This is a genomic window from Paenibacillus sp. FSL H8-0261 (assembly GCF_045040645.1).
GTDB lineage: Bacteria > Bacillota > Bacilli > Paenibacillales > Paenibacillaceae > Paenibacillus_AQ.
Genome location: NZ_CP150297.1, coordinates 1 through 115,343, shown reverse-complemented (window position 1 = coordinate 115,343; position 115,343 = coordinate 1). Strand labels below are relative to the sequence as shown.

Annotated in this window: 99 protein-coding genes, 1 tRNA gene, 9 rRNA genes and 3 riboswitches; of the genes, 12 read left to right on the top strand and 97 right to left on the bottom strand. The window is 45.5% G+C overall.

The features are described from left to right. The first annotated feature begins 87 nt into the window (after positions 1-87). A riboswitch (cyclic di-AMP (ydaO/yuaA leader) is annotated at positions 88-226 on the top strand. Positions 227-279: 53 nt separating this feature from the next. From MHI27_RS00545 to MHI27_RS00530, 4 genes are all read left to right on the top strand, one after another. Further along, the gene (locus tag MHI27_RS00545; RefSeq protein ID WP_405176673.1) at positions 280-708 is read left to right on the top strand and encodes a C40 family peptidase; all 429 of its coding nucleotides are present in this window, start codon (positions 280-282) and stop codon (positions 706-708) included. 359 nt (positions 709-1,067) lie between these two features. Continuing rightward, positions 1,068-1,209: riboswitch (cyclic di-AMP (ydaO/yuaA leader) on the top strand. A gap of 5 nt (positions 1,210-1,214) precedes the next feature. Beyond that, positions 1,215-1,706 carry a C40 family peptidase gene (locus tag MHI27_RS00540; RefSeq protein WP_042183954.1) on the top strand — a complete coding sequence of 164 codons (492 nt, stop codon included), beginning with the start codon at positions 1,215-1,217 and terminating at the stop codon, positions 1,704-1,706. Between the two features lie 255 nt (positions 1,707-1,961). Further along, positions 1,962-2,447, top strand: a complete 486-nt coding sequence (locus tag MHI27_RS00535) for a GNAT family N-acetyltransferase (protein WP_405175358.1) — start codon at positions 1,962-1,964, stop codon at positions 2,445-2,447. Between the two features lie 127 nt (positions 2,448-2,574). Continuing rightward, on the top strand, positions 2,575-2,931 hold the full coding sequence (locus MHI27_RS00530; protein ID WP_283909730.1) for a cytochrome c: 357 nt from the start codon (positions 2,575-2,577) through the stop codon (positions 2,929-2,931). A 91-nt stretch (positions 2,932-3,022) separates the two neighbouring features. Here the strand turns inward: MHI27_RS00530 and MHI27_RS00525 are convergent, their stop codons facing one another. Together MHI27_RS00525 and MHI27_RS00520 are read right to left on the bottom strand one after the other, a co-directional pair. After that, positions 3,023-3,310, bottom strand: coding sequence for a 4a-hydroxytetrahydrobiopterin dehydratase (locus tag MHI27_RS00525; protein ID WP_149647696.1), 288 nt, complete (start codon positions 3,308-3,310; stop codon positions 3,023-3,025). A gap of 227 nt (positions 3,311-3,537) precedes the next feature. Beyond that, on the bottom strand, positions 3,538-3,831 hold the full coding sequence (locus MHI27_RS00520) for a hypothetical protein (RefSeq protein ID WP_042131745.1): 294 nt from the start codon (positions 3,829-3,831) through the stop codon (positions 3,538-3,540). A gap of 206 nt (positions 3,832-4,037) precedes the next feature. Between MHI27_RS00520 and motA the strand changes: the two genes are divergently transcribed. Together motA and motB are read left to right on the top strand one after the other, a co-directional pair. Then, on the top strand, positions 4,038-4,841 hold the full coding sequence (motA, locus tag MHI27_RS00515) for a flagellar motor stator protein MotA (protein ID WP_076286892.1): 804 nt from the start codon (positions 4,038-4,040) through the stop codon (positions 4,839-4,841). After that, a complete protein-coding gene (motB, locus tag MHI27_RS00510) occupies positions 4,825-5,643 on the top strand; it encodes a flagellar motor protein MotB (RefSeq protein ID WP_042183946.1) in 819 nt (272 codons plus the stop codon). Before motA ends, motB begins: the two co-directional genes overlap by 17 nt. A gap of 99 nt (positions 5,644-5,742) precedes the next feature. On the opposite strand, the gene rluF is transcribed toward motB, so the two are convergent. Both rluF and MHI27_RS00500 read right to left on the bottom strand, forming a co-directional pair. Further along, positions 5,743-6,444: a 23S rRNA pseudouridine(2604) synthase RluF gene (gene rluF / locus MHI27_RS00505; protein ID WP_076286905.1), complete on the bottom strand. Its 702-nt coding sequence runs from the start codon at positions 6,442-6,444 to the stop codon at positions 5,743-5,745. Continuing rightward, on the bottom strand, positions 6,434-8,761 hold the full coding sequence (locus MHI27_RS00500; RefSeq protein WP_076286891.1) for a sensor histidine kinase: 2,328 nt from the start codon (positions 8,759-8,761) through the stop codon (positions 6,434-6,436). The genes rluF and MHI27_RS00500 overlap by 11 nt, the downstream gene beginning before the upstream one ends. A gap of 442 nt (positions 8,762-9,203) precedes the next feature. On the opposite strand from MHI27_RS00500, the gene tadA reads away from it, so the two are divergent. After that, on the top strand, positions 9,204-9,677 hold the full coding sequence (gene tadA, locus MHI27_RS00495) for a tRNA adenosine(34) deaminase TadA (RefSeq protein WP_218641875.1): 474 nt from the start codon (positions 9,204-9,206) through the stop codon (positions 9,675-9,677). 112 nt (positions 9,678-9,789) lie between these two features. Next, on the top strand, positions 9,790-10,359 hold the full coding sequence (locus MHI27_RS00490) for a GNAT family protein (protein WP_340973618.1): 570 nt from the start codon (positions 9,790-9,792) through the stop codon (positions 10,357-10,359). A 104-nt stretch (positions 10,360-10,463) separates the two neighbouring features. Here MHI27_RS00490 and MHI27_RS00485 read toward each other — a convergent pair whose 3' ends face one another. From MHI27_RS00485 to pth, 48 genes are all read right to left on the bottom strand, one after another. Beyond that, positions 10,464-11,555 carry a hypothetical protein gene (locus MHI27_RS00485; RefSeq protein WP_405175357.1) on the bottom strand — a complete coding sequence of 364 codons (1,092 nt, stop codon included), beginning with the start codon at positions 11,553-11,555 and terminating at the stop codon, positions 10,464-10,466. A 102-nt stretch (positions 11,556-11,657) separates the two neighbouring features. Further along, complete coding sequence (locus tag MHI27_RS00480; protein WP_042183936.1) at positions 11,658-11,810, bottom strand: small acid-soluble spore protein P; 153 nt, start codon at positions 11,808-11,810, stop codon at positions 11,658-11,660. A gap of 12 nt (positions 11,811-11,822) precedes the next feature. Further along, positions 11,823-12,164 carry a hypothetical protein gene (locus tag MHI27_RS00475; protein WP_042183934.1) on the bottom strand — a complete coding sequence of 114 codons (342 nt, stop codon included), beginning with the start codon at positions 12,162-12,164 and terminating at the stop codon, positions 11,823-11,825. Between the two features lie 173 nt (positions 12,165-12,337). Continuing rightward, a tRNA-Ser gene (locus tag MHI27_RS00470) sits at positions 12,338-12,426 on the bottom strand. Positions 12,427-12,494: 68 nt separating this feature from the next. Next, complete coding sequence (serS, locus tag MHI27_RS00465; protein WP_076301054.1) at positions 12,495-13,781, bottom strand: serine--tRNA ligase; 1,287 nt, start codon at positions 13,779-13,781, stop codon at positions 12,495-12,497. 73 nt (positions 13,782-13,854) lie between these two features. After that, positions 13,855-14,451 carry a pyridoxal 5'-phosphate synthase glutaminase subunit PdxT gene (gene pdxT / locus MHI27_RS00460; protein ID WP_379426155.1) on the bottom strand — a complete coding sequence of 199 codons (597 nt, stop codon included), beginning with the start codon at positions 14,449-14,451 and terminating at the stop codon, positions 13,855-13,857. An 18-nt stretch (positions 14,452-14,469) separates the two neighbouring features. Next, positions 14,470-15,351: a pyridoxal 5'-phosphate synthase lyase subunit PdxS gene (gene pdxS, locus MHI27_RS00455; RefSeq protein ID WP_042123186.1), complete on the bottom strand. Its 882-nt coding sequence runs from the start codon at positions 15,349-15,351 to the stop codon at positions 14,470-14,472. Positions 15,352-15,462: 111 nt separating this feature from the next. Continuing rightward, on the bottom strand, positions 15,463-16,809 hold the full coding sequence (locus MHI27_RS00450; RefSeq protein ID WP_340975067.1) for a D-alanyl-D-alanine carboxypeptidase family protein: 1,347 nt from the start codon (positions 16,807-16,809) through the stop codon (positions 15,463-15,465). Between the two features lie 161 nt (positions 16,810-16,970). Next, positions 16,971-18,428 carry an IMP dehydrogenase gene (guaB, locus tag MHI27_RS00445; protein WP_149647701.1) on the bottom strand — a complete coding sequence of 486 codons (1,458 nt, stop codon included), beginning with the start codon at positions 18,426-18,428 and terminating at the stop codon, positions 16,971-16,973. A 431-nt stretch (positions 18,429-18,859) separates the two neighbouring features. After that, a 5S ribosomal RNA gene (rrf, locus tag MHI27_RS00440) occupies positions 18,860-18,976 on the bottom strand. Positions 18,977-19,104: 128 nt separating this feature from the next. Further along, positions 19,105-22,033, bottom strand: a 23S ribosomal RNA gene (locus MHI27_RS00435). A gap of 212 nt (positions 22,034-22,245) precedes the next feature. Then, positions 22,246-23,803 (bottom strand): 16S ribosomal RNA (locus MHI27_RS00430). Together the 16S, 23S and 5S rRNA genes form the textbook arrangement of a ribosomal RNA operon. Before the next feature lie 406 nt (positions 23,804-24,209). Next, positions 24,210-25,730 (bottom strand): lysine--tRNA ligase, encoded by a 1,521-nt coding sequence (gene lysS, locus MHI27_RS00425; protein WP_179085871.1) that lies wholly within the window; start codon positions 25,728-25,730, stop codon positions 24,210-24,212. Between the two features lie 156 nt (positions 25,731-25,886). Continuing rightward, entirely contained in the window at positions 25,887-26,366 is a 480-nt protein-coding gene (gene greA / locus MHI27_RS00420) for a transcription elongation factor GreA (RefSeq protein ID WP_042183910.1), read from the bottom strand. A 201-nt stretch (positions 26,367-26,567) separates the two neighbouring features. Then, positions 26,568-27,584: a tRNA dihydrouridine synthase DusB gene (gene dusB, locus MHI27_RS00415; protein WP_042183908.1), complete on the bottom strand. Its 1,017-nt coding sequence runs from the start codon at positions 27,582-27,584 to the stop codon at positions 26,568-26,570. A gap of 40 nt (positions 27,585-27,624) precedes the next feature. Then, on the bottom strand, positions 27,625-27,819 hold the full coding sequence (locus tag MHI27_RS00410) for a helix-turn-helix domain-containing protein (RefSeq protein ID WP_234540301.1): 195 nt from the start codon (positions 27,817-27,819) through the stop codon (positions 27,625-27,627). Beyond that, positions 27,786-28,337 carry a 2-amino-4-hydroxy-6-hydroxymethyldihydropteridine diphosphokinase gene (folK, locus tag MHI27_RS00405; protein ID WP_076286864.1) on the bottom strand — a complete coding sequence of 184 codons (552 nt, stop codon included), beginning with the start codon at positions 28,335-28,337 and terminating at the stop codon, positions 27,786-27,788. Before folK ends, MHI27_RS00410 begins: the two co-directional genes overlap by 34 nt. 11 nt (positions 28,338-28,348) lie before the next feature. Further along, positions 28,349-28,711, bottom strand: coding sequence for a dihydroneopterin aldolase (gene folB / locus MHI27_RS00400; RefSeq protein ID WP_042183904.1), 363 nt, complete (start codon positions 28,709-28,711; stop codon positions 28,349-28,351). A 30-nt stretch (positions 28,712-28,741) separates the two neighbouring features. Beyond that, positions 28,742-29,599: a dihydropteroate synthase gene (gene folP / locus MHI27_RS00395; protein WP_405175356.1), complete on the bottom strand. Its 858-nt coding sequence runs from the start codon at positions 29,597-29,599 to the stop codon at positions 28,742-28,744. Then, on the bottom strand, positions 29,596-30,477 hold the full coding sequence (locus tag MHI27_RS00390; RefSeq protein WP_379426093.1) for an aminotransferase class IV: 882 nt from the start codon (positions 30,475-30,477) through the stop codon (positions 29,596-29,598). Before MHI27_RS00390 ends, folP begins: the two co-directional genes overlap by 4 nt. After that, on the bottom strand, positions 30,474-31,055 hold the full coding sequence (pabA, locus tag MHI27_RS00385) for an aminodeoxychorismate/anthranilate synthase component II (RefSeq protein WP_042123170.1): 582 nt from the start codon (positions 31,053-31,055) through the stop codon (positions 30,474-30,476). Before pabA ends, MHI27_RS00390 begins: the two co-directional genes overlap by 4 nt. Then, complete coding sequence (locus MHI27_RS00380; RefSeq protein WP_405175355.1) at positions 31,052-32,659, bottom strand: anthranilate synthase component I family protein; 1,608 nt, start codon at positions 32,657-32,659, stop codon at positions 31,052-31,054. The genes pabA and MHI27_RS00380 overlap by 4 nt, the downstream gene beginning before the upstream one ends. A gap of 421 nt (positions 32,660-33,080) precedes the next feature. After that, positions 33,081-34,019, bottom strand: coding sequence for a cysteine synthase A (gene cysK / locus MHI27_RS00375; RefSeq protein ID WP_042123166.1), 939 nt, complete (start codon positions 34,017-34,019; stop codon positions 33,081-33,083). Between the two features lie 174 nt (positions 34,020-34,193). After that, entirely contained in the window at positions 34,194-35,138 is a 945-nt protein-coding gene (locus MHI27_RS00370; protein WP_081393266.1) for a peptidylprolyl isomerase, read from the bottom strand. Between the two features lie 8 nt (positions 35,139-35,146). After that, on the bottom strand, positions 35,147-36,031 hold the full coding sequence (gene hslO / locus MHI27_RS00365) for an Hsp33 family molecular chaperone HslO (RefSeq protein WP_042183894.1): 885 nt from the start codon (positions 36,029-36,031) through the stop codon (positions 35,147-35,149). A gap of 47 nt (positions 36,032-36,078) precedes the next feature. After that, positions 36,079-36,846, bottom strand: a complete 768-nt coding sequence (locus MHI27_RS00360; RefSeq protein WP_042183892.1) for a type III pantothenate kinase — start codon at positions 36,844-36,846, stop codon at positions 36,079-36,081. Next, on the bottom strand, positions 36,843-37,718 hold the full coding sequence (gene nadC / locus MHI27_RS00355; protein WP_042183890.1) for a carboxylating nicotinate-nucleotide diphosphorylase: 876 nt from the start codon (positions 37,716-37,718) through the stop codon (positions 36,843-36,845). The genes MHI27_RS00360 and nadC overlap by 4 nt, the downstream gene beginning before the upstream one ends. Continuing rightward, a complete protein-coding gene (nadB, locus tag MHI27_RS00350; protein ID WP_405175354.1) occupies positions 37,708-39,324 on the bottom strand; it encodes an L-aspartate oxidase in 1,617 nt (538 codons plus the stop codon). Before nadB ends, nadC begins: the two co-directional genes overlap by 11 nt. Positions 39,325-39,363: 39 nt before the next feature. Beyond that, on the bottom strand, positions 39,364-40,302 hold the full coding sequence (gene nadA / locus MHI27_RS00345) for a quinolinate synthase NadA (protein WP_042183878.1): 939 nt from the start codon (positions 40,300-40,302) through the stop codon (positions 39,364-39,366). A 258-nt stretch (positions 40,303-40,560) separates the two neighbouring features. Next, positions 40,561-42,615 (bottom strand): ATP-dependent zinc metalloprotease FtsH, encoded by a 2,055-nt coding sequence (gene ftsH, locus MHI27_RS00340; RefSeq protein ID WP_042183872.1) that lies wholly within the window; start codon positions 42,613-42,615, stop codon positions 40,561-40,563. Between the two features lie 109 nt (positions 42,616-42,724). Further along, the gene (gene hpt, locus MHI27_RS00335) at positions 42,725-43,264 is read right to left on the bottom strand and encodes a hypoxanthine phosphoribosyltransferase (protein WP_042183870.1); all 540 of its coding nucleotides are present in this window, start codon (positions 43,262-43,264) and stop codon (positions 42,725-42,727) included. 46 nt (positions 43,265-43,310) lie between these two features. Next, positions 43,311-44,753: a tRNA lysidine(34) synthetase TilS gene (tilS, locus tag MHI27_RS00330; protein WP_042183868.1), complete on the bottom strand. Its 1,443-nt coding sequence runs from the start codon at positions 44,751-44,753 to the stop codon at positions 43,311-43,313. Between the two features lie 36 nt (positions 44,754-44,789). Beyond that, complete coding sequence (locus MHI27_RS00325; RefSeq protein ID WP_405175353.1) at positions 44,790-45,728, bottom strand: serine/threonine protein kinase; 939 nt, start codon at positions 45,726-45,728, stop codon at positions 44,790-44,792. Beyond that, a complete protein-coding gene (locus MHI27_RS00320; protein ID WP_042183866.1) occupies positions 45,718-46,464 on the bottom strand; it encodes a VWA domain-containing protein in 747 nt (248 codons plus the stop codon). Before MHI27_RS00320 ends, MHI27_RS00325 begins: the two co-directional genes overlap by 11 nt. A 515-nt stretch (positions 46,465-46,979) precedes the next feature. After that, a complete protein-coding gene (gene spoIIE / locus MHI27_RS00315) occupies positions 46,980-49,487 on the bottom strand; it encodes a stage II sporulation protein E (RefSeq protein WP_405175352.1) in 2,508 nt (835 codons plus the stop codon). A 343-nt stretch (positions 49,488-49,830) separates the two neighbouring features. Further along, positions 49,831-50,334: a S1 domain-containing RNA-binding protein gene (locus tag MHI27_RS00310; protein WP_405175351.1), complete on the bottom strand. Its 504-nt coding sequence runs from the start codon at positions 50,332-50,334 to the stop codon at positions 49,831-49,833. A gap of 124 nt (positions 50,335-50,458) precedes the next feature. Beyond that, positions 50,459-50,794 carry a septum formation initiator family protein gene (locus MHI27_RS00305; RefSeq protein ID WP_042183861.1) on the bottom strand — a complete coding sequence of 112 codons (336 nt, stop codon included), beginning with the start codon at positions 50,792-50,794 and terminating at the stop codon, positions 50,459-50,461. Positions 50,795-50,817: 23 nt separating this feature from the next. Next, the gene (gene yabQ, locus MHI27_RS00300) at positions 50,818-51,381 is read right to left on the bottom strand and encodes a spore cortex biosynthesis protein YabQ (RefSeq protein WP_405175350.1); all 564 of its coding nucleotides are present in this window, start codon (positions 51,379-51,381) and stop codon (positions 50,818-50,820) included. Next, positions 51,378-51,662, bottom strand: a complete 285-nt coding sequence (yabP, locus tag MHI27_RS00295) for a sporulation protein YabP (RefSeq protein ID WP_042123140.1) — start codon at positions 51,660-51,662, stop codon at positions 51,378-51,380. Before yabP ends, yabQ begins: the two co-directional genes overlap by 4 nt. A gap of 144 nt (positions 51,663-51,806) precedes the next feature. Further along, positions 51,807-52,085: an RNA-binding S4 domain-containing protein gene (locus tag MHI27_RS00290; protein WP_042183857.1), complete on the bottom strand. Its 279-nt coding sequence runs from the start codon at positions 52,083-52,085 to the stop codon at positions 51,807-51,809. Further along, complete coding sequence (locus MHI27_RS00285; RefSeq protein ID WP_036678778.1) at positions 52,085-52,357, bottom strand: HU family DNA-binding protein; 273 nt, start codon at positions 52,355-52,357, stop codon at positions 52,085-52,087. The genes MHI27_RS00290 and MHI27_RS00285 overlap by 1 nt, the downstream gene beginning before the upstream one ends. A 287-nt stretch (positions 52,358-52,644) precedes the next feature. Then, positions 52,645-54,144: a nucleoside triphosphate pyrophosphohydrolase gene (mazG, locus tag MHI27_RS00280; protein ID WP_405175349.1), complete on the bottom strand. Its 1,500-nt coding sequence runs from the start codon at positions 54,142-54,144 to the stop codon at positions 52,645-52,647. A 66-nt stretch (positions 54,145-54,210) separates the two neighbouring features. Then, positions 54,211-55,893, bottom strand: coding sequence for an oligosaccharide flippase family protein (locus MHI27_RS00275; RefSeq protein WP_405175348.1), 1,683 nt, complete (start codon positions 55,891-55,893; stop codon positions 54,211-54,213). Between the two features lie 148 nt (positions 55,894-56,041). Beyond that, complete coding sequence (spoVT, locus tag MHI27_RS00270) at positions 56,042-56,584, bottom strand: stage V sporulation protein T (RefSeq protein WP_094877222.1); 543 nt, start codon at positions 56,582-56,584, stop codon at positions 56,042-56,044. A 255-nt stretch (positions 56,585-56,839) separates the two neighbouring features. Then, entirely contained in the window at positions 56,840-57,883 is a 1,044-nt protein-coding gene (locus tag MHI27_RS00265) for a peptidylprolyl isomerase (protein WP_042183851.1), read from the bottom strand. After that, positions 57,870-61,394, bottom strand: a complete 3,525-nt coding sequence (mfd, locus tag MHI27_RS00260) for a transcription-repair coupling factor (protein ID WP_042123128.1) — start codon at positions 61,392-61,394, stop codon at positions 57,870-57,872. Before mfd ends, MHI27_RS00265 begins: the two co-directional genes overlap by 14 nt. 131 nt (positions 61,395-61,525) lie before the next feature. Then, complete coding sequence (locus tag MHI27_RS00255; RefSeq protein WP_042123127.1) at positions 61,526-61,756, bottom strand: anti-sigma-F factor Fin family protein; 231 nt, start codon at positions 61,754-61,756, stop codon at positions 61,526-61,528. Positions 61,757-61,840: 84 nt separating this feature from the next. Continuing rightward, positions 61,841-62,401 carry an aminoacyl-tRNA hydrolase gene (gene pth / locus MHI27_RS00250; protein ID WP_405175347.1) on the bottom strand — a complete coding sequence of 187 codons (561 nt, stop codon included), beginning with the start codon at positions 62,399-62,401 and terminating at the stop codon, positions 61,841-61,843. 124 nt (positions 62,402-62,525) lie between these two features. On the opposite strand from pth, the gene MHI27_RS00245 reads away from it, so the two are divergent. Further along, positions 62,526-62,726, top strand: a complete 201-nt coding sequence (locus MHI27_RS00245) for a hypothetical protein (RefSeq protein WP_042183847.1) — start codon at positions 62,526-62,528, stop codon at positions 62,724-62,726. Positions 62,727-62,842: 116 nt separating this feature from the next. Here the strand turns inward: MHI27_RS00245 and MHI27_RS00240 are convergent, their stop codons facing one another. The 13 genes from MHI27_RS00240 to MHI27_RS00180 all read right to left on the bottom strand — a co-directional run bounded on the left by MHI27_RS00240 (position 62,843) and on the right by MHI27_RS00180 (position 75,625). Then, on the bottom strand, positions 62,843-63,796 hold the full coding sequence (locus MHI27_RS00240; protein WP_036678796.1) for a ribose-phosphate diphosphokinase: 954 nt from the start codon (positions 63,794-63,796) through the stop codon (positions 62,843-62,845). Between the two features lie 87 nt (positions 63,797-63,883). Beyond that, entirely contained in the window at positions 63,884-65,284 is a 1,401-nt protein-coding gene (gene glmU, locus MHI27_RS00235; protein WP_042183845.1) for a bifunctional UDP-N-acetylglucosamine diphosphorylase/glucosamine-1-phosphate N-acetyltransferase GlmU, read from the bottom strand. Positions 65,285-65,556: 272 nt separating this feature from the next. Next, a complete protein-coding gene (spoVG, locus tag MHI27_RS00230; protein WP_042123119.1) occupies positions 65,557-65,847 on the bottom strand; it encodes a septation regulator SpoVG in 291 nt (96 codons plus the stop codon). A 210-nt stretch (positions 65,848-66,057) separates the two neighbouring features. Beyond that, positions 66,058-66,885 carry a pur operon repressor gene (gene purR / locus MHI27_RS00225; RefSeq protein ID WP_042183840.1) on the bottom strand — a complete coding sequence of 276 codons (828 nt, stop codon included), beginning with the start codon at positions 66,883-66,885 and terminating at the stop codon, positions 66,058-66,060. A gap of 76 nt (positions 66,886-66,961) precedes the next feature. Then, positions 66,962-67,816, bottom strand: a complete 855-nt coding sequence (gene ispE / locus MHI27_RS00220; RefSeq protein ID WP_042183839.1) for a 4-(cytidine 5'-diphospho)-2-C-methyl-D-erythritol kinase — start codon at positions 67,814-67,816, stop codon at positions 66,962-66,964. 140 nt (positions 67,817-67,956) lie between these two features. Beyond that, positions 67,957-68,133 (bottom strand): small, acid-soluble spore protein, alpha/beta type, encoded by a 177-nt coding sequence (locus tag MHI27_RS00215; protein WP_042183837.1) that lies wholly within the window; start codon positions 68,131-68,133, stop codon positions 67,957-67,959. 181 nt (positions 68,134-68,314) lie between these two features. Continuing rightward, complete coding sequence (veg, locus tag MHI27_RS00210) at positions 68,315-68,590, bottom strand: biofilm formation stimulator Veg (protein WP_019914493.1); 276 nt, start codon at positions 68,588-68,590, stop codon at positions 68,315-68,317. A gap of 414 nt (positions 68,591-69,004) precedes the next feature. Continuing rightward, positions 69,005-69,907 carry a sporulation peptidase YabG gene (gene yabG / locus MHI27_RS00205; protein WP_042183835.1) on the bottom strand — a complete coding sequence of 301 codons (903 nt, stop codon included), beginning with the start codon at positions 69,905-69,907 and terminating at the stop codon, positions 69,005-69,007. Positions 69,908-69,978: 71 nt separating this feature from the next. Then, positions 69,979-70,863, bottom strand: a complete 885-nt coding sequence (gene rsmA / locus MHI27_RS00200) for a 16S rRNA (adenine(1518)-N(6)/adenine(1519)-N(6))-dimethyltransferase RsmA (protein ID WP_042183833.1) — start codon at positions 70,861-70,863, stop codon at positions 69,979-69,981. After that, on the bottom strand, positions 70,860-71,411 hold the full coding sequence (gene rnmV, locus MHI27_RS00195) for a ribonuclease M5 (RefSeq protein ID WP_042183831.1): 552 nt from the start codon (positions 71,409-71,411) through the stop codon (positions 70,860-70,862). Before rnmV ends, rsmA begins: the two co-directional genes overlap by 4 nt. A gap of 176 nt (positions 71,412-71,587) precedes the next feature. Next, entirely contained in the window at positions 71,588-72,751 is a 1,164-nt protein-coding gene (locus MHI27_RS00190) for a 3D domain-containing protein (protein ID WP_042183829.1), read from the bottom strand. Positions 72,752-73,032: 281 nt separating this feature from the next. After that, a riboswitch (cyclic di-AMP (ydaO/yuaA leader) is annotated at positions 73,033-73,262 on the bottom strand. 197 nt (positions 73,263-73,459) lie between these two features. Next, positions 73,460-74,230, bottom strand: coding sequence for a TatD family hydrolase (locus MHI27_RS00185; RefSeq protein WP_042183828.1), 771 nt, complete (start codon positions 74,228-74,230; stop codon positions 73,460-73,462). Positions 74,231-74,341: 111 nt separating this feature from the next. Then, positions 74,342-75,625, bottom strand: a complete 1,284-nt coding sequence (locus tag MHI27_RS00180) for an HD domain-containing protein (RefSeq protein ID WP_042183826.1) — start codon at positions 75,623-75,625, stop codon at positions 74,342-74,344. A gap of 304 nt (positions 75,626-75,929) precedes the next feature. Between MHI27_RS00180 and MHI27_RS00175 the strand changes: the two genes are divergently transcribed. Further along, on the top strand, positions 75,930-76,184 hold the full coding sequence (locus tag MHI27_RS00175; RefSeq protein WP_042123095.1) for an AbrB/MazE/SpoVT family DNA-binding domain-containing protein: 255 nt from the start codon (positions 75,930-75,932) through the stop codon (positions 76,182-76,184). A gap of 325 nt (positions 76,185-76,509) precedes the next feature. Here the strand turns inward: MHI27_RS00175 and rsmI are convergent, their stop codons facing one another. From rsmI to MHI27_RS00125, 10 genes are all read right to left on the bottom strand, one after another. Further along, the gene (rsmI, locus tag MHI27_RS00170) at positions 76,510-77,424 is read right to left on the bottom strand and encodes a 16S rRNA (cytidine(1402)-2'-O)-methyltransferase (protein WP_042183824.1); all 915 of its coding nucleotides are present in this window, start codon (positions 77,422-77,424) and stop codon (positions 76,510-76,512) included. Then, positions 77,421-78,194, bottom strand: coding sequence for a tRNA1(Val) (adenine(37)-N6)-methyltransferase (locus tag MHI27_RS00165; protein ID WP_042183822.1), 774 nt, complete (start codon positions 78,192-78,194; stop codon positions 77,421-77,423). Before MHI27_RS00165 ends, rsmI begins: the two co-directional genes overlap by 4 nt. A 77-nt stretch (positions 78,195-78,271) precedes the next feature. Continuing rightward, positions 78,272-78,637, bottom strand: coding sequence for a DNA replication initiation control protein YabA (yabA, locus tag MHI27_RS00160; protein WP_042123089.1), 366 nt, complete (start codon positions 78,635-78,637; stop codon positions 78,272-78,274). Positions 78,638-78,668: 31 nt separating this feature from the next. Then, positions 78,669-79,469, bottom strand: a complete 801-nt coding sequence (locus MHI27_RS00155) for a stage 0 sporulation family protein (protein WP_076286882.1) — start codon at positions 79,467-79,469, stop codon at positions 78,669-78,671. 137 nt (positions 79,470-79,606) lie between these two features. Then, positions 79,607-80,581 carry a DNA polymerase III subunit delta' gene (gene holB, locus MHI27_RS00150; RefSeq protein WP_042123085.1) on the bottom strand — a complete coding sequence of 325 codons (975 nt, stop codon included), beginning with the start codon at positions 80,579-80,581 and terminating at the stop codon, positions 79,607-79,609. A gap of 117 nt (positions 80,582-80,698) precedes the next feature. After that, positions 80,699-81,142: a YaaR family protein gene (locus tag MHI27_RS00145; protein ID WP_042183820.1), complete on the bottom strand. Its 444-nt coding sequence runs from the start codon at positions 81,140-81,142 to the stop codon at positions 80,699-80,701. 49 nt (positions 81,143-81,191) lie between these two features. After that, positions 81,192-81,521, bottom strand: a complete 330-nt coding sequence (locus MHI27_RS00140; protein WP_042183817.1) for a cyclic-di-AMP receptor — start codon at positions 81,519-81,521, stop codon at positions 81,192-81,194. Between the two features lie 123 nt (positions 81,522-81,644). Further along, positions 81,645-82,286, bottom strand: a complete 642-nt coding sequence (gene tmk, locus MHI27_RS00135; protein ID WP_042183814.1) for a dTMP kinase — start codon at positions 82,284-82,286, stop codon at positions 81,645-81,647. Then, the gene (locus MHI27_RS00130; RefSeq protein ID WP_405175346.1) at positions 82,287-83,828 is read right to left on the bottom strand and encodes an aminotransferase class I/II-fold pyridoxal phosphate-dependent enzyme; all 1,542 of its coding nucleotides are present in this window, start codon (positions 83,826-83,828) and stop codon (positions 82,287-82,289) included. Positions 83,829-84,037: 209 nt separating this feature from the next. Further along, positions 84,038-84,223, bottom strand: coding sequence for a sigma factor G inhibitor Gin (locus MHI27_RS00125; RefSeq protein ID WP_042123074.1), 186 nt, complete (start codon positions 84,221-84,223; stop codon positions 84,038-84,040). A gap of 208 nt (positions 84,224-84,431) precedes the next feature. Here MHI27_RS00125 and MHI27_RS00120 point away from each other — a divergent pair, with 208 nt between their 5' ends. Then, entirely contained in the window at positions 84,432-84,956 is a 525-nt protein-coding gene (locus MHI27_RS00120; protein ID WP_042183802.1) for a hypothetical protein, read from the top strand. 72 nt (positions 84,957-85,028) lie between these two features. Here MHI27_RS00120 and MHI27_RS00115 read toward each other — a convergent pair whose 3' ends face one another. The 16 genes from MHI27_RS00115 to gyrA form a co-directional block, all read right to left on the bottom strand. After that, a complete protein-coding gene (locus MHI27_RS00115; protein ID WP_076300968.1) occupies positions 85,029-85,442 on the bottom strand; it encodes a hypothetical protein in 414 nt (137 codons plus the stop codon). 255 nt (positions 85,443-85,697) lie between these two features. Then, a 5S ribosomal RNA gene (gene rrf / locus MHI27_RS00110) occupies positions 85,698-85,814 on the bottom strand. 74 nt (positions 85,815-85,888) lie between these two features. Then, a 23S ribosomal RNA gene (locus MHI27_RS00105) occupies positions 85,889-88,817 on the bottom strand. A 265-nt stretch (positions 88,818-89,082) separates the two neighbouring features. Beyond that, positions 89,083-90,640 (bottom strand): 16S ribosomal RNA (locus tag MHI27_RS00100). Positions 90,641-91,065: 425 nt separating this feature from the next. Then, the gene (locus tag MHI27_RS00095) at positions 91,066-92,217 is read right to left on the bottom strand and encodes an amidohydrolase family protein (RefSeq protein WP_405175345.1); all 1,152 of its coding nucleotides are present in this window, start codon (positions 92,215-92,217) and stop codon (positions 91,066-91,068) included. Between the two features lie 2 nt (positions 92,218-92,219). Then, complete coding sequence (locus tag MHI27_RS00090) at positions 92,220-93,278, bottom strand: aminotransferase class V-fold PLP-dependent enzyme (protein WP_339799600.1); 1,059 nt, start codon at positions 93,276-93,278, stop codon at positions 92,220-92,222. After that, positions 93,275-94,048 (bottom strand): ABC transporter ATP-binding protein, encoded by a 774-nt coding sequence (locus tag MHI27_RS00085; protein ID WP_076287055.1) that lies wholly within the window; start codon positions 94,046-94,048, stop codon positions 93,275-93,277. The genes MHI27_RS00090 and MHI27_RS00085 overlap by 4 nt, the downstream gene beginning before the upstream one ends. Then, a complete protein-coding gene (locus MHI27_RS00080) occupies positions 94,039-94,806 on the bottom strand; it encodes an ABC transporter ATP-binding protein (RefSeq protein WP_231573369.1) in 768 nt (255 codons plus the stop codon). Before MHI27_RS00080 ends, MHI27_RS00085 begins: the two co-directional genes overlap by 10 nt. After that, positions 94,803-95,669: an ABC transporter permease gene (locus MHI27_RS00075; protein ID WP_405175344.1), complete on the bottom strand. Its 867-nt coding sequence runs from the start codon at positions 95,667-95,669 to the stop codon at positions 94,803-94,805. The genes MHI27_RS00080 and MHI27_RS00075 overlap by 4 nt, the downstream gene beginning before the upstream one ends. After that, positions 95,666-96,655: an ABC transporter permease gene (locus MHI27_RS00070; RefSeq protein WP_405175343.1), complete on the bottom strand. Its 990-nt coding sequence runs from the start codon at positions 96,653-96,655 to the stop codon at positions 95,666-95,668. Before MHI27_RS00070 ends, MHI27_RS00075 begins: the two co-directional genes overlap by 4 nt. Continuing rightward, on the bottom strand, positions 96,652-98,274 hold the full coding sequence (locus tag MHI27_RS00065) for an ABC transporter substrate-binding protein (protein WP_405175342.1): 1,623 nt from the start codon (positions 98,272-98,274) through the stop codon (positions 96,652-96,654). The genes MHI27_RS00070 and MHI27_RS00065 overlap by 4 nt, the downstream gene beginning before the upstream one ends. 155 nt (positions 98,275-98,429) lie before the next feature. Then, positions 98,430-98,546, bottom strand: a 5S ribosomal RNA gene (gene rrf, locus MHI27_RS00060). 128 nt (positions 98,547-98,674) lie between these two features. Then, positions 98,675-101,603 (bottom strand): 23S ribosomal RNA (locus MHI27_RS00055). A gap of 242 nt (positions 101,604-101,845) precedes the next feature. Next, positions 101,846-103,403 (bottom strand): 16S ribosomal RNA (locus MHI27_RS00050). A gap of 389 nt (positions 103,404-103,792) precedes the next feature. Next, positions 103,793-104,890, bottom strand: a complete 1,098-nt coding sequence (locus MHI27_RS00045; RefSeq protein WP_405175341.1) for an HD-GYP domain-containing protein — start codon at positions 104,888-104,890, stop codon at positions 103,793-103,795. 267 nt (positions 104,891-105,157) lie between these two features. After that, positions 105,158-107,698, bottom strand: a complete 2,541-nt coding sequence (gene gyrA / locus MHI27_RS00040; protein ID WP_405175340.1) for a DNA gyrase subunit A — start codon at positions 107,696-107,698, stop codon at positions 105,158-105,160. Positions 107,699-108,053: 355 nt separating this feature from the next. Between gyrA and MHI27_RS00035 the strand changes: the two genes are divergently transcribed. Then, positions 108,054-108,929: a YheC/YheD family protein gene (locus tag MHI27_RS00035; protein ID WP_405175339.1), complete on the top strand. Its 876-nt coding sequence runs from the start codon at positions 108,054-108,056 to the stop codon at positions 108,927-108,929. A gap of 86 nt (positions 108,930-109,015) precedes the next feature. On the opposite strand, the gene gyrB is transcribed toward MHI27_RS00035, so the two are convergent. From gyrB to dnaA, 6 genes are all read right to left on the bottom strand, one after another. Next, positions 109,016-110,926, bottom strand: coding sequence for a DNA topoisomerase (ATP-hydrolyzing) subunit B (gene gyrB / locus MHI27_RS00030; RefSeq protein ID WP_042183779.1), 1,911 nt, complete (start codon positions 110,924-110,926; stop codon positions 109,016-109,018). Between the two features lie 47 nt (positions 110,927-110,973). Next, the gene (remB, locus tag MHI27_RS00025) at positions 110,974-111,222 is read right to left on the bottom strand and encodes an extracellular matrix regulator RemB (RefSeq protein WP_405175338.1); all 249 of its coding nucleotides are present in this window, start codon (positions 111,220-111,222) and stop codon (positions 110,974-110,976) included. Between the two features lie 16 nt (positions 111,223-111,238). Then, positions 111,239-112,357 (bottom strand): DNA replication/repair protein RecF, encoded by a 1,119-nt coding sequence (gene recF / locus MHI27_RS00020; protein ID WP_042123050.1) that lies wholly within the window; start codon positions 112,355-112,357, stop codon positions 111,239-111,241. A 20-nt stretch (positions 112,358-112,377) separates the two neighbouring features. After that, entirely contained in the window at positions 112,378-112,608 is a 231-nt protein-coding gene (yaaA, locus tag MHI27_RS00015) for a S4 domain-containing protein YaaA (protein ID WP_042123047.1), read from the bottom strand. Between the two features lie 48 nt (positions 112,609-112,656). Beyond that, a complete protein-coding gene (dnaN, locus tag MHI27_RS00010; protein ID WP_339244164.1) occupies positions 112,657-113,799 on the bottom strand; it encodes a DNA polymerase III subunit beta in 1,143 nt (380 codons plus the stop codon). 197 nt (positions 113,800-113,996) lie between these two features. After that, positions 113,997-115,343: a chromosomal replication initiator protein DnaA gene (gene dnaA, locus MHI27_RS00005; RefSeq protein ID WP_042183777.1), complete on the bottom strand. Its 1,347-nt coding sequence runs from the start codon at positions 115,341-115,343 to the stop codon at positions 113,997-113,999.

The window sequence follows — 115,343 nt, the reverse complement described above, 5'->3', positions numbered from 1 at the left end:
CCATTGGTAACAAGTTTGTAATCATTTGAAACGATTTCTACATAACTTCATGTATTTGTCGTAGTCATGTCGATAAGTCACTATCTGGTGCATAAAACGCCGAATTCCTTGCACCGGGAAGTGGGGGAACCATATTTTGGGTGAATTGATCTCGCTTTGCAGTGATCATAGGGGAACCTTCTACCGAATCCTTAAGCTAACCTCACAGGCATTGGAAGGGGTACAATTTTTTTGAAGAATTTAAGAAAAGCATGCGTCGCTGCGGCGCTAGGACTTGTGATGGCGTTCTCTATTGGTGGAGGAAGTGCCTTTGCAGATTCTAAGATGGACAGTGTTATTTCAAAGACAATTGGAGTTACCTATAAAACCGGAGGCACTAGCACTGCCGGGTTTGACTGTTCTGGATTTACTACGTATGTATTCAAGAAGGTGGGTCTTTCTTTGCCCCGTACTTCAAAAGCTCAATATAATGTCGGAACTCCTGTAGCCAAAAGCAAATTGCGTTCAGGTGACCTAGTTTTCTTTAACACATTGGGCAACGGCGTATCCCATGTCGGCATTTATGTTGGAAACGGAAAATTCGCACAATCATCATCTTCATATGGCGTGACCATAACTTCACTTAGCCAGTCCTACTGGGCCAATCGCTACGTTGGTGCTAAAAGAGTAATGAGTACTTCCTCATATCAAGCTATAGCCTACGATTAATACTTCCCCACAACTATAACCTCATAATTACATTATATAGACCTGGGTTTGATTATTGACTTAATCGAATCCAGGTTTTCTTTTGCCTTATTATATTCTTTACACCTCTAGAACGGACTTTAAACACTTTTATTTGATAAAAATTTCAATAAATATAAAAATTAGTTTAATATTATCGCTTACATATGCATTTTGTCTTTAAAAAAACGAATTTTTCTGCATGATTATGTTAAAAACGATTGCCAAGCGGCACTCTGTTTGTTACAATAACTGCAGTAAGATTTTAGTAACATTTTTGTAATCATTAAGTTGTTATTTACAAAGGTTTTGTCATGTATTGATTACAAGCTATTCCTAATCAACAGTATCAGCCGAGTTTCCTAACTATTAGGAAAACGGGGGAACCAACTTTGGGTGAATTGACCTCCATTTTTAGAGGGGTCATAGGGGACCTTCAACCGAACCCTTAAGCTAACCTCGTAGGCATCCGGAAGGGGTATAAACTTTTGAAGAAGAAGCTAGCAGCAGCAGTACTTAGCTTTTCCATTATTTTCACCATCGGAGCAGGAAGCGCTTTCGCGGATTCCAAAATGGATAAAGTGATCGACAAGACCATCGGAACTAAGTACGTATCCGGCGGCATCTCCACAAATGGATTTGATTGCTCCGGATTTACAATGTATGTATTTGATAAAATTGGTATAAACCTACCACACCAATCAGGTTCCCAGTATCAAATGGGTACTGCTATCTCCCAAGATGATTTAAGATCTGGAGATCTTGTATTCTTCAATACAAGTGGTAAGGGTGTCTCCCATGTTGGTATTTATGTCGGTGAAGGCAAGTTTGCACACGCATCTTCCTCACGCGGTGTAACGATTAGCTCCCTGAGTGATAGCTACTACGTGAAACGCTACATCGGTGCTAAACGAATTATGAGCACGGATGCTTATCATTCTGTTGCTTCTGAGACAGAAGATAATGATGATGTTCAATAAGTAAATCGTACATAGGCTCTTTTCCAAGATGTTGATTCTTGGGGAAGAGCTTGTTTTTTGTCTTATTTAGTATTTACCCCTCTCAGAATTTGTAAAACAATAATCCTCATAAATTTCTGAGTCGACCATGCCTCTTTTTGTATATAATTAGTTACAAGCATAAACGCCTTCGATGTCCTTATAAGGACCATAAGTATTTTAAGCTAGAAATATAAGACATTTAAAGTTCCCCCGTGAAAGGAGGTCCTTGACCTTATGATAAATCCCTCTGTTACTTTTCATGTAGCGACTATGGAGACCAGTCACGCGGAAGAGATTTGCAACTGGGATTACACTGCCCCTTATAATATTTACGGCTGGATGCCGTGGGAGCAAATGCAGGCTCTTGGAATCGAGTTCGGTGACCCTCAGCTACGGAATGAGCAATATGTCTCCATATTAAATGGGCAAGGGATTTTGTGTGGATTCGCGCAGTTGTTTCCAATGGAAGGGGTTGTTCGCTTGGGGATTGGTATGCGCCCTGATCTATGCGGTCAAGGTCTAGGAAAAATATTCATGGATGCAATCGTGCAAGCAGCCTTGCTTCGTTATCCTGAGCGTGAGATTGATCTAGAGGTATTGACCTGGAACCAGCGGGCGATCCGAACTTACCAAAAGTGTGGATTTACGATTACCGATACGTATGAACGCCTAACCCCCACAGGAAACAAACCTTTTTATTGCATGGTCTATGATAAATAATATTAAATTCCATATTTTTCAATGATTTGATGGCATTATCGTTCATTTTTTTGTCACAAACCCTATGATAACGCTTCACCTTGAGCTATAATGTAGGGAGCAGCTTACATAGAAGGGACGAACTGGGATGCAGAAATGGATCATGAGCGGTTTGTTTTTTGCCGCCTGTGCCTTTGCGGTAGTACTTATGTTTACACTTCCAGGTAAAGAAGAGGTAGCTGAACAGAATAAGCCCACGATGCCGGAAGTTCAATTGGATGCAGCAAAAGCGGAAGCAACCGTGAAAGCCAGCTGTATCACCTGTCACGGCGATCAGCTTCAAGGTGGAGTTGGACCTAGCCTTCAAAATGAAGGTAGTCAGCATGATGCTGAAGGAATCTACAGTATCGTCACTAAAGGACGAGGTCAAATGCCTTCCTTTAAAGAAAAGCTAGCCCCTGAGGAGATTGCAAACGTCGCCCTCTGGCTCTCAGAGAAAAAGTAACAGTAACTACTACCTAAGCAACTAAAAACGCCCGTGCCAGAAGATAGTTCACTATCTGCGCACGGGCGTTTATTTATGAGTTTGGGCGACACTAACGATTTTTCTCAAAGGCTTCATTAAATTCATGTGCCTCTCGAATATCTAGAGCTGTAATACCGTCTTCCTCATTTGATTTCAGTCGTAAAGTCACTATCTTATAATCAATTGTAATATGTGGATGGTGATCAAAGGCTTCTGAAATGGTGGCTACTTCATCAACGAAAGCAATACCCTTCATATATTGGCTGAACATATATTTTCGCACCATGGTATTCTCTTCCAGCTTCCAACCTTCCAGCTTGCTGATCTGCTCACGCAGTTCTTCTTCGGTAAATAACAATTCGTTTCCTCCCTTACTAAAAATTGCAGTAAAATCCGCAGGTCCCTTTACTCGTCTTATTCGTTAAACAAAACATCCCTTAGCTTCTGAGGTCCAAGGGATGTGCCAGGATAAAGGCAATATTTTCGATTAAATGTATTCAAGAATCCCAGCGATTATAACTCGGCTACACCAATTTTAACACGGGCTACTAACTACGGGCAAATTACGCCCCGCGCCCCCTCTTCTTAAATCAAAACAACAGAGGCTAAATCCTCTTCTCCGACTAAAATATTAATGCGGTGCGTGTCCTTATCGTAAATGATAACGCCGCTCCCCACCTCAATCATAGGTTCATTACCCAGCGCGAAGAAAAGATCCTCAGCCAGTGCCTCCCATACCTCCATCTTGGATTCCTGCGGCAATTCTTGCCACTCTTCCGGATCCATTTCAAAAAATAAGTACCCATCGGAAATTCTTCCGACAGCCTCAGTCAAATCCGTTAGGATTTCACCGTAATCTCTACCATGCTTTACACCCACATGTATCACTCCGTTTTCTCCACAGATGAATAATTACTTACCTTATCCATTATAGCCGAAAAAATGACTTCACAAAAAACGGAATGATGTCGATAAATAAGAATATACGTTATTCGGTTTCGAACAGAGTGCCTTGCCGCTGTTTCAAGGATGATATACGCGGCTTTGTCGGAACACATCTTATAATCTCATGGACGAGGTGCATAATGGAAATTTCAACAATACTTGGTTTAATTTTTGGTCTAGTTGCAGTTATTTGGGGTATGATCCTCAAGCACGCTCCTCTTCACGCTTTAGCCACACCTGCTGCTTACGTTATTATCTTAGTGGGTACGGCAGCTTCCATCTTTATGGCCTTTCCGTTCTCGGAGGTCAAGAAGATTCCAAGTCTGTTTAAAATGATTTTTGTCAAAAAGAAATTAATCAGTAAATCCGAATTAATTACTATGTTCATGGAGTGGGCTTCTATTACACGGCGTGAAGGTCTGCTGGCTCTTGAGTCGAAAGTCGATGAAATAGAAGATAACTTCCTCAGAAATGGCATGCGGATGATTATTGATGGAAATGATCAGGATTTTGTCCGCGATGTTCTCATGGAGGACATCCACGCCACAGAGGATAGACATAAAGCAGGCGCACTCATTTTCTCACAAGCAGGTATGTATGCTCCTACACTTGGCGTACTCGGGGCCGTTATCGGACTTATCGCCGCTCTGGCTGATATGAGTGATATGAACAAATTGGCTGCAGCAATCGGGGCTGCCTTCATCGCAACACTACTCGGTATCTTTACAGGTTACGTATTATGGCATCCTATCGCCAATAAGCTGAAACGACTTTCCAAACGTGAAATTGAAGTTCGAATGATGATGGTCGAAGGTCTTTTGTCCATACAATCCGGTGTATCCACTATTGCCATCAATCAGAAGCTTGCTGTCTTCCTGACACCTTCGGAACGAGCTAAGTTAAATGATGAGAAGGAGAGTGGATCGGGTGAGCAAAAAGACTAGACGACACGAAGAGCATGAAGAACACGCCGATGAATCGTGGCTACTGCCTTATTCTGATCTTATGACCCTTCTGGTAGCCTTGTTCATCGTAATGTATTCTATGAGTGCAACGGATGCCAAAAAATTCGAAGAGATGAGTCAAGCCTTCAGTTCTGCTCTTAATGGCGGTACAGGTGTTCTTGAAGAGCGGGCGGCAATGCCATCTAAGAGTCAAGAGGATTTAGGAAAAAATGATCAAATGGATAAATCAGTAACCAAGAAAAATGAACAAACAGAAATGGCTAAGCTGCGGCAAAAGGAACAAGAGGATTTAGAGAAGCTTAAGAAGCAGTTTGATCAATATATCAGCAAGAACGGCCTTACCGATCTACTCAGTACTAAGCTCAATCAATCCCAGCTTATGATTACGATAAGTGATAACGCGTTGTTCGCATCCGGACAGGCAGTAGTTAAAGATGATTCTCGACAATTAGCAAAGTCCATCTCAACCATGCTGCAGCAATTCCCGGATTATGATGTAGTCGTGCAAGGACATACCGATAATATCCCTATCTCTAATAGCGACTATTCTTCCAACTGGGACCTGAGCGCCGATCGCGCCCTTCAGTTCATGAAGATCTTGCTAACAAATACGAACCTGAATCCACGGAAATTTAGTGCGATTGGATACGGGGAATACCACCCCATTTCTGAAAATACAACAGCTGTTGGACGAAGTAAGAACCGCCGGGTTGAAGTATCCATTATTCGTAAATATCAAGAAACCAAAGAGTTCTCAGGTATTGCTCCTTCCGATGAATAATGGTTATCCTATTACAAACATAAAGAGCTGTCCCAAGGTCTTAGACCGATGGAACAGCTCTTTTTTGATACATTGTATTCAAATCTAGGCTTTTCTAAGTTATAGAAGTTCGTAGTTCAGTGTAGCTCCAAGTTCTTGCTTCTCTTCAGCAGACAGCTCACGCCATTCTCCTGTTTGTAATGCCCCTAGACGAATATTCATAATCCGAATGCGTTGAAGCTTTCTAACCTCGTAGCCAAAAGCGCTGCACATACGGCGGATCTGACGATTCTTACCCTCCGTCAAAATAATACGGAATACACGCTCTGTAATACGAGTGACCTCACAAGGTAGCGTCTTCTCACCTAATATCTTTACGCCACTGGACATGCCGGTAATAAATGATGGCGTAATCGGTCTGTCTACAGTAACAACATACTCTTTTTCATGCCGACCTTCGGACCGTAAAATCTTGTTAACGATGTCCCCATCGTTGGTAAGCAAAATCAATCCTTCTGAATCCTTATCGAGTCGCCCAATGGGGAAGATTCGCTCATGATGACCTACAAAGTCAACAATATTCCCCTTAATATGCTGCTCTGTAGTTGAAGTGATACCCACTGGCTTGTTTAACGCAATGTAAACCGTCTGGCTTGATGTTTCAAGCGCAACACCATCTATTCTCACATCATCGCCTGGAACGGCCTGACTGCCAAGCACAGCAGGTTGTCCGTTGATCGTAACTCTACCACCTTCCACCAGCTTATCTGCTTCACGGCGTGAACAGTACCCTGTCTCACTGATGAATTTATTAATTCTCACGTTGTCCTTCACTCCGTTCATCCTTAATATTAAGCCAAGGGCTATCCGTACCAGCTGCAGGCAGCTTGATCATAACAGTTGTCCCTTGACCCACTTCACTTTGTATTTCCAAATGACCCTTATGAGCCTGAATAATACGTTGGCTAATCATTAGCCCTAAGCCTGTTCCCGACTCCTTATTGGTGAAGAAGGGCTCACCCAGCTTAGGCAGCATATCCTTAGGAATTCCTTCGCCTTGATCTGAAATAAGAATGAAGACAGAATCCAAGGTATTTCTTAACTCCATTGAAATCACACCACCATCAGGCATAGCTTCAATAGCATTTTTGACGATGTTAATAAACACCTGCTTTAGCTGGTTCACTTCACAATGTACGGTGGATGGATATTCAGAGAATGTCGCACTAAACTGAATCCCAAACAAATGAGCTTGACTGTCTAATAGAGAAACCACATCACCAAGGATATCCCGCACATCTTTTTCCTGGAAATGAACAGCTTGAGGCTTGGCCAAAATCAAAAATTCACTTACGATCAGATTAATCCGCTCGAGCTCGGACAACATCAGTTCAATATGGAGGGGGACCAAAATCTGCTTTTCTTGTTGAAGCTGCAGAAATCCTTTTAGCGTCGTAAGAGGATTACGAATCTCATGAGCTACTCCCGCGGCTAATTGGCCAACTGTAGTCAGCTTCTCAGAGCGTCTAAGCAGTTCCTCCATTCGGTTACGTTCTGTCATATCACGTGAGACGTGAATAAAGGAATGTGGATACCCGTCTTCATCACGAATCACTGAGGTACTAACACTAACTTCAACAATTGTTCCATCACGTTTAAGTCTTACCGTTTCAATTGGTGGTAGAACGGCACCACTCTTTAACGCATCAAGCCGCTCTTCCTCCTGCTTAAGCGCTGTCGCAGGCACAAGGTAAGGCTTATTCCCTAGCACCTCTTTGGCACTCCATCCATACAGCTCTTCGAAGGCTCTGTTCGTACTAGTAATTCGGCCGTCCATATCGATGGTATGTATCGCATCAGAGGTTCCATTAATGACCGATTCCAAATGCTCCTTAACCGCTCGGTTCTCTTCCAGTGTCTGTTTGAGTCGATTAGTGCGCTGCATGAGATGAGCCGTCATAGCGTTGATTCGTAGTGCCAGTTGCCCTAACTCATCCCGGCTAGTTACCTTAAGTGGAGGCTCGAATTTCCCTTTGGCTACATCGTTTACTTTGGCAAGTATCGCCTGAATAGGACGAGTAACAAATCCAGACAGTATGTAACTACATAACAAGAATAATGTAAGTAATAACAGTGAAGTTGTCAGATTATTAATTAATTGTTCGTGAACCACAGATGAAATCACGGAGTAATCCAAAACGACTCCAATCACATAAGCTTTCAGTCCAGGAGATTGGATAGGGATGAAGCTTTTGAGCACTCTTTTTCCAAGCACTTTCGTCTCCAGTGTAACCGGCTTCTGCTTCTCCTGAGCCAATAGAATCGCTGTTCTATCCTGCTCCACATTACCATAAGTATAGGTGCCGTACTTAATGGGACGGTTACCAAGATTCTTATTCAATGTGTCAGTTCCATCAGCCTTCATACTTGCTGAACCAAATGTTACTGGGTTAAATCCTGTGAGTTCTAAGATCCCTGGATTAGCTTCTTTAGTCTGCGCTGCGATTTGATCGGGATTGGTAATCTTGACATAGTCGCTGGCTGCAGTATTGAGAATAACAGGATTTATGATGTAGTTGCTCTCTTCATCATGGTAATATCCCCATTTTTCAATGAAATCGAGATTGTAGGTTGAATAATCAAAAGGGCCTGACCAAAAATGGTCCATGGCCTGCCCCTGACCCACGGATACCTCCTGATTATCGAACAACTCCAAAAAGGCCAGATACCAGTACCCCCAGTCCTTTGTGGACACCCCAATATCACTAGGTAGCGAAGACCTCGCTATTACAATATCGTTATCAGTCTTTACCAGAATTGAAATATTAGACACGCCCACCTTGGAAGTTAGGGCCTTAAGTTCTTCATTCGTCACATTCCTATAGTCGGGGTCCAGCTCCTCGGAGGCAAAGATAGCCGCCATCCTTAAATTATGCGCAATTTGATATTCTACATAGTTAGAGCTATAGTTACTTTGTTCTACAGAAACGGCCATTTGCATAGCGGTTAGTTGCATATTATTAATACTTTCATTCCGTAGATTATTTTGGGCGGCATAAAGGTTAAATGTCAGGTTCAGTGCTAAAATTAGCAACACCGCCCCAAAAATAATAGCAGATAGTTTTGTCTTTATGGACAAACTGTTTGTTCACCTCTTATCCACTGGTAAATCCTTGCGGGGCCTACAATAAACATCATACCTTTTGCCCTCACATTTGAAAAGACATTTCAATGTAGCGTTCCAATTCAAGAAATATTGAAATTCAAAAGGTCTTTCTCTACAATATACAAGTATAAATGCCTTCGGCGTCCTTATACGGACGGGGAGCATTTAAGCGCGAAATATAAGGACAAAGTATAGCGTGAAACTTATACTTTCTTATATTTTAAGAAACCATCCACAGCTTATGCACATATAAACATTTTATTATAAAACGATGTGTACAAAAATGTGTATAAGTAGGCGGTTATCCACAGAGTTATGCACATTTTGTTAAGAACGAATATTTGTTCGTTGTACAATGGATATAAAGGAAGGGAAGATGATCTTGAATATTAAAGCAGGTGAATCGCTAGATGATATGCGAGCGGTTCATGAACACTGGATGAGGCAGGCGATAGCAGAAGCCCGCAAGGCTGAAGCATTAGGGGAGGTTCCCATTGGGGCGGTCATCGTACGGCATGGTGAAATTATCGGACGTGGATACAATTTAAGAGAAACTACAATGGATTCTACAGCTCATGCAGAAATGGTTGCCATTCGTGAGGCCAGCAATGTCATGAACTCATGGCGACTGCTGGATTGCCAGCTGTATGTTACTTTAGAGCCTTGTCCTATGTGTGCGGGAGCGATTGTACAATCAAGAGTACCCCTCACTGTATATGGCACTCCTGATCCTAAGGCTGGATGTGCTGGGACCCTCATGAACTTGCTTGAAGAACCGCGTTTTAACCATCGCACCGAAGTGATTCAGGGGATTTTACAAGAAGAATGTGCAGACCTACTGACCTCATTCTTTCGTCGTTTACGTCAAAAACCATCGAAACAAGCATAAACGCCTTCGGCGTCCTTATAAGGACGGTAAGCGTTTAAGCGAGAAATATAAAACATAAAGTATAGGTGCTAAACTTATACTTTCTTATATTTAAAAAAAGGAGAGACCTGAAATGACCCTTACTTTATATCATACCTCACATGGCATCTATATTTCTCCTCTAGAGCTAAAGGATACAGAGAACTTACTGGAGCTGCGTTTGAATAATCGATTAACACATGAACCATTTGAACCAAAGCGCGATGAGCAATTCTACACTTTGGAGAGTCAACAACGGATCATCAATCAGCGTCTGGTGGATGCTCAGGAGGACAAAGCCTATATGTTCGGTGTCTATCTGCTTGATGGACAACTAATAGGTCAAATCACGCTATCTAATGTCTCAAGAGGTATAGCTCAATATGCTGATTTAGGCTATTTAATGGATTATCGGATGCAAGGAAAAGGTTATATGACGGCAGCGGTCGGATTAATTCTAGGCTATGCTTTTCGAGCTTTAGGTCTTCATAGGGTTCAGGCAGCCATCTTATTGCATAATGAGGCTTCCCGGAGGGTGCTGGAGAAGAGCGGATTTAAACCTGAAGGTATCGCCCGCCAGTATCTCAAAATAAACGGTCAGTGGCAGGATCATCAAACCTACTCAATATTGGCCGAAGATGTATTACCGGATGAACATAAATAACTTCCTACTGACTCGTTCAGAATTAAAATCTTTTTTTCTAATAAAAAGACCCGCATGGGCGTATATCATACGCAACATGCGGGTCTTTCTCTCGTAACTTCTTATTAATAAGTCCCCAAGCTACCGAATTGCTCCTCTAGTTGATCCATTGTAATTACATCATCGCCCTGAGGAATGCCAATCTTGAACTCTGGCTTCTCGTTAATCTTGCCATATTGACCTGTTCCGTTTACAGAGAAGGCTACGTTCGTGCCATCTTCCGGATCATTTACTTTAATGTCCATCAATAAATCCTGATACACAGGGAATCCGTCTTTATTGATCGCTGTATTGTAGTGGAACTGATTAATTGTAAGATACTTATCAAGATCCGCCAAACTCTTATCGAATTCAGTTCTAGTTTCACTTGATGTGATCTCTTCTTTAGCCTTAGCCAGATCAGCATCATTAATCTGCAGCATATCCTTGTATTCTTCCTTGCTCACAATATCAATGATTTTAGGCAGGGCATTATTCACAAAGATGGTGATTGCTTCTTTAACATTATCGTTTGTCACTTGGAACTGAACGACTTGTTTAGCTTCAACACCTTCTGGTAAATTTGCTTCCTTTGGACTAAGCTCTTTGAAATACTTTCCTTCATCGTATTCAGCTAGTACAGTGTCCATCACTTCATTAGAGAACTTTTGCATTTTCTGCGTATCCAGAGAGCTTGGATTAAACTCAGCACCCTCTTGCTCTGCCAACGCCTTCAGATCCACCTCTACAAACTTGTTAACGATTGTCTCCGGAATCGGGAAGAACGGAATCGATGGAATCTTAACATACAGCTTCTCAGTGGTCATCACCATAGGGACATTGAAGCTCATGCTCATATCGCCCTTGAGATTCAGAACCATAGTTAGCTCTGTCTGCATTGGATCAGCCTGATAAACCCCGTCGACGGTAATATCAGCATTCTTGAGCATGCTGAGTACCTGTGTGGTCATTGCAGCAGATTCAGCATCAGCAGTCTCGATGGTTAGATCATTGATCGAGAATTTACTCTTCATCTCATATGAAGACATCGTAGTCGCTTTTGACGCGGCTGATTTTAAGGCCTCTTTTGGCGCCTCCTGTTTACTTACACATCCTGGCAGAATTACTGCTGCTGTAAGCAACAGTGCCGCAGCCGATAAACCCCATTTTTTGTTCATTATTTTTCTCCTCTCCCATGTAAAAAAAATCTCCCCCACTTATCATAAACTATTTGTAAAAATCAAGAAACACTTCTTTATAATTCTTATTGTTTTTATTTGTTATCCTTGCGGATTATGATGGTCTACATGATTGGCTTGTTTCACCTTTTTAGAGCCAGAAAGTGGTTCTGGTGCAGAAGAATTATGCTCCTTTCTACGCTGGCCATCGTTGGGCTGTGCCCCGGGAACTGGAATACTTTTTGGCTTTGACATTGTTCATTCCTCCTAAGGATTAGTTATATTCTGTAGAGCCTGAGCACATTCGTGAATTTGCCGTGAATACTGCTGTGCTAATAGCTGTACTGCATCACTATGCTCATCAATATGAATTCCACTCTGCTCCACATCAAGCAGATCAACAGCGACCTCCCTGCTATCTACATACCTGCAACGAAAATCAAGTGAGTATCCTTGACGTCCTGCTGCATTAAAATGAATAAGCAGACTATTCGGATCACCATCATCCGCTAGTACATTGAAACTGTCCCCATCCTCCATTAACGCAGGCAGGCGTTCTTGCCAGGCCGAGACAAGATTATGCTGATCTACTTCCAATTGTCTGTCCATAATTATGATCATCCTCCTTCTCTAATACATTGCGGAGAAATCAATCTTTTTATTCTCAATGGAACTAGGTTCATCAAACAATAACTAAAACTGTACCAGTTCAAGCACAACAAAAAAACCGCCTCCAAAGGAGACGGTTTCTATCTGCTTATTTCTTAAAGTTCATAAAGGAATGGCGGAGAGGATGGGATTCGAACCCATGTGGGCTTGCACCCTAACGGTTTTCAAGACCGCCCCGTTATGACCGCTTCGGTACCTCTCCAAATGCATATAAATTTCACATGCATTAGTAATTGTACCATATGGTGCGAAGAAAAAGCAACTATTTTCTTAAATAGTTTTAGGTTGGATCGATTTTACATTGCGCATATACGGTTGTAGACATTCCGGAATCAGAACACTACCATCCTCTTGCTGATAATTCTCAAGAATTGCTGCAACAGTACGCCCAACAGCCAAAGCAGATCCATTCAGTGTATGAACAAATTCAGGTTTGGATTTCGGATCTTTACGGAAACGAATATTTGCCCGACGCGCTTGGAAGTCCTCCGTATTCGAGCAAGAAGAGATCTCACGGTACATTCCACTCTCAGGCAGCCATACTTCCAAATCGTACGTCTTAGCCGATGTAAAGCCCATATCAGCTGTACATAGCCCAAGTACGCGATAAGGCAATCCAAGAAGCTGCAGCACACGCTCAGCATCTGCTGTCATTTTTTCTAACTCCTCATAAGAGGATTCAGGAGTAGTAAGCTTCACCAGCTCTACCTTGTTGAATTGATGCTGACGGATCAGACCGCGAGTATCACGGCCAGCTGAACCCGCCTCAGAACGGAAACAAGAGCTGTAAGCTACATGATACTTAGGTAGATCTGCTGCTGTCAAAATCTCTTCGCGATAGTAGTTGGTTACAGGTACTTCCGCTGTAGGAATCAAATAGTATTCAGTATCACGTAACTTAAACAGATCTTCCTCAAACTTAGGAAGTTGCCCCGTTCCGTACAAACTGTCTTTATTCACAATGTATGGCGGCAGCATTTCTTCATAGTTATGCTCACCACTGTGCAGATCCATCATAAAGTTAATAAGCGCCCGCTCTAAACGTGCTCCCAGTCCTTTATAAAAAACAAACCGAGATCCCGTAACCTTCGCTGCAGCTTCAAAATCAATAATATCGAGCTGCTGCGCAAGCTCCCAATGTGATTTCGGAGTAAATCCGAATTCCTTTGGCTCCGACCAGCGACGCAATTCTACGTTATCATCCTCAGATTTACCAACTGGAACTGAATCATGAGGAATATTCGGAATACTCATAGTAAGTTCAGCAATCTGAACTTCCAATTCACGCACTTCGTCATCAAGCTCTTTAATTCGGTCAGATACCGTACGCATTTCTGCAATTAGGTCATCTGCTGGCTCACCATTCTTTTTCTTCTTCGCTACTTCACCAGATACCGTATTACGACGGTTCTTAAGACCTTCTGTTTCTTGCAGTAATTCACGTCTGCGTAGATCAAGTTGTGGAAAATCAGCAATTAAATCCAGTGATTTACCCCGTTTCTCTAAGGCTTGTTCAACTCGAGCGTAATCACTGCGTAATACTTTTACGTCTAACACAAAGTTTCCCTCCTGAAAACAGCCTAAACTCTTTCAAATTGCTGCTTACAGCTTTGAAAGAGTCAGAATGTTCTTATATGCGATTCTGTTGTTGCACTTGCCTAGTAGCCTCTACCATATCAGCAAAATATTGATGCAGTCTGAAATCATCGGTCAATTCTGGATGAAAAGAAGACACCAGCAGGTTACCCTCCCGTGCAGTTACAATCTCATCATTATAGACTGTAAGCACATCTACATCCGGGCCTACCTCGTTGATAAGCGGTGCACGTATAAAAACAGCACGAACCGGCTCATCAATTCCTTTAACCTCCAGATCACATTCAAAGCTTTCCCGTTGACGACCGAATGCATTCCGAGCCACCGTAATATCCATTAGCTCCAAATGCCCTGGTTCGCCGCCAGCAATTTGTTTGGCCAGAACAATCATACCCGCGCATGTTCCAAAAATCGGCTTGCCCTGATGGGAGAAATTACGTATGGCTTCGATGAAGCCATATTTTCGCATCAGTTTACCGATCGTTGTACTCTCACCTCCAGGAATAATTAGGCCATCAACCTCCTCAAGCTGCTCTACTCGCTTGATAGGTACGCCCACTGCTCCGGTCTTCTCTATACTAACAATATGCTCCGTAACTGCGCCTTGAAGCGCCAGCACTCCTATTTTCATCCGGCAACCTTCTCTCTATTAACGGCCACGCTCCGACATACGTTCAGCCGGGGTTAGAGTTGCAATATCAATCCCCTTCATTGGTGCGCCAAGATTCTTAGATACTTCTGCAATCAGTTTGTAATCAGTATAGTGTGTAGTGGCTTCAACGATCGCACGGGCAAATTTCTCAGGGTTGTCCGATTTAAAAATACCTGAGCCTACAAACACACCATCCGCACCTAGATGCATCATCAGGGCAGCATCGGCAGGAGTTGCTACACCGCCAGCAGCAAAGTTAACAACCGGCAGCTTACCAAGCTCATGCACTTCAAGCAGTAGCTCGTAAGGAACTCCCAGGTTCTTAGCTTCATTATATAGCTCATCCTTGGACAAATTAGTTACTTTGCGGATTTGACTATTGATAAAGCGCATATGACGCACTGCTTCAACAATGTTGCCTGTTCCAGGTTCACCTTTCGTACGGATCATGGATGCACCTTCGTTAATACGTCTCAAGGCTTCACCCAAGTCTTTAGCTCCACATACGAACGGAACAGTGAACTCACGTTTATTAATATGGAAGACTTCATCAGCAGGAGTAAGAACTTCACTCTCATCCAAATAGTCAACACCCAAGGATTCCAGAACCTTTGCTTCTACGTAATGGCCAATACGAGCCTTAGCCATAACAGGGATACTTACCACTTTGATAACTTCTTCTACAATTGTAGGATCGGCCATCCGTGCTACACCGCCAGCTGCGCGAATATCAGAAGGCACGCGTTCCAATGCCATAACAGCTACTGCACCCGCAGCCTCAGCAATTTTTGCTTGTTCTGCATTCATGACGTCCATAATGACGCCGCCTTTTTGCATTTCTGCCATGCCTCTTTTAACTCGCGATGTTCCAGTTTCCATGTCCTAGCCCCCCGAATGATCTATCTTAATCTAACTTGTAATTTTACCCCAATGAAGGTAAATATACAATCCACTTACTCGGATTTAACGCAATTTTCGATGCTAAATTCATTAGAACAAGTTCTTGATCCCTGTAAATAAATCGCCGAAGAAATCTCCAATGGCTCTAAGGAATAAACTGAACCAACCGGCTTTCTCCGCTTCTTCAGCAGTAATCAGATTAACTGTCTTCTGCTGAACATCAGACATGCCTTCAACTTGGTAGGAATAAGTAACCTTACCCACTTTAGCAGATTGTTCTATAGGAGCAACTAAGGTTGCTGGATCATTTATTTCAACAGTTGTTTTAATTTGAGGGGAGGTTGTTCCCTTAGGGACGATAAACGAAACAGCTTCATCCGTAACTACAGACACCTTTTTATTTTTCCCTTTAAGAACTGGCACGGTTTCGTTGCCGGCTAACACTGCTTTAGGGGCCACGACCTGTTTGATTTCAAAATTATTAAATCCGAAATCAAGTACTTTCTTCGTCTCTGTAAAACGGTGTGGCTCTGTATTAGCCCCCATTACTACACTTATCAGACGCATGCCATCACGTACAGCTGTACCTGCAAAACAATATTTTGCTCTAGCGGTATGGCCTGTTTTCAAACCATCCAATCCCTCATAAGCATAAGCCTTAAAATTCTGGATACTCTTGTTAGCTTCCAACATCCAGTTAAAGTTAATCATTGGTGCGGTATCACGTTCACGGAACTTGTACGACTGAACCGTTGTAAATCTATTAAAATCAGGATGATCAGTAACGATATATTTGGCAAGAATAGCAGCATCCATCGCTGACATTACGTTTTCTTTCTTATCAGTTGAGCGGAACTTCTTAGGCATGTCAGCTTTGTCTAATCCAGTAGAATTAACAAAATAGGCAGTTTTCATCCCCATCTTCTGGGCAGTCTGATTCATTAGCTCTACGAATTCCAATTCTGATCCGGAAACTAGTTCTGCCAAAGCTACTGTAGCATCATTTGCAGATCCGACAGCCATTGCTATATACAGCTCTTCAACCGTATGCTCGTCATTTTCCGCTAGAAAAATACGTGATCCAACCTGTTTAGACGCATTTTCCCCTACTATGACTTTTTGATCCCATGAAAGCTGTCCAGTCTTCACCGCTTCTGCTACAAGATACTCTGTCATCATCTTAGTCATACTAGCTGGAGGCAAAGCCTCATCTGCATTCATAGATAAAAGAATTTCACCTGTTGTTGGTTCTATTAGAACCGCTGATTTCAAATTTAGACCCAGTGATTCCACAGAAGGGATCTTTACTGCTTTCTGAGTCGTCTGAGTTGCAGTACCAGCTTGTATTGTCGTTGTCGTACCTTCCTCAGCGAATGCCGGAAGTGGAGTGGAAACTAACATATTTAAAAGTAGACCTACTGTGACTGTCTTAATCATAAATTGCTTACCGTTAAATTTCTGTTTGTGCTTCAATGATTACTACTCTCCTTTAAACCTCATATCAATAGCTTGTTCTATTCTAACACAGGGGTACACGCAAAAAAAGACAGACAGGACGAAATAGTCCTGTCTGTCCAAAAAATAGTCTTTCTAGTCCATTACACGGAATAGTTTGGCGCTTCTTTCGTAATTTGCACATCATGTGGATGGCTTTCGCGAAGTCCGGCACTTGTGATGCGAATGAAAGAAGTGTCATTCCGAAGTTCTTCGAGTGACTTGGTCCCACAGTAGCCCATACCCGAACGCAGTCCGCCAATCAATTGATGAACGGTATCCGAAAGAGGCCCTTTAAAAGCGATACGACCCTCAATTCCTTCAGGAACAAGCTTCTTATCGTCATCCTGGAAATAACGATCCTTACTACCTTGTTTCATGGCACTCATACTGCCCATACCACGATATACTTTAAATTTACGGCCTTGATAAAGCTCCGATTCTCCTGGGCTTTCTTCTGTACCCGCAAACATACTTCCCATCATTACTGCATGAGCACCAGCGGCAATAGCCTTAGTGATTTCACCGGAGTACTTGATTCCACCGTCAGCGATGATAGGAACTCCGTACTCACGAGCAACCGTTGCACAATCATAAATGGCTGTAACCTGCGGAACACCGATACCAGCGATAACTCGTGTTGTACAGATAGATCCAGGTCCAATACCTACTTTAACTACAGAAGCTCCAGCTTCAATAAGTTCACGGGTTGCTTCACCTGTAGCCACGTTACCAGCAACAATCGTAAGATCAGGATACAACTCACGAATTTGGCGAACCGCTTCAATAATATTAATGTGGTGACCATGTGCAGAATCGACGACGATCAAATCCACACCTGATTTCACTAACGCTGCAGTACGCTCGAATGTATCTTTAGAGATACCAACAGCTGCTCCAACCAGTAAGCGACCCTGTGCATCTTTCGCTCCGTTAGGGAACTGAATCGCCTTCTCAATATCTTTAATTGTGATTAGGCCCTTAAGAACGTTATTCTCGTCCACCAGCGGCAATTTCTCAATTTTATGACGTTGTAAGATGCCTTCTGCTTCTTGAAGTGTCGTACCTACAGCAGCAGTCACGAGATTCTCATGTGTCATAACTTCTTTGATTGGAATATTAAAGTCATGAATAAAACGTAAATCTCTATTAGTTAGAATACCGACCAGTTTGTTGTCACTGTCTACAATCGGTACTCCGGAAATACGATATTTACCCATCAGCAGTTCAGCATCGGATACCAGATGTTCTGCTGAAAGAGAGAATGGGTTAGTAATAACTCCGCTCTCAGAACGTTTTACACGATCCACTTCTTCCGCTTGCTGCTCTACAGGCATATTCTTGTGAATAATCCCGATACCACCCTCACGAGCAATAGCAATGGCCATAGCCGCTTCTGTGACTGTGTCCATACCTGCACTCATAAGCGGGATGTTCAACTTCACATTCTTACTTAGAACTGTAGTCAAATCTACTTCCTTCGGCAGTACCTCAGATTTACGCGGAACCAGCAGCACATCATCAAAAGTCAGACCTTCTTTACCAAACTTATCTTTCCACACCTGGGTCATTCCTCCTCGGTTGTTTTTAAATTATACCCGCCTACAAACTTTATAAAAGAAGAACCTTCGACTTTAAGTCCATTCACGACAGACAACTCTGTACATCTGGAAGTTGAACAAGTTCATATCTTCAATTTAGGTTTGAGATGCTTATCCAAAAATATATTATTGCCATCTTAGCAAAGGGCATTTGGACTGTCAAGAACATTACATCATCAGAGTAGGTATTCAAAAAACGACTCACGCGTAAGCGAATTATTGGACTATTGTCCGCCCTGAGTGGACATTTAGTGGTGAAATTATACAATCCACCATACCCATCACCAATGCTTACACCTATCTCTAATGTAGTATCTCAAAATAAACCCTAATGAATTCTTCAATAATACAACAAAAAGACCACTGTCGATTACTCAACAGTGGTCTTGCGTGCTTGGCAACGTCCTACTCTCCCAGGACCCTTCGGTCCAAGTACCATCGGCGCTGGAGGGCTTAACGGTCGTGTTCGGGATGGGTACGCGTGGAACCCCTCCGCTATCGCCACCAAACATGCGTCTGTGAAACAGACGCTGCCGCGTGAAATTTCGTTCATCACCAGAAGTGAGAATGAATTTCTAAGCGTGTTACAGGCTTGATGCCTGAAAACTGAATCCGAATTGAATTTGCGTTTTAAGTATAGGATAAGCCCTCGACCGATTAGTATTGGTCAGCTCCATGCATTACTGCACTTCCACCTCCAACCTATCTACCTCGTCGTCTTCAAGGGGTCTTACTAATTGGGAAATCTCATCTTGAGGGGGGCTTCACGCTTAGATGCTTTCAGCGCTTATCCCGTCCGTACGTAGCTACCCAGCCATGCTTCTGGCGAAACAACTGGTGCACCAGCGGTACGTCCATCCCGGTCCTCTCGTACTAAGGACAGCTCCTCTCAAATTTCCTGCGCCCACGACAGATAGGGACCGAACTGTCTCACGACGTTCTGAACCCAGCTCGCGTACCGCTTTAATGGGCGAACAGCCCAACCCTTGGGACCTACTTCAGCCCCAGGATGCGATGAGCCGACATCGAGGTGCCAAACCTCCCCGTCGATGTGGACTCTTGGGGGAGATAAGCCTGTTATCCCCAGGGTAGCTTTTATCCGTTGAGCGATGGCCCTTCCATGCGGTACCACCGGATCACTAAGTCCGACTTTCGTCCCTGCTCGACTTGTAGGTCTCGCAGTCAAGCTCCCTTATGCCTTTGCACTCTTCGAATGATTTCCAACCATTCTGAGGGAACCTTGGAACGCCTCCGTTACTCTTTAGGAGGCGACCGCCCCAGTCAAACTGCCCGCCTGACACGGTCCCCGTACCCGGTAAGGGTACTAGGTTAGAACCTAGATACGATCAGGGTGGTATCCCAACGGCGCCTCCACCGAAGCTTGCGCTCCGATTTCTACGGCTCCCACCTATCCTGTACAGATCGTACCCAAATTCAATATCAAGCTGCAGTAAAGCTCCATGGGGTCTTTCCGTCTTGTCGCGGGTAACCTGCATCTTCACAGGTATTAAAATTTCACCGGATCTCTCGTTGAGACAGCGCCCAAGTCGTTACGCCATTCGTGCGGGTCAGAATTTACCTGACAAGGAATTTCGCTACCTTAGGACCGTTATAGTTACGGCCGCCGTTTACTGGGGCTTCGGTTCATAGCTTCGGGTTACCCCTAACCACTCCCCTTAACCTTCCAGCACCGGGCAGGCGTCAGCCCGTATACTTCGCCTTGCGGCTTCGCACAGACCTGTGTTTTTGCTAAACAGTCGCTTGGGCCTTTTCACTGCGGCCCCCTCGTGCTATTCACACTACCGGGGCACCCCTTCTCCCGAAGTTACGGGGTCATTTTGCCGAGTTCCTTAACGAGAGTTCTTCCGCGCGCCTTAGAATTCTCTTCTCGCCTACCTGTGTCGGTTTGCGGTACGGGCACCTTCTCCTGGCTAGAGGCTTTTCTTGGCAGTGTGAGATCATGACCTTCGCTACTGTAATTTTCGCTCCCCATCACAGCCCAGCCTTAATGATGTGCGGATTTGCCTACACACCAGCCTCACTGCTTAGACGGACATATCCATCAGTCCGCGTCACTACCCTCCTGCGTCACCCCATCGCTCATAGCGGATTACGGTGGTACAGTAATTTCAAACTGTTGTCCTTCGACTACGCCTTTCGGCCTCGCCTTAGGTCCCGACTTACCCTGAGCGGACGAGCCTTCCTCAGGAAACCTTGGGCTTTCGGCGGATCAGATTCTCACTGATCTTTTCGTTACTCATACCGGCATTCTCACTTGTATGCTGTCCAGCGCTCCTTACGGTACACCTTCAACCCACATACAACGCTCCCCTACCCCAGATACATACGTATCTAGCCATAGCTTCGGTGGTGTGTTTAGCCCCGTTACATTTTCGGCGCAGAGTCACTCGACCAGTGAGCTATTACGCACTCTTTCAATGGTGGCTGCTTCTAAGCCAACATCCTGGTTGTCTGTGCAACTCCACATCCTTTCCCACTTAACACACACTTGGGGACCTTAGCTGATGGTCTGGGCTGTTTCCCTTTTGACAATGGATCTTAGCACTCACTGTCTGACTCCCGGCAATAAGTATATGGCATTCGGAGTTTGACTGAGCTTGGTAATCCTTGCGGACCCCGCACCCAATCAGTGCTCTACCTCCACTACTCTTATACCGAGGCTAGCCCTAAAGCTATTTCGGGGAGAACCAGCTATCTCCGAGTTCGATTGGAATTTCTCCGCTACCCCCACCTCATCCCCGCATTTTTCAACATGCGTGGGTTCGGGCCTCCAGTGCGTGTTACCGCACCTTCACCCTGGACAGGGGTAGATCACACGGTTTCGGGTCTACGTCCACATACTAAATCGCCCTATTCAGACTCGCTTTCGCTGCGGCTCCGTCTTCTCGACTTAACCTTGCATGTTAAACGTAACTCGCCGGTTCATTCTACAAAAGGCACGCCATCACCCATTAATAGGGCTCTGACTTTTTGTAAGCACACGGTTTCAGGTTCTATTTCACTCCCCTTCCGGGGTGCTTTTCACCTTTCCCTCACGGTACTGTTTCACTATCGGTCGCCAGGTAGTATTTAGCCTTAGCAGATGGTCCTGCTGGATTCATACGGGGTTTCACGTGCCCCGCACTACTCGGGATCCGTCTCGGAGAGAACACAGTTTAGGCTACAGGGCTTTTACCTCTATCGCGGGCCTTTCCAGACCTCTTCGCCTACCATATTCCTTTGTAACTCCATGTGAGACGTCCCACAACCCCTAAGAGCAAGCTCTTAGGTTTAGGCTGTTCCGCGTTCGCTCGCCGCTACTGACGGAATCACTATTGTTTTCTCTTCCTCAGGGTACTTAGATGTTTCAGTTCCCCTGGTCTGCCTCTACATCTCCTATGTGTTCAGAGATGAGTAACTGCGAATTACCACAGCTGGGTTTCCCCATTCGGACACCCCCGGATCAAAGCTTGCTTACAGCTCCCCGAGGCAGTTTCGTTGTTCGCCACGTCCTTCGTCGGCTCCTGGCGCCTAGGCATCCTCCGTGTGCTCTTATTAGCTTAACCTTGATTTTTCCTAAGAAAAATCTCACTAATAACATTTACTTGTTTGCACAAGTTGCTAAAAGATGTTCTAAAACGCAAATTCGTTTCGGTATCCAGTTTTCAAGGATCAAGTCTTACTGAGAGCTTAAACTCTCAAAACTGAGCAACGAGTGAGTTGTGGAAGCTTAGCTTCCGATTTGAATGTCTTCATTGCAGAAGACGATTCTCCATAGAAAGGAGGTGATCCAGCCGCACCTTCCGATACGGCTACCTTGTTACGACTTCACCCCAATCATCTACCCCACCTTCGGCGGCTGGCTCCCTTGCGGGTTACCCCACCGACTTCGGGTGTTGTAAACTCTCGTGGTGTGACGGGCGGTGTGTACAAGACCCGGGAACGTATTCACCGCGGCATGCTGATCCGCGATTACTAGCAATTCCGACTTCATGCAGGCGAGTTGCAGCCTGCAATCCGAACTGAGACCGGCTTTGATGGGATTGGCTTCACCTCGCGGTTTCGCTTCCCGTTGTACCGGCCATTGTAGTACGTGTGTAGCCCAGGTCATAAGGGGCATGATGATTTGACGTCATCCCCACCTTCCTCCGGTTTGTCACCGGCAGTCACTCTAGAGTGCCCAGCCTTACCTGCTGGCAACTAAAGTTAAGGGTTGCGCTCGTTGCGGGACTTAACCCAACATCTCACGACACGAGCTGACGACAACCATGCACCACCTGTCTCCTCTGTCCCGAAGGCCGCCACTATCTCTAGTGGATTCAGAGGGATGTCAAGACCTGGTAAGGTTCTTCGCGTTGCTTCGAATTAAACCACATACTCCACTGCTTGTGCGGGTCCCCGTCAATTCCTTTGAGTTTCAGTCTTGCGACCGTACTCCCCAGGCGGAGTGCTTACTGTGTTAACTTCGGCACCAAGGGTATCGAAACCCCTAACACCTAGCACTCATCGTTTACGGCGTGGACTACCAGGGTATCTAATCCTGTTTGCTCCCCACGCTTTCGCGCCTCAGCGTCAGTTACAGCCCAGAAAGTCGCCTTCGCCACTGGTGTTCCTCCACATATCTACGCATTTCACCGCTACACGTGGAATTCCACTTTCCTCTTCTGTACTCAAGTCACCCAGTTTCCAGTGCGACCTCAGGTTGAGCCCAAGGTTTAAACACCAGACTTAAATGACCGCCTGCGCGCGCTTTACGCCCAATAATTCCGGACAACGCTTGCCCCCTACGTATTACCGCGGCTGCTGGCACGTAGTTAGCCGGGGCTTTCTTCTCAGGTACCGTCACTCCGATAGCAGTTACTCTACCGGACGTTCTTCCCTGGCAACAGAGCTTTACGATCCGAAAACCTTCATCACTCACGCGGCGTTGCTCCGTCAGACTTTCGTCCATTGCGGAAGATTCCCTACTGCTGCCTCCCGTAGGAGTCTGGGCCGTGTCTCAGTCCCAGTGTGGCCGTTCACCCTCTCAGGTCGGCTACGCATCGTCGCCTTGGTGGGCCGTTACCCCACCAACTAGCTAATGCGCCGCAGGCCCATCCCTCAGTGACAGATTGCTCCGTCTTTCATTCTTCCTTCAGGAGAAAAAAGAAATTATCCGGTATTAGCTACCGTTTCCGGTAGTTATCCCAGTCTAAGGGGCAGGTTGCCTACGTGTTACTCACCCGTCCGCCGCTAAGTTACTTTGAAAGCAAGCTTTCAAAGTAACTCCGCTCGACTTGCATGTATTAGGCACGCCGCCAGCGTTCGTCCTGAGCCAGGATCAAACTCTCCAATTAGTATTGAAAAGAGCGATATGCTCATTTTGAAACATCTGACGAGAAAATTAATTCTCTAATTTTGGATTTCACTTTCGTGATTTCCTACTCACTCGTTGTTCAGTTTTCAAAGATCAAGTTCTCGTTGGCGCCGTTTAATGTCTCAGCAGCAACTCTTATACTATATCATGTTCGGCTATTTAATGTCAAGCTCTTTTTTCAACTTCTTTTTCGAGCTCGGCATGTGTATTTCTTGGCCGGACTTAGAATATATCATGTATAGAGATTCATTGCAATACTTTTTTTCAAACAATTAGTATTAAGCTATATATCCTTATAACGATACCAGAATCTTTACCTTCTGATCAACAGTAGCCAAGGAGAACCGCCGCTAGACAGCTCCCCTGTGCTCATTGTTGTATTAATACTATTCGTTTGTACGGTTGCGCATATGCGGGAATAGCAGTACGTCACGAATAGATGCAGAATTGGTAAGCAACATGATCAAACGGTCTACACCGATTCCCAGTCCACCTGTAGGAGGCATACCATATTCCAAAGCACGGATAAAGTCATCGTCCATTTCATGGGCTTCGTCATTACCTTGCTCTTTCTCCTGGATTTGCGCTTCAAAGCGTTGACGCTGGTCGATCGGATCATTCAATTCACTAAATGCATTCGCATGTTCACGACCCACAATAAACAATTCAAAACGATCGGTGAAGCGTGGATCCTCATCGTTTTTCTTCGCGAGTGGTGAGATTTCAACCGGATGTCCCATTACAAAGGTAGGCTGAATCAGAGTTTCCTCTACAAATTGCTCGAAGAAAGCATTAAGGATATGACCGAAAGACATGTGCTTCTCTACAGGTACACGGTGCTCTTTTGCCAGAGCCTGTGCTTCCTCATCTGTCATATGAACACTGAAATCAACACCGGTTACTTCTTTAACGGCATCAACCATAGTTACACGACGCCATCCTGGTGACAGATCTACCGGCTTGCCTTGATAGTCGACCTGTTGAGTTCCTAATACCTCTTGGGCAATATGAGCGATCATATTCTCCGTAAGGTTCATGATGTCCTTGTAATCAGCATAAGCTTCATACAGCTCAATCATAGTAAACTCAGGATTGTGACGAGTCGAAATTCCTTCATTACGGTATACACGACCGATTTCGTATACTTTTTCCAGTCCACCAACAATAAGACGTTTCAAATGAAGCTCAATAGCAATACGCATATAAAGCTGCATTTCAAGCGTGTTGTGGTAAGTAATGAACGGACGCGCTGCAGCTCCACCGGCAATCGCATGAAGTGTAGGTGTCTCAACTTCAAGATAGCCAAGTGAATCCAAATAACGACGCATAGATTGAATGATTCTTGAACGAGCAATAAAGGTCTGTTGAACTTCCGGATTAATAATCAAATCAACATAGCGCTGACGGTAACGCAGCTCTACATCTTTAAGACCATGATATTTCTCAGGAAGCGGCAACAAGGACTTGGACAAGACTTCGAGATTATGCACTTTGATGGAGGTCTCGCCTGTTTTGGTTTTGAATACTGTTCCGCGAACGCCGATGATGTCTCCTAGATCGAGAACATTGAACGCTGCGTATTGCGTTTCAGGAATGCTGTCTTGACGAACATAAAGCTGAATTCTTCCACTGAGATCTTGGATGTGCGCAAAACTGGCTTTACCCATAACACGTTTTGCCATAATGCGACCCGCTATGCTGACTTCAACAGATAGCTCGTCCAATTCTTCTTTAGAAAGTCCATCATACTTCGATACTAGGTCGCCAGCGTTAGCTGTACGCTCATACTTTTTGCCGAAAGGATCGATACCAAGTCCTCTTAGCTCGTCCAATTTGGCACGGCGGATTTGCAAAAGCTCACTAAGTTCGTTCTCTGCATTCTCCACATTATTCATTTCCTCGGTCATGCTATTCATCCCCTTGCAGATATAAATCCCTTATATTTTGAAAAAAAGCTTCCCTAAGGAAGCTTTCCCAAACAATGTTCCCTTATCTGCCTGCATACAAGAAAACTACTTATACATTCGGCAGCACATCTATTTACAGACTATAAGATCTGTACACTACTTCATTCTGATATCGAGAATTTTATATTGAATAACGCCTGCAGGTGTATTAACGTCAACAATCGTGCCTATTTTCTTGCCGATGATGGCTTTGCCTACTGGACTTTCGTTGGAGATCTTATTATTCAGTGGATCGGACTCCGCTGTACCTACGATCGTGTATTCCATAGTGTCACCATATTCCAAATCTTCAACACTTACAGTAACACCGATACTTACCACATCAGTAACGATCTCGTCGCTATTAATGATGCGCGCGTTGCGAAGCATCTTCTCCAAGGTGATAACGCGTCCTTCGATAAAAGCCTGCTCATTCTTCGCGTCTTCATACTCCGAGTTCTCACTGATATCTCCGTAGCCAATCGCTACCTTAATCCGTTCAGCAACCTCGCGGCGTTTCACAGATTTGAGGAATTCCAGCTCATCTTCCAGACGCTTTAGCCCGTCCGGCGTAAGGATGACTTCTTTATCGCTCATCTCAACCGATTCTCCTGTCGTATACATTTATTGAAAACACCATACTATATGCTAATCTAGGAGGATAAGAACCCTCCCTGCTGCATTGCTCTTACTGTAACGGCGATTTTATACTGTGAAATTATATTGGAACCGCTACAAAATGTCAATGACACCACATATAAAGTGGGATGTGTTCAAAAAGCGTAAGGAAAACAACGTTTATACTGCGGAAGCAGACATTTCATTACCCTTATTCTCTTCTTCATGCTTTAGCTGGACGACAAAATCATTCAAAATCTTCACCATTCCATCACGTTCTGTCTCTAACATGAGCACATCCTTTACTCGTGCAGCAGACTTCAGGCCTTTTAAATACCAAGCCATATGCTTACGCATATCCCGAACGGCTACTGCTTCTCCCTTAAGTGCAACCAGCCGATCCATATGAAGAATGGCAACCTTAATCTTCTCATCCAATCCAGGTTCAGGCATCAGTTCCCCGGTGCTTAAATACTGAATCGTACGGTACAGCATCCATGGGTTACCTAGCGCACCACGCCCGATCATCACGCCATCACAACCGGTCTGATCAAGCATAGCCCTAGCATCTTCAGGTGTATTGACATCACCATTGCCGATAACCGGAATGGAGACCGCTTCTTTTGCCATCTTGATATAATTCCAATCTGCACGCCCCGTGTAGAGTTGCTCCCGTGTTCGTCCATGTACACTGACAGCCTTGCCACCGGCACGTTCTACTGCACGTGCATTATCTTCGACAAAAATATGCTCGCTATCCCAGCCAATCCGCATTTTCACGGTTACGGGTTTATCGACAACATCGACAACCGCAGAGACCATTTCATAGATTTTGTCGGGATTCAAAAGCCAGCGGGCTCCTGCATCACATTTAGTTACTTTAGGCACTGGGCATCCCATATTGATATCGATAATATCAGCATTGGTTTCTTTATCAACCACTTTAGCTGCCTGCACCAGTGATTCTCTATCCCCGCCAAAAATCTGCAAACTAAGCGGTTTCTCCCGTTCATCCACGAACAACATTTCGCGAGTACGAGTATTTCCGTGAATAATAGCCTTGTCGCTCACCATTTCCGCACAGACTAAACCTGTTCCAAACTCTTTAGCGATTAGACGAAAGGCCGGATTGCACACCCCAGCCATAGGTGCCAGAACAACTTGATTTTTCATCTCAATGTCGCCAATCTTCAGCATTCGTATCACTTCCATTATTCCTATTTGAATTGCTTAAAAATTATGAGTCAGGGTTCACCAACTCTTCGGTTGTAACCCCTAGTACATTCGCAATTTTATCTAAAATTTGATCTTCCAAACGTCTATTGCCCCTCTCGACTGCGCCAAGCACAGCCAAGGAAATTCCAGTGAGATCCGCAAGTTCCTGTTGAGTATAGCCTTTTAGCTTGCGGAATGCCCTGACCCTCCGTCCCATACGCTTGTTGTCCACAACCGAATTCCTTCCTTCCCGTCTATGTCTTGAAGCGCTGCTGTAATCAACTTGCGGAGTCCGGAAGACTGTTCATTCTGTGGAACGATATCACTGAGCGGAAGCATTACAAATGCACGCTCAAACATACGCGGATGCGGTAACGTTAAATGCGGAGTATCAAGTGTCTGGCCCTCTACCCACAATAAATCTAGATCTACCGTTCTCGGTCCATAGCGAATATCCCGGATACGACCCAGCTGCGTTTCGATCCCCAGCATTACTTCCAGCAAGGTCTCTGGCGCAAGCGTCGTGCGCAAAGCTGCTGCCATATTAAGAAACTGCGGCTGATCTAAATAACCTACTGGCTCTGTCTCGTAGACTTTGGAGCAGCGAACTACCGATATTTCATCATGATTATTCAGTCTGTTCAAAGCCTCTGACAGCGTGCCTTCACGGTCGCCCAAATTAGCCCCTAAAGCAATATAAGCCTCTGATTCTTCAGAGGTGGAATGTATATTCATGGACTTTGTTCTCACTTTCTAGTTCTGCGCAGCTCCACAGTCACTCCCTGAAAATGAATGTCGAATGGCGGATGCGGTTTAGTTACCTTTACCGTTACTGCATTGATAACAGTATAAGTGTCCAGTACGGAGGATGCAATATATTCTGCCAGAGCCTCAATTAACTTAAAGGACTTTATTTCGACAATGTTTTTGACCAGTTCATGCACTTCAGCATAGTTTACGGTTTGGTTCAAATCATCGTTCTGGCCCGCTCCCTGTAGATCAAGTTCCAGCTCCAAATCAATGTAAAAACGTTGGCCCAGCTTACGCTCTTCTTCAAACACACCATGATATCCGTAATATTCCATTCGATGCAGTGTCATTTTATCCATCTTTAAACCCGCCCTTTTTATAAAATATCTTTATTCACGCACCAATGGAGGTGCAGCATACAACATCGCATCACACATCTTGACCGTTCGTTTTATTAGGGACACATCATGCACTCGTACGATCTGGCAGCCCTGAGCAATACCAAAGGCTACTGTAGCTGCGGTACCTTCCACAATATCATCAGCGGGCAAATCAAGTACGGTCCGGATGAATTTTTTGCGTGAAGTCGCCAGTAACAGTGGATAGCCAAACTCAGTCAACCCGTCCAAAAGCATCATCGCCTGCAAATTTTCATTAAAATCCTTCGCAAAGCCGATCCCTGGATCCAAGATGATATTGGCTGACTTCACTCCTGCGGCTAAAGCAAGATCAATACTTTCCTTAAGGTCTGCCGACATATCCGCACCTAGATTCGTATAATCACGGTCCTGCCGGTTATGCATCAAAATAATGGGACAGTCTGCAGCTGCTGCCACTACCGCCATTTCCGGATCAGCCTTACAGCCCCATATATCATTAATGATATGGGCACCAGCAGCAATAGCTTGGCGTGCCACTTCAGCTTTGTACGTATCTATAGATAACGGAATATGCGGTGCCGCTCGATGAATACTCTCGATGACAGGCAATACACGAGCTAATTCCTCTTCAAGCCCCACTGGCTTATGACCAGGACGGGTAGATTCTCCACCAATATCTATAATATCAGCACCGTCTGCGGCCATTTGTAGCGCATGTTCTACTGCTTTGTCCGGATCATCCCAAAGTCCTCCATCTGAAAAAGAATCCGGGGTTACATTCAGGATGCCCATAATCAGCGTTCGATTTCCCAATTCCAAATCAGTATTTACACAGCGGTATGTCCGCTTGAATATGGCTGGTCTCATTTCGTTATTCCCGTCCTTTCTCTATAGAATGAAATCAAATCCGAAGTCATTCTGCCGCAAAGACCATCGCCTACGGTAAATTTTTTATCTTTTTCCCAAAGCGTTGTGACCGGGACAATTTCTTGTACGGAATTAGTAAGAAATACTTCGTCGGCTATTTTTAACTGCTCCCAATGATATGCGCCCTCTTCTACCCTAATCCCAGCACTACGAGCCAGCTCCATTACCATTTCCCGGGTAATTCCCGGTAGAATCCCAGCTGAGATATCTGGAGTGTAGAGAATATTGTTTTTTATAAAAAAGATGTTGCTGACAATGCCCTCTGCTATGATCTCTTGTGCAGTCAACATCAGTCCTTCAGCACCATTCGCCGCAGAGGCATAGCCACTAAGCTCACGCTTGGCCAAAATATTATTCATATAATGCAGAGACTTGAATCGCACTGCTCCCTCCGGAGTGTTACGCCGTAAGGACAACAGTTGCAGGTCTTTGCCTTCGCTATATATCTTTTCGGATACTTTCGGCAGCGCTTTGATGTACAGCAAATGATTGGGTTCGCAATAGTCGCCCGCAGGTAATCCGAGAATATCCTCACCAGCCGTCACGGTATAGCGTATATAAGCTTCTTTTAATTCATTTTTGTCCATAACACGCTGGATCCACTCCTGCAGCTGTTCAACATCCTGCGCAAATGGAATACCAAGCTCCTTGCAGCCCTCTGCCATACGCTTCAAATGACGCTCCAGCAGAAAAGGCACTCCCCCATACGTCCGAAAGGTCTCGAACAATCCTATGCCGTATAAAAAACCGTGATCCAGGGCGGAAACCACGGCTTGTCTTGCATCTATGACACCATTGTTAAATCCTATATATTTCATGCCGTTTCTCCGGCTCTCCGTTTCAAGAAATTACGCAGCATCGTATGACCATGATCCGTAATAATCGATTCCGGATGGAATTGCACACCTTCGATAGGGTATTCTTTATGGCGCAGTGCCATAATCTCCCCTTCTTCGGTCTCCGCTGTAATCTCCAGACAATCCGGCAGACTCTCGCGCTCTACAATCAAAGAATGATATCTTGTTGCCGTAAAAGGAGACTCCAGACCTTCAAAAACCGACGTGCCCTTATGATGAATCGGGGATGTCTTTCCATGCATCAAACGCTCTGCACGAATAACATTTCCACCAAATGCTTGGCCTATCGCCTGATGACCAAGGCATACGCCGAAGATCGGAATAATACCTTTGAAATGATGTAACAATTCCAAACTGATCCCCGCTTCATTAGGTGTACATGGTCCTGGAGAAATTAAAATATGATCGGGAGCCATTTTTTCAATCTCTTCAATGGTAATTTCATCGTTGCGGTGTACTTTAACCTCTTCCCCAAGTTCACCCAAATACTGTACGAGGTTATACGTAAAGGAATCATAATTATCGATGACCAAGATCACAGTGTTTCTCCCCCTTCGGCGCCGCTGGTAGTTTGGGATTCCTGCTGTAACTCACTACAGAGTACTGCCTTCACTACCGCTTTGGCTTTATTATGGCATTCACGGTATTCACGGTAGGGATCAGAGTCGATCACGATGCCCGCACCTGTCTGAATATATCCGACTCCATCCTTTACAGCCAGTGTTCTAATAATAATATTTAATTCCATATTTCCGTTATAGTCAATAAAGCCCATGGATCCTGTATACGGCCCACGCCGAACCGGCTCCAGCTCTTCAATGATTTCCATTGTTCTTACTTTGGGCGCGCCTGTAATCGTTCCCCCTGGGAACAATGCTGCGATTACAGCATAAGCATCCTTATCCGGTGCGACCTGGCCCTCTACCTGCGAAACGAGATGCATCACATGAGAGTAGCGCTCCACCGTCATTAGCTCAGGCACGCTGACGGATCCATATGCAGCGACACGCCCGATGTCGTTGCGCTCCAGATCGACAAGCATAACATGCTCGGCGATCTCCTTTTCGCTCCCGCGAAGCTCCGCCTCCATGGCGGCATCCTCCGCGGGAGTCAGGCCTCGGCGCCGGGTGCCGGCGATTGGCCGTGCGCTCACTTTGTCCCCGTGCAGCTTGACGAGCAGCTCCGGTGAAGCGCTGGATAGCGCGAAGCCGGGCGACCGCAAGAGCCCCATGTACGGGGACGGATTGAGCTTGCGCAGCCATTCGTAAACATCCTCCGGCGAGGACTTCAGCTGCGCCTCCTGGCGCAGCGAGAGGTTCACTTGAAATACATCGCCTTGGCGGATGTATTCCTGAACGTCCAGCACGGCCTGCTGGAACTTCTCAGGCGAGAAGGCCGAGGTCATACCCGGCCACTCCCCTGAGGAATCTGTGAGGGCCTCAATGCTACCTTTGACCTCTTCGTTCAATCCCGAAGCAGCGGATACCAACTGCCACTGCTCTACCATTCGTCCAGCCTGTTCTATAGCACCGAGATAAAGGTTCTGCAAATCCTCCATCCCACATTCTGCTGGAACCAGGACGTGAACAGCACAATAAAGCACATGCTCTTCGTGATCATAAATCCATACCTCATCCATCCTCATAAAGAGATAATCAGGAAAACCGGGATCATCTTGTGCGAGAGACGGTAAACGCTCCAATGAGCGAACCACATCGTACCCTAGAAATCCAATACATCCACCGGTAAATGGAGGAATGCCCTGAACGTTTAGACTTGGCGAGGTGAAGCCTGACATCCACTGCTGTAGCAGCTCTAGCGGCTGACCTATCAGCGTTGTAGTCTCATGTGAACCCTCATCGGCTGTATGACCCAATGATTCGGGAGAAAGGCTAAACACCTCAGCGCCTTCTCCCTTGCCTTTTAATATTGATACAGGATTTAAACCTAAGTACGTATAGCGGCCACCCTTGCCACTCTCCAACACTACGGAGTATTCGGAAGCTAGTTCCCAGGCCTTCTTCCAGGATGCGGGCAATTCCCCCGAGCACTTGGGTGATTTTATAATCAAGGGGAACATGCTCCAGTCTTCAGCTGCCCATTGTTCCCACTCATTCCATGTCGTTATGATTTCCAAAGCCATCCTCCTAAAAGTTTTATGGAGCCATTACATCGTAGACATCACTTCGCAATAAAACTCGCTTCGTAAGCATTTGCTTAAGTTTTGTCTAGCATAATCCTACAGTTTAATCTTCGGGACAAAACTTACTTCGTAAGCATTTGCTTAGTTTTATCTAGCAATTACTTATTATTAATCATCAGTAGTATATTGCCTGTCAGTATACTGTACTTAAGGCATTATTGAAAAGCCCCCAGCTATAGGAAATTAATATGGCTTTTGAGTCTTCGGTAAAAACCTTAGCATTTTTCAAAAATATAAAATTAACACGTCTAGGGTGTAGTATATCCACAGAACCTTTTGCCCATATAATCAACGAAAAGAGTCTCCATCACCACCAGAAAAGTGGTATGAAGACTCTTATAAATTACGTTATTGCAAACAATTACGCTTCGAAATTGTAAAGTGGTGTACTCAGGTAACGTTCACCATTACTTGGGATGATGACAACTACCTTCTTGCCAGGACCGAGGTCTTTAGCAACCTTAAGTGCTGCAAATACTGCTGCACCGGAAGAAATCCCAGACAAGACGCCTTCTTCTTTAGCTACACGGCGTGCAGTTTCGAATGCTTCATCGTTCTCAACATGGATGATCTCATCATAAATGTCCTGGTTCAGGATTTCAGGAATGAAGTTTGCTCCGATACCCTGAATTTTGTGAGGGCCTGGTTTGCCTCCTGCCAAGATTGGAGAAGCAGCAGGTTCCACAGCATAGATCTTCACGTCAGGATATTTGCTCTTCAGCACTTCACCTGCACCCGTGATCGTTCCACCTGTTCCGATACCTGCAATAAAAGCATCCAGCGGGCCTCCGATGGACTCAATAGCTTCAACGATTTCAGGTCCAGTGGTCTCACGGTGGATCTTCACGTTCGCTTTATTCTTGAATTGCTCCGATGGGAAATAGCTTGGGTTCTCTTTCAGAATTTCTTCCGCTTTCTTAACCGCACCATTCATGCCTTCCGATCCTGGAGTCAGAACCAATTCTGCTCCGTATGCACGAAGTAGATTACGGCGTTCCAAGCTCATGGTTTCCGGCATTACGATAACTGCCTTATAACCTTTAGCCGCAGCCACAAGTGCCAAGCCAATACCAGTGTTACCACTAGTTGCTTCTACAATTGTACCTCCAGGCTTCAGTAGACCTTCACGTTCAGCTTCTTCAACGATGCTGATTGCGATACGGTCTTTTACGCTTGATCCCGGATTCTGATATTCCAATTTCAAATAAATATCTGCGGAGCCTTCCTGTGCCAGACGATTCAAACGAACGAGCGGAGTACCTCCGATCAATTCTGTTACGTTGTTAACGACTTTAGCCATGAGCAAAAACCTCCTTAGAATGATAAATGCGATATAAGAACGTAAATTGTGACTTTACTCTTCTGTATGTGTGTCCCTATTATGCAATAATAACTGCTATAAAGGGGTATAGATATTGGACCACCGTTAGTTATTTCCGACTAAAACGGTAGGTTTTACGTTAATATCATATTATCAATCTTGCAGGCTGTTGTCAATATTTATTGCCACATCATATTTCGTACGCAAATCACTCTCCACTTGCTGTAGAGGGGGTGCTTGCTCCAACGCCAGCTCTTGACGTATCAGCGCCCGAATTTCCTTTTGGTCCGGAATATTTTGTGTGTGAATACTCTCTAGTCGAATGATAGCGAATTCGTCCTCCGCCTGAATCGGCCCCGCTATATCACCCTCATCCAAACTAGCAGCGGTCTTAAGCAGCCCCTCAGGCCAAAAAGGATCGTCTTCCTCTACTTTACCCAAACGGCCTCCTTGCTGCCGACTCTCTGCATCAATGGAAACTTCCCTAGCTAAATCAGCAAAATTCTCGCCCTGTTCCAAGCGATCCATTACTTGCTCGCCTTCATCATAAGATGAAACCTTAATCATGGAGAGTTCCAATTCCCTTTTGGGAGTGAAACGCTCCGTGTTTTGGTCTAAATAAGTATCGATATCAGCTTCCTTAATCGTAATACCATCAGTGGCTATTGCTTGTAAGGTCAGACGATAAGCCGTTTCTGCGAACACTTCCTGACGAGATAATCCCAGCTGAGACTGCATTTGTGCATAATACTGTTCTTCCGATCCGTATCCAACCATAGTTCGTGCAAGTTCTTGCTCAACCTCATCGTCGGTCACGGTAATCCCCAGAGCCTTTGCTTCCATCTCCACAACAATATGATTGATCATTCCAACCAGCACTTCGTGGCCATGCTTTTTTTTGAGCTCATCCATCCACTGCTTATCTGTTATCGGTTGTCCGCCTGCAGTCGCTGCATCCGGTGTTTCGTTTTCTGTTGTATCCCCTTTTAGAAGAGCCATGGCGCGTAAGCTCCAGAACAATAGGCCCCCGAGCATTAAAGTTGCAACAGCCAGAATAACAACCGTATTGCGAAGTGCACGTTCCTGTCTCGTCATCATCCCATGCCCTACGATTTCGCTTGTTCTAAAATGACCTGTAATTCGTCCTTATTAAAAACATAAGCCTCGTTGCAAAAATGACATACAACTTCAGCCTGCTCATCTTCTGCAATTAATCTCTCCAGTTCATCTTGCCCTAAGCTAACCAATGTCTGCTCTACCCGCTCACGCGAACATTGACAAGCAAAGTTAATATCCAGTTCATCCATAACTACGGCATCCGGCAAAAGAAAACGCAGCATTTCTTCTGGCTCTAGACCCTGATCAAGAAGTGTTGTCACGGAAGGCATAGCCCCTAGGGCTTTTTCGATCTCCGTAATCTCCGCATCCGTCAGTCCTGGAAGAAGCTGAACGATAAACCCTCCGGCTACAATCACTGACTCATCGGTATCCACTAATACACCTAAGCCAACTGCAGCTGGGGTTTGTTCAGAAACAGCGAAATAATAAGTGAAATCTTCCGCAAGTTCTCCGGAGATGATAGGAATACTACCTCGATAAGGTTCCTTCAAACCTAAATCCTTTATAATATCAATGAACCCTTCAGTTCCTACGGCTCCAGCAACATCCAATTTGCCCATACTATTGCTAGGTAAGTGAATGTGAGGATGGTGTACATAACCGCACACTTCTCCCAACGCATTGGACTCCGCAACGATTTGCCCGATCGGTCCATCCCCTTTGACCATGATACATAGCTTCTCTCTTCCTTTGAGCATAGCGCCCATCATGGCTGCAGCGGTAACTGTACGTCCAAGTGCGGCTGTAGCCGTTGGATACGTATCATGTCTGCGCCGCAATTCCTCGACCAATTCTGTTGTGCGGACAGCAAACGCTCTCACTTTACCATTCATAGCCGTTCCACGGATAAGTCGATCCTTCTTTTTTTCCATTGGGTGCATAGCCCTCCTATCTCTTCGCCCTTTAGGCTTCTTTATCTTTATTGGTTACGGTCATAAATAATTCGTAATCCTTCTAGTGTTAACATAGGATTTACTTCGTCGATACAATCCGTCTCCCCCGCAATTAGCGAAGCGAGGCCTCCAGTAGAAATAACCTTCAGTTCCGGAGCGTTCATCTCGATTTTGATACGCTTTACAATCCCCTCGACTTGGCCTGCATACCCAAAAATAATACCAGCCTGCATAGCGTGAACTGTATTACGTCCGATAACCTTTTTAGGTTTCTCCAACTCAATTCGTGGCAGTTTCGACGCCCGCTGGTATAAAGCCTCTGTAGAAATAACAAGACCCGGAACAATCGCTCCTCCAAGATAATTAGCCCCTGCATCGATACAGTCGAAGGTCGTAGCCGTACCAAAATCAACAACAACAAGCGGACATTTATATTGTTCAATCGCAGCCACAGCATTAACAATCCGGTCTGCGCCAATCTCACGCGGATTCTCATAGCGAAGATTAAGTCCCGTTTTTATCCCTGGTCCTACGAGTAACGGATCTTTGCCTATATACTTTATACACATATCCACGATAGTCTTAACCAGAGGTGGAACTACCGAGGATATAATTACACCTTCCACATCTTTAACAGAGATCCCTGACATCTGAAAAAGATTGTGTATCAGCACTCCATATTCGTCCACGGTGGATTGGCGCGCAGTACTTAGCCGAAAATGATGCAACAATTCGCGCTTTCTGTATACACCGAGAACAATATTGGTATTACCGACATCGACAGCAAGCATCATGATGAGGACCCTTCCTTCTTGGCATTAAGGTCTAGACTAATATCCAAACTGGAAAAGGAGTACGTAAGGCGTCCTACAGAAATCACATCCACACCTGTTTCTGCGATCCCACGAACCGTTTCTAACGATACATTGCCGGAGGCCTCTGTCTTGACATGTGGAGCTTTAGCTTTAATCCTAGCCACCGCTTGCTTCATCATCTCGTTAGACATATTATCAAGCATAATAATATCAGCACCTGCTGCCAGCGCTTCTTCGACTTGCTCTAAGTTCTCAGTCTCTACTTCAATGCTCATCGTATGTGGAATGTTCTTCCGCGCACGACCTACTGCCTGCCTAATACCACCTGCACCTTTGATATGATTGTCCTTGATCATAACCGCATCATATAGACCAAAGCGATGATTAAAGCCTCCACCAACACGAACTGCATATTTTTCCAGCATACGATGTCCTGGTGTAGTCTTACGTGTATCTACTAGACGAGTCGGTAATCCATCGAGCACCTGTACGAAAGATGACGTACGTGATGCTACACCGGAAAGACGCTGCATCAAGTTGAGTGCAAGCCGTTCACCCGTAAGAATTGCATGTGTGCTTCCCTCTACCTCAATAATTACAGTCCCTTTTGTCACTGCTTGACCTTCTTCTACAAGGGCTGTAAAGCTAAGCGTAGGATCAACAATTTCAAAAACCAACTCTGCAATCGGGATACCACAAATTACGCCATCTTCTTTAGCATGAATAATCCCTTTAGATTCATGGCCAACAGGTATTGTCATTTGTGTTGTTACATCACCGGAACCAACATCTTCCCGTAGCCAAGCCTTAATGGATTGTACTAGTTCTTCATTGTAACCATTAAACATCATCGCTTAATTCCTCCACTATTCCCAGATCGCGAATTTGAAGCAGGTGCTTGCGCCACTGATCATCACTTCGCTGCGGGTAATCCTCACGGTAATGTGCCCCGCGACTCTCTTCCCGTGCTAGAGCAGACTCTGTCACGAGCAAACAGCAGGTCAGCATATTAGCGAACTCGTATTCCTCGCGTTTAGTCAATACGGATCCAAAGATGGGTAGCTGCCGTTTCAATTCTTCTATTCCCTTAGACAAGGTCTCTTCATTACGCCGTAATCCGGCATATCGAACCATTACCTTTTGTAGCTTCAAACGGCGTTCCACAATAGCTTGAGTTGGCGAATCAACACGCCCTTCGTTGCTACTAACTGATGTAACATCACGACCAAGCGGAGATATTTGGCGAGTCCGCTCAATAATACGATGTCCAAAAACAACTGCTTCTGATAATGAATTGCTTGCTAATCGATTAGCCCCATGTACGCCTGTGGAAGAAACCTCCCCGCAAGCAAACAAGCGAGGAATCGTACTCTCCCCATTCAGATCGGTCTTAATGCCCCCCATCATATAATGCGCAGCTGGAGCCACTGGAATCCAATCACTTGTAATATCCAGTCCATAGCCCATACAGGTCTCATGTATTGTAGGGAAACGATGCTTCACCATTTCTGGGGATTCATGCGTAATATCCAAATAGACAAACGTTGACTTTGTAAGCTCCATTTCACTTACAATAGCCCGAGCTACAATATCTCGTGGGGCTAGCTCAAGTAACTCATGATATCGTTCCATGAACCGCTCTCCATTAATATTGCGCAATACTGCTCCTTCCCCACGAACTGCTTCGGAGATTAGGAATCTAGGAGCTCCAGGATAACTCAATGCTGTAGGATGAAATTGAATAAATTCCATATCTCGTATATGAGCCCCGGCACGATAAGCAATGGCTACCCCGTCGCCTGTAGCTACTTCAGGGTTGGTAGTGTATCTAAATAATTGTCCTGCACCGCCAGAGCACAAAATAGTCGCATCCCCTTGCAGGAATAACCGTCCGCCGCCGGGACGCTGCAACAATGCGCCTACACATTCTCCACCTTCAGTGATGAGATCAATGACATAATGATCATCCCACACCTCAATGTTCTCATGTTCAGCTACCTGTTCAGCCAAGGCACGAACAATCTCATAACCTGTAGCATCTCCATTAGCATGCAAAATACGACGGTGACTATGCGCTCCTTCCTGCGTCAAAGCCAGTACCCCATCTTCCTTATCAAAAAGAGTACCTAAACGAATTAGCTCATGAACTCTATCTGGTCCTTCATTAACAAGTGCATCGACAGCTGTGGATGAGCAAAGACCTGCTCCCGCCATTAATGTATCCTGCCGGTGGTAAGCAGGGGAATCGTCCTCAGCTATTACAGCTGCGATCCCCCCCTGTGCATAGCGAGTATTACTCTCCATTACTGATTTCTTTGTGATCATAATGACACGCCGATCTTCACTAGCTTTAATAGCTGTGAACAATCCGGCAATCCCTGAACCGATAACAATACAATCTGTCTTTACTTTAGGAATATCCCGAAGATCAAAATCAACCAAATATTGTGGAATCATGACCGCGTTTCACCTGTTTCAACGAAAGAGTAGCGCATACTACCGGACTTGTAGCATGCGCTCTAGGGAAGTTCTGGCTTTGTCGGCGACAGCAGGCGGTACATAGATTTGTGGCTTCATCGTCTCCAGGCATTTCACCAGTTTTTTTAGATTGTTAACTTTCATATTAGGACAAACAAGAAATTTTGTAGCAAAATGGAATTCTTTATCCGGACTATCTTTACGAAGCTGATATCCTGTACCATCCTCAGTTCCAACGATAAATTGCTTACGGTCAGATTTCCGGCAATACTCGAGAATGGATGTAGTACTACCTACATAATCACCCATGGCCACTACTTCCGGACGACATTCTGGATGAACTACAAATTCTGCTTCTGGGTATTTCGCTCTCATTTCTACTACATCTTTAACAGTCAACATATCATGAGTGTTGCAATAGCCTTCCCAGATAATCAGTTTTTTGCCGGTCTGATCTTGTACGTATTGACCAAGATTCTTATCGGGTACCCAGATAATTTCTTCAGCATCGAGGGATTCGATTACTTTCACGGCATTGGCAGAGGTACAACAGATATCAGTTTCCGCTTTAATCTCTGCAGACGAGTTGATATAAGTCACCACTTTAGCATTTGGATGTTGCGCTTTAAGCTTACGCAAACCGTCTACATTGACCATATCAGCCATTGGGCAGCCTGCACGTTCATCAGGAATAAGGACGGTTTTGTTTGGAGCCAGAATTTTAGCACTTTCCCCCATGAAATGAACACCGCAGAATACAATAACCTCTGCATCAGTCTCTGCAGCCTTCTGAGCGAGTAAAAAAGAGTCTCCCCGGAAATCGGCAACCTCCTGAATTTCATCACGTTGATAATAATGAGCTAAAATGATTGCGTTTCTTTCCTTCTTAAGCTGTTCAAGACGTATACGAAGTTCTCGATTCTGTTCCTGCTTACGCTCAAGTGCCAGAGCTTCCACCGATTGTTCTCCCCCTTAAATCTTCGCGGCTTTACGCCGGTGCGATGTTATCAAATGGCATGAGCCATCATCCGAAAAAATGAATAAGCTGATGTTAATAGTAAGTAATATTAATCACTAATGTACACAACGTTCCAGCCCCTGTCAATGTGACTAGACAGGCTTCTAAGCATGAAATTACCTAAAAATTAAAATAAAAAATCCGGAGAGCAATTACGCTCTCCGGATTAATTTACATCTTATGAATAGTGATCCTGCTTAGGTAAGGCTAGTTCCGCCGCCTTTATTGTCATCATCAGATCCGTCATTACCCTCAGATTCAGGTTTGTTCGGGATTTCCTTTGATAGGTTCGGAGGCGTGGAATCAGTATCTTCAGACTTGCCTTGAATGCGGACACGCACATCACCGATATTATCAATGACAGGTTCGCCAACTTCAAGCGCAACGCCTTCGCCACCCTCAGCCTTACCATCTTCAGAAAGGAATCCTTGTTCAATCAGCTCTTTAATCTGATCAAGCTCAAGTGTTTCCTTCTCAAGTAACGTATTGGCAATCAGGTGCATTTCTTTAGAGTATTTGAGCAACAGTTCTTTACAACGTTCGTAGCTCGAAGTAATAAAGTTCTGCATTTCTTGATCAATCTCATAAGCAATGGAATCACTATAATTCTGTTCATGCCCAATATCACGACCCAAGAATACTTGGCCTTGAGAAGAGCCGAACTGCATAGGTCCAAGCTTATCGCTCATACCGTACTCCATGATCATGGCACGCACGATGCGCGTAGCCTGTTGGAAGTCACTGTATGCGCCCGTACCGATCTCACCAATAAACAATTCTTCGGCAACACGCCCACCAAGTAATCCAGTAACCTTATCCAAAAGCTCCTGCTTGGTAACGATCATCCGATCTTCCTTCGGAAGCATAATAACATATCCGCCGGCACGTCCGCGTGGGATAATTGTAACTTTATGCACCATATCAGCATGCTCAAGGAAATAACCAGCTATAGTATGGCCTGCTTCATGGTAAGCAACAATGCGTTTCTCACGGTCACTGATAACCCGACTACGTTTCTCAGTACCCACGATAACACGGTCAATGGCTTCATCCACTTCAATCATGGAAATATCTTTGCGGTTACGACGTGCAGCTAGCAATGCTGCCTCATTTAGCAGATTCTCTAGATCAGCACCCGTGAATCCAGTTGTGCGTTTAGCAACAACATCCAGTCTTACATCTTTCGTAAGTGGCTTGTTACGAGCGTGAACCTTAAGTACAGCTTCACGGCCTTTTACGTCAGGGCGGTCAACCGTAATTTGACGGTCAAAACGTCCTGGACGAAGTAATGCAGGATCAAGTATATCAGCACGGTTAGTTGCCGCAACAATAATAATGCCTTCGTTACCACCGAATCCATCCATCTCAACCAGCAATTGGTTAAGTGTCTGCTCGCGCTCGTCATGTCCGCCGCCGAGTCCGGCGCCGCGTTGACGACCCACAGCATCAATTTCATCAATGAAGATAATACATGGCGCGTTCTTCTTAGCGTTCTCGAACAAATCACGTACCCGAGAAGCACCGACACCCACGAACATTTCTACAAAATCGGAACCGGAAATACTAAAGAAAGGAACACCGGCTTCACCTGCTACTGCACGTGCAAGCAATGTTTTACCTGTTCCCGGAGGGCCTACAAGCAGTACGCCTTTAGGGATACGTGCACCGACAGCTGCAAATTTGCGCGGATCTTTCAGGAACTCAACGACTTCGACAAGCTCTTGCTTCTCTTCGTCCGCCCCTGCAACATCCTCGAAGCTGATTTTCTTCTTCTCTTCATTATATAACCGAGCCTTGCTCTTGCCGAAATTCATGACTTTACCGCCGCCACCTTGCGCCTGGTTAAACAGGAAGAAGAACAAGATGAACATAATGACTAGCGGGATAATAGAAGAAAGGAATGTCAGCCAAATGCTGGTACCTTCCATTTTCTTCTGAGTTAATTCAATCCCATTAACATCACTGGCTTGAATCAGTTCATTAATAGCAGCATCTGTTGGAGGAATATATGTGGAGAAGCTTTTCGATTTAGTATCGGCAGGCAACTCTCTATATTCGCCTGTAACTAAAAAGGCATTACCCTCAAACTGAACCGTCAAATCCTTCACATTGTTGCTCTTGATCTCCTGCCGTAACTCGTCGTATCTAGGGAAATCGGCGGCTTCATTTCCATTGCTCACAAACTGGACAATACCCACCACGACTAAAAATAAAATCAAATAAAAACCAGAATTCCGGATGAACCGATTCATCCCCTACCTCCTCTCGCAACACTCAAGTTATTGTACCATAGCCTCTTGGGACACCTCAAATAAAGGAAGCCAAGGGTGCCCGATCCGTATGATCAAGGCAATCAATAGTTCAATTGGAATAAATCTCAGGCTTCAGTACTCCAACATATGGGAGGTTCCGATACCGCTCGGCATAATCCAATCCGTAGCCTACTACAAATTCGTCTGGCAACACGAAGCCTGTATAGCTGGCTTCCAGATTAACCGTACGACCTGAGGGCTTATCAAACAAGGTAACCACATTGATAGAAGCAGCATTGCGGTTGCGGAGTAGCTCAATCAAATAGCTGAGCGTAAGGCCACTGTCAATAATATCTTCAACGATCAAGATATCGCGGCCTTCTACCGATACATCTAAATCCTTAATAATTTTGACAACACCAGAGGACTTGGTGGATGCTCCATAGCTAGATACTGCCATGAAATCCATCTCAACAGGTACTGTAATGGCTTTAACCAGATCTGCCATAAATATAAACGCGCCTTTTAGTACACAAATGACTAAAGGGGTACGTCCTGCGTATTCTTCGCTCAGTGTTCGACCGAGCTCCTTAATTTTCTGCTGAAGTTCCTCTTCGGTGATCAAGACTTCTTGAATATCATTTTGCAACTTGCGAAACCTCCTAAGTTATACTATGAAAGACTTACATCGACCATTACGTTTCTTCACGGTCATCCAGCTCTGCTAGAGACAATAGAAGTACCGAGGTCGTTTGCCGCCCTACTGCGGCATGCATCGAGCGTCTTACGCCCGGAATCCAGACAATATTGCCCAAACCATCACAAACGAGGGGGATCATTGAGCGTTCAGCAGCAGGTATTTTATCATCAATATAAATATCTTTTACCTTTTTGCTTCCGTTTAATCCCATGACTCTTATGGTATCTCCAGGCAATCGGGAACGTATCGTTAGTGGAAAGACCAGTTCATCACGGTCAAACCAAGCCGACATCTTCCCATAATCCTCCCCCTGTACAAAAAAGTTTTCTCTCTCCAGCACCGCCATCGACATCACCTTACCTATTTCCTCCAGCTTAAGCTCGGAATCCGGTAAAAACAGACGATATGTATAGCTTGCCTGTTGCTGCGCGGGCTTGGACGAGAACAAGATGATATCATATTGCCGCACACAAGTCAGGCCTCCACCTAAATCCAAACTCCAGGTGGTGGGATAGCTCTGCAGCGTTCCCCGACGTACAGATTCAATCTTGGAGAAATCAAGGGCAGATAGATCCGCCGACAGATAATTTAATATTAGTTTAATCAAACGCCGTTGTAAAGCGGAGGGTATGGCCGCAAATGAAGCTCTGTTAAAGGTATATTTCCCTTCCCCTTCCGAAACCAGCTCCTCAAAGCATTTTACCGCAGATGCCTCCATATATTCATCCTCAGCTCCTGCAATTTCCGCAAGCTGCACAAGTGACTGTCTCACTCTGCCGTTATACCTTTCCAGAAAAGGAAGAACTTCCAATCGAACAGCATTCCGCTTGTATTTCGTCAGCAGATTAGTTGCATCCTCGGCATAGGTGAAACCTTCATTCTGACATAACCCAAGAAGAGCCGTTTTGTTAATACGTAGGAATGGACGAATGAGTTCCACCTTTTTTTCTGTTCTTTTCCACTTGATACCGGACAGCCCCGATAAACCGCTTCCTCGCAATAGACGCATAATCACCGTTTCTGCCTGATCATCCGCATGATGAGCCAGAGCAACAGAGCGCGCCCCATAACGGTGTGCGGTATCAATCAGAAATTCGTATCGCTTCTCGCGTGCTGTCCCCTCAGGGCCGAGTCCACTCTCCTTAGCCAAAGAGGGAATATCGAATTCTGCCAACTCAAAGGGCAGTCCCAATTGTTCAGCCATACCACGTACTAGCTCTGCCTCTTCCTTAGACTCCGCTCTAAATCCGTGATTCACATGAGCGCATATTAAGGTAAGTGGCATAACGTTTAAAGCTATTTCATGCAAAACATGCAAAAGAGCCACAGAATCCGGGCCGCCGGAAACTGCGACTACAATGGTGTCATGGGGCGCCCACAGCTCGTGCTCGGCTGCTGACTCCAATACTGACTCCACCAGTCCATTCATTTGCTCCATATGCGGCCCCCCTTCTCTCTAACTATATGTATAAGTTCAAAACCGAAATACCCAATAAATTGTAAAGGCAAGCACAAACAAGGATAACCCAAAAGCATTTTTGAGCCAGCGAGGTGTGTCCATACTATCAGGACGCTTTCTACGCGAATTGTAAATATGGTTTCGCCAGAGCTCTGTAGCATCTGCGGAACCGGTGAAACCTCCTTTTAACGCCAAACAAATCCAAGAGGATAGTTTCTTGTCGGGTAGATTTCTAGCCAGCTTAAACAGCTCATCTACACTTCTTGTCTGCGGCAGCTGTAGCGCAGCTTTCTTGAGCCCCTCTTCATTCAAAAGACGGAGGCACAGTACAGCAAAAGCGAATAGATCATAACCCTCATCACTCGTGCGGCTGCCTGCATTCCAAAAGCCACGGTCATGCCATTCGGTAAACTGCTTCACACTGCGACCAATAGGACTTGTGCCCCCAAAGTCGATCAGCTCCACTTCGCCGTACTTTGATACCATGACGTTCTCCGGCTTCAAATCCCCGAACACAAAACCGCATTCATGCAGTGTGCGCAGCTTATCAAGCAGACCAAGCCCTACCAGGCCTAACCAGTCGGGACCGTTTTTCGATAAAAAATGATGCAGAGGTTTGCCTTCAACATACCTCATTACATAGAAGGGGACATTATCCCCATTCGCAAAATCATCCGCTTCCAAAAAATAAGAAGACAATGGATTCTCACGACGAGCACGATGCTCATTCCGCTTTCGCCGTGATTGCAGCGAGGTTAGTACATTGATCTCCGATTGAAGTTCAAGTGTATCGTATCCGATTTTTAGCGCGTACTTTTCCCGTCTGCCTTCTCTTTGCACAAGATATACGGTTCCGTTCGCGCCCCTTCCCAGCATCCGCTCAACGACATAACGGTTACCCCGCCATTTGCCGTTAATTAAGGTACCAGTAGGATAGGACGGATTAGACGACATACCCACCAATCATCCCTTCTCTTTCGTCGTGGTCATCACTTAGTCGGCGTCCACGATGTTCATCCAGTGTATCATAACGATAATGTTCAAGCACCTTGAAAATAGCTGGACCCGTCGGTGTCGCGCCTCTCATGTGTAATTTAGAGAATAACGTACGAATACCTGACATGTCATGGGTCCAATCTAGATCAAGCTTGGCATCTTCGCTGCTGTTATTTCCAGGATAATGGAACACAGCAATCTCACTCTTACCTTCCCGTGCTTCCAAACTGAGCGCCAAATCGCGGATAGCATCTTCCACAGCACCCAGTTTAGGTTTCATACTAGCACTGGCATCGATAAGAAGTGCAATGCGCAACGGTGTTGTTTCTGTCAGTTCATCTACAACTGTAACAACCTGTGAACGTTGAACAGGAGGTAACTGATCCAATGAGCCATCGCCTAGTATCTTTTTTACCTCTTTATTAACCGCCTGTTGGATCGTCTGAACCACGGTCTTGCGTGTCATCATCTGAATCGTCTGCGCCAGTTGTGGCGTTCCGACTATTCGGCTAAGGCCTCCCCCGGCCTTGGCAATGTCGGCAATCTCCCGGCTTCCGAGCTCGCCGATCGTACCATAATCAACTACACCAACCACATTTACGGTGATTCCCTCCTGCAGGGCATGCGCCGCTGCCAACACCGGACTTTCTCCTACATTCGAACAACCGTCAGTAATGAGCATAATTTGCTTCATAACCCTCAACTCCCCCTTTGTTTGAACCTCTGTTTCTAGCATATCCAGAAATGAGAGATTTCAAACGGTCGCTTTTGTTGGGGAAATTTGTGATCTGAACTAAGGGGATAGTGAATAGGGGAACTGCGAGAAATGTTTGGGCTTTCGATCGCTGTTATTATTTGATTTCTCTATTAAAACCGCCCTCTGCGGTTGAAATCAAATAATAAAGGCGAACGCTCCGCTTCTACAGCTCCAAACTTTCTCTCCGTTCCGTACCTTCACTAGTAAACAGTTTAGATCTAAAAAAATTACGCACCAAAGTCAGCGAAACTTTGAAACGTAAATAGTAGAGACCGGCGAGTTTCATATCACAGACTCGCCTCGACTACCATTCAAGCACGGCACTATGCCCGTGCTTCAAACCTTTAACAATCAGTACGACGCCTTGCGCGTACTAAAACATACAAGCAACACGACGCTTCGCGCGTGCTAAAACATACAGGCAATACGACACTTCGCGCGTGCCCAACCATCTAACTTACCGTACGCGGACGCTCCATTCGGCCGACACCAGGCATATGCAGGCTGGACCACTCTGGGTGGAAATGATCTACACGACTGACGACAATCGTCATGTCATCATGGATCTCATTGCCCTGATAACGAATTACCTTATCTAACAGGCTATCCGCCAAATCTTGAGGATCATCCCCCTCAAGCTCTTGGATCAACCGTTTCATCCATATCTCCTTATTAACGGCATATCCTGGCGCATCATAAATACCATCCGTCATCATAATCAAAATATCACCGGCCCGAAGCTGCATGCTAATCAGATCCACATCGATATCTTTAATGATTCCTATAGGCAGATTGCTAGAGGTTATTGGAATGACCTCACTACCCCTCCGGATAAAGCTCGGTGCGGAAGCAATCTTCATAAAAGTTGTCTGTGCGGAATACTGATCGATCAAAGCCATGTCAACGGTAGCGTAGAACTCGTCAGGAGAACGTAATAAGAGAATAGAGTTTACCGACTTTACAGCCAGCTTCTCATCCATACCGGATTGCAGTAGCTTTTCTAACATACCGAGGGCGGCACTACTCTCCATTCTCGCTCGCTCACCATTTCCCATTCCATCGCTAATGGATACTGCAAAGGTGCCATTTCCAAGCTCTACGGTACTGAAGCTATCGCCAGATAACATATCTCCTCCTTTAGAAACAACGGCCACTCCTGTGTTTATCTCAAAGGCTTTGGCTGAACCGAAGGTAACCATCGACAATCCTTCCCGAGGATGGACTGCCGTCTCGCTCATGACAGCAATATTCTCATCTAGTATGTCGGAAAGGAGCGGAGCGATCATTTTACGGCATTCATCAAAACCACGAGTATAGGCATGCACCACCTCTATTTCTACACGCCCAGGATCTAAACTTAGGATTTCGATACTATGAATAGACAGCCCTAATTTCTCCAATGTCTCACGGATTTGAGCTTCCTGACGATACATAGCCTGTCCCTCACGTTTTATTTCACGCGCTAGGTCCTCCATAACCTGTGACACGCCCGATAACTGCTCGGCAACAAATTGACGACTATCGTATATTTGTCTTTTCCATCGCATATCATGTTGGTAAAGATCATATTGTCCTTTCATGACTTCAAGTACTTCACCAGTTTTACCGCAAATCCGGCTCCATTCCGGAGGCAGCTGAGCTGCCGTAATATCAGGGCATTCCTCAACAGTAGTCATCATATCTGTCATATATCTATACGTCTGATAGAATTTTGCATCCCAGCAGTGGGAACGCCGAATGCATCCTGCACAAGCACCCTCTGTCACCGTACTCATGAAATCCTCCATCTCACGGTCTGATTTCCCTACTTCTCCGGCACGTGGAATCTGACCAAAGCTGCTCGACAGCTGCTGGAATACCTGTGAGAATTGCGTCACCCGTTCTGCCGTTAAATCCCTGACCCTTCGCGCATATTCGTGTTGAGATCGGCTATGATCTGACGTGCCAGGAACATATTTAGCAATGGCAGATATCATCGCCTTAGGCGTTATAAGAAATAGCACTACCGCTACGCAGGTTTCCCATGTTGAGGCCATCATATCACCCGGACCCGTAAAATAGACGGAAAGGATCGTGGATCCTAGCAACATCCCGATAGATACTGCACCTTTTCGACCACCCTGCATCATTCCCGCTAGCATTCCAGAAAAAGCAAGCAGGCTCATCTGATAGATAGCACTAATATCCGCCAAACTGAGAATCAATCCGGTCACCACCCCAACAGCAGCCCCAAGAGGAGCCCCCCCTGCCATGGCGAAGAGTAGAATCAAATATCGTGACAATATATGCTCCAAAGACAAACCATTAAGGGTCCAGCCCACAAGGCCCGTCATTACTGAGGCAAGTAATATAATAAGGCACAGAATCTCCTCGTTCCTGAGCGCTCTACTTTTTTGCTTATAGGTTAGTAGAGGCAGCGCTTGAATGAACACAAGTGTAAGCACAAAACCTAGTAAAGCATCTAGTGTTGTCATCATAAGCGGATACCAAGAAAGAGAAGGTCCAATAACAATCTGGAACAAGCCAACCATAAACGAAGACACGAACACCATAAGTGGTGCATAGGATAAATCTATTCGTTCATAACTTTCCAAGCCTTTATAAACTAAAAAGAAAATAATCAGCTCAGCAGTAGTAACCAAAGCTCCAGGGAATGGAGTAAAGAGACTTCCAGCTATAATGGCTGCAGCTACAGGTAGAATAGAGTCGCGACGCATAAACACAATGACGGCAAAGTATGCGACAGCAAAAGGGGATAGTTCGTCCAGAATCATGGCTCTACCCAGCAGAAACCCCATGAAACTGAGCAATAGCATCCATTTCTTCGCTGCTATTAGCTGAACATACCGCTGCTTCTGACCCCAAGCTGTAATACGCGTGCGCAATGCTTGTCTCTGCTTCTTATCTTCACTTCCTACTCTTGTCCACTCTGGCAAATTTACCACGTTGCTTTTACCCATTCCCCTACACCACCCGTTTAAGAATTTATGGTACTCATTATATAACCGGGGAATTGAGAAAGTTTGTCAGAAATGGAGGGACACACACAAGAAATTTCCGACAAAAAAGCCTTCATTCATGATCTGTAAAAAAGTGGTTCTATCCCTTGCGGGACGGTAGGTTGATTGGTTTCAAGATTGTTTACAACGTAATTTCACGCGCTGACGCGGCGGTCTTTCGTCAGCGATTGCCCTAGAGTTATGTGAGAATGACATGGATGCTGTCGGCAATTTTATATGACATGACAAAAAAACCGCAAGGGCGAAATGCCCCTGCGGTTATTTATGATGTACAGGTATTGGATTACACGCGTTTAGCTCCACGGCCTCCGCGCTTTCCTTCTGTGTTCTTCTTAATCGAAGATATCCGTTCTTCGCTGTCTTTCAGGAATCGCGACATTTTATCCTCGAATGAAGGTTTACCGGCTGCAGGCTTAAATGGACGCCCACCCCGTTCACGATTGAATCCACCGCCGCCTCCACCACTGCCGCCGCCTCCACCGCCGAAACGGTCTCCGCCGCTAGGACGTTCTGGTCTTGGAGCTCTAGGCGGACGTACTTCCGATGCTGGCTTGTCAACAGCCTGCTTAATGGAAAGTCCGATCTTGCCGTCCTTATCGACGTTGATCACCTTGACTGTTACTACATCACTAATCTTCAGATGATCGTTAACATCCTTGACATAATTATCGGCGATTTCCGAGATGTGAACGAGACCTGTGACACCTCCTGACAGATCCACAAATGCTCCGAAATGCGTGATGCCTGTCACTTTGCCTTCTAACTTGGTGCCCACTTCAATTGCCATAGAATAAAATGATCCTCCCTTAAAAATATACAGACGAATATTAAGGTCATCCTGTCTGCGGTGATTTGATTATACAGTAAAGAGCAAAGCAAGGCAACAGAGTAAAAGCCTCTTTTCGCCGCTATTATTGCTCTGATTGCTCTGTTCGAATAGGAGTTTCCCCTTGAGGATAGATATTGTACCATTTACGTGCTAATTGGCCAATATACTCGTCATCATTAAGTCTGGATAATTCATATTTTAATTGAGTTAAAGATGCCATGACATCCTCACTTGTCTCCTGTTTCTTTGCAAGTTCCTCACCCTTGTCCGCAATGACCGCACTTTGAGCGAAGTAAGTATAACCCGCCCAACCAAAAAATACTGCCACAAAGACAATCCACATAAATCTTCTTCTCTTCGCGCCTGCGGCCGAATTTTTGCTATGATTACTTTTCTCTTCCGCAGTAAATCTGTTCATGCAACGTACCCCCTAATTCAAGGTCAGCGTTTCCGCCATTTGGTAATCCATTCAGTGATCTTCACAATCCAGGCGCTATGTGTCAGCCGCGATAACTGTGGAGAGATCCACCTAACAGGTAATACCCAAATTGGTTTGGTCAGACGCAGCAGAAGCTTAAAGATGAACCGCAGAATACGACCTAGTAGCTTTAGCAGCCCTAAAATAAATCGCCAAAGCCAGAGAAGAGGTGTACCTATCAGGATCTCCACAAGTCTCCACAGCAACCTGCACATATACTGAACCGATTGAATTAACCTTAACACAAAACGCCGCACCGTAACACTGAAGATTAAAAAATAGATCCATACTCCTAGAAACAAACCTAGAAAGACATAAAACCGCAATTGTCCTTGATTTCCGGCATACAGCATACGAAAAACGAGCAAGGCGGCCCAAAGCCAATACAGTAGATCTAGCATGGCATTCAGCCATTTGGGAAAATTGAACTTCAGCGACAGCACCCGGTAGCTGTCATAGGCCAGTCCCATTGCTAGCCCGGCAATGATCATGTAGAACAGCGTCACCCACTGGACTGCAGGATTCATTTAAATAGCTTACCGAGCAGACCTTTATTTTTGCCCTGCGATCCGGGATCGAGATAAATCAGGGAATGTACATTGCCCTCTAAGGACAACATTCCGTTCTCCAGACTTAAATTTTTGATATGTAAATGATTCCCGCGAATGGTGAGATGGCCGAGTTCTGTACGAAGCAAAAATTCCTCGCTGTCGAAGCTCTCCACATTTTGCACGCCCGTCAACTCCAGCTGCTTCCGACTGCGCATGTGCAGATCATGCTGTTTGTTTACCTTTCCTGGCTCGATCATAGCATGTACCCCTCCTTCTTACCTCTAATCTATGGCAGAGGCAGAAGTTATAGAACATCCCGTCCCACTAAAAATAATACAAACAAAAAGAAAAAAGAAGGCACAACTCTACAAAATGTAAAGTTATGCCTTCTTCTATTACTCTTACCAGTCCAGTCCGCTGCTTTTGGCAACAGGCTCTTCCCGAACTAGAGTATACATACCAGCGGCCTCGTCCTTGCGAGTCGTTTCGACCAGCTTTTCTACTTTGACCGTTACAAGCTTTTGTCCAAATTGTACAGTAATCTCGTCACCGATCTTAACTGCACTACTAGGTTTAGATTCCCGCCCGTTAATTAGTACCCGGCCTTGTTCGGACACATCCTTGGCCACTGTACGGCGCTTAATTAAACGGGACACTTTCAGGAATTTGTCAAGACGCATTAGTTAACGGCTTCTTTAAGCTTGTTACCAGCTTTGAAAGCCGGTACAGTCGATTCTGGAATTTCAATCGTTGTGCCCGTTTGCGGGTTGCGACCAGTGCGTCCTGCACGTTTGCGAGTTTCAAAAGTTCCGAAACCGATCAGTTGGACTTTATCACCTTTTGCCAAAGCTTCTGTAATCTCACCCAAGAATCCGTTCAATACTGCTTCTACATCTTTTTTTGCCAATCCGTTTTTCTCGGAAATGTTGTTTACCAAATCTGTCTTGTTCATAATTTAAAGTTCCTCCTAGGATACGAAAAAATAAATGAAACGAGAATCACCACCATAATATGGGGCGAATCGCATTTCGTCTTTATGTTATTCTTGATGTCACCTTAAAATCCTGCCACGATTCGTCGTTTTTTTAAAAAAGAAGCAGTTATTTCTCAGAAATCGTCGCAGAATCTATTCTATAGCACTATTAAACTACTGACCACATTCTAAATCAGAAAATAAAAGCTACATCCACAGCATTGCCCCATTTTTGAGTCCATATACCGTAAAGGGGCTGTGAATTACTAGACTTTTCGCTCCCCAGCCTTAGCCTCTTGCCACAGTTCTTCCATCTCTTCCAAACTACTATCCTTTACGCTCGTTCCCTTGCGCTGCAAGCTTTGCTCAATATATTGAAACCGGCGCACAAATTTGCGGTTAGTCCGGGTTAATGCCTCTTCCGGATCTGCACCGATAAAACGAGCGACATTCGTAACTGCAAACAACAAATCCCCAAGTTCCAGAATTTGATCATCTGTTGCCGCATCTGTGTCAATCGCCTCCTGCAGCTCATCGATCTCCTCACGAATCTTGGCTATGCAATCCGTAGCGTTGTCCCAGTCAAACCCCACCTTGGATGCTTTTTTCTGAAGCTTGTATGCCTTCATAAGAGCAGGCAGGTCACGCGGAACACCACTAAGAACTGATAATTCCTCTGGCTTCACACCTTTACGCCGCTTCTCTTCTGCCTTCATGCCCTCCCAGTTCTTCAGCGCTTCTTCGGCATCATTCGCATTGGTATCCCCAAATACGTGAGGGTGACGGAAGATAAGCTTATCATTCAGCCCTTCAATGACGTCATACACGTTAAACGTGCCAAGCTCCTCCTCCATTTGAGAGTGAAGCATAATTTGCAGCAAAAGGTCGCCCAGCTCCTCTTTCATATGATCGGGGTCATCCTCATCAATCGTTTCAAGGACTTCATAGGTTTCTTCGATTAAATTTTTGCGCAGGGAATCATGTGTCTGCTCCCGATCCCATGGACAACCTTCCGGGCTTCGAAGAATATCGACAATCTCATGCAGACGGGCAAAGGTACGATTTCTTAGATTCTCGTCACGATTCGCAGGTACATAAACTAACGACAGGTTGCCATAACCGTCGAGTCGATCCAGTTCGTACAGTGGGACTCTTACAATACTTTCTTCGTTCTCGACACCAAGTGCATGCCCCACAACAACTTCATATTCAGGCGGGTACAGCTCCATCAGACTTAATTTTGTCTCCGAGGCTGTAAAGCTATCGTACACCTGACCAATCAGAGTATGTAGTTCAGGCTGAAGCTGAGCACTGCGAATGCCTGAAGCATCTAGTAACTGAAACCCTTCAATGGGGTCAAACCCCAGTCGAACAAACGCCTCGTCGAGAAAGCTCTCCCCACCCAATATTTGCAGTTCAATGCCTTCCTCAGGACACCGCTCGCGCAGCTGCGAAACCGCTGATTCCGCAACCATAGGATGACCCGGAACCGCGTAAACAATATCTGTACCGTCTGCTGCTGCTTGAGCCTCTTCAATCAGTTTTGAAGTAATCGCTGCATACACCTCTGGAAACGAGGATAAAGATTCATACAATCCATCAAAGGACTGGGAAGTTATTTCAAGCTCGGAAAGGGCAGCCATGACTGGATGCTCTTTTGTGCGGACATAGACAACGGATGCTGCCTTCAGCTTCTTTATAATTCCTAGCGTCAATCGATCAGGGTTGCCTGAACCCAGACCGACGACCGTTAATGTTGCACTCATGTCTGTTCCTCCTCTTAAGCGGCTGTCTCAGCAGACCGCATTTTTATATTGTGATGAAAACGTTGATTAAGGGAATAAGCGCAGCTTCTTCAGCTTGTCCGCCAGGGACGGGCCGAAGCCTGGAAGCTGGCGAAGCTCGCTCTCGCTAAGGAGCCGAAGGACTATAGCCCCTACGGCAAAGACAGCGCAGCCTGCGAGCACCCCGAGCAGGCTCTGCGCCAAGCTGGCAGTGCGCCCGCCGCCGATGCCAGCGGCCGTAGCCGCAGCGTCCACGCCCCAGCTGGTGGCTGCAGCGGCAAGAGCCAGGCCCGCTGTGAGCAGCGCGGGCCTGGCCAGGGCATCTGCGAGGCGAAGCCGCAGATGGCCCTGGCGATACAGCAGCAGCACGTTGAGCGCTGCTGCGAACGAATGCGCGGCCACGCCAGCGATGGCTGCGCCGGTAATGCCCTGCTGCGGAACCAGCAGCAGGTTCAGGGCCGCCTTGAGCAGCGCGGCGGCCAAAAGGTGCAGGGCCGGGGCGCGCACGTAGCCGAGGCCCTGCAGGAGTGCAGCCGAGATGATACTGACCGTACCGCCAACAGCGGTTAAGGCCAGCCAAGTCATAGTGCTGCTACCGGCGGTGTCGCCATAAAGAGCCATATTAATCGGCTCAGCAAGCACTGCAAGGCCCGCTGACGCTGCCAGCCCTAGCAGCCAGAACCAACGCAGCGACAAGCTGCAACGGTTCTCGATCAGCTTCATGTCTCCCTTGTACTTCGCCTCTGCTAAGGCTGGTATGAACACGACAGACAAAGAAGTGGCAATCATCGTTACAATCTGCACTAGTGGCAAACCACGATTGTATACACCAAACTGTGTCATCGCCTCCACTTCGCTTCCTACAGAGGATAGCAAGCGAGGTACAGTGAATACATCTACAAGACCGATAAGAGGCATTGCGAGCGCGCCAAGCATCACGGGAATTCCATAAGCCAGCAAGTCCCCTGCTTTAACGCCCATAATCCGTTGATTCGAACGCCCCTCATTGTCTGCATTGGGCAGCTTTAAATCCTGACTTTCGACAGAAGCTGAAGCATCTAAAGGGGCCCCTTGTCTTAACACCCGCCGATGACGTCGCAAAAATAGCAGCATAATCACAAGCCCTGCTGCCCCTCCCCCGGCTGATCCGAGCAATGCGCCAGCAGCAATGCTCTCAGCGCCTGCACCCAGTGAGGTCAGGTATAAGAGCAGTACAATCATTACCGTAACACGTACGGACTGCTCTACAATTTGTGACACAGCCGTCGGAACCATATTATGAAGACCCTGAAAGTAACCCCGAAGAGCTGACATGATTGGAACAACCGCAAGTCCCCAAGCACTTGTCCGCAAAGCGGGCATCACATGCGAGTTGCCGACCCACCCAGCTATAATCGGTGCACCTGCATAGGTGATTGCTCCGATAACCAAACCGCTTATGGCTGTTATAACCGCAGATAACCGCAGAATCCGCCGACCCTCGTCATCCCGCCTTCCGGCAGAAGCTTCAGCGACAAATTTGGATATGGCCGCTGGCAGACCCAGCATCGCTACCGTCAACAACATCGTGTACAAAGGATAAACCGTGTTGTATATACCAAATACCGCATCTCCGCCTAGATTTTGCAGCGGGATTTTTTGGAGTGTACCTATAAGCTTTGAAATAATCGCTGCCGCACTTAGAATAAATGCCCCTTGCAGCAATCGTGATGTTTGTGAGTTAGATTTCATAAAGTACCTGCTTCTACAACTTTAATGGGATGAATTTCTATATTATAACGTATGTATACCCACAAGTAGAAACGGTTTTGTAAGAACGACAAAACCCCGTTTGCCCTTTGTATATCTTACCAAAAGGAAAGCGGGGTCTACATTACGGTTATTGCTCCATTTGCTTGCCAAGGAATGCGGCAGCAGTTTCGGCCATTTTCACTTCCATTGTCGACATTTTCGCCGAATCATCCTTGCTTACCATCACTACACAACCAATAGGATCTCCACCGGAAATGATCGGTGAGGCTACATATGAGGACACCAAATCCGGATGATCTTTAGCGATTTCATAACTGCCTTCGTTGGTTTCCAGTACAGTCTTACGACTATCCATGACCTTCTCCAAAAGAATTCCTACTTGTTTCTCCAAATAGTCTTTCTTGGAGCCCCCAGCCAGTGCAATAAAGGTATCACGATCAGCAATCATCGTAATATGCCCAGTACCTTCGAACAATGACTCCGCGTACTCTTTTGCAAAGTCACCAAGCTCGCCAATCGGGGAATATTTCTTGAGTATAACTTCACCGTCCCGATCGACGAAAATTTCCAGTGGGTCGCCTTCTCTAATCCGTAGAGTACGTCTAATTTCTTTGGGAATAACCACTCGTCCGAGATCATCAATACGCCGAACAATTCCAGTAGCTTTCATTTCACATGTGCCCCGCTTTCTTAAGAAGTATGGTCTTACTACTGTCCATTATGGGAAAGGATAATCCCAGTGATTTATCGTAATATCTGACCATAGTATTCATCTCTTCCCAGATCCTTATACATAAGCTGACATGTATTAATATCTGCATCAAGATAAAGGCCGTTCTGAAGATGTTTCTTCGAAATAAAAAGCCATCTTCACATTAAGTGAGGATGGCTTTTCTAAGGTAAGCTTGTCCATTTTTACCGATGTTTATTCAGCAGCTTTTGTAGCACTTGGGGATGCGCTTGGCGCAGTAGTAGCTTCTGTTCCGCTATTTTTTGTTCCGGATTCATCTGCGGCAGCAGAGCTCTTCGGCAGATTGATGCTCTCAATAATACCTTCCAGATCTTTCTCCATGAACGCTTCTAGGTTCTTGGACACAATGGAGCTCTTAATGCCTTCTTTTTGTTCATCCGTTAACTGATCAAAGGTTTTGTCGGTACGGGACTCCACCTTGATAATGTGGTAACCATAAGAAGTCTCTACAGGATCACTAATGGTATTCAAAGGCAAGGTTTGAGCAGCCTTCTTAAACTCGTCTACATACGTTCCTACAGCTTTATCTTTATATTCTCCGCCTGTTTCCTTAGAGCTTGTATCGTCAGTGTATTCCTTAGCGATTGCTGCAAAATCAGCTCCGCCGTCCAGCTTTGCCTTAACTTCCTTCGCGATTTTCAGTGCTTCTTCGCTAGTGCGCTCTTTGTTGTTAGCATCTGTCAGACCGATTAGCACATGGCGCAAAGTCGCTACCGTAAAGTCACCTTTTGTAGCTTCAAATTCTTTGACAACCTGATCATCTGTCACTTTAAGCAGCATATCCTGATAAACCGTCAGCACACGCTCCATATAACTATGGATATCGCCCTCTGTAACGTCTGCGTCTTTAAGTGTTTTCTTATAAGTGTCGCCCAGAGCTTTCTTCAAGTCAGCGATTTGGCTATCAGCCTCTTTCTTCGCCTGCTTCTTCGCTTCATCCGTTGCTTTGGAAGCCAAATATTCAAAGCCCACTTCCTGCTTCAAAATAGATTCCTTAAACGCCTCAATCTCTAAATATTGCGCTTGCTGTGGGGAGAGGAATTTCATGATTTTTTGATCCATAGCAAATTCCTTCTCTGTGATTGTTCCACCTTTATAAGTCGCAACTGCCTTGCTATCATCAGCACTACTACCGCATGCTGCTAGCATAGAAAAGGAAACCGCTGCTACCAATGAAACGAGCAGTACTTTCCATGATTTTTTTTTATTTAACGACATTGTGTAGTTCTCCCTTCGATTTAAAAGACTGTTTAGCTTCCTTAAGAAACTGTTCAAGCAAGTCAAGCAGCTGTTTATCACTTAAGTCTTTCGACTTTACTCGGATACTGGCTTTAGCATCTCTATCGAATTGTACACGTCTTTCGAAGCTATTTCCAACTTTGGCGAGTTTGGCCGTATCCAGAGCGCCAAGACTTCCCTCATAGAAATTCAGGGTAACATCATCACCACGTCTGATCATGGAATCAATACCATACATTTTTCCATACACTTTTAGACGAGCCACAGTTAATAGATTAACAACTGCTTCAGGCAGTTCTCCGAACCGATCCAAGAGCTCATCCTCAAGCTCAGAAGCATCATCGAAGGATGTTACTGCCGCAACTTTTTTGTAGATTTCAATTTTCTGGATACTGTCGTAAATATACTCGGACGGCAGATATGCGTCAATCGACAAATCAATGACGGTATTGCCCTCTTTGAGCGAGGTGTCTTCCTCTCCAAGCACAGTAACCTTACGCTTGCGGATCTCCTCCGCCAGCATTTGTGAGTATAGATCAAATCCCACGGATGCAATAAAGCCATGCTGTTCTGCACCAAGTAAGTTACCGGCACCACGAATAGATAAATCCCGCATCGCTATTTTGAAACCAGAACCCAGTTCCGTAAATTCCTTAATAGATTGCAGCCGCTTCTCTGCCACTTCAGTCAGAACCTTGTCCCGCTGGTAGGTAAAATAGGCGTACGCAATCCGGTTGGACCGGCCTACACGTCCACGTAATTGATAGAGCTGAGACAAGCCCATCTTATCGGCATCATGCACAATAAGTGTATTTACATTAGGAATATCTACACCCGTCTCAATAATACTTGTGCTGACCAGCACATCGTATTCTCCATCAAGAAAATCAAGGATCGTCTTCTCTAGCTCCGCTTCCGACATTTGGCCATGTCCGATGCCTACCCTAGCCTCAGGAACAAGCATAGAAATTTGAGCGGCCATTTCTTGAATGCCCTGCACACGATTATAGAGATAGTAGACTTGACCGCCACGAGCCAATTCACGCTCTACAGCTTCCCTCGTAAGCGTCTGACTATGCTCAACAACATAAGTCTGCACGGGGAAACGGTTCTCCGGCGGCGTCTCAATGACAGATAAATCACGCACTCCCAGCATCGACATATGCAATGTACGAGGAATTGGAGTTGCTGTCAGGGTAAGAACATCTACATTCGTTTTTAACTTCTTCAGCTTCTCTTTATGAGTCACGCCAAACCGCTGTTCCTCATCCACGATCAATAAACCTAAGTCCTTAAATACAAGGTCCTGAGACAACAAACGGTGGGTACCAATAACCACGTCAACCGTTCCTGCCCGAACGCCTTTAATCGTCTCATTCTGCTCCTTACGGCTGCGGAAACGACTTAGGACTTGAATATTTAGCGGATAATTTGCAAAGCGTTCCCGGAAGGTCTCATAATGCTGCTGAGCTAGAATCGTTGTCGGTACCAGCACAGCCACCTGTTTACCTTCAATCGCTGATTTAAAGGCTGCTCGTATAGCTACCTCCGTCTTACCATATCCAACGTCTCCACAAAGAAGCCGATCCATTGGACGATTCTGTTCCATATCCTTCTTAATCTCTTCAATCGCTCGAAGCTGATCCCGAGTCTCCTCGTAAGGAAACATTTCTTCAAATTCACGCTGTTCCTGTGTGTCTTTCTCAAAACCATACCCTGCTGCACTTTGGCGTTCAGCGTACAGTTTGATTAGATCATCAGCAATATCCTGAACGGAAGAGCGGACCTTATTCGTCACCCGCGTCCATTCATTACCGCCTAATTTATATACTTTCGGCTCTTTATCTTCTGAACCGACATATTTCTGAATCAAGTCAATTTGCTCAATCGGAACCGAGAGCTTATCGCCACCCGCATATAAAATATGCATATAGTCGCGATGAATACCGCTGACCTCCAGCGTGCCGATCCCCATATACTTACCGATACCATGGTTCTGGTGAACAACATAATCACCAATTTTCAGCTCAGTATAACTCTTGATCCGTTCAGCATTATCTATCCCTTTGGAGATCTTCCGTGCCTTCCGCTGCTTCTGAGAGAACATCTCTCCTTCAGTGATAACGGCTAAATGAATAGAAGGCAGCTCAAAGCCTGAACCCAGGTTTCCTTGTACGATCGTTGGCTCATCAATGCCGTAGTCATAAAGGACTCTGCGCACACGTTCAATCCGTTCTTCACTGCTCGCAAGCATCATTACCTTTACACCAGACTTCTGCCAACGCTCCATTTCCGATTTAAGCACATTCATCTGACCATGGAAATCCTGCATCCCACGACTAATAAACCCAAGAATGTTCTGTGGTTGAATGTGTGGGACCTGGCGCAAAAAGATCGACATAAACAGGCTTTGGAACGGACGTTTGTACATCACAACATCTGTCTCGACAGAGAGATCCAGATCCGGCAATGTTTTGCCGTTTTGCATCAGATGGAGGTTCCATTCCGATTCATCTCTTTCGAGCTGTTTCGCCGTTTCAAGCAGTCTTGTCGGCTCATCGAGAATAAGGATCGTATCCTGGGCCATGTAATCAAATAAATGAGAGCGTTCAGGGTATAAAAGACTGATATATTTATAGATTTCAGGAAAATAGGTTCCTTCGCGCAGCATTTCTAGCTCGCGTCCAATTTCTTCTTTTAGACGCAACTTAGCCTGCCGATCCGCCATTTTCTCAAGCTGTCGTTCCAGCATAACAGATGCTTCAGCAGAAGCAGATTCCTGGCGAAACCTGCTCGCTATAATCTCTTTAGCCGGTGTAATCTTCACACTTCGTACTTTATCAATAGAACGCTGATCGACTGGATCAAAAGTTCTGATCGAATCAACCTCATCATCAAATAACTCAACACGATATGCCAAAGGAGAAGTCATTGGATAAAAATCAATAATTCCACCTCTTACACTCAGTTCACCGCGATTCTCAACCCGCTCTACTCTTTCATAACCCATTTCGATCATGGACATCAAGAATTCATCCAGAGCAAGCGTTCCATCCTGAGAAACCGTAACCTGTGCCTCTGCCATAACCTCTGGTGCAGGGAGCAGTCTGCGCACTCCCGAGTAGGGAACTACAACAATACCACGGAAGCCCTGGGCACATTTGGTCAGTACATCAATACGCTGGGCTAATGTCTCTGGACTTGAGACAGCCGCTTCCGCAGCCACAAGTTCATTAGCAGGATAGAGCAGAACTCGTTCCGGGGAAAGCGCTTCCTGTAAATCATCGGCCATTTTCTGAGCCGAAAACATATTATGAGTCACCACAAGCAAGGGACGAGCTGTCTCTTCATGCAGTGCTGCAAGCATGATCTGTCTAGCTGAACCTGTAAGCCCCGATATGAGCTGCTCTTTCATACCTGCAGCTACACCCTGGGTGATAGACTGGAAATCGGGATCCTTGGAAAAAGCTTCTATAATACCTTGTAACAACAGGCGCACCTCTCTTACTAAACAGGCTAACGGAAGCCAAAGCCACCGTCACCTATTATGATTGGAATCGAAAAGAAGCCTCAGCTGTAACGCCAAGGCTTGCGGATGACGATAGAGACAGGCGCTATCACCTACTGAAGCGGACTCGTCAGCAAGCTAAGCTCCGGATTATGCTCTAAAGCCTCCTTGCAATAGTCGCAAGTCACCTTTACCGTGATCTCACCTTCTGAATTATACGCTATTATATCTCTGCGCTCCGCAGGGGTCAAGGAATGAAGGCCCAACTGCATTTCTGTAACATCACTTCTATTAATGCTGCCTAGAGATGTCTTGCAGTGCCTACATACATAGTTTATTGCCATCTATATGCCTCCTGAAGGTACTATATACCTTCAGTATGTCCGGGGAGCATCATCTTTAGCCTCATAACCAACAGAGTTTACAGATCAACCATTGAATTTAGCCATCGTCTGTTCGAATGAATTCTGTAAGCTGAACTCCAGTGCATCACAAGTATTAAGGATCATCTGCTTCAGTGGATCGCCTTCCTTTTTAGGAAAAGAAGAGAGAACATAATCCACTATTGCAAAACCCGGTTCAGGGCGAGAAATACCCATGCGTACCCGATTAAAGCTTTGAGTACCTACATGCTGAATGATCGATTTAATTCCGTTATGCCCACCAGCACTACCTTGATAACGCAAGCGAATTTTTCCGATTTCGGTATCCAGATCATCGTAGACGACGATCATATCTTCTAGTTTAACTTTGTAAAAATCCATATAAGCGCGAACGGCCTCACCGGACAAATTCATAAAGGTCATCGGTTTAATCAATACGGTTTTGACTCCCCCGATAACCCCTTCACCGATCACGGATTTACATTTGCTTTGGTTGAAGGAAATCCCGTTCTGAGCCGCAAGCTCATCCAATGCCATAAAACCAACATTATGCCTTGTTTTCGCATATTGTGTTCCCGGATTTCCCAATCCGACAATCCATTTCATTATCGAACCTTTCCTTTCCATCGGGCTCTCCGGCAAGAGAAGTCCGTTTTTGGTACAATAGATCTTATCTACATATCTCTGTGCAACCAGAGCGAAATTATACTCCGAAGACAGGTGATAACCTATGCTACATCAAAGTGGAATCTTAACACATCAGCGCGATTTTCAGTACCATATCCAATATGCTGTGCCTGTGGAAATATACAGAGGCGACGTGCACATTGACATTGGTGTATTGACAGCAGTGGACGAAGGATTCGTGGAGCTGCAAGGGACACTCTATAACCGCAGCATATTCACCTTCGTCTCCCGCGCCGGGTATTGAAGCCAGCGCTTCTACCTGCATCACGCCGATAAGGGTTACATCTCCGAGAGTGGAGGTGTAACCCTTTTGTACAATATAAGAATGTATAAGTTTCACGCTATACATTATCCTTATATTTATTCAATCTCAAACAATTTACTAATCGACAACTCTTCATGAACGCGGATAATTGCCTCACCCATAAGTGGAGCCACGGACAACACTTTGAGTTTAGAAGTTGGGTTCGCGCTGCGAATTGGAATCGTATCTGTCACGATAATCTCTTTAATTGGAGAATTCTCCAGACGTTCATGTGCAGGACCAGACAATACTGGGTGTGTACAGCAAGCGTATACTTCCTTCACGCCGCCTTCCATCAAAGCATTAGCACCAAGTACAATAGTTCCAGCAGTATCGATAATATCATCGATCAGAATGGCTGTTTTACCTTCAATATTACCGATAATGTTCATGACTTCGCTGACATTCGGCTCTGGACGACGCTTGTCTATAATTGCAAGCGGAGCGTTCAGGAAATCAGCAAGCTTTCTTGCACGTACTACACCGCCGTGATCTGGCGATACGACAACTGGGTTCTCGATTTGTTTGGAACGGAAATACTGAGCCAGGATAGGAACTCCCAGCAAGTGATCCACTGGAATATCAAAGAATCCCTGAATCTGCATAGCATGGAGGTCCATCGTAATTACACGGTGGGCGCCGGCTTTTTCAATCAAATTTGCTACCAGCTTGGCTGTAATAGGGTCACGGGAACGAGCTTTCCGATCTTGACGAGCGTAACCATAGTAAGGGATAACCACATTGATGCTTTTTGCGGAGGCGCGTTTGAGTGCATCCACCATAACTAAAAGCTCCATTAGGTTGTCATTAACCGGGCCGCAGGTGGATTGAACAATATACACATGACAACCCCGAACGCTCTCTGACAGCTTGACCTGAATTTCTCCATCGCTAAAACTTGTAGTATGCGATTCACCCATCGGAATTCCGATGTAATCAGCGATTTGACTAGCAAGCTTTGGGTTGGAGTTACAGGTGAAAATCTTTAATTTGGAATCACAATAAGTCATAAAATTTAAACCCTCCGTGACGGAATTTAGCTTTCCAAAGGCGCCGGCGCGGAAATTCAAGTCCGTCCGGCGCTTCTTAGCAACGCTTTACGATGGACTCGAGTGGTCTTTCTTCGCTTTTGCACGGGAACGGATCTTCTCTGCATATCCCGGTTTATTCTCCTGCCGTACTCTGGCAACAGCCAGATCGTTCTCTGAAACGGAACGCGTAATTGTCGAACCAGCTACAACAAAAGCCCCCTTGCCCACAGAAACCGGTGCAATAAGGTTAACGTTACTGCCGATAAAGGCATCGTCTTCAATTGTTGTCGTAAATTTATTATACCCGTCGTAGTTAACAGTAATCGCACCGCAACCGACGTTTACATTCTTACCCACAGATGCGTCGCCAATATAGCTAAGATGCGACACCTTAGAACCGTCACCAATCGTAGCATTCTTGATCTCGACGAAATCTCCAACCTTCACTTCTTCTCCAAGTATAGAACCTGGACGCAAATAGGCAAAAGGCCCAACGGTAGTCCGTGCGCCAACTTGTGCTTGATTCAATACGGACTGCTTAATCGTCGCGTCGTCCATGATCTGACAATCTTCGATTTCACTTGCCGGTCCGATCACACAGTTCTCACCGATTACAGTTTTACCCTTCAAGATGGTTCCTGGATAGATCGTTGTATCCGACCCAATGACTACATCTGCTCCGATATATGTGGAGGCAGGATCGATTATGGTTACGCCACCCAGCATATGTTTGCGGTTGATACGTTGACGCATAATACCTTCCGCATCAGATAAAGCTAAACGGTCATTAACACCAATAGACTCGTTAGCATCCTCAGTCTGGAATGCTAGAACAAGATCACCTTGCTCACGCAAAATACTGATAACATCTGTCAAATAATATTCCTGTTGATTATTGCTGTTAGTAACCTTCTCTAAAGCCGAAAATAACTTGATGTTATCAAAGCAATAAATTCCTGTGTTGATTTCATGAATAGCTGCCTGTTCGGCATTACAATCTTTCTGTTCTACGATCTTCATTAAGCCGCCATCTTCACTACGTATAATCCGTCCTAATCCAGATGGATCATCCATTACTGCGGTTAATACAGTCGCTGCCGCCTGACGCTCCTCATGCAGAGCCATCAATCCTATCAGCGTCTCCGATGTAATAAGCGGAGTGTCACCATAAGCAACAATCGTCGTTCCTTCTTCACCACCGAGCAAATCCTTAGCTTGTTTGACAGCGTGACCAGTACCGAGCTGAGTTTCCTGCAGCACGTATTCCGCACTTTGCCCTACATAGGCCTTAACCTTCTCTGCGCCATGCCCAACAACAACAACGGTGCGCTGGCATCCGGTCGCTTCTACTGTATCAAGCACGTGCCCTACCATTGGCTTACCGCAAACGGGGTGCAGCACCTTATATAATTTAGATTTCATTCGCTTGCCTTGACCTGCGGCAAGAACTACAGCCATTCTTTTCAAGAATGCCAACCTCCTACTCTTGAACTCACTACTGAATATATCTCATTCCGGGCAAAAAGAAAAGAGAACCATGAAGTCATGGTTCTCTTTTCTATAAACCCCATGTTAGAAAAGCATTTATCGCTGCCTTTCGAAGATGTCGTCAAATCCTTCACTAGCGCTAGCTTTTCTTGCAAGATCAAGCTGCTTAAGTCATGAAGTATATTCGGTATGATCTTATCAAAAACGGCGGATCCTACGCCACCCAAAAGGTAGCCGTCTTCCGAGGCAGCCTAAGCTCCCTCTTCAATAACTTCTTCTTCTTCTTCAGTAGCGGCGCGATCGTACTCGGCCAGAACCGCGGATTGAATCTTCTCGCGTGTTCCCGAAGAGATCGGGTGAGCGATATCGCGGAATTCGCCATCCGGTGTACGCTTGCTGGGCATTGCAACAAACATCCCGTTATTACCATCGATGACGCGAATGTCATGAACAACAAACTCGTTATCGATTGTAATGGATGCGATTGCTTTCATTCTCCCCTCAGAGTTAACGCGGCGGAGTCTGACATCCGTAATTTGCATGTGTGTGTTCACCACCTTTTTCCATCAGAGACTTGGTGTATAATTCCACACAGCAAAGCGAATTCCTTCTTTTTGATTCCATAAAATACCTAAAAAAGAAATATATTTTTTAGGATCTGTTGTTTTCGACACGCATCGGGTGATTTTCTTAATATCCCTTACGTTTTCGACAATTTCCACGCTTTTTGAAAACAAAGAAACGTCAATCTATCAAGAGGAAAAGTAGTTACCCGGATGCGCGGAAATCCGCCGCTCTTTCGAGTCTACCTCGCTTAGTTTCACTAAAGAAACATAGTCATGCAACAGACGCTCTTCCGTCTCTACTGCACCTGATTCGACCAACACACCCACTCCAGCAACTTCGGCATTGAACTCACCGAGTAAATCAACCATCCCTCGAACGGTCCCGCCTGCCTTCATAAAGTCATCTACAATGAGTACCCGTGATTTCTCCTTGAGTGCTCGTCTAGAAAGAGACATGGTATGTATGCTCTTATGTGATCCAGATACATAATTAATGCTTACTGCTGAGCCTTCTGTAACCTGATGATCACGTCGTACCAGCACCACTGGCAAGCCGAGCTGTGCTGCCGTTGCATAGGCTAGCGGAATCCCTTTAGTTTCTACTGTCATCACCACATCGATTTCCGATCCATAAAAGGCCGTTGCGATGATCTTCCCAGCTTGCTCCATCAAAGATGGCAGTCCAAGCAGGTCCGACATATACAAATAACCACCAGGCAATATCCGATCTGTCTGTTCCAGCTGCACACATAAACGTTTAACAAAAGAGAGCGCCATTTCTTTAGGCATCACAGGAATATAACGTACTCCACCTGCTGCACCGGCTAAGGTCTGAAGCTCTCCAATGCCCTCACCTTCAAATACTTCTTTTATGATTGCCAAATCTTCACTGATGGAGGACTTAGCCGCTCCATACCGATCGGCAAATATAGACAGCGGCAGTAGGTCATGTGGCCGCTCAAGTAAAAACTGAGTCATGTCTACCAAACGTTGGCTTCTTTTTAATTTCTTCACGGAATGCTCCTCGCCAAAACCGAATATTTTATGAAAAATATATCACTTTTGTACGGGTTTACACAAGAGAAGCATACTAATTAAGTGATCTCACTGCATAGACTTCCTTGCAGAACCCTCGCAGTCCATTATAAATTCTTGCTACTTTAGACTGCTTGGACACTAAACCGAACACTGTAGGACCGCTGCCGGACATTAACACTCCGTCTGCTCCGAGCTTAACCATCGCCTCTTTGAGCTGCTGGACCTCTGGATGTAGCTTTAGGGTAACATCCTCAAGCACATTGCCCAGATGATTACACACGCCCCCAAAATCTCCAGCTTCGATCGCGTCCTGCATCTTTCGAGCCGAAGGATGAACAGCTATATTATTGCTCCGCACACGTCCGTATACTTCCGCAGTCGATACATTGATAGGTGGCTTAGCCAATACTACCCAGCATTGCGGAGGATTCTTAATCGGCGTCAGCTTCTCGCCACGACCTGTTGCCAAGGCAGTGCCACCTGTAACGCAGAAAGGCACATCTGAGCCAAGCTCAGCGCCAAGCTCCTGCAGCTCCTGCGCAGGTATACCTAGGCGCCACAGTCGGTTCAGACCACGTAGGGTAGCCGCTGCATCACTGCTGCCGCCAGCCAGGCCAGCTGCCACCGGTATTCTTTTATCCAGATGGATATGTACACCACTCTTCACGTTATAACGCTCTTTAATAAGCCTAGCCGCTTGAAAGGCCAGGTTCTTCTCATCTAGGGGAATATAACCCGCTTGACTTGATATTATAATAGTATCCCTTGGCAGCTCAGACAGCTCTAAACGGTCTGCTAAATCTACCATGGTCATAATCATTTCCACCTCATGAAAACCGTCAGCACGCTTGTGCAGCACATCCAGCATCAAATTAATTTTAGCTGGTGCCTTCTCATACATTTTCAAGGCGTTCACCCACCTTCAGCTTTTCCCGTAAAAACAACTTAACATATTATATGAAAAACTTCTAATGAAGTCCAATAATAAAAGGGTGTCGCCAGTTAGACGCACCCTTTTTCGTTAAATAATTGTTCACACGCTAAAGATTAAGATTTCCGGGCAGCCTCTTCAGCGAGCTGAATCGCTCTTTTTACCATATTACCTGCATCCTTCGCCCGTATTCCTCCCCAGCCTTCACGTTCCACCGTTTCGTAAAAACCAAGCTCCTTGGCTAACTCTGTCTTTAGTTCTTCCGACATCATGCCTCGTTTTCTGCGGCTCATTACGGAATTCCTCCCTTATGAAAGAAAATGATAAACCGATTGCTCAATTAGTATGCTTGCTTAGAACAAGGATCATTCACTGAATATTAACGCAAAAAAAAGAAACAGTCGTCCTTTATGAAGGACAACCGTTTCTGATACAAATAAAAAACAGCCTCCAAAGGAAGCTGCCCGTGAAACATTAAGCTTTAATATACATAATCCGCATCTGCCCATCGTCTTCACATACTGTGATTTCCACAGATTCAGTAAGGATATCGGCATAGCTATAGGAGACTCGCTTGAATGTTTGCTGCTCCTGATCCAGTTTGACAATAAATACAGAAGGGTACGTTTCTTCCAGGACACCGGTGCGTTCTACGGTTTTACGACGACCTCCGTTTGCACGCAACGTGATCTTATGACCGACGTGAGCTTCGAGACTGCGTTTGATTTCCAACAGCGCGTTATTAGCCATTGCCTGACGACCACCTCTTTTCTTGTCCATTATACAACTTCCCCAGGTGTTTGTCAAAGCAAATAAATAATTATAGATGATGAATATTTGGTTGTCAACGGAATTTTTTTGCGGAGAATCAGAGGCGAACTAATAGCCTTGTTATCTGTAATAGGTTTACCACAAAGCAAGAAAAATAACATTGTCGATCTTTAAAGATAACTACCATTTCACACAAGCATAATCGCCTTTGGCGTCGTCCCTATAAGGACGGTTAGCGTTAATGCGGGAAATATAAGGATAATGTATAGCGTGAAACTTATACTTTCTTATATAAAAAAAGGGTTAAGCTCATCGCTCACCCTTTCTTCGCGTTACTCTATTCGGCCACTCCAAATTACCTATTAGCTTTGAAAATAGACCAGTACCTGTCGATTAAATTGCGGAAGGTGTCACTTTTAGTGCTGACAGGTTCTGCAGACGCGGCATCCCAATACGGAAGCTGCCACGGGTCTCAATACCGCCGATTCCCTGATTACCACTAATGGTGTTGTTCAAAACCTCACTCAGATTCACCGTATCCCTAATGGGCGTGAACGACGATTTTGCCGCTACATAAACTGGGTCTAGGGCATGGATCAATATCCGTCCAGGAGAACTGGCGAAATTCGCCCCTGCCCCCAGCAGTGCTTCAAAATGTGACTGACAAGCACCTGCAACAATCGTCAACGCATCAAAATTTCGCTCATAATCCCTAGCTACCCTAATAGCAGCTACGAAGTTTTGCGAATTTTTATAGCTGCTCAGACTGTGAAGATCGTAAGTATGCTGTTGCTTCAGCACCCCGTCATGACCGGTAATCACCACAATATCTGGACGCACGCGGGGCAGCAGCCGGTATAAAGTGTCAGCCATTGCGGACTCATGAACATGATGGCCTTCAGCAGGGATCCGCAATTGCTCGTATAAGCTAAGGCTCTTATTCAAATACGCTGGATCGCCATCCAGATGCAGTACTTTTCCCGGCACTTCAAAATAAGCAGCTTCCTTGGGCGATGGAGCCCATGCTCCTTCTGATAGAGCGCTCCCGCTCCGCTGACTTTGCTCCTGTCGGTCTTTCCGCAGCTGTGTCAGTGATTCATTCGCTTTAATCTGTGCCTGCTGTCCTCTTTCCGTAATTCGGGTAGGAGGCACTTGAACCAAGTCATTCAGAGGAGAATCCGCCAACAGACGGAAATCTGTGCCTTTAATGACGGCTCTGTCCTGCACAATATGATCTACACGAAAAGTCAAATCTCCGCCATAAGATTTGCGAACGACCAAGTCTCCTAAATTCATTACAACCACCACCTCTACCCCATCGTATGGGCAAAGGCCTCAGTTGGTTCATAACTAGCTATGTTTTTAGCTTATTCAATTCCAGCAGCCAACAGAACACCGCTCAATCGGGCGTATTCTTCTAGACTTAACGTTTCTCCACGACGGGTTGGTTCAATACCAGCTTCTGCGAGTAAAGCCTCCAGACGCTCACGTCCCTCTTCAGGGAAGTAACGAGCCTTGAGATTGTTAGCAATCGTTTTGCGACGCTGTGTGAAAGAAGCTTGGACGACCTCAAAGAAGTGCTTCTCACTCTCAACTTCTACCGGTGGACGCTCTCTTACCTTTAGACGGATTACAGCGGACTCCACATTAGGTTGAGGAATGAACACCGTACGCGGCACAATGCAGACGAGCTCAGGCTCGCTGTAGTACTGCACGGCAATGCTAAGGCTCCCATACTCCTTTCCTCCCGGAGAAGCAGCCATACGCTCCGCAACCTCTTTCTGAATCATTACAACGATGTTATCAAGCGGAAGCTTCTCTTCGAGCAGCTTCATCAGAATCGGAGTAGTTACATAATACGGCAGATTGGCAACTACGCTTACCTTGTTCACGGATGCAAAATCTTCTTTGAACAGCTCCTGCAGATTTACATTCAGAACATCATCATTACGAACCTTAACATGCGGATAAGGGGAAAGTACGTCCCTTAAAATAGGAATCAGCCTACGGTCGATCTCCACAGCGGTCACCGCACCAGCGGTTAGCGCCAAACGCTCCGTCAGGGCACCAATCCCAGGACCGATTTCCAATGCCCCTGATTCGCTATCTAGCCCAGCAGCGTCAACAATCTTGTCCAATATATTTTGATCAATCAAAAAATTCTGTCCTAAGCTCTTCTTGAACTTGAATCCATAACGTTGAATAATTTCTTTCGTCCGTTTTGGAGTCGAAATTTCCTCTCTACCACTCATGAAGTAATGCCCCCCTGATCAATTTGGGCGAGAGCTCCGGCAAATTCCTCCCGCGTAATTCCAAACATCGCCAGCCGCTTGTACAGCTGCTTGCCATTACAATATCCGATTCCAAGCAAATTACCAAGTGCCATACGTCTTTCAGCTGCCCGAGGGTGTACAAGCATTCCAGCGGCCATTAAATCATCAAGTCCAATTAAAGCAGGTGCACCTTCAAAAGAGGTATGTACATTCCGCAGCGCATGACGAATCGCCTCTGGTGAAGCGTTCTCCACACCGATATCTCCCTTGCGGGTTGCGTCCTTCTCAGGAATGAAGGCATGCTTACAGCCCGGCACCTTTGCGGACACAATCTTACGAATTCGTTCACCCGCATGATCCGGGTCAGTAAGGATAATCACTCCTCTACGCTCCATAGCAAGCGCGATCTTCGCAATTACGGTCCGGTCTACAGCCGAGCCCCCTGTTTCGATCGTATCTGCTTCTACAGCACGTTTAACAGCGACGGTATCACTCTTACCTTCAACGACAATTAATTCCTTAATCATATCTCTTGACTCCTTCCAAAAAAAGCAAAAAAGAAGAGGTTTCGCTCCTCTTCTTTTGGTTAAAGAATGTATAAGTGATGAGCGGTTGCTCTGCGATCAACGAAATGATCATCTGGCGTTCCTTAACGGTTATCATCACTATAGCTTATCAAAGAATAATTTGCAAAAGCTTCAGCCTAGTTTAACTCCGGCTTCACAGGTCCAATCACATAAACGGTACGTGATTTACGTCCGAAATTACGCACATGGCTCAGTGAATCATAATAGACATCTACTTTATTGCCTTTAATGGCACCGCCAGTATCTTCTGCTCGGCGGAATCCAAGCCCCTCGATATATACCCACCAGCCAATAGGAATTACATTCGGGTCTACCGCAATTGTACGACCTTCCGTTACGCGTGTTCCGGAAGCAGTTTTGTTACCAATACCTGGCTCTTCTGATGAATAAGCTGTCATGGAGACGTTCTTAATCATCTTCTTGTACTCAAAGTCTACGCCAGCCTTGCTTGTGACATTATTAGTCTTAGCGCTAACCTTAGCCGTTTTTGAAGTGGTGTTTGATTTGGAAGTTGTTGTAGTCTTAGCTACAGCCGGCTTAGGAAGTGCTTTGGTACCAACGGCAATAATCTTATCTTTCGTTACCGTTTGTACTTCCTTACCAATCATGCGCATAGAGGCCAGTTCTCCGTCTTGGTAGATCTTCTCAATATGCTGAATCATGACGCCTGGTTTGCCTGCCTGTGCCACTCTAACTGTTCCCACAGTAAGGGAGGGGTCTGCTGTCTTGATGACTCTGAAGGGTAAGTTAGTTGTTCGCTGTACGGTCTGTTTGTTGATGCGAACAATCTTAACCTCCATGTTTGCAGAAATGGTGGTGTCTAACGAAGGGAAAATCTTATCATGACCTTCTAGGGTAATGCCCATTTTCTCAATTGCTTTACCAATTGTGTCCTCGGTCGTATATAACGTTTTTGTTGCTCCATCCGCAGTAAGACTAATTTTCTGCGCACGATTGATAACGACACGGTCACCGTCTTTTATTTCATCACTCAGACCTAAAGATAGTTCATCATGCGGCTGCAGCGAAATTTGCTCTTTCTCCAACACATCACCAAGAAGCGCTTCCCGCGTTTCAAGCGTCTGTGTTTGCCCGTCTATTACTAAAAATAATTGTTTGTTACTTTGACCGTGTACGTACAGCAGAATAAGTAGCGCGATAGCGACTGAAATCACGCCTGCAAGTAAAAGTACGCGAGTATTTACTTGCTCCCACCGTAATGCGAAAGACCTGCTGGATGACTGCGAATCATGGGATACTTCTGGTTGGAATACGCCCATTCTCTCCATCCTCCTTACATAGCCCCGTCGTCAATTGTATATCATGAGGACTGAATTCCTTTGACGAAACTATTTGAGATTGTCACAGGACACGCACGTAATAACTTAGCGTCTCCTGCTCATGGATCGCCTGCTCGGCACAGCTACTCCCACCCCTGTTATATAACAGTATGTGGGCAACATTCTATTTATTCAAAAATAAAAAAGCCTAAAAAGAGTTCAACTGAGGACTCTTTCGTGGCTTCTCCAATATCAGAATAGAGAATGCTTGTGCACGAGGTTGCCTCTCTTACTTGCGCTTACGGGGTTAGCTGTCGGGTTCGGACGAAAGAGAGACGCCCTATTTCAGGTCACCCGCTCATGGCGGTTGCCCTTAAATTCACCCCAAAGACCACGTGAAGAAATCAAATACTGTCCTACGGCACGTCTAAACCGTATTTAAAATACAGGCATGCGGTAGGTCAATATTGGTTCCCCCGTTCTCCATACGGAGACTCAGCGAGACGATCCATGAATCAATGGCTGTCACTATAACACAGCTCACATCACTGAAAAGATGATATCCTGTTTTGATGCATGTTGTAAAGGACGATTCAACCACGTTTACGCAAAAATATGGTTAAAATATTGTAATATTCAGCCGTTTTTATATTAAAAAAGTTTAATATATCGGCCATTCTCTATTTTTCACCTGTTTTGCTCCCGTTTTCACTCAATCCCAAATCGTTCCAGTGCGTTCGCATACGTTATTTTAGCCAATTCTTCCCATGTTAACCCTTTAATTTCAGCTGCTGCCTCTGCTACAAGCTTCACATGAGCGCTCTCATTTCGCTTCCCGCGGAAGGGGTGTGGAGTCAAATATGGAGCATCGGTTTCGATCAATAATCGGTCTAGTGGTGTCTGCGCAAGCACTTCTTTTGGCACTCTTGCATTTTTGAACGTAATGGGTCCTCCAAAGGATAAATGAAAACCAAGATTCAAGCACATTTTAGCTGTTTCCCAGCTTCCTGAGAACGAGTGCATCACGCCTCCAACCTCATTTGCTTTTTCCTCCCGTAAAATCCGTACAACATCCTCATGTGCATCACGATCATGAATACAAATCGGCATATTTAATTCACGGGCTAGTCCAATTTGCTTGCGAAAAACTTCATGTTGCACATCCTTGGGAGAAGTATCCCAGTAATAATCCAGTCCGATTTCACCAATAGCCACTACTTTTTTATGACTGCATAGAGAAGCGATCCAATCGAGATCTCCTTCTTTCATATCAATCGCATCCTGAGGATGCCAACCCACTGCCGCATAAATATAATCATAAGATTCCGCCAGCTTCATCGTTGAGGGAATCGTCTCCCGATTAAATCCGATATTAATCATCTTGCTAACTCCTGCTTCTACAGCACGAGCGATAACTTCTTCGCGATCCTCGTCGAATTGAGGTGCATCCAGATGCGTATGTGTGTCAAACAGAAACATTTTAACCCTCACTCCTTGTTCTTTTTTAGATATATAACAATATAAGTTTCACGCTATCCGTGATATCTTATTTTTCTACTCTTCTTGTCAAAAATCCCATATTTTCTTGTATTATTTTGCAAAAATCTCTGCAATAGAAGCAGGCAATCGCGTAAGCGCATTTCTCAACTTATCCTGAGGAAAATAAAGATGATATCTTCCACGGTGAATGCCGCTAATAGAACGCACAATATCCGACACCTCTGAAATTTCCCGCAGATGATCATGCCGATCAAGCAGCAGAATTTGTTTATTGTCAAAAGCTTCTCCCGGACGGAACACATCATAGGGCAGATCTGTCGGAAAATCAATCTCCAAATCATATTCTGGGTGAAGTCCGGCTGCCGCAAAACTGCTGCGAATTTCAGTAATCATATCTGTATCGAGATTCTCCACCTCAACATATTTATACAGTTTACGATGAATAAAACGGGTACACAAGTCACTTAGTAGCTCATCTTTCTCAAGTGTCCACTGCATAAAAGCCGTCTGTACCAGTGCTTCATCTAGCATTAAATATTGCTTCACTGTCACCTCACCACGGAACAAATCCTCCAGCGGATTAATCATGAAACTAAAATTGTACCCCTCTTGGAAAAGCTCCTTGGCTCTACGGAAAATTTGTCGCAAAATAATCTCTGAGCTACGTGTCACCGGATGAAAATAGACTTGCCAGTACATTTGATAACGCGACATTAAATAATCTTCAATGGCATGCATTCCCGATTCTTTTACAACAATTCGACCATTATAAGGACGCAGCATTCTTAAAATCCGATCAATGTCGATCGTCCCATAGTTTACACCTGTATAGTACGCATCACGCAGCAAATAATCCATGCGATCGGCATCTAGCGGACTGGAAACCAGATTTACAACAATTTCATGCTCATAAGTTTTAGCGATTACAGAGGCTACTTTACGAGGAAAATCCTCCTCCACATCACGTAAGATCTCAGTAATCTCTGTGTCCTCCAGAATAATTCGACAAGTCCAATCCTCATGATTCATTTCAAAAGCTTCTTCTATAGAATGGGAAAATGGACCGTGTCCCAGATCATGCAGCAAGGCCGCACACAAGGTGAGCAGACTTTCTTCAGGAATCCAATCCTTATACCCGCTTCGTTCAAATTGCGAAATAATTCTACGTGTAATTTCGTACACCCCTAGGGAATGAGAAAACCGACTATGCTCTGCGCCATGAAAAGTAAGATACGAGGTCCCCAGCTGGCGAATACGGCGTAAACGCTGAAATTCCTTTGTATTTATTAGTCGCCAAATAATAGTATCCTGCACATGGATATAATTGTGAACCGGATCTTTGAAAACCTTTTCTTCTGTGAGCGGCTGCTTCATGAGATCAACTCCTTTATTAAATTTAATATGATTTTAACCAATATAAGTATATAATAAGTAATTATGTCGTACTTTGTCGAATGGTGACGTTTTTAGTCTTGGTAAATCGACAAAGTTTATTTTTTCACTTTTTTTAGAATTCGTGATTGTTATAGGGAATTCAAAGTTTTCGTGAAAAAGCACTTATTCAACAGATGAAAAAAGGTTGACTGTTTTGGGAATCGTTGGTATTATAAATATCATAAAACAGTGAACAATGTCGAATAATGACGTTTTTGGAACATTGAGAGGAGTAACGATTGTTATGATGAAATCAACAGGAATTGTAAGAAAAGTAGACGAACTTGGACGGGTAGTTATTCCCATTGAATTGCGCCGTACTCTTGGCATTGGTGAAAAAGACGCACTTGAAATTTACGTTGATGGTGAGCGCATTATGCTTAAGAAATATGAGCCTGCCTGCATTTTCTGCGGCAACGCTGAGAACGTAACTTACTTCAAAGGAAAAATAGTTTGTCATGAATGCATTTCTACTATCCCTACCCCTGTGACAAACTAAAATAAATAGTATATAATAGAACTAATCAAATTGTTAATTCTAACCTTTTCATATCTCCTTGACCTCCCGTGACCGCGGGAGGTATTTTTTTTCTGCAATCACCTGTGTTTCCTGCCCAAAAGGTGTCTACAAGGATTAACTCCCCTCATGACACCTAATAATGATGGGGAATGCGGTGAGAGCATGAAGCAAATCGAGTTTTTACCATGATCTGGTCTATCTTGGGCTTCCTTTTGGGAACCACCTTCAGGCTAGAATCTCGTCAGCTTCGTAATACCCCTCCGCACCTTGTTAGCCTCTTAGAATTAGAATCCGTCAATAATACTTACTGCTGCTCCGTTTTATCCAGAAGTGCGTTATAAATATCCCGCTTTGACACACCACGATCAGAGGCTGCTTTTTTCATAGCTTCTTTACGCGGCATATCTGCTGCTTCGTAATGAGCAACATGTTCTTCAATATTTAACTGGCGCCACCAAGCCGATTCCGCCATTTCAGCATCTTCCTTGCTCTCGCCTTCAACGACGATAACATACTCACCAAGCGGTGGATGTTCAGCGAGCCAATCCGTACATTCCTCGATCGTCCCACGTAGAAACTCCTCATATCTCTTCGTCAGTTCACGAGCAAGCACAATTCGCCGATTGCCAAATGCTTCATGGAGATGAGCCAGTGTCTTCACCACGCGATGTGGAGATTCGTAGAACAGTATAGTCCCTTGCGCCGAACGAAGTGGACTTAATACCGCACGGATATCTTTACGTTCTCGAGGTAAGAAGCCGATAAAAGTGAAAGTAGTCGTAGGCAGACCAGAGGCAATTAATGCTGACAAAGCTGCGTTAGCTCCGGGTATAGGAATTACTGGTATACCATGACTTATGGCAAGGGCTACAAGGTCTGCACCAGGGTCGGAAATGGCTGGTAAACCGGCATCGCTGACGAGTGCCAAATTTTTTCCTTCTATTATATAGCGGATAAGTTCAGGTCCACTGGCAGCCTTATTATGCTCATGATAACTGAACAGCATAGAGGGTGTAATTTCAAAATGGCTCAACAATTTCCGAGTTTGTCTTGTATCCTCAGCTGCAATAATATCGCATTCCTGCAAAGTGCGGACAGCACGATAAGTCATATCCTCTAAATTACCGATGGGTGTTGCCACCAAAAAAAGTGAACCGGTTGATTCCTGCTTATGTGTATTGTTATTGTTCTGAAAACTGCTTTGGCATGATATCGTCATGATTTACCCTCTTTAGCACCATAGTAGATGTCCATAATTTCTGGACAGTATTGATTGTCCTCATTATATACAATGAGTGGTGGATGTAAACGAACCTCCGGCTTACCATCACGTATCGCTTCAATTAATACCATATTAGCTTCCAGATGCGCACGTGGATGTACAAAGCGAATAATCTTAGGCTCGAGCCTATATTTTCTCATAAGACTAATAATATCGACCAATCTTTGTGGCTTGTGAACCATACTTACCTTTCCACCGGTGCGAACCAGTCTCACACAGGCTTGAATGACCTCCTCCAGCGTACACCCGATTTCATGACGAGCCATAGCCTGATGAGTGTTCAGCTTGAGGTCACTGCCGTTAAGCGGCATATAAGGAGGATTGACTGTTATTGCATCATATACGCCATGTCCTGCTACTTTATATAACTCACGTAAATCACCTTCATGGATCACAACCTGATCCTGTAGCCCATTTAGAGCCACGCTACGCCGAGCCATATCCGCTAAACGGGGCTGAATTTCAATCCCTTCTATAGAAGCTTTAGTTCGGGTCGTCATCAAAATAGGAATTACACCATTCCCAGTACAAAGATCCAGGACTCTCCCACGAGGCGGAACGCTGGCGAAACGGGCAAGCAGTACAGCATCCATAGAAAAGCTAAATACTTCGTCACTTTGAATAATGCGCAAGTCATGCGTTAATAAATCATCCACCCGCTCCGTCGGCAACAAAGGAACAGATATATCATTAAAAGAATTTGTCATGTAGTAATCTCCTAAATGTTTTGTTGAGCTAAAATTCAAAAAAAACCGTAGGATCAATCTCCTACGGCTGGATATCCTCATTTATTAAGAAAAGAAAGACAGAACAGACAATCACCTTCCGTACGTAAATGTCCAAAATAAACATTACAGATGTGAAAGCCTTCATGGTAAAGCCGGGCCAAGTTGTCATAACCTTCCCCGACAACCTCTTCTGTTCCCTCTCCGGCAGCTAAAAGAGCTTCCGCCTCCGCAGAATCTACGGTAGGATCCAAAGGTGCATCCCGCTTTAAAATTTTGCGAAGCTGTTCATTCTCCAGAGTTAACCTCTGATTAGCTTCCATCAGTTCTTTTACCGTCTGTTTCCATTCTCCAAGATTGGCGCGCATCGTTTCCATCTGTGCTTCCATATCCTGCATGTGTGCAAATATATTTTTCTTCTCCAAGTTTCCACCCCGAAAGTAACCTTATAATGGTTTACTTGACGACAACATCATCCATTGGAAGTTCCTTAACTTTGCCCACTTCAAACAACTGTACATGAACCGTACGGCTTCCGGCATTAAGTCCTACTACTTTGCCATCACCCAATGAGGTCACGACAATCTTGCCGACCGCTGGCATTTCTTCCTTTACACTCTCATAATTGTCATGCTCAAATTTCAAACAACACATCAGACGTCCACAAAGTCCTGAAATCTTCGTCGGATTAAGTGACAGGTTCTGATCCTTCGCCATTTTAATGGATACGGGTTCAAAATCCCCTAACCAAGATGAACAACAAAGCACTCGCCCACAAGGTCCAAGTCCACCTAGCATTTTAGCCTCATCACGCACCCCAATTTGCCGTAGCTCAATGCGGGTCCGGAAGATACTTGCTAGATCTTTAACCAATTCTCTAAAGTCGACCCGTCCTTCGGCCGTAAAGTAAAATATAATCTTATTACGGTCAAAAGTAAACTCTACATCGACGAGCTTCATTTTGAGACCGTGGTCGCGTATTTTATTTAAACAGGTGGTAAAAGCCTCTTTAGCGGCCCCTTTGTTCTCTTCAACTACGCGTGCGTCGGTTTCTCCGGCAATACGCATCACTTTTTTGAGGGGCAAAACTACGTCGGATTCTTCCACCTCTTTTTTGCCTACGACAACTTTACCGTATTCAACCCCACGTGCTGTCTCCACAATAACATGTTGATCCCGTTCAATCGGAAAATCAAGTGGATCGAAATAATATATTTTACCCGCTTTTTTAAAACGGACACCTACTACGCTGTACAAAAATTAACCCCCTTGTTTGCCGGTAAAAGGAATCTATGGGCATGTCCGCTCCCTGATGATCCATGCTTCCTTCCTCGTCTGTTAAAACGATATTTCCAGGTAAAGCGACATCCGGAGGATATATCATAACTAATCCTTTAACTTTCCAGTCGGATTAAAAACTGCTCCAGACACAATTGGGCATTGGCATTGGATCGCAGCTTCTTAGTGCTCTCTGCAGCAAATCCCATATAAGCCACCCATTGTTCCGCACTCCGCTCACGGGCATGCCTGGAAATAAAGTCTAACTGATCTATGAAAACGATACTCTCATGCTTACGATACAGGAAGTAAAGCATATCTTTAAACCACAGATGGAACATGCTGAAGAAGATATCCAAATGTTCAGCGAGTCCGGTCTTGAACAGCTTCTGCCCAGCAGTTGCTACAGCGGAGCTGCCCTTGCCTAAGGACTCCTTAGCTAATTGTAACATTACATTTCTCATTTCTGCAAACCAATTCTGTTCCAAAAGTTTCCTGCAACCATCAAGTCCTGAACTAAGTGATACTGCACATCGAGCTAAGGGTATGGGAACGCCCTCACTTGCCAGAGCTTGGAGCATAATATCCGGGTTTAACGGACTAAATGGAATCCGCTGAGTCCGCGACTGAATGGTTGGCAATAAGGAACGGCTATTATCAGAAATTAAGATTCCAACAGCCGGAGCTGGTGGTTCCTCCAGAAATTTCAGCAGACTATTGGCAGCTTGTACCGTCATTTTGTCTGCTCCATCTATAATATAAACTTTCGGATTCACACCCTCTGACCGATAGGAAAAGACGCGCTGCAGCTCACGGATTTGATCTATTTTAATACTTGCTCCATCTGGCTGCAGCAGTGACAAATCAGGGTGGTTTCCATGTTCTACTTTGCGGCACTCCAGGCATTCCCCACAGGCATCGTCCTTGCTCTGGGTACAAAATATAGCTTGGGCAAACATCAGCGCCGTTTTCATTTGTCCACTGCCTGCCGGCCCTGTAAATAAATAAGCATGACTCACAGCTTCTTTGCGCAAGGCGTTTTGGAGTAGCCGCTTGGCGTTCTCCTGGCCTACTATATCATGAAAAGGCATAATTTCCTCCCAAAACTTTCAAACATAAACGCCTTTATCGTCCTTATAAGGACGATAAGTGTTTAATCGAGAAATATAAGGCTAAAGTATAGTGTAAAGCATATACTTTCTTATATTTTAAAAAGAAAGGTTGATTAACAACCCACGGATTTCTCCAACGCGTCCTAACAGATCGATCCGGCCTTGCTCACTATTCAGCAAATCATCTGCCATTGATAGCAAAGCCGAATCAATTTCCTCAAGCAGCTTGTAACGCTTGCCACGTCCACGTCGATCCCATCCGCGTGTTTCCTTCAGAATGACGCCTCTTCGAGCCGTTTCCTCCAGAAATCTTTTGATCATCATCCGGTAGATGGTAAGCTCACGAATCGTCATAGACTTAGATAAACGATCGCCTTGAGACTGTATTTCTTTGATCTGGCGATTCAGTTCATCTTTGGTTTTCTGCTCACTTTGCTGCTGAAAAACATCAGAGAACGTTTTTTGCTGAACGGGTTTGTTAGCCCCTTCTGCATTTGGCATCTCACTCTTCAAGGGCCTATACCCCGGATTGATCTTCAAAGGTTATCTACCGCCCTTTTTATAAATGGCTTGCTAATCTATATTATACTTAATAATGTTCAAAACGATCTACAGGAAGTACGAATACAGTAGCTCCACCCACTTGTACCTCAACAGGAAGTGGCAAATACGAATCCGTTGTTCCACTCATCGGTGTTACAGGAGTGACTAACTGCTCACGCACTTTACAACTGTTTCGGATTACCGTCAATACGGATTCAATCTGACTGTCTTCTACCCCGATCATAAATGTCGTATTCCCCGCTCGTAGAAATCCACCTGTACTTGCAAGTTTAGTAGCACGGAAATTGGCTTTGACTAGCTCGCTGGACAACCGGTTACTGTCTTTATCCTGGATAATTGCAATGATCAACTTCATCTTCGCATTCCCTCCCAATACTTTTATGGTGTATTACTACTTAGAGTTACTCGTAGTAACCCTTACTTCATAAGCACACGCCTAATTATATGTCACTTCTCTTAGTATATTAGACAAAACACCCTAAAAACCCTTTAATACTCTCTCTTCAAGAGTTCTCACGATATCTTGTTCTACCATATGAATGGGGCGATTAGCATCCAGAACTACTATTCTGTCCGGATTGGCCTGGGCTAATAATTGATAGCCTTCACGGACCTTCTTATGAAAAGAAAGGCTCTCCAGATCCAGACGATTCACTTCCCGTTCTTGATTCGCTGCAATCCGTGACAACCCTATCTCTGGGTCTACATCCAGATAAAAGGTTAGATCCGGCATACGGTTCCCTATCGCAAAACGATTAATACTCCATACCTCTTCTATTCCGAGTCCTCTCGCATGTCCTTGATAAACGAGGCTGCTGTCTACAAAGCGGTCACAGAGTACAGTAAGCCCTTCTCTAAGAGCCGGTTCAACGACTTCGGCGAGATGTTGGCTTCTTGATGCAGCATATAGTAATGCCTCTGTACGCGCATCCATAGCTGTATGGGCAGGATCTAGAATAATGGAACGAATCTTCTCAGCAATCTCAACGCCACCCGGTTCACGGGTAATTCGATAAGGCATGGACCGGTTCTGTAAATAGGCCGTTACTCTACCTAGTACCGTTGTTTTTCCGGAGCCTTCGCCCCCTTCTAATGTTATGAAGAAACCTTCTTTTCCCACTTATGCTTCTCCGCCCTTCTGAATGTTGTATACCTCAATACGCTGCAAGACCGGATCAGCACAAGCCTGAAATTTGGCGCCTCCTTTGGCTAAACCAGCCAGCCTTCTTTGGATCTGATCTGTGATCACTTCACCCGGATATAATACCGGGATGCCTGGTGGATAGGGAATAACCATCTCTGCCGCCACTCTACCCACGCAATGTTCAAGATCAATACTTTCAATCTCATTGGCCGACACCGGCTTCAATGAGAAGTGAACAGGATCTGAGATTTGTAAAGAATGGAAATTGTTCCACGTGGAAATATTGCGAGCGCCTGATAAGTCGGGGGCGTTCGGTGATTCGGAAGGTTCCTCCGAATCTATTTCCCGCAGCGCCTGCAGCAAATGATCTGCATCTCCAGCCTTCGATCCAAGGCTGAACAGCAGCACTACGTGCCGGTCATCGCTCATCTCCGGCACGCAGCCCTTTGCCTCGAGCTTGCGCTGCAGCTCGAAGCCGCTCAGGACCCCGATGGCGTCATAAATGACGACTTTAAAGGGGTCCTGTGTCACATACGCCGCCAAAGAATCAGGCGGCGTATTCGGGTGCAGCGGCTCTGCCGGCTGCACTAGTCCGTAGCGCGGCAGCTCCGCGAGCCCGCGCCGCAGAACGTCCACGGCGGCCAGCCCCGCCGTGAAGGCACCCTTGCCCCGGCTGTGCAGCAGCCGCCGGGCAAGATCCAGCGACGCCATCATAGGATATGATGGGCTGGAGCTCTGCACCATGGCGAGCCGCTGCCGGAGCAGGGCGCGGTTGAGCCGCGACCCTTGAACATGCAGCATAGCGCCCATGGTCATCGCTGTGAGCATCTTGTGCGTGGACTGCACGACGCCATCCGCGCCACAAGCAAGTGCCCCGGCTGGCAGCGCCGGGTGCTGCCCGTAATGCGCCCCATGCGCCTCATCCACAAGCAGCGGTACACCGCTGTCGTGACAAATACTCGCGAGGGGCGCAAGATCACTACCCATGCCGTAATAATTCGGCATGGTAACAAGTACAGCTGCGGCTTCAGGATAGGCTGCAAGTGCAGCCTTAACAGCTTCGGCCGCCGGCGCCACTGCCAAGCCGCTGAGTGGATCAATCAGAGGCTCCAGAAAAACAGCATGTACTCCAGCCAACATCAGTCCATGAATGACTGACTTATGCACATTGCGTTGAACAATCATAATCATTCCAGGCTCGGGACAAGCGGTTAGAATAAGAGCCAGATTGCCGGCTGTACTTCCTCCAACCAGAAAAAAGCTTTCCTCTGCTCCAAAGCAATCTGCTGCCAACTCTTGCGCTTCCTTGATAACTCCCTCAGGATGATGAAGATCATCCGTTCCGGAAATTTCCGTAACATCATACTTCATTACCTCATCTAAAAAGCCAGCGCCTTCAACGCCATCATATGCCTCTCCATTCTTATGACCTGGCACATGATATGATCTATTACCCATAATTCTATATTGTTCCAGCATTTCGTATATAGGCGCCCTACAACGTTGTAATTTATTCATATTAAATTCCTTCCCATAGGGTTCCTTCTATTTTAACGTAAATATTCGCAAACGCCTACGCTTCAGTGTAAAAGCGGCTCTTTGGACAACAAAACGGCTCCTCCCGCCTGAAGAACGAGGAAGCCGTGTATTGAATATCACTAATGCAGCCTTCGTATCTTTCATCCAGACCGCTCTCTTAATTGCATCATTTAACAGAGTTACTCTACTTAAGCGTTCTTTTGCAATCCAATCTTCTTCATCCGGCCGATAAAAAAACGGTACTTGGCATCTTCAGCCTCGGTACGTATCATCTCAGCCTCACATTCCTCACAAATAAAATGCGAGACAATCACAATACCTTCCTCTTTTACCTGTCCACAAATGATACAAGCTTGCCCGGTTTGCTGTTCCATAACCATCCCACCTTGACTCTTTTAAGAACAGTATGATACACCTTCTATCATTTTAAACCTTTTCATAGTTTTTTCATATCCTTCGTATCGTGCATTATATATATTCCGTTGCCGTTATATCGGTGAATTTTCGCCGCAGTTTAATAAAATACATCCAATCGCCGATATTAAGAACATACGAATTCAAGAGGAGGTTAGACTATAATCTATGGAACCCACTACCAAAGGTGCAGCTACATTCTATCAATATAAACTAATTAAAAAAGTAAATCTAACGGCACGCCTGCTGCCTATTTATATTATGCTTCCCTTATTAGTCCTTGTGCTCGAAACCGTATTTCTTTCCTGGTGGAGCATTCTTTACATAATCATAGCAGCGCCTGTAGCCTTCTGGGTTCAATATGTCATTTCACGCTCAGTTCTTTTAATCTCAGGACACCCCATTTCAAAAAGATGGTCTGTCTCATTTAAACTGCCTTGGTTAGGGTTTATGCCTGATCAACATATTAGTTACCGTATATTCCGTAAAGTACAGCTACATAATTTCTATATCGGTCTTTGTATTGCAGCACTCTTTATTTTCTGGTCACCGCCAGCATTTACAGTATCACTGATCACTTGCCACTTATGGCTCCTACTGCCTCGTCTTTATACTCTGTTCAGACTGAATCGACAGGATCAGGGAGGCATGCTGAAATTCAATCCGACCGATGTATCCTATTACTCTCAATAAAGTGCAGCAGTATAGCTCATATTATTTTCACGTATTAAAAAATAAACCGCCATCCTTAGGGATGGCGATTCTTTATTTCGTCTTAAGGCCTTTAATGGAGGTCTTCTTTTCTTTAGGAATCATCACTACAAAATAATCATCGTGCACTGTTAAATGAACCGTTAACCCATCCTTCAGAAAAACGCCCGAAGAATCACTATCATCATCTTCCTGTTCTGTCCATCCCCAGGCTTTAATAGCCTCCAAATAAGGATCCGGAATACCATTCTTCTCCTTTAATCCAGGTAAAGAATAACGTACATAATCCATAGCAACGTTAGTAGTGGTCTGGTCTGGTGAGTTTGCCTCATGGGGGACAGGGAAGCTTTTCTCATTCAGTGCACCCTCAAAAGTATCCCACTTAGGTTCTTTAGCCCCGCAACCTGCCAGTATTAAAGTTAAAATACAAGAAATCATTATTAACTTGAATATTTTTAATTGTTTCATGCCTTAAATCCTCCCTACCTCTACAATGCATCTAAAGACACAAGAAAATTCAAAGTTAGAATTTATGAGTAGTTCCTTCGTATTAAAGATCTGCTAACTATTAGCACTTTTCTATTATACTTGTATCCACCGCAGCGTCGGTAACAAAAATGTCATTCCACAGTAACCTATTCTACTGTTATTACTAGCCTTAAATACTTGCATAATAAAAAAGAAAAAAAGCCACTGCTGATATTATCAACAATGGCTTAATCTGCTTGGCAACGTCCTACTCTCCCAGGACCCTTCGGTCCAAGTACCATCGGCGCTGGAGGGCTTAACGGTCGTGTTCGGGATGGGTACGCGTGGAACCCCTCCGCTATCGCCACCAAACGGGCATTTACAGCGTAAATGCTCAGGCTTAATCGCCTGAAAACTGAATCCGAATTGAATTTGCATTTTAAGTATAGGATAAGCCCTCGACCGATTAGTATTGGTCAGCTCCATGCATTACTGCACTTCCACCTCCAACCTATCTACCTCGTCGTCTTCAAGGGGTCTTACTAATTGGGAAATCTCATCTTGAGGGGGGCTTCACGCTTAGATGCTTTCAGCGCTTATCCCGTCCGTACGTAGCTACCCAGCCATGCTTCTGGCGAAACAACTGGTGCACCAGCGGTACGTCCATCCCGGTCCTCTCGTACTAAGGACAGCTCCTCTCAAATTTCCTGCGCCCACGACAGATAGGGACCGAACTGTCTCACGACGTTCTGAACCCAGCTCGCGTACCGCTTTAATGGGCGAACAGCCCAACCCTTGGGACCTACTTCAGCCCCAGGATGCGATGAGCCGACATCGAGGTGCCAAACCTCCCCGTCGATGTGGACTCTTGGGGGAGATAAGCCTGTTATCCCCAGGGTAGCTTTTATCCGTTGAGCGATGGCCCTTCCATGCGGTACCACCGGATCACTAAGTCCGACTTTCGTCCCTGCTCGACTTGTAGGTCTCGCAGTCAAGCTCCCTTATGCCTTTGCACTCTTCGAATGATTTCCAACCATTCTGAGGGAACCTTGGAACGCCTCCGTTACTCTTTAGGAGGCGACCGCCCCAGTCAAACTGCCCGCCTGACACGGTCCCCGTACCCGGTAAGGGTACTAGGTTAGAACCTAGATACGATCAGGGTGGTATCCCAACGGCGCCTCCACCGAAGCTTGCGCTCCGATTTCTACGGCTCCCACCTATCCTGTACAGATCGTACCCAAATTCAATATCAAGCTGCAGTAAAGCTCCATGGGGTCTTTCCGTCTTGTCGCGGGTAACCTGCATCTTCACAGGTATTAAAATTTCACCGGATCTCTCGTTGAGACAGCGCCCAAGTCGTTACGCCATTCGTGCGGGTCAGAATTTACCTGACAAGGAATTTCGCTACCTTAGGACCGTTATAGTTACGGCCGCCGTTTACTGGGGCTTCGGTTCATAGCTTCGGGTTACCCCTAACCACTCCCCTTAACCTTCCAGCACCGGGCAGGCGTCAGCCCGTATACTTCGCCTTGCGGCTTCGCACAGACCTGTGTTTTTGCTAAACAGTCGCTTGGGCCTTTTCACTGCGGCCCCCTCGTGCTATTCACACTACCGGGGCACCCCTTCTCCCGAAGTTACGGGGTCATTTTGCCGAGTTCCTTAACGAGAGTTCTTCCGCGCGCCTTAGAATTCTCTTCTCGCCTACCTGTGTCGGTTTGCGGTACGGGCACCTTCTCCTGGCTAGAGGCTTTTCTTGGCAGTGTGAGATCATGACCTTCGCTACTGTAATTTTCGCTCCCCATCACAGCCCAGCCTTAACGATGTGCGGATTTGCCTACACACCAGCCTCACTGCTTAGACGGACATATCCATCAGTCCGCGTCACTACCCTCCTGCGTCACCCCATCGCTCATAGCGGATTACGGTGGTACAGTAATTTCAAACTGTTGTCCTTCGACTACGCCTTTCGGCCTCGCCTTAGGTCCCGACTTACCCTGAGCGGACGAGCCTTCCTCAGGAAACCTTGGGCTTTCGGCGGATCAGATTCTCACTGATCTTTTCGTTACTCATACCGGCATTCTCACTTGTATGCTGTCCAGCGCTCCTTACGGTACACCTTCAACCCACATACAACGCTCCCCTACCCCAGATACATACGTATCTAGCCATAGCTTCGGTGGTGTGTTTAGCCCCGTTACATTTTCGGCGCAGAGTCACTCGACCAGTGAGCTATTACGCACTCTTTCAATGGTGGCTGCTTCTAAGCCAACATCCTGGTTGTCTGTGCAACTCCACATCCTTTCCCACTTAACACACACTTGGGGACCTTAGCTGATGGTCTGGGCTGTTTCCCTTTTGACAATGGATCTTAGCACTCACTGTCTGACTCCCGGCAATAAGTATATGGCATTCGGAGTTTGACTGAGCTTGGTAATCCTTGCGGACCCCGCACCCAATCAGTGCTCTACCTCCACTACTCTTATACCGAGGCTAGCCCTAAAGCTATTTCGGGGAGAACCAGCTATCTCCGAGTTCGATTGGAATTTCTCCGCTACCCCCACCTCATCCCCGCATTTTTCAACATGCGTGGGTTCGGGCCTCCAGTGCGTGTTACCGCACCTTCACCCTGGACAGGGGTAGATCACACGGTTTCGGGTCTACGTCCACATACTAAATCGCCCTATTCAGACTCGCTTTCGCTGCGGCTCCGTCTTCTCGACTTAACCTTGCATGTTAAACGTAACTCGCCGGTTCATTCTACAAAAGGCACGCCATCACCCATTAATAGGGCTCTGACTTTTTGTAAGCACACGGTTTCAGGTTCTATTTCACTCCCCTTCCGGGGTGCTTTTCACCTTTCCCTCACGGTACTGTTTCACTATCGGTCGCCAGGTAGTATTTAGCCTTAGCAGATGGTCCTGCTGGATTCATACGGGGTTTCACGTGCCCCGCACTACTCGGGATCCGTCTCGGAGAGAACACAGTTTAGGTTACAGGGCTTTTACCTCTATCGCGGGCCTTTCCAGACCTCTTCACCTACCATATTCCTTTGTAACTCCATGTGAGACGTCCCACAACCCCTAAGAGCAAGCTCTTAGGTTTAGGCTGTTCCGCGTTCGCTCGCCGCTACTGACGGAATCACTATTGTTTTCTCTTCCTCAGGGTACTTAGATGTTTCAGTTCCCCTGGTCTGCCTCTACATCTCCTATGTGTTCAGAGATGAGTAACTGCGAATTACCACAGCTGGGTTTCCCCATTCGGACACCCCCGGATCAAAGCTTGCTTACAGCTCCCCGAGGCAGTTTCGTTGTTCGCCACGTCCTTCGTCGGCTCCTGGCGCCTAGGCATCCTCCGTGTGCTCTTATTAGCTTAACCATGATTTTTCCGCAGGAAAATATCATACAATGACATTTCTTTTGGAATCATCTCACTAATAACATTTACTTGTTTACACAAGTTTTAGCTAAAAGATGTTCTAAAACGCAAATTCGTTTCGGTATCCAGTTTTCAAGGATCAAGTCTTACTTGAGAGCTTAAACTCTCAAAACTGAGCAACGAGTGAGTAACAGGCCTAAACCTGAAATTTGGAAGTTTAACTTCCGATTTGAATGTCTTCATTGCAGAAGACGATTCTCCATAGAAAGGAGGTGATCCAGCCGCACCTTCCGATACGGCTACCTTGTTACGACTTCACCCCAATCATCTACCCCACCTTCGGCGGCTGGCTCCCTTGCGGGTTACCCCACCGACTTCGGGTGTTGTAAACTCTCGTGGTGTGACGGGCGGTGTGTACAAGACCCGGGAACGTATTCACCGCGGCATGCTGATCCGCGATTACTAGCAATTCCGACTTCATGCAGGCGAGTTGCAGCCTGCAATCCGAACTGAGACCGGCTTTGATGGGATTGGCTTCACCTCGCGGTTTCGCTTCCCGTTGTACCGGCCATTGTAGTACGTGTGTAGCCCAGGTCATAAGGGGCATGATGATTTGACGTCATCCCCACCTTCCTCCGGTTTGTCACCGGCAGTCACTCTAGAGTGCCCAGCCTTACCTGCTGGCAACTAAAGTTAAGGGTTGCGCTCGTTGCGGGACTTAACCCAACATCTCACGACACGAGCTGACGACAACCATGCACCACCTGTCTCCTCTGTCCCGAAGGCCGCCACTATCTCTAGTGGATTCAGAGGGATGTCAAGACCTGGTAAGGTTCTTCGCGTTGCTTCGAATTAAACCACATACTCCACTGCTTGTGCGGGTCCCCGTCAATTCCTTTGAGTTTCAGTCTTGCGACCGTACTCCCCAGGCGGAGTGCTTACTGTGTTAACTTCGGCACCAAGGGTATCGAAACCCCTAACACCTAGCACTCATCGTTTACGGCGTGGACTACCAGGGTATCTAATCCTGTTTGCTCCCCACGCTTTCGCGCCTCAGCGTCAGTTACAGCCCAGAAAGTCGCCTTCGCCACTGGTGTTCCTCCACATATCTACGCATTTCACCGCTACACGTGGAATTCCACTTTCCTCTTCTGTACTCAAGTCACCCAGTTTCCAGTGCGACCTCAGGTTGAGCCCAAGGTTTAAACACCAGACTTAAATGACCGCCTGCGCGCGCTTTACGCCCAATAATTCCGGACAACGCTTGCCCCCTACGTATTACCGCGGCTGCTGGCACGTAGTTAGCCGGGGCTTTCTTCTCAGGTACCGTCACTCCGATAGCAGTTACTCTACCGGACGTTCTTCCCTGGCAACAGAGCTTTACGATCCGAAAACCTTCATCACTCACGCGGCGTTGCTCCGTCAGACTTTCGTCCATTGCGGAAGATTCCCTACTGCTGCCTCCCGTAGGAGTCTGGGCCGTGTCTCAGTCCCAGTGTGGCCGTTCACCCTCTCAGGTCGGCTACGCATCGTCGCCTTGGTGGGCCGTTACCCCACCAACTAGCTAATGCGCCGCAGGCCCATCCCTCAGTGACAGATTGCTCCGTCTTTCATTCTTTCTTCAGGAGAAAAAAGAAATTATCCGGTATTAGCTACCGTTTCCGGTAGTTATCCCAGTCTAAGGGGCAGGTTGCCTACGTGTTACTCACCCGTCCGCCGCTAAGTTACTTTGAAAGCAAGCTTTCAAAGTAACTCCGCTCGACTTGCATGTATTAGGCACGCCGCCAGCGTTCGTCCTGAGCCAGGATCAAACTCTCCAATTAGTATTGAAAAGAGCGATATGCTCATTTTGAAACATCTGACGAGAAAATTAATTCTCTAATTTTGGATATCACTTTCGTGATTTCCTACTCACTCGTTGTTCAGTTTTCAAAGATCAAGTTCTCGTTGGCGCCGTTTAATGTCTCAGCAGCAACTCTTATACTATATCATGTTCAGCCGTTTAATGTCAAGCTCTTTTTTTAACTTCTTTTTCGAGCTCGGCATGTGTGTTTCTCGGCCAGAAATAGAATATATCATGTATAGAGATTCATTGCAACACTTTTTTTAGAAAGATTAAATACCATAAATCATGTATTAATGAATACACTCTATCTTTATATACTGTTGCCTTATATACATTCCATAATATAAAAGAAAAACAACTGTAAAAGATATCAGTTGTTTTTAGAAGATAGCTTAGACGAATCTAAATTAATTCCGCTTCCTTCGCTCCAGTAATTACGGAAACGATACTGTTTCGAAGTATCTCTGCATTATACGCCTGGTATGGATCGACATTGAAAACAACAGCATCTGCAATAAAACCTTCTGCAATCTGCCCCAGCTCGTTACCGCTCCCTAGAATGTCAGCAGCGCTTTTAGTAGCAGACTGCCACGCTTCTCTGCGAGTTAAGCCATAATCAATCAACGTATCCAGCTCTTGAAGGTTATAACCATGTAATAAGGGTGTAGCATAATCTGTACCGAATCCAATACGAACGCCTTCTCTTTTTGCATAATTAATGGCTTTGGAATGCGATTCAGCAGCGCGGGCTGCTCGTTCGCAAATGATCGGGTTCAACGCTAGAACCCCTTTCGGATCTGCGGCAATGCGATAGATGGATGTAGTAGGTACAAAAGCTACCTCCGAATTAGCAAGTCTCCCTGCCTGATCTTCAGTTAGAAACATCCCATGCTCTATAGATTCCACGCCGGCCCCAATGGACCAGTCTATCGTCACTCCACCCCAGGTATGAACCAGTACCTTCTTATCATGAGCATGTGCATTACGAACAATGAAGGCGAACTCTTCTTCGGAAAAGATCGGATCTACGACTTTTTCGGTGGGCGCCCCAAGACCGCCTGTGGCCATGATTTTTACCCAGCCCGCTCCTGTAGCAAAGATTTGCGCCATCCGTTGTTCCAAATGCTTAAGTCCACGGGCATCTGCTGCTCCAAGCATATCGCTGCTGGTATGCACTCTTAAAGGCTGCTGATATTGCTGAACAAGATGCTGCACTGTGCTGGGCAGAATTCCGCCTGCATCCCGTACAGTCGTTACACCCGTCCTTAGAGTAGCCTCAAACGCTTGCCCCTGCATGGCTTCGATCTGCTGGGAGTCGCGCTTCAATTGGTCCGCATGATCAAAGTCTGTCCAAGCAAGATGCGTATGAAGATCAATTATACCAGGACTTATCCATAGTTCTGTGGCTGTAGGAGTTGAATTATTTTGTTGCGACTCCGCTTCAGTAATAGATGAAAAATAGCCATCCTTGATCACAACATCAAATCGTTTACCTTCGATGCCTGCTATATGAATATCCTTGAATGTATGCAGCTCTGGATGCTTATGGATCATCTTCATTCCCCCCAAGCCAGCCGAACAGCATGTAATGCCTGATCAGGGTCTTGTTTCAATAACTCAGCAAGCGTTGATATGGCTTCCTCCACACTTTTCCGAGCAGCATTTGTTCCGAAATGATTGATCCGCAAAAGATGGCCAAATAATTCTCCGTCTCCTGGAGCCACAATGCCTATAGGTTTTTCGATCTGCAAATCTTGCTTTCCAGCAATCCGAACCGTTGTAGTCAGTGTAGAATAATGTCTGCTGTCCTTTTGCCAAGGCTCAAGCCCCAAGGATTCTATACCAGCTAATGTAGCAGCTGCAGCCCTTTCATGACGCTGAATGATTTGCTCCAATCCCTCTTCTTCAATTCGTGTCAAGGCCAGGATCAGAGCTCGAGCCTCTAAAGTAGGGATATTTGGAGCAACCCGTAGCGGCGCAGTGCCATCCAGCGAAGGTTTGAGATCCAGCAAGGACAGAATGGAGTTACGCGGTGCATTTTTATTAGACTCAAGAAATTGCCAGCCACGTGGTGAAATACTGACGGCGCTAACACCGTTAGGTCCAGCCAAGGCTTTTTGTGCGCCTATCACAGCAAAATCAACTCCCCATTCATCGACCAGTAACGCCTCTCCCCCAACCGCAGAAACTGAGTCCGTCACAGTAATGAGATTGAACTCCTTTGCAATCTTAAATATTTCTTTAGCCGGATTAGAACCACCTGTAACTACTTCAGCCTGAACAAAGGAAAGGGCACAAGGGCTAAACTCTTTAATTGCGGAAGCAACTTGGTCGCCAGTGACCACTTCATCAAAAGGAACCTTTACTTCAATAACCGTTGCTCCTCCCCGTTCAAGCCACTTTCCAAATAGACTTCCATAGGGACCTGTTACTATATTTACAATGGTTCGACCAGGCGCGGCTATTCCTGCAGCCACTGCCTCGATCCCCAGAATTGCCTCAGCTGGGATGATAACTGGTGGGTGCTCAGTAAACAAGATAGTAGAAATCAATTGTGTAAGCTTATTGTACTCATCCACTGAAAGTGGCACATGTACATTATATTCTGGGCTCATAAGAAACCTCCTGATGTACTTGATTTTGGCATTTTAGGAACCGCCGACAACAGCTCGTAACTATATTCATGTTTAGGCCGGATGAAGAATTGATCCTTCGGACTCTGCTCCACGAGCTTTCCTTGCCGCATAACTGCTACCGTATCGCTAATTGCATTGATAACTCCTAGATCATGGGAAATAAAAAGCATGGTGAGATTAAGCTCAGCTTTCAGCGTATTGAACAGTTCGAGTACACTAAGCTGCACAGATACATCCAGCGCGCTTGTAGGTTCATCGGCGATCAGGATATTTGGTTCAACGCTTAATGCGCGAGCGATCGCTATCCGTTGCCGCTGACCACCAGAAAATTCATGCGGGAATTTATCTAAAGCCTTTTGCTCCAAATGAACCTGGTTCAAAAGCTCTTTACATCTTTGCTCAACGTCCGTACGTCCCACAATTTTATGAAACAATAAGGGCTCGGAAAGAATTTGCCTAATCGAATGCTTTGGATTCAGCGATGCATCAGGATTTTGGAAGATCATCTGGATTATTTTACGCTGCTCACGGCTTCTTTTCTTTTTTAATTCTTGGGTACCTAACAGGATCTTCCCCTCATGCGGAGCAATCAGTCCAGCAATTACTCGCGCCAGTGTAGATTTCCCTGAGCCAGATTCTCCAACTAGTCCAAGAGTGGTGTGCTGCTCAAGATTCAGATTGATACAATCCAGTGCAGTAAATCCGCCATAGTGAACAGTTAAATCTTTAATTTGCAAGGCTAGTTCCATGAGTCTCTACTCCCTTCAAGCTCTGGCAAAGGAAGCACCGAATCAATGAGCATCTGTGTGTAAGGGTCGGATGGATTTTGCAAAATATCAAGAGTAGCGCCATGCTCAACAATCTGCCCTTGTTTCATTACACATAGGCGTGAGCACAAGTTGGCTGCAATCGCGAGATTATGCGTTACAAAAACCATAGCAAATCCCAACTCCTGCTGGAGGTTCGTGATCGTTTCAATAATTTGTCGTTGAACCGTGACATCCAGCGCCGTTGTCGGCTCATCACAGAGAAGAATACCTGGCTTGCACGCCAGTGCTAAAGCGATGACTACCCGTTGACACTGACCGCCTGACAGCTGACTCGGATATCGATCCTTTTTCTTTAAAGAATCAGGGAGACCAAGTCTTTCGAGTAGCTCCAGCGCAATCATTCGCGAAGCCTTTCGACTAACTTTCTGTCTGTAATACACGACTTCAGCCAGCTGATTGACAACCATACAGAGTGGATCAAGTGCACCTCTTGGGTCTTGAAACACCATCGCACTGCTTACGTCACTCTTAATGGTGCCACCTGTCTGTTCAACACCATTTGGAAGTAGTCCCAGAATTGCACGCAGCGTAAGCGATTTTCCTGAACCCGACTCACCTACTAATCCTAGACTCTCCCCTTTGCTCAGCGAAAAGCTAACATTGTTGACTAATCTCTCTTTTGACTTCGCTGCCAGCGATAGTGCGTTTATTTCTAAAATGGGTTGTATAGACATCATTTTTTCCTCCATATGTCTGCCAAACCATCACCTAGGAGCGACAAAGCTATTCCGGTATACACCACTGCAAATCCTGGGACAGCTGAGAGCCACCAAGCTGTAGTGATGAAGGGCTGTCCATCCGAGATCATAGTTCCCCAGTCTGGAGTTGGCGGTGTAATACCGATCCCAAGATACCCCAGTGTAACAATGGCAACAAGCAATCCAATCATGTCTGTCATAAGAACGACCACAGCTTGCGGAAGCACATTGGGCAGCAAATGACGCAAAATAATTTTCACTCCGGGTAGCCCTAAGGTTTGAGCGGATGCCACCCATTCCTGATTGCGAAAAGATGCGCTAAGACCTCTCACTACACGGGCAAAAACAATCCAACCTACAAGGATAAAAGTAATATAAATGCCTCGTTCTCCTGCTCCACTGGCAAAAGCAACGATAATGACGATTAGATAAAAAGGAAAAGCGATCAACGTATCTGACAGCAGCGTAATAACTGTATCAATCCATTTGCCGTAATATCCTGCTAGCATTCCTAGGAACACACCTATGCAAAAGGGAATGATTTCTGCCAAGACCATGATTTTTAAATCAGTCCTCGCTGCATAAATCAATCTAGTAAACAGATCACGTCCCAGCTGATCGGTTCCTAGCCAGTGTTCAGCCGACGGAGGCTGCAGAAAGGCGCTCAAATTTTGCTCGGAGGGATCATAGGGACTTATATACGGTATGAACACAGTCAAGAGAATAAGAGCTGCAAACATAATCAATCCCACTAGAAGTGAAGGGGTATTCCATATTCGTTTTAAGCTGCTAGTCATTTTGCCAGCCTCATACAATCGTGGTTCTAGTCTTATCGTTTTCATTGTTTTCCCTTCGTTCTGGGATCAAGCCACCAAGAAATGATTTCAATCAAGAGACTGATGATCACAACAGCTAGCGCACAGTAAAGCGCTATTCCTTGAATAACCGGAAAGTCCCGTTTCGAAATTGAAGTGAATAACAAGCTGCCAATTCCCTTTATTCCAAACACCTGTTCAACGACCAATGTACCGCCGATTAGATAAGAAATATTCACACCCATCAGCATCAATGTTGGAAGTGCCGAATTGCGCAGCACATGTTTAAATAAAATAACCCTGCTTGGTATTCCGGCAGCCTTAAGTGTAACTACAAAATCCGATTCTAAAACTTCAAGCATCTGTGCTCTTAACGAACGGACCAGCGTAGGAATCTGTGAGAAAGCAACGGTGATTGCCGGAAGGGCAAGACTGTGCAAAGTTCCAACCCACCCTTCACTTACTCCCCCAACGGGGAACCAGCCAAGACGGACACTAAAGAGCAAAATTAAAAGTAAGCCAACCCAGAAGATTGGCATACCCAAAGTTATTGTAGGAAAAATACGTATTAAATGATCCAGCAGTTTATCCTTATGCGTAGCTGCTACTGTAGCAAGCAGAAGTGATACGAAAATCGCCAACACACACGCCATTACTATGAGCAACAAAGTGACAGGGGCCCGTTGCATAATCAACTCTCTTGTTGATGTACCCATAACAATGGAGTTTCCAGTATCCCCCTGAGTAAATAGCGTCTTCAGAAATCGCATGAACTGCTCCCATAAAGGAAGGTCCAGCCCAAGAGTATGATGCATACTCTTGAGCGCCTCAGGGGTACTGTATTCTCCCAATATCATTTTAGCTGGATCTCCAGGCACAATTCGGATGATGAAAAAGACTGCTATCATTACGCAGCAGATCACTGCCAGCGCCTTTATAAGTGATATCACAAACCAGTTGTAAGAGTCCTTGCTTCCTCTAGGTTGATTTAACACCTGCTTAAGATTCGTCATTGGCTGATGCGGACATCTTCGAAACGGGCGCTGCCGTTAGGTAGAACAACAAGGCCATCGACTGAAGAACGAATACCTTTCAAAACATCTGGATAATAAAGCGGAATATACGGCACTTCATCAGCAAGTGTCTGCAGCAGCTTAGTATAGATTTGCGCGCGAGCATCGCCATCCGCGGTTTTTTGGCCCTCATATAACAGCTTCGTTACTTCATCATTCGTATAATGCGTCCAATATGATTTGCTGAAGCCTTCCGGATCAGTTTGAAAAGCAATGATCGAGTTCGCTTCCGGGGAATCCGCTTGACCGCTATTAAGCATAGCCGCAAAATCATATGCAAAGAAACGTTCACGGAAAGTAGCAAGCTCAATCGATTCAATCTCAATTGTAATCCCGATTGTTTGACCCGCTGCCTGGATAATTTGTGCTTCTTGTGCTCTTGTACTGTTGCCGGAGGCTACAAGTAATTTGGTAGTGAATCCATTAGGGAAGGCAGATTTAGCTAGCTCCTCCTTGGCTGCCTCAACATTGAAGTTCAGAGCCTTGATTGTATCATTGGAGTTATAAGGAATCGTTGTTGGCAGTAATGAGTTTGCCGTTTGTGCATAACCAAACGTTAATGCTTTGGTCAAGCCTTCACGATCAAGCGCCAGAGCGAGAGCGCGGCGAACATGCACATCCGAGAAATGTTCATCCAGCGTATTAAAGAACAATTGCTCTGTCACCCAACTGCCGTTAGTAATTACTTTTGTGTCAGCTCCATCTTTGATCTCATTGGCATTTTGCAGCGCTAAAGATTCAATGGCATTAACTTCCCCTGCCTTCAGCTGGTTGATTGCTTGGCTATCGTCCTCAATCAACTTATAAACTAGCTTATCAATATATGGTTTACCTTCTTGCCAGTAGAATTTGTTCTTAGTGAAGGTCAGATCACCCGCTGTATCCCATGATTCAACCACAAAGGGTCCCGTTCCGATGGGCTTCTTAAAGAATTCTTCTTCGGAAACTCCACCAAAATTGTTAGGCAAGATGCCATTTGAGAAATTGGATAGCTCTGAGATAAATGGTGTATAAGGCTCTTTAAGTGTAATAACAAGCGTTTTGTTATCCTGCGCCTTAATTGTGCCGACCTTTGCCGATATTGCCAGCGGGCCGCCAACCTTCAAGTGCCGCTCAAGGGAGAATACAGCATCTTCTGCAGTCACATCCGTACCGTTTGAAAACTTTAAGCCGTCGCGAAGTTCAAAAGTATACGTCAGGCCATCCTCACTGATACTATGTGACTTCGCAAGCCAATCTACAATTTCGCCCTTGCTGTCAAAAGCAATTAACGATTCAAATACTTTGTCGATAGCAAAAGCATTGTTGGACGTAATCTGATTATGCAAATCTAGCGAGGTTACAGAAGCAGGCCGACCATAGACGAAGGTTCCTCCTACTGCAGGCTCAGCTGTTTGAGGACTCTGAGTTGCTGTTGCTGGACTCGCACTTTCCTGCGCATCTTTATTTGAAGCAGCCTTATTATTAGATCCCGAGCATCCTGCAATTACCATCAATAGCAAAACTGCTATTGCCCCCAACAGAACCGGTTTCTTAACAGATACATTAAAATATGACATAATCCGCTCCCCCTATAATTCTTATATGTTTAGTATGAATTGTATTATGGGTTAAACGCTGTAGTCTGTCAAACAAAATTTAAATCGTACCAACCCTTTAAGTAAATAAATACAACAAAAAGACCACTGTCGATTACTCAACAGTGGTCTTGCGTGCTTGGCAACGTCCTACTCTCCCAGGACCCTTCGGTCCAAGTACCATCGGCGCTGGAGGGCTTAACGGTCGTGTTCGGGATGGGTACGCGTGGAACCCCTCCGCTATCGCCACCAAACATGCGTCTGTGAAACAGACGCTGCCGCGTGAAATTTCGTTCATCACCAGAAGTGAGAATGAATTTCTTAGCGTGTTACAGGCTTGATGCCTGAAAACTGAATCCGAATTGAATTTGCGTATTAAGTATAGGATAAGCCCTCGACCGATTAGTATTGGTCAGCTCCATGCATTACTGCACTTCCACCTCCAACCTATCTACCTCGTCGTCTTCAAGGGGTCTTACTAATTGGGAAATCTCATCTTGAGGGGGGCTTCACGCTTAGATGCTTTCAGCGCTTATCCCGTCCGTACGTAGCTACCCAGCCATGCTTCTGGCGAAACAACTGGTGCACCAGCGGTACGTCCATCCCGGTCCTCTCGTACTAAGGACAGCTCCTCTCAAATTTCCTGCGCCCACGACAGATAGGGACCGAACTGTCTCACGACGTTCTGAACCCAGCTCGCGTACCGCTTTAATGGGCGAACAGCCCAACCCTTGGGACCTACTTCAGCCCCAGGATGCGATGAGCCGACATCGAGGTGCCAAACCTCCCCGTCGATGTGGACTCTTGGGGGAGATAAGCCTGTTATCCCCAGGGTAGCTTTTATCCGTTGAGCGATGGCCCTTCCATGCGGTACCACCGGATCACTAAGTCCGACTTTCGTCCCTGCTCGACTTGTAGGTCTCGCAGTCAAGCTCCCTTATGCCTTTGCACTCTTCGAATGATTTCCAACCATTCTGAGGGAACCTTGGAACGCCTCCGTTACTCTTTAGGAGGCGACCGCCCCAGTCAAACTGCCCGCCTGACACGGTCCCCGTACCCGGTAAGGGTACTAGGTTAGAACCTAGATACGATCAGGGTGGTATCCCAACGGCGCCTCCACCGAAGCTTGCGCTCCGATTTCTACGGCTCCCACCTATCCTGTACAGATCGTACCCAAATTCAATATCAAGCTGCAGTAAAGCTCCATGGGGTCTTTCCGTCTTGTCGCGGGTAACCTGCATCTTCACAGGTATTAAAATTTCACCGGATCTCTCGTTGAGACAGCGCCCAAGTCGTTACGCCATTCGTGCGGGTCAGAATTTACCTGACAAGGAATTTCGCTACCTTAGGACCGTTATAGTTACGGCCGCCGTTTACTGGGGCTTCGGTTCATAGCTTCGGGTTACCCCTAACCACTCCCCTTAACCTTCCAGCACCGGGCAGGCGTCAGCCCGTATACTTCGCCTTGCGGCTTCGCACAGACCTGTGTTTTTGCTAAACAGTCGCTTGGGCCTTTTCACTGCGGCCCCCTCGTGCTATTCACACTACCGGGGCACCCCTTCTCCCGAAGTTACGGGGTCATTTTGCCGAGTTCCTTAACGAGAGTTCTTCCGCGCGCCTTAGAATTCTCTTCTCGCCTACCTGTGTCGGTTTGCGGTACGGGCACCTTCTCCTGGCTAGAGGCTTTTCTTGGCAGTGTGAGATCATGACCTTCGCTACTATAATTTTCGCTCCCCATCACAGCCCAGCCTTAACGATGTGCGGATTTGCCTACACACCAGCCTCACTGCTTAGACGGACATATCCATCAGTCCGCGTCACTACCCTCCTGCGTCACCCCATCGCTCATAGCGGATTACGGTGGTACAGTAATTTCAAACTGTTGTCCTTCGACTACGCCTTTCGGCCTCGCCTTAGGTCCCGACTTACCCTGAGCGGACGAGCCTTCCTCAGGAAACCTTGGGCTTTCGGCGGATCAGATTCTCACTGATCTTTTCGTTACTCATACCGGCATTCTCACTTGTATGCTGTCCAGCGCTCCTTACGGTACACCTTCAACCCACATACAACGCTCCCCTACCCCAGATACATACGTATCTAGCCATAGCTTCGGTGGTGTGTTTAGCCCCGTTACATTTTCGGCGCAGAGTCACTCGACCAGTGAGCTATTACGCACTCTTTCAATGGTGGCTGCTTCTAAGCCAACATCCTGGTTGTCTGTGCAACTCCACATCCTTTCCCACTTAACACACACTTGGGGACCTTAGCTGATGGTCTGGGCTGTTTCCCTTTTGACAATGGATCTTAGCACTCACTGTCTGACTCCCGGCAATAAGTATATGGCATTCGGAGTTTGACTGAGCTTGGTAATCCTTGCGGACCCCGCACCCAATCAGTGCTCTACCTCCACTACTCTTATACCGAGGCTAGCCCTAAAGCTATTTCGGGGAGAACCAGCTATCTCCGAGTTCGATTGGAATTTCTCCGCTACCCCCACCTCATCCCCGCATTTTTCAACATGCGTGGGTTCGGGCCTCCAGTGCGTGTTACCGCACCTTCACCCTGGACAGGGGTAGATCACACGGTTTCGGGTCTACGTCCACATACTAAATCGCCCTATTCAGACTCGCTTTCGCTGCGGCTCCGTCTTCTCGACTTAACCTTGCATGTTAAACGTAACTCGCCGGTTCATTCTACAAAAGGCACGCCATCACCCATTAATAGGGCTCTGACTTTTTGTAAGCACACGGTTTCAGGTTCTATTTCACTCCCCTTCCGGGGTGCTTTTCACCTTTCCCTCACGGTACTGTTTCACTATCGGTCGCCAGGTAGTATTTAGCCTTAGCAGATGGTCCTGCTGGATTCATACGGGGTTTCACGTGCCCCGCACTACTCGGGATCCGTCTCGGAGAGAACACAGTTTAGGTTACAGGGCTTTTACCTCTATCGCGGGCCTTTCCAGACCTCTTCACCTACCATATTCCTTTGTAACTCCATGTGAGACGTCCCACAACCCCTAAGAGCAAGCTCTTAGGTTTAGGCTGTTCCGCGTTCGCTCGCCGCTACTGACGGAATCACTATTGTTTTCTCTTCCTCAGGGTACTTAGATGTTTCAGTTCCCCTGGTCTGCCTCTACATCTCCTATGTGTTCAGAGATGAGTAACTGCGAATTACCACAGCTGGGTTTCCCCATTCGGACACCCCCGGATCAAAGCTTGCTTACAGCTCCCCGAGGCAGTTTCGTTGTTCGCCACGTCCTTCGTCGGCTCCTGGCGCCTAGGCATCCTCCGTGTGCTCTTATTAGCTTAACCTTCGCTCCGATGTTTCGCTTGTTCGCACAATTGAAAATCTTCGCTTCCAGCTAATAACTAACGTACTTGTTTACACAAGTTTTAGCTAAAAGATGTTCTAAAACGCAAATTCGTTTCGGTATCCAGTTTTCAAGGATCAAGTCTTACTGAGAGCTTAAACTCTCAAAACTGAGCAACGAGTGAGTTGTGGAAGCTTAGCTTCCGATTTGAATGTCTTCATTGCAGAAGACGATTCTCCATAGAAAGGAGGTGATCCAGCCGCACCTTCCGATACGGCTACCTTGTTACGACTTCACCCCAATCATCTACCCCACCTTCGGCGGCTGGCTCCCTTGCGGGTTACCCCACCGACTTCGGGTGTTGTAAACTCTCGTGGTGTGACGGGCGGTGTGTACAAGACCCGGGAACGTATTCACCGCGGCATGCTGATCCGCGATTACTAGCAATTCCGACTTCATGCAGGCGAGTTGCAGCCTGCAATCCGAACTGAGACCGGCTTTGATGGGATTGGCTTCACCTCGCGGTTTCGCTTCCCGTTGTACCGGCCATTGTAGTACGTGTGTAGCCCAGGTCATAAGGGGCATGATGATTTGACGTCATCCCCACCTTCCTCCGGTTTGTCACCGGCAGTCACTCTAGAGTGCCCAGCCTTACCTGCTGGCAACTAAAGTTAAGGGTTGCGCTCGTTGCGGGACTTAACCCAACATCTCACGACACGAGCTGACGACAACCATGCACCACCTGTCTCCTCTGTCCCGAAGGCCGCCACTATCTCTAGTGGATTCAGAGGGATGTCAAGACCTGGTAAGGTTCTTCGCGTTGCTTCGAATTAAACCACATACTCCACTGCTTGTGCGGGTCCCCGTCAATTCCTTTGAGTTTCAGTCTTGCGACCGTACTCCCCAGGCGGAGTGCTTACTGTGTTAACTTCGGCACCAAGGGTATCGAAACCCCTAACACCTAGCACTCATCGTTTACGGCGTGGACTACCAGGGTATCTAATCCTGTTTGCTCCCCACGCTTTCGCGCCTCAGCGTCAGTTACAGCCCAGAAAGTCGCCTTCGCCACTGGTGTTCCTCCACATATCTACGCATTTCACCGCTACACGTGGAATTCCACTTTCCTCTTCTGTACTCAAGTCACCCAGTTTCCAGTGCGACCTCAGGTTGAGCCCAAGGTTTAAACACCAGACTTAAATGACCGCCTGCGCGCGCTTTACGCCCAATAATTCCGGACAACGCTTGCCCCCTACGTATTACCGCGGCTGCTGGCACGTAGTTAGCCGGGGCTTTCTTCTCAGGTACCGTCACTCCGATAGCAGTTACTCTACCGGACGTTCTTCCCTGGCAACAGAGCTTTACGATCCGAAAACCTTCATCACTCACGCGGCGTTGCTCCGTCAGACTTTCGTCCATTGCGGAAGATTCCCTACTGCTGCCTCCCGTAGGAGTCTGGGCCGTGTCTCAGTCCCAGTGTGGCCGTTCACCCTCTCAGGTCGGCTACGCATCGTCGCCTTGGTGGGCCGTTACCCCACCAACTAGCTAATGCGCCGCAGGCCCATCCCTCAGTGACAGATTGCTCCGTCTTTCATTCTTTCTTCAGGAGAAAAAAGAAATTATCCGGTATTAGCTACCGTTTCCGGTAGTTATCCCAGTCTAAGGGGCAGGTTGCCTACGTGTTACTCACCCGTCCGCCGCTAAGTTATTTTGAAAGCAAGCTTTCAAAATAACTCCGCTCGACTTGCATGTATTAGGCACGCCGCCAGCGTTCGTCCTGAGCCAGGATCAAACTCTCCAATTAGTATTGAAAAGAGCGATATGCTCATTTTGAAACATCTGACGAGAAAATTAATTCTCTAATTTTGGATATCACTTTCGTGATTTCCTACTCACTCGTTGTTCAGTTTTCAAAGATCAAGTTCTCGTTGGCGCCGTTTAATGTCTCAGCAGCAACTCTTATACTATATCATGTTCAGCCGTTTAATGTCAAGCTCTTTTTTTAACTTCTTTTTCGAGCTCGGCATGTGTGTTTCTCGGCCAGAAATAGAATATATCATGTATAGAGATTCATTGCAACACTTTTTTTAATATAATCTATAAATAAGAGACTGTGCTATTAATCACCCTTTATATATTGGTATATACCTGTTAGCACAGTCTCATTTATGCAGTCTCTTAATACTTCCCTCTCTAAGCAATGATCTCCTGAATATACAATTCTCGCTCCAACATTAGGTTCACAATCGTACCCTCTACCTTAATCATAGGACGTGTTGGATTAGCACGGTCAGTAAATATGATCTCTCCATGACGTCCATCGCTCAAACGTATTCTGGTTCCATTAAACAAATCGGTACTCTTCTGTATAAAGGTCTGTACAATAACTGGGTCGAGCTTACCGAAGCTTTCTGTCATTATCTGCTCTAACACTAAATAAGGAGACTGTGCTTTTCTATAGGCCCTTTCTAGAGTCATTGCATGGAATATATCTGCTACCGCAACTACTTTAGCGTAAAAATGAATCTGGCTACCTTCTAGCTTAAGTGGGTATCCAGACCCGTCAACCTTCTCATGATGCTGCAATGCTGTTAGTCTTACCCCTTCATTAATCGCTGTAACATTACGCAACAATTGATAGCCATATGTAGTATGTCTGCGAACCTCTTCTATTTCAGCACTATTAAGTGACTCCGGCTTATGTAAAAGAGAACTATCTACTTTTGCGTTTCCGATGTCATGTAGCAATCCGGCAAAAGCGATCTGCATCCAATCCTTTTGCGGATACCCGCACCATTGAGCGATCTTATATGATGTTAACGCGGACAGTACGGCATTGTGATAGTTGTAATCCTCGTCTTTTAACGTACGTGGAGAAAACTTCAACACATGATAATCCTTCAAATGACTAATAAGTAACTCTAATTGACTCCGCAACTCAAAAATAGGAAGTGAGGCTGCCGTTACCGAACGATAGCTAGTCCTAATAAGTGCGATCATTTTTTCATATTCATCATGTAGTGGGGAATTGTTCTTAATCAGCATCGATTCATTTATAATCGCTCCAGCTTTAAGTGCTGTCTGCTTGGCGTTTTTTTTGACAGCATCAGAGTTGTCCTCTCCCTGAACACCTTCGATCTCCACTTGCCCAACCAAAAAAGCTTCTAAAATTTCTAGATCACGGGGGAGTAGTATTTTTCCCTTGGTGAACAAAATCCCCCCCAAAGGTGTAATTACATCTTTGGTTATCTTTGAGCCCGCTTTAACTTCTCCAGCCAATACACTTGGCATATACTCAGCCCCTTAATTTCTATAACAATAAGCTCAGGATTACCGAAATCTAATATGACAGATAATTTCTGAGAAAATAGTACTTTATATACTGATTTATACTCTATCGGCTAATTATAGTACGGATAAAAGGAAGCGACTAGTGAAATGAAAACTATTCTTATAAAAATTCTCATTAAATTTCATTAAATAACTAGCTATTAATTCAACACAGCAAAAAGAGCAAGGGTCTCTGTAATAGAAGCCCTTGCTCTTTATTGATATAACCTACTCTAAGTTATCTTCTTGATCCTCAGCGATTGTTTCCGGTTGATCAATATCACCAGATTCATCTACTGTTACTTGTTCCTCGAGGCCTTCCATATCTTCAGACAATTCGTCTTCTTCGTTCTTATCTGCTCTGCACAGAGTAGCCACTGCATCATCCTCGCGGATGTTAATTAGCTTAACCCCTTGCGCATAACGACCCATAGTAGAGATTCCATCCATGCTGGTACGAATCAAGGTACCGCTTGTAGTAATGATCATTAAGTCTTCATCGTTCTTAACGACTTTTAGACCAACTACAGGGCCATTCTTCTCAGTGAGATTAATGGTCTTGATTCCTTTACCACCACGAGTCTGGGAACGATAGTCACCGGCTGGTGTCCGTTTACCATAACCCTTGCTAGTAACAATCAGAACCTCAAGCTCCTTATCGACACAATCCATACCGATGACATGGTCATTACTATCAAGCGTAATGCCCTTCACACCTGTCGCGCTACGACCCATAGAACGAACATCATTCTCTGAGAACGTAATCGACATTCCGCGAGCTGTACCGATAATAAGATTTTGCTGTCCATCTGTCAGCTTAACCTCAATTAGAGAATCCTCTTCACGAAGGTTAATAGCGATAAGTCCGCCTTTGCGGATGTTATTGTAATCCTCAAGCGGCGTCTTCTTCACGATACCTTCGCGGGTAGCAAAGAACAAGTACTTGTCACTATCGGTTTCTTCCACTTGGATTACGGCACTAATCTTCTCACCTTGTTCAATTTGAATCAGGTTGATGATTGGTGTCCCACGTGCTGTACGTCCCAGCTCTGGGATCTCATAAGCTTTAATCCGGTATACCTTACCCTTATCGGTAAAGAACATCAGATAGTTATGAGAGTTACTCACGAAGAGATGCTCCACAAAGTCCTGATCCTTGGTGTCCATCCCCATGACTCCGCGCCCTCCACGCTTCTGACTGCGGTAGGTGCTGACAGGTAGACGTTTGATGTATCCCGTATGTGTAATAGTGATAACAACCTCTTCACGCGTAATAAGGTCTTCATCCAGGATACTTTCTTCACCAACGGTAATCTCTGTCCGGCGTTCATCAGAATATCTATCACGAATATCCTGCAGCTCGTTACTGATGATTTCCAGTACAAGATGCTCATTCGCCAAAATTTCACGGTACTCTGCAATTTTAGCTAGCAATTCGTTATATTCATTCTCGATCTTTTCTCTTTCCAGACCGGTCAGACGCTGCATCCGCATATCGAGGATCGCTTGAGCCTGCTCTACGCTAAGGCTAAAGGTGCTCATTAATCCCTCACGGGCTATGTCCGTTGTCCGAGAAGCACGAATTAACGCAATAACTTCATCCAGATGATCCAGCGCAATACGCAGACCTTCTAAAATATGAGCGCGTGCTTCGGCTTTTTTAAGATCAAATATTGTACGACGACGAATAACTTCAATCTGGTGCTGCAAATAATGATAGAGCACATCACGCAGATTAAGAATTTTCGGCTCGTTGTTTACGATGGCCAGCATGTTGATACCAAATGTAGATTGCATAGAAGTATGTTTATATAGATTGTTCAACACAACATTTGGATTCACATCACGTCTCATCTCGACAACTACACGCATACCGTTACGGTCAGACTCATCTCGAAGATCCGTTATACCCTCGATCCGTTTCTCACGTACTAATTCTGCGATTTTCTCAACCAGTCTCGCCTTATTCACCTGATACGGCAGCTCATGTACAATGATGCGAGCCTTACCGTTATTCTCTTCAATCGTTGCCTTTGCACGCATGGTCACTGAACCACGCCCCGTACGATAAGCCTGACGAATACCCTCACGACCCAAAATATATCCAGCCGTTGGGAAATCTGGGCCTTGGATATACTCCATCAATTCCATAGGGGTGATATCAGGATTCTTAATCATCGCCTGCACACCATCGATAACTTCACCTAGGTTATGCGGTGGAATATTAGTAGCCATACCTACAGCTATACCAGATACCCCATTAACGAGCAGGTTCGGATAGCGAGCTGGTAATACAACTGGCTCATTCTCTTCACCATCATAGTTGGGTGCGAAATCAACTGTTTCTTTGTTCAAATCTCGAAGCATTTCGCCTGCAATCTTGGAAAGACGGGCTTCTGTATAACGCATCGCTGCAGCCATATCACCATCAATCGAACCAAAGTTCCCGTGACCGTCCACAAGCATATAGCGCATAGAGAAATCCTGAGCCATCCGTACCATTGTTTCATAGACGGCTGAGTCACCGTGAGGGTGGTACTTACCGATAACCTCACCGACGATTCTTGCCGATTTCTTATGAGGCTTATCCGCAGACATTCCAAGTTCCGACATCGCAAACAAAATGCGTCGGTGAACCGGCTTGAGTCCGTCCCGCACATCTGGCAAAGCCCGGCTAACAATGATGCTCATTGCGTAATCCATAAAGGATTCACGCATTTCCACGCCAATGTCCCGATCTTTGACTTGTGGGTTATTTTGTTCAGCCATGAGTTGCTGGACCTCCTTCAGTTAAAAAACCGCTACCCTTAATTATATTACTTTCACAAAAGTAGCACAATTAAACATGATAGCCTTTTATCTTCTAATATTGATTTCTTTTGCGCTGATTAGGGTATTCGCCCTTTCCGCAAATGTCTTTAGTACATAGACTGTAAAGACAAGAAACACGGTTTTATTATCCTAGTATCGTTCGATAAGGCATAACCCCATATCCTTATATTATACCATTGTTTAGGTAGCTTGTCCTGATTTTCAGCTGCCAAAGATTATGCTTCCACAGCAAGTTTTGTACAAGGGAATTCCAAAGAGCAAATGCTGCACAAAATTGTTAAGGAGGAAGATAATGAAGATTCAACGAGTCCCAAGTAAATGGGCTAAAACAAAAGTTATCCTTCAAAATCAATCTCTATCTCTATATGTGCCTGATACTCGTAAATATGATTTAAATGTTCTTAAAGAAATGCTTGCGTTATATGCCATGGTCTATATAAAACCTGATCGCGGAAGCTTTGGTATTGGTGTAATGAGAGCTGAGCAGCGTACGGTGATTTTAAGTCCTAGCCAGCAGAAGACTGAAATGACTGTCACCGCCAATAACGAGGAGAGAGAACAGCAAGAAGCACAGGTCCTATATATTTTAAGATATGCAAAGACGGCAGAAGTTTTCTTCTCCCCCGAAGAGCTGCATGAGGCCTTACAGAAACGAATTCAGAACCATACCTACCTCGTCCAAAAAGGAATTGATCTCCTGCGTCATCAAGATCGTCCCTTCGACCTTCGAGTTCTTGCCCAAAAGACTCCATCAGGTGCATGGGAAACAACAGGAATGCTCGGAAGAGTAGCTGCCCCTCAGAAAATCGTCACCAATTATCATAGTGGAGGCAGTATTCTGTCAGTAAATACATTATTAAAAAATCATATGAACCCTTCTGAAACACTCTCCACGATTAATCAATTAAAATCTTTAGGCGTACAAATTGCAGGCCAATTGGAAACCACCTATCCAGGAATTAAAGAAATTGGTCTGGATATTGCCATGGATCAGCATATGGATATGTGGCTGCTTGAGGTCAACACGCTTCCATCCATTGTTGTATTCAAGTTATTTCCTGATAAATCTATCTATCGTAGAATACACCGCTATGCTGTAGCATACGGACGTGTAAAAGCTAGAAAATCCCCATATACTACCCGCAATAGGCAATATACTAAAGCCTAAAAATCAGCTCTGAAACCAAAAAAACCTCCAGCATTCTCATTCCGTTAGGAACAGAAGCCGGAGGTTTTTATGCTTGAATGTAATTGTTACACATCAAGGTATCTGACGCTCTTCGCATGCTCATGGATAAAGTCACGTCTTGGTTCAACATTATCGCCCATCAGCGTATCAAAGATACTATCAGCAAGCATCGCATCTTCAATCGTTACTTGTAGCATCATACGAGCCTCAGGATCCATCGTCGTGTCCCACAGCTGGGTAGCATTCATTTCACCCAAACCTTTGTAGCGCTGAACATTGACCTTAACATTCTCACCAAAAGAGGCGATAATCTCATCGCGTTCCTTCTCGCTACCTGCATAACGGATCACTTTGTTGCGTTCTATCTTGAACAATGGCGGTTGTGCGATATAGATATAACCTGCATCTACTAGCTTCCGCATGTAACGGTAGAAGAATGTTAACAACAGAGTTCTAATATGAGCTCCATCGACGTCGGCATCCGTCATAATAACGACTTTATGGTAACGAGCCTTCGATAGGTCAAAATCATCACTGATTCCTGTACCAAGAGCAGTAATAATAGCCCGGATCTCGGCGTTGGATAAAATACGGTCTAAGCGTGCCTTTTCTACGTTTAGAATCTTACCACGCAGCGGTAGAATCGCTTGGAAATGACGATCCCGGCCCTGCTTGGCCGATCCACCCGCAGAGTCACCTTCGACGATATACAGTTCGCTGATAGACGCATCCTTGGATGAACAGTCCGCAAGTTTACCAGGTAGTGCACTGACTTCAAGCGCACTCTTACGGCGGGTTAACTCACGAGCCTTACGAGCGGCTTCTCGTGCACGTGAAGCTGAAAGCGACTTCTCAAGGACACGGCGTGATACTGCCGGATTCTCTTCCAGGAATTCCTGCAATTTCTCTCCGAACAGTGATTCTACTATTCCACGGACTTCACTATTTCCGAGCTTAGTCTTCGTTTGACCTTCGAACTGAGGCTCTGGAATTTTGACAGAAATAATGGCTGTCAATCCTTCACGCACGTCGTCGCCAGTCAGATTTGAATTACCATCCTTCAGCACACCCGCTTTACGGGCGTAATCGTTGATAATACGTGTTAAAGCACTTTTGAAGCCGGATTCATGCGTTCCGCCCTCATGGGTATTAATATTATTCGCAAAAGAGTAGATGTTCTCTGTATACGAATCATTATATTGGAGAGCTACTTCAACCTGAATCATATCACGTGAGCCTTCCACGTAGATTGGTTCCTCGTGCAGCGCTTCTTTTTTCTCATTCAGATATTTCACATATTCAACGATACCACCCTCATATTTGAACACGTTGGTGACATCGGTCCGCTCATCATGCAGTGAAAGCTCAATTCCTTTGTTAAGAAAAGCTAGCTCTCGAATACGAGTAAGCAGTGTCGCATATTCAAAGACCGTGGTTTCAGTAAAGATTTCAGGGTCCGGATGAAAAGTTGTAGTCGTACCTGTCTCTTCCGTATCTCCAACAACTTTGATCTCATACTGTGGTGCACCACGTCTGTATTCCTGCTGATAAATATGCCCATCACGCTTAACATTAACAACAACCTTCTCAGACAAGGCATTTACTACGGAGATACCCACACCGTGTAAGCCGCCTGATACTTTATATCCGCCGCCGCCGAATTTACCGCCTGCATGCAGTACTGTCATTACAACTTCAAGCGTCGACTTTTTAAGTTTTTCATTTTCACCTACAGGTATGCCACGTCCATTATCGATAACAGTAATCCCGTTATCCTCATGAATAATCACTTGAATCCGGTCACAATAACCTGCTAGGGCTTCATCGATACTATTATCTACGACCTCCCACACCAAGTGATGGAGACCTTTAGAACTAGTGGAACCAATATACATGCCCGGACGTTTCCGGACAGCTTCTAGCCCTTCCAGTACCTGAATCTGGCTCTCATCATATGTCGGTTGATTCATTGACATGCCTTCACCTACTTCTTTCAGATTATCTCTTTGTTACTAAACGCAAGTTATATTTCGAGCAAAATTTTGGCTCTTTTTTTGAGAGTGGAGGAGGAAATGGGGGAGTAATACACGATATTTTTAGTGACGACAATAGATTTTGCTTCCTCTTCACCAATCCGCTCAAGCTTCTTGTCCTGCTCAGAGTAAATGACGAATTGCTTAGACACCTTGGAAGATTTCTCAATCGAAATATCAAATATTGCAATTAACTCCGAAGAGCGAATAATCTTCTCCCCGCCCAAATGAATATACATGATCTTCCTCCGCTCTTTATAACTCCACTTTTCCATCATGAACATGATATAGGCTGGCGCCCTTTAATTTATCGGCATTCAGACCCTCAATCCCGGTAGCGGTAATGAATGTCTGTACCTTGCTTTGAAAGGTTTCAATAAGCTGGGTCTGTCGGTAAGGATCAAGCTCGGATAAAACATCATCAAGAAGCAGCACAGGATATTCTCCGATTTCTTCATGGATCAGCTCGATTTCCGCCAGCTTGAGCGATAAAGCCGTTGTACGCTGCTGTCCCTGAGAACCGTAGACCTGAGCTTCCCTTCCGTTGATAAAAAAGGACAGGTCATCCCGATGGGGACCCGTCAGCGTCATGCCGCGCCTGATTTCTTGTTCTCTCGTTTGTGATAACTTTAACATAAAATTGTCTAATAAGACAGCTTCATCTTCCTCATCCCGATCGCCGAAAGAGGGGACATAGAGCAATTTCAGTTCTTCTCCGCCGTTCGTAATCCCCCGGTGTATGCTTTCAGCCCATATTTGCAGCTTCTTTATGAATTGTTTCCTTTTTTTGACGATTTTAACACCGTGCTCCACAAGTTGAGCATCCCAAATTTCCAAAAGGTCTTTTCCCGCTGCCTCTTTCCCCCACAACTGCTTCAGCAAATTGCCTCTTTGTAAGAGAATTTTTTGATACTGCTGGAGGTGAAATAGATAACTGGGCTGGACTTGGCCAATCTCCATATCGAGAAAACGCCGTCTGATGCCAGGTGTGCCTTTGACTATCTCTAAATCTTCCGGTGCAAACATAACCACATTGAGTGATCCCACAAACTCACTAAGACGTCGTTGTTCTAAACCGTTAATCTTAGCTTTTTTACCTTTGGCAGATAGGGTGAGCTCTAGCTTGAGATCGCCGTACTTACGTTCTACCTCGGCAATGATCTGAGCAGCATCTCCAGGGGCATCGAATGAGATAAGTTCGCGATCCTTCGAGGTGCGGTGGCTTTTGGTCATCGCCAGGACGAACAATGCCTCCATGAGGTTTGTTTTGCCTTGGGCGTTCTGACCCAGAATCAGATTCACATCGCCCAAGCTCTCCAGACGCAGCAGCCCGTAATTCCGATAATGCTGCAGACCGATATTTTTAACAAACACGAAATGGTTCCTCCCCTAGCCTACTCCTCTTTGACTCCTCCGCCTTCAACCTGAAATGTGCCGTTATCCTGCACTTCAATTTGATCACCCGGATAAAGTTTTCTTCCGCGCCGTTCCTCTACTTCTCCGTTAACAAGTACATGTCCTTCTTGCAGCAAAGCTTTAGCCATTCCACCTGTGGATACACAATCAGAAAGTTTCAGGAATTGATCCAGCTTAATATATCCACTGTGGATAAGTATTTTTTTCATGGTTTTTATCCTTTCAGCCACTTATCCACATGTTCATGAATGTTGGCATTAATTTGTTGTACGGTAAGGCAAAATAATATACAAGCTATTGGTTTGATCGAGTGGCTTCAAAATGATCGGACTCATCATTCCTGTAAATGCTATTACAAGTTGCTCACTCTCAATAACTTTTAAGACATCGAGCATATATTTGGAGTTGAAAGATATTTTGAGCGGTTCACCTTTGAAATCAATGACTTCAAGTTCTTCGCGAACTTTACCAAGCTCAGAAGAGCTAGATGAAATTTCAATACCACCTTGCTCAAGCGTCTGCATGCGCACAATATTGGTTTTTTCTTCACGGGACAGCAAATAAGCACGATCAATCGATTCGCTTAATTTTTTTGTGTCCAAAGTTAGTTCTGTTTTGTAGGTTGTTGGAATAATTCTAGAAGTATCCGGATAAATTCCATCAAGGATCCGTGAATAGAACAGTACTTTGTCGATTTTAAAGAGAACTTGATTGTCCGCAACCACAATATCAACGAGCATATTTTGATCAGGAATAATCTTGCTTAGCTCATTAAGAGTTTTACCGGCGATTACGATATTTGCAAATTGGACATTCTCCGTACCTTCTAGTTTTGCTGCTCTTGTAGCTAAGCGGTGGCGGTCTGTCGCTGTAAACTTAAACTCATTATCAGCCAGATTCCACAGTATACCTGTTAAAATCGGAGTTGTCTCTTGGGTAGAAATAGAAAAAGCGGTTTGTTTAATCATATTTTTCAGCAAATCACCTGGCAGGGAGATAGTATCGTTCTCCTCAATACTCGGTAGCACCGGGAATTCTTCAGGGTCTAAACCTACGATCTGAATCTCAGTGGATCCAGAAGAAATATACGTTTGGAATCCTTCTTTAACTTCCATGTGAATCTCTTTGGAGGGCAGCTTCTTAATAATCTCGACGAAAAATTTAGCGGGAAGAACAACACTTCCTGGCTGATCTATCTTCACGATCGTATGGCTGTCATTCTCTGCTGGAATAAACGATTGAATCGAAATATCGGTGTCGCTTGCAGTTAATGTTACGCCTTGATGGCTAACTTCCAGCTTAATACCGGTCAGAATAGGGATGGTTGTTCTACTGGATATAGCTTTGGATACGTGTTGAATGGATTCGTTGAGTTCATTTTTAAGAATGCTTATTTTCATGATTTCACTCCTAGCTGAAAAATTGGGAATTTCGTTGTATTGGTAGCTCTTTATTACGCGTCTTTACATGATGAATTATTATAGTTATTTAATAGTATTAGTAGTAGGGGCGTCTAATATGTGGATAACCCTATCAAATAGCATAAAATTAAGCCTACCCACATGTGTATAGATTGTGTATAGGCTCTTTGTTCCTCTTAGGAAGGATTTTTAATTTTCTCCGCAAGATTATTTACCACTTTGTACAACTCCTGATCGACCTTTAATGACTGTGTAATTTTATCATGCGCATGAATTACGGTCGTATGGTCACGTCCTCCGAATGCCTCACCAATCTTAGGGAGCGAATAATCGGTTAGTTCACGGGAGAGATACATTGCGATTTGACGTGGAAAAGCTACGGCTTTCGTACGTTTTCGCGCTTTGAAGTCTTCAAGGCGTAAATTGTAGTATTCACCGACTTTTTGCTGAATATCAGCGATGGTAATCATCTTAGGCCGGCTGGAAGGAATAATATCCTTGAGTGCTTCAGCTGCCAAATGAGTAGTTACATCCTGGTTAGTTAGCGATGAGTAAGCAACAACCCGGATTAATGCACCCTCCAGCTCACGAATATTGGTGTCAATCTGGTTAGCAATATACATCATGGCCTCATTAGGGATATCAAGGTTCTCTGCCTTCGCCTTTTTGCGCAAAATCGCAATTCGGGTTTCTAGATCGGGTGGTTGAATATCCGTAATCAAGCCCCACTCGAACCGGGAACGTAGCCGTTCTTCCAGTGTGGGAATTTCCTTTGGCGGTCGGTCGCTGGAGATGATAATTTGCTTGCGTTCTTCGTGGAGCGCATTGAACGTATGAAAAAACTCCTCCTGCGTGGACTCTTTTCCAGCGAGGAATTGAATATCGTCAATAAGCAAAATGTCAACGTTACGATACTTATTGCGGAAGCTTTCACCGCGGTTATCACGGATTGAATTGATAAATTCATTCGTGAATTTCTCTGATGAGATGTAAATAACCTTGTTATTCGGGTTATGTTCTAGAACATAGTGCCCAATGGCATGCATTAAATGGGTTTTGCCCAGACCTACACCACCATATAAAAACAAGGGATTGTATGCTTTGGCCGGCGCTTCGGCTACTGCCAGTGAGGCTGCATGCGCAAAACGGTTGCCGGAGCCGATTACAAAAGTGTCAAAAGTGTACTTGGGATTGAGTAGATGCGTTTGCGCTTCTTCTCGTGATACTACGGGAGTGGGAGCGGATTGTTGAACCACAAGCTCAGGCGGCTTGCTTTCTTCAATCACGAATTTTACATCCACTTGTTTCCCAGTGACTTCGTAGACCGTTGCTCCTACTAGTTTGGTGTAGCGACTTTCCAGCCATTCTACTGCGAACGTTGTAGGTGCCGAGATAATGAGAACCTGGGAGTTGAAGGTTATCGCTTTAGTAGCCTTAAACCAGGTATCAAAGCTCGGCTTGCTTAATTTGGTTTGAATAATCGATAAAATTTGCTGCCATAATTCGGAAGTATGGCTGTCCAC

Bases quoted from the DNA above. Each gene is read 5' to 3' on its own strand.
- MHI27_RS00035 (WP_405175339.1), top strand. From the start codon at position 108,054: ATGAAGATTCAACGAGTCCCAAGTAAATGGGCTAAAACAAAAGTTATC.
- MHI27_RS00045 (WP_405175341.1), bottom strand. From the start codon at position 104,890: ATGCCAAGTGTATTGGCTGGAGAAGTTAAAGCGGGCTCAAAGATAACC.
- remB (WP_405175338.1), bottom strand. From the start codon at position 111,222: ATGTATATTCATTTGGGCGGGGAGAAGATTATTCGCTCTTCGGAGTTA.
- MHI27_RS00285 (WP_036678778.1), bottom strand. From the start codon at position 52,357: ATGAACAAGACAGATTTGGTAAACAACATTTCCGAGAAAAACGGATTG.
- MHI27_RS00245 (WP_042183847.1), top strand. From the start codon at position 62,526: ATGCTACATCAAAGTGGAATCTTAACACATCAGCGCGATTTTCAGTAC.
- nadC (WP_042183890.1), bottom strand. From the start codon at position 37,718: ATGATGTTTAATGGTTACAATGAAGAACTAGTACAATCCATTAAGGCT.
- MHI27_RS00085 (WP_076287055.1), bottom strand. From the start codon at position 94,048: ATGGAACTAGCCTTGCAAATTAAAGATTTAACTGTTCACTATGGCGGA.
- yabQ (WP_405175350.1), bottom strand. From the start codon at position 51,381: ATGAATCCTGCAGTCCAGTGGGTGACGCTGTTCTACATGATCATTGCC.
- MHI27_RS00075 (WP_405175344.1), bottom strand. From the start codon at position 95,669: ATGAAAACGATAAGACTAGAACCACGATTGTATGAGGCTGGCAAAATG.
- MHI27_RS00320 (WP_042183866.1), bottom strand. From the start codon at position 46,464: ATGAAGCAAATTATGCTCATTACTGACGGTTGTTCGAATGTAGGAGAA.
- pdxS (WP_042123186.1), bottom strand. From the start codon at position 15,351: ATGGAAACTGGAACATCGCGAGTTAAAAGAGGCATGGCAGAAATGCAA.
- MHI27_RS00410 (WP_234540301.1), bottom strand. From the start codon at position 27,819: ATGGGACGGAGGGTCAGGGCATTCCGCAAGCTAAAAGGCTATACTCAA.
- gyrB (WP_042183779.1), bottom strand. From the start codon at position 110,926: ATGTCAATGAATCAACCGACATATGATGAGAGCCAGATTCAGGTACTG.
- MHI27_RS00130 (WP_405175346.1), bottom strand. From the start codon at position 83,828: ATGAATAAATTACAACGTTGTAGGGCGCCTATATACGAAATGCTGGAA.
- MHI27_RS00165 (WP_042183822.1), bottom strand. From the start codon at position 78,194: ATGACAAATTCTTTTAATGATATATCTGTTCCTTTGTTGCCGACGGAG.
- yabP (WP_042123140.1), bottom strand. From the start codon at position 51,662: ATGATCGAGCCAGGAAAGGTAAACAAACAGCATGATCTGCACATGCGC.
- ftsH (WP_042183872.1), bottom strand. From the start codon at position 42,615: ATGAATCGGTTCATCCGGAATTCTGGTTTTTATTTGATTTTATTTTTA.
- spoVT (WP_094877222.1), bottom strand. From the start codon at position 56,584: ATGAAAGCTACTGGAATTGTTCGGCGTATTGATGATCTCGGACGAGTG.
- MHI27_RS00275 (WP_405175348.1), bottom strand. From the start codon at position 55,893: ATGAAATCTAACTCACAAACATCACGATTGCTGCAAGGGGCATTTATT.
- hslO (WP_042183894.1), bottom strand. From the start codon at position 36,031: ATGGAAAAAAAGAAGGATCGACTTATCCGTGGAACGGCTATGAATGGT.
- MHI27_RS00065 (WP_405175342.1), bottom strand. From the start codon at position 98,274: ATGTCATATTTTAATGTATCTGTTAAGAAACCGGTTCTGTTGGGGGCA.
- MHI27_RS00080 (WP_231573369.1), bottom strand. From the start codon at position 94,806: ATGATGTCTATACAACCCATTTTAGAAATAAACGCACTATCGCTGGCA.
- pdxT (WP_379426155.1), bottom strand. From the start codon at position 14,451: ATGAAAATAGGAGTGCTGGCGCTTCAAGGCGCAGTTACGGAGCATATT.
- holB (WP_042123085.1), bottom strand. From the start codon at position 80,581: ATGCCTTTTCATGATATAGTAGGCCAGGAGAACGCCAAGCGGCTACTC.
- MHI27_RS00490 (WP_340973618.1), top strand. From the start codon at position 9,790: ATGACCCTTACTTTATATCATACCTCACATGGCATCTATATTTCTCCT.
- veg (WP_019914493.1), bottom strand. From the start codon at position 68,590: ATGGCTAATAACGCGCTGTTGGAAATCAAACGCAGTCTCGAAGCTCAC.
- dnaN (WP_339244164.1), bottom strand. From the start codon at position 113,799: ATGAAAATAAGCATTCTTAAAAATGAACTCAACGAATCCATTCAACAC.
- rsmI (WP_042183824.1), bottom strand. From the start codon at position 77,424: ATGACGATATCATGCCAAAGCAGTTTTCAGAACAATAACAATACACAT.
- MHI27_RS00370 (WP_081393266.1), bottom strand. From the start codon at position 35,138: ATGATGACGAGACAGGAACGTGCACTTCGCAATACGGTTGTTATTCTG.
- MHI27_RS00265 (WP_042183851.1), bottom strand. From the start codon at position 57,883: ATGTCGTTAAATAAAAAAAAATCATGGAAAGTACTGCTCGTTTCATTG.
- motA (WP_076286892.1), top strand. From the start codon at position 4,038: ATGGAAATTTCAACAATACTTGGTTTAATTTTTGGTCTAGTTGCAGTT.
- MHI27_RS00140 (WP_042183817.1), bottom strand. From the start codon at position 81,521: ATGAAGTTGATCATTGCAATTATCCAGGATAAAGACAGTAACCGGTTG.
- MHI27_RS00545 (WP_405176673.1), top strand. From the start codon at position 280: ATGGCGTTCTCTATTGGTGGAGGAAGTGCCTTTGCAGATTCTAAGATG.
- MHI27_RS00070 (WP_405175343.1), bottom strand. From the start codon at position 96,655: ATGACGAATCTTAAGCAGGTGTTAAATCAACCTAGAGGAAGCAAGGAC.
- MHI27_RS00090 (WP_339799600.1), bottom strand. From the start codon at position 93,278: ATGAGCCCAGAATATAATGTACATGTGCCACTTTCAGTGGATGAGTAC.
- MHI27_RS00450 (WP_340975067.1), bottom strand. From the start codon at position 16,809: ATGATTAAGACAGTCACAGTAGGTCTACTTTTAAATATGTTAGTTTCC.
- MHI27_RS00485 (WP_405175357.1), bottom strand. From the start codon at position 11,555: ATGAACAAAAAATGGGGTTTATCGGCTGCGGCACTGTTGCTTACAGCA.
- rsmA (WP_042183833.1), bottom strand. From the start codon at position 70,863: ATGAGTGGTAGAGAGGAAATTTCGACTCCAAAACGGACGAAAGAAATT.
- greA (WP_042183910.1), bottom strand. From the start codon at position 26,366: ATGAGCGATAAAGAAGTCATCCTTACGCCGGACGGGCTAAAGCGTCTG.
- MHI27_RS00535 (WP_405175358.1), top strand. From the start codon at position 1,962: ATGATAAATCCCTCTGTTACTTTTCATGTAGCGACTATGGAGACCAGT.
- MHI27_RS00255 (WP_042123127.1), bottom strand. From the start codon at position 61,756: ATGGCAATAAACTATGTATGTAGGCACTGCAAGACATCTCTAGGCAGC.
- MHI27_RS00325 (WP_405175353.1), bottom strand. From the start codon at position 45,728: ATGTCGTCTAATCCGTCCTATCCTACTGGTACCTTAATTAACGGCAAA.
- MHI27_RS00380 (WP_405175355.1), bottom strand. From the start codon at position 32,659: ATGGCTTTGGAAATCATAACGACATGGAATGAGTGGGAACAATGGGCA.
- mazG (WP_405175349.1), bottom strand. From the start codon at position 54,144: ATGAGTGCAACATTAACGGTCGTCGGTCTGGGTTCAGGCAACCCTGAT.
- MHI27_RS00530 (WP_283909730.1), top strand. From the start codon at position 2,575: ATGCAGAAATGGATCATGAGCGGTTTGTTTTTTGCCGCCTGTGCCTTT.
- tilS (WP_042183868.1), bottom strand. From the start codon at position 44,753: ATGGAGCAAATGAATGGACTGGTGGAGTCAGTATTGGAGTCAGCAGCC.
- lysS (WP_179085871.1), bottom strand. From the start codon at position 25,730: ATGACCGAGGAAATGAATAATGTGGAGAATGCAGAGAACGAACTTAGT.
- MHI27_RS00475 (WP_042183934.1), bottom strand. From the start codon at position 12,164: ATGGACAGACAATTGGAAGTAGATCAGCATAATCTTGTCTCGGCCTGG.
- spoVG (WP_042123119.1), bottom strand. From the start codon at position 65,847: ATGCAAATTACGGATGTCAGACTCCGCCGCGTTAACTCTGAGGGGAGA.
- MHI27_RS00125 (WP_042123074.1), bottom strand. From the start codon at position 84,223: ATGGAACAGCAAACCGGGCAAGCTTGTATCATTTGTGGACAGGTAAAA.
- pth (WP_405175347.1), bottom strand. From the start codon at position 62,401: ATGAAATGGATTGTCGGATTGGGAAATCCGGGAACACAATATGCGAAA.
- MHI27_RS00360 (WP_042183892.1), bottom strand. From the start codon at position 36,846: ATGATGCTTGCTGTCGATGTCGGTAATACCAATATTGTTCTCGGTGTA.
- MHI27_RS00240 (WP_036678796.1), bottom strand. From the start codon at position 63,796: ATGACTTATTGTGATTCCAAATTAAAGATTTTCACCTGTAACTCCAAC.
- dusB (WP_042183908.1), bottom strand. From the start codon at position 27,584: ATGCTGAAGATTGGCGACATTGAGATGAAAAATCAAGTTGTTCTGGCA.
- MHI27_RS00305 (WP_042183861.1), bottom strand. From the start codon at position 50,794: ATGAACAGATTTACTGCGGAAGAGAAAAGTAATCATAGCAAAAATTCG.
- folB (WP_042183904.1), bottom strand. From the start codon at position 28,711: ATGGATAAAATGACACTGCATCGAATGGAATATTACGGATATCATGGT.
- MHI27_RS00180 (WP_042183826.1), bottom strand. From the start codon at position 75,625: ATGAAGCAGCCGCTCACAGAAGAAAAGGTTTTCAAAGATCCGGTTCAC.
- rnmV (WP_042183831.1), bottom strand. From the start codon at position 71,411: ATGATTAAGGAATTAATTGTCGTTGAAGGTAAGAGTGATACCGTCGCT.
- MHI27_RS00120 (WP_042183802.1), top strand. From the start codon at position 84,432: ATGGAACCCACTACCAAAGGTGCAGCTACATTCTATCAATATAAACTA.
- folK (WP_076286864.1), bottom strand. From the start codon at position 28,337: ATGAATATACATTCCACCTCTGAAGAATCAGAGGCTTATATTGCTTTA.
- MHI27_RS00390 (WP_379426093.1), bottom strand. From the start codon at position 30,477: ATGAAATATATAGGATTTAACAATGGTGTCATAGATGCAAGACAAGCC.
- folP (WP_405175356.1), bottom strand. From the start codon at position 29,599: ATGAGACCAGCCATATTCAAGCGGACATACCGCTGTGTAAATACTGAT.
- MHI27_RS00480 (WP_042183936.1), bottom strand. From the start codon at position 11,810: ATGTCAAAGCCAAAAAGTATTCCAGTTCCCGGGGCACAGCCCAACGAT.
- gyrA (WP_405175340.1), bottom strand. From the start codon at position 107,698: ATGGCTGAACAAAATAACCCACAAGTCAAAGATCGGGACATTGGCGTG.
- MHI27_RS00310 (WP_405175351.1), bottom strand. From the start codon at position 50,334: ATGGCAATTGAAGTGGGCACCAAGTTAGAAGGCAAAGTGACAGGCATC.
- MHI27_RS00095 (WP_405175345.1), bottom strand. From the start codon at position 92,217: ATGATCCATAAGCATCCAGAGCTGCATACATTCAAGGATATTCATATA.
- spoIIE (WP_405175352.1), bottom strand. From the start codon at position 49,487: ATGGGTAAAAGCAACGTGGTAAATTTGCCAGAGTGGACAAGAGTAGGA.
- MHI27_RS00185 (WP_042183828.1), bottom strand. From the start codon at position 74,230: ATGTTTCTGTTTGACACACATACGCATCTGGATGCACCTCAATTCGAC.
- nadB (WP_405175354.1), bottom strand. From the start codon at position 39,324: ATGATTCCACAATATTTGGTTGATTTTGATCTTCGGGATATTCCTAAA.
- tadA (WP_218641875.1), top strand. From the start codon at position 9,204: ATGCGAGCGGTTCATGAACACTGGATGAGGCAGGCGATAGCAGAAGCC.
- yabG (WP_042183835.1), bottom strand. From the start codon at position 69,907: ATGAATTTAGGAGACTTGGTCGTTCGCAAATCTTATGGCGGAGATTTG.
- MHI27_RS00290 (WP_042183857.1), bottom strand. From the start codon at position 52,085: ATGCGTCTTGACAAATTCCTGAAAGTGTCCCGTTTAATTAAGCGCCGT.
- MHI27_RS00115 (WP_076300968.1), bottom strand. From the start codon at position 85,442: ATGAAACAATTAAAAATATTCAAGTTAATAATGATTTCTTGTATTTTA.
- cysK (WP_042123166.1), bottom strand. From the start codon at position 34,019: ATGGCTAAAGTCGTTAACAACGTAACAGAATTGATCGGAGGTACTCCG.
- MHI27_RS00190 (WP_042183829.1), bottom strand. From the start codon at position 72,751: ATGGGCGTATTCCAACCAGAAGTATCCCATGATTCGCAGTCATCCAGC.
- yaaA (WP_042123047.1), bottom strand. From the start codon at position 112,608: ATGAAAAAAATACTTATCCACAGTGGATATATTAAGCTGGATCAATTC.
- MHI27_RS00215 (WP_042183837.1), bottom strand. From the start codon at position 68,133: ATGAGCCGCAGAAAACGAGGCATGATGTCGGAAGAACTAAAGACAGAG.
- MHI27_RS00175 (WP_042123095.1), top strand. From the start codon at position 75,930: ATGATGAAATCAACAGGAATTGTAAGAAAAGTAGACGAACTTGGACGG.